At 62.1% G+C, this 112,587-nt stretch carries 100 protein-coding genes, 3 tRNA genes and 1 riboswitch (1 of these 104 running past the window's edge); of the genes, 58 read left to right on the forward strand and 45 right to left on the reverse strand.

Going from position 1 to position 112,587, the window contains the following annotated elements; genetic code table 11:
• A protein-coding gene (glmM, locus tag QPW08_RS14195) for a phosphoglucosamine mutase (RefSeq protein WP_284126568.1) crosses the window boundary here: on the reverse strand, positions 1 to 1,015 show its 5' portion. 323 nt of this gene lie to the left of the window's left edge; the window shows 1,015 of its 1,338 coding nt (coding positions 1-1,015); it begins with the start codon at positions 1,013 to 1,015; the stop codon falls past the left edge of the window.
• A gap of 123 nt (positions 1,016 to 1,138) precedes the next feature.
• Between glmM and QPW08_RS14200 the strand changes: the two genes are divergently transcribed.
• Both QPW08_RS14200 and QPW08_RS14205 read left to right on the forward strand, forming a co-directional pair.
• Positions 1,139 to 2,440 carry a dicarboxylate/amino acid:cation symporter gene (locus QPW08_RS14200; RefSeq protein WP_284126569.1) on the forward strand — a complete coding sequence of 434 codons (1,302 nt, stop codon included), beginning with the start codon at positions 1,139 to 1,141 and terminating at the stop codon, positions 2,438 to 2,440.
• 52 nt (positions 2,441 to 2,492) lie between these two features.
• Positions 2,493 to 3,107, forward strand: a complete 615-nt coding sequence (locus tag QPW08_RS14205; RefSeq protein WP_284126570.1) for a superoxide dismutase — start codon at positions 2,493 to 2,495, stop codon at positions 3,105 to 3,107.
• 84 nt (positions 3,108 to 3,191) lie between these two features.
• Here QPW08_RS14205 and QPW08_RS14210 read toward each other — a convergent pair whose 3' ends face one another.
• A complete protein-coding gene (locus QPW08_RS14210) occupies positions 3,192 to 3,803 on the reverse strand; it encodes a sigma-70 family RNA polymerase sigma factor (RefSeq protein WP_284126571.1) in 612 nt (203 codons plus the stop codon).
• On the reverse strand, positions 3,800 to 4,018 hold the full coding sequence (locus QPW08_RS14215) for a NepR family anti-sigma factor (protein WP_284126572.1): 219 nt from the start codon (positions 4,016 to 4,018) through the stop codon (positions 3,800 to 3,802). Before QPW08_RS14215 ends, QPW08_RS14210 begins: the two co-directional genes overlap by 4 nt.
• Before the next feature lie 195 nt (positions 4,019 to 4,213).
• Between QPW08_RS14215 and QPW08_RS14220 the strand changes: the two genes are divergently transcribed.
• Positions 4,214 to 5,824, forward strand: a complete 1,611-nt coding sequence (locus QPW08_RS14220; protein WP_284126573.1) for a CHASE domain-containing protein — start codon at positions 4,214 to 4,216, stop codon at positions 5,822 to 5,824.
• Between the two features lie 16 nt (positions 5,825 to 5,840).
• Here the strand turns inward: QPW08_RS14220 and QPW08_RS14225 are convergent, their stop codons facing one another.
• Positions 5,841 to 6,635, reverse strand: a complete 795-nt coding sequence (locus QPW08_RS14225) for a response regulator (RefSeq protein WP_284126574.1) — start codon at positions 6,633 to 6,635, stop codon at positions 5,841 to 5,843.
• A gap of 255 nt (positions 6,636 to 6,890) precedes the next feature.
• Positions 6,891 to 8,048, reverse strand: a complete 1,158-nt coding sequence (locus tag QPW08_RS14230) for an N-acetyltransferase (protein WP_284126575.1) — start codon at positions 8,046 to 8,048, stop codon at positions 6,891 to 6,893.
• Positions 8,049 to 8,206: 158 nt separating this feature from the next.
• Between QPW08_RS14230 and QPW08_RS14235 the strand changes: the two genes are divergently transcribed.
• A complete protein-coding gene (locus tag QPW08_RS14235) occupies positions 8,207 to 9,307 on the forward strand; it encodes a fatty acid desaturase family protein (protein WP_284126576.1) in 1,101 nt (366 codons plus the stop codon).
• On the opposite strand, the gene QPW08_RS14240 is transcribed toward QPW08_RS14235, so the two are convergent.
• The 6 genes from QPW08_RS14240 to QPW08_RS14265 form a co-directional block, all read right to left on the reverse strand.
• Positions 9,304 to 9,822, reverse strand: coding sequence for a GNAT family N-acetyltransferase (locus QPW08_RS14240; protein ID WP_284126577.1), 519 nt, complete (start codon positions 9,820 to 9,822; stop codon positions 9,304 to 9,306). The two genes, QPW08_RS14235 and QPW08_RS14240, sit on opposite strands and share 4 nt — an antisense overlap.
• A complete protein-coding gene (lptG, locus tag QPW08_RS14245; RefSeq protein ID WP_284126578.1) occupies positions 9,819 to 10,916 on the reverse strand; it encodes an LPS export ABC transporter permease LptG in 1,098 nt (365 codons plus the stop codon). The genes QPW08_RS14240 and lptG overlap by 4 nt, the downstream gene beginning before the upstream one ends.
• A 6-nt stretch (positions 10,917 to 10,922) precedes the next feature.
• On the reverse strand, positions 10,923 to 12,170 hold the full coding sequence (locus tag QPW08_RS14250) for an LptF/LptG family permease (protein WP_284126579.1): 1,248 nt from the start codon (positions 12,168 to 12,170) through the stop codon (positions 10,923 to 10,925).
• Positions 12,171 to 12,264: 94 nt separating this feature from the next.
• A complete protein-coding gene (clpS, locus tag QPW08_RS14255; protein WP_407674573.1) occupies positions 12,265 to 12,654 on the reverse strand; it encodes an ATP-dependent Clp protease adapter ClpS in 390 nt (129 codons plus the stop codon).
• Between the two features lie 198 nt (positions 12,655 to 12,852).
• Positions 12,853 to 13,614, reverse strand: coding sequence for a phasin family protein (locus QPW08_RS14260; RefSeq protein ID WP_284126580.1), 762 nt, complete (start codon positions 13,612 to 13,614; stop codon positions 12,853 to 12,855).
• Positions 13,615 to 13,747: 133 nt separating this feature from the next.
• Entirely contained in the window at positions 13,748 to 15,613 is a 1,866-nt protein-coding gene (locus QPW08_RS14265) for a PHA/PHB synthase family protein (RefSeq protein ID WP_284126581.1), read from the reverse strand.
• A gap of 160 nt (positions 15,614 to 15,773) precedes the next feature.
• Here QPW08_RS14265 and QPW08_RS14270 point away from each other — a divergent pair, with 160 nt between their 5' ends.
• The 6 genes from QPW08_RS14270 (at position 15,774) to QPW08_RS14295 (ending at position 19,894) form a co-directional block, all read left to right on the forward strand.
• Positions 15,774 to 16,964 (forward strand): LL-diaminopimelate aminotransferase, encoded by a 1,191-nt coding sequence (locus tag QPW08_RS14270; RefSeq protein WP_284126582.1) that lies wholly within the window; start codon positions 15,774 to 15,776, stop codon positions 16,962 to 16,964.
• A 112-nt stretch (positions 16,965 to 17,076) separates the two neighbouring features.
• A complete protein-coding gene (locus QPW08_RS14275; protein ID WP_284126669.1) occupies positions 17,077 to 17,649 on the forward strand; it encodes a helix-turn-helix transcriptional regulator in 573 nt (190 codons plus the stop codon).
• Between the two features lie 16 nt (positions 17,650 to 17,665).
• On the forward strand, positions 17,666 to 18,016 hold the full coding sequence (locus tag QPW08_RS14280; protein ID WP_284126583.1) for a hypothetical protein: 351 nt from the start codon (positions 17,666 to 17,668) through the stop codon (positions 18,014 to 18,016).
• 22 nt (positions 18,017 to 18,038) lie between these two features.
• Positions 18,039 to 18,536: a hypothetical protein gene (locus tag QPW08_RS14285; protein ID WP_284126584.1), complete on the forward strand. Its 498-nt coding sequence runs from the start codon at positions 18,039 to 18,041 to the stop codon at positions 18,534 to 18,536.
• Positions 18,536 to 18,991 (forward strand): JAB domain-containing protein, encoded by a 456-nt coding sequence (locus QPW08_RS14290; RefSeq protein ID WP_284126585.1) that lies wholly within the window; start codon positions 18,536 to 18,538, stop codon positions 18,989 to 18,991. The genes QPW08_RS14285 and QPW08_RS14290 overlap by 1 nt, the downstream gene beginning before the upstream one ends.
• A gap of 93 nt (positions 18,992 to 19,084) precedes the next feature.
• Positions 19,085 to 19,894 (forward strand): crotonase/enoyl-CoA hydratase family protein, encoded by an 810-nt coding sequence (locus QPW08_RS14295; protein ID WP_284126586.1) that lies wholly within the window; start codon positions 19,085 to 19,087, stop codon positions 19,892 to 19,894.
• A 10-nt stretch (positions 19,895 to 19,904) separates the two neighbouring features.
• Here QPW08_RS14295 and QPW08_RS14300 read toward each other — a convergent pair whose 3' ends face one another.
• Positions 19,905 to 20,678, reverse strand: coding sequence for an acyl-CoA thioesterase (locus tag QPW08_RS14300; RefSeq protein WP_284126587.1), 774 nt, complete (start codon positions 20,676 to 20,678; stop codon positions 19,905 to 19,907).
• 123 nt (positions 20,679 to 20,801) lie between these two features.
• On the opposite strand from QPW08_RS14300, the gene QPW08_RS14305 reads away from it, so the two are divergent.
• The 17 genes from QPW08_RS14305 to pobA all read left to right on the forward strand — a co-directional run bounded on the left by QPW08_RS14305 (position 20,802) and on the right by pobA (position 39,614).
• Positions 20,802 to 20,875: transfer RNA gene (locus QPW08_RS14305), tRNA-Cys, on the forward strand.
• A gap of 22 nt (positions 20,876 to 20,897) precedes the next feature.
• Positions 20,898 to 20,973: transfer RNA gene (locus QPW08_RS14310), tRNA-Thr, on the forward strand.
• Between the two features lie 164 nt (positions 20,974 to 21,137).
• Complete coding sequence (locus QPW08_RS14315; RefSeq protein WP_284126588.1) at positions 21,138 to 22,376, forward strand: tyrosine-type recombinase/integrase; 1,239 nt, start codon at positions 21,138 to 21,140, stop codon at positions 22,374 to 22,376.
• Between the two features lie 94 nt (positions 22,377 to 22,470).
• The gene (locus QPW08_RS14320) at positions 22,471 to 23,094 is read left to right on the forward strand and encodes a restriction endonuclease subunit S (protein ID WP_284126589.1); all 624 of its coding nucleotides are present in this window, start codon (positions 22,471 to 22,473) and stop codon (positions 23,092 to 23,094) included.
• Positions 23,091 to 24,599 carry a type I restriction-modification system subunit M gene (locus QPW08_RS14325; protein WP_284126590.1) on the forward strand — a complete coding sequence of 503 codons (1,509 nt, stop codon included), beginning with the start codon at positions 23,091 to 23,093 and terminating at the stop codon, positions 24,597 to 24,599. The genes QPW08_RS14320 and QPW08_RS14325 overlap by 4 nt, the downstream gene beginning before the upstream one ends.
• Positions 24,599 to 25,630, forward strand: a complete 1,032-nt coding sequence (locus QPW08_RS14330; RefSeq protein ID WP_284126591.1) for a virulence RhuM family protein — start codon at positions 24,599 to 24,601, stop codon at positions 25,628 to 25,630. The genes QPW08_RS14325 and QPW08_RS14330 overlap by 1 nt, the downstream gene beginning before the upstream one ends.
• Complete coding sequence (locus QPW08_RS14335) at positions 25,627 to 26,841, forward strand: restriction endonuclease subunit S (protein ID WP_284126592.1); 1,215 nt, start codon at positions 25,627 to 25,629, stop codon at positions 26,839 to 26,841. The genes QPW08_RS14330 and QPW08_RS14335 overlap by 4 nt, the downstream gene beginning before the upstream one ends.
• On the forward strand, positions 26,841 to 27,908 hold the full coding sequence (locus QPW08_RS14340) for a DUF4917 family protein (RefSeq protein WP_284126593.1): 1,068 nt from the start codon (positions 26,841 to 26,843) through the stop codon (positions 27,906 to 27,908). The genes QPW08_RS14335 and QPW08_RS14340 overlap by 1 nt, the downstream gene beginning before the upstream one ends.
• Before the next feature lie 2 nt (positions 27,909 to 27,910).
• Entirely contained in the window at positions 27,911 to 29,248 is a 1,338-nt protein-coding gene (locus QPW08_RS14345) for an anti-phage deoxyguanosine triphosphatase (protein ID WP_284126594.1), read from the forward strand.
• A 2-nt stretch (positions 29,249 to 29,250) separates the two neighbouring features.
• Positions 29,251 to 32,535: a type I restriction endonuclease subunit R gene (locus QPW08_RS14350; protein ID WP_284126595.1), complete on the forward strand. Its 3,285-nt coding sequence runs from the start codon at positions 29,251 to 29,253 to the stop codon at positions 32,533 to 32,535.
• Positions 32,532 to 33,257 (forward strand): M48 family metallopeptidase, encoded by a 726-nt coding sequence (locus tag QPW08_RS14355; protein ID WP_284126596.1) that lies wholly within the window; start codon positions 32,532 to 32,534, stop codon positions 33,255 to 33,257. Before QPW08_RS14350 ends, QPW08_RS14355 begins: the two co-directional genes overlap by 4 nt.
• Positions 33,258 to 33,382: 125 nt before the next feature.
• On the forward strand, positions 33,383 to 34,636 hold the full coding sequence (locus QPW08_RS14360) for a phosphoribosyltransferase-like protein (protein ID WP_284126597.1): 1,254 nt from the start codon (positions 33,383 to 33,385) through the stop codon (positions 34,634 to 34,636).
• A gap of 440 nt (positions 34,637 to 35,076) precedes the next feature.
• Positions 35,077 to 35,970 carry a reverse transcriptase family protein gene (locus tag QPW08_RS14365; protein WP_284126598.1) on the forward strand — a complete coding sequence of 298 codons (894 nt, stop codon included), beginning with the start codon at positions 35,077 to 35,079 and terminating at the stop codon, positions 35,968 to 35,970.
• A 285-nt stretch (positions 35,971 to 36,255) separates the two neighbouring features.
• Positions 36,256 to 36,654 (forward strand): single-stranded DNA-binding protein, encoded by a 399-nt coding sequence (locus QPW08_RS14370; protein WP_284126599.1) that lies wholly within the window; start codon positions 36,256 to 36,258, stop codon positions 36,652 to 36,654.
• A 684-nt stretch (positions 36,655 to 37,338) separates the two neighbouring features.
• Entirely contained in the window at positions 37,339 to 37,668 is a 330-nt protein-coding gene (locus tag QPW08_RS14375) for a hypothetical protein (RefSeq protein ID WP_284126600.1), read from the forward strand.
• A gap of 16 nt (positions 37,669 to 37,684) precedes the next feature.
• The gene (locus tag QPW08_RS14380; protein WP_284126670.1) at positions 37,685 to 37,906 is read left to right on the forward strand and encodes a helix-turn-helix transcriptional regulator; all 222 of its coding nucleotides are present in this window, start codon (positions 37,685 to 37,687) and stop codon (positions 37,904 to 37,906) included.
• A 538-nt stretch (positions 37,907 to 38,444) separates the two neighbouring features.
• Complete coding sequence (gene pobA / locus QPW08_RS14385; protein WP_284126601.1) at positions 38,445 to 39,614, forward strand: 4-hydroxybenzoate 3-monooxygenase; 1,170 nt, start codon at positions 38,445 to 38,447, stop codon at positions 39,612 to 39,614.
• Here pobA and QPW08_RS14390 read toward each other — a convergent pair.
• Positions 39,611 to 40,633, reverse strand: a complete 1,023-nt coding sequence (locus QPW08_RS14390) for an aldo/keto reductase (RefSeq protein ID WP_284126602.1) — start codon at positions 40,631 to 40,633, stop codon at positions 39,611 to 39,613. The genes pobA and QPW08_RS14390 overlap by 4 nt on opposite strands.
• Positions 40,634 to 40,738: 105 nt before the next feature.
• On the opposite strand from QPW08_RS14390, the gene QPW08_RS14395 reads away from it, so the two are divergent.
• The 10 genes from QPW08_RS14395 to gcvPB all read left to right on the forward strand — a co-directional run bounded on the left by QPW08_RS14395 (position 40,739) and on the right by gcvPB (position 53,190).
• On the forward strand, positions 40,739 to 41,713 hold the full coding sequence (locus QPW08_RS14395) for an ArsR/SmtB family transcription factor (RefSeq protein WP_284126603.1): 975 nt from the start codon (positions 40,739 to 40,741) through the stop codon (positions 41,711 to 41,713).
• 7 nt (positions 41,714 to 41,720) lie between these two features.
• Positions 41,721 to 42,647 (forward strand): methylenetetrahydrofolate reductase [NAD(P)H], encoded by a 927-nt coding sequence (gene metF, locus QPW08_RS14400; protein WP_284126604.1) that lies wholly within the window; start codon positions 41,721 to 41,723, stop codon positions 42,645 to 42,647.
• Positions 42,644 to 43,690, forward strand: a complete 1,047-nt coding sequence (locus QPW08_RS14405; RefSeq protein ID WP_284126605.1) for a homocysteine S-methyltransferase family protein — start codon at positions 42,644 to 42,646, stop codon at positions 43,688 to 43,690. The genes metF and QPW08_RS14405 overlap by 4 nt, the downstream gene beginning before the upstream one ends.
• Position 43,691: 1 nt before the next feature.
• Positions 43,692 to 46,319 (forward strand): methionine synthase, encoded by a 2,628-nt coding sequence (gene metH / locus QPW08_RS14410; protein ID WP_284126606.1) that lies wholly within the window; start codon positions 43,692 to 43,694, stop codon positions 46,317 to 46,319.
• A complete protein-coding gene (locus tag QPW08_RS14415; protein ID WP_284126607.1) occupies positions 46,316 to 47,287 on the forward strand; it encodes a phytanoyl-CoA dioxygenase family protein in 972 nt (323 codons plus the stop codon). The genes metH and QPW08_RS14415 overlap by 4 nt, the downstream gene beginning before the upstream one ends.
• Positions 47,278 to 48,210, forward strand: coding sequence for a sulfite exporter TauE/SafE family protein (locus QPW08_RS14420; RefSeq protein ID WP_284126608.1), 933 nt, complete (start codon positions 47,278 to 47,280; stop codon positions 48,208 to 48,210). Before QPW08_RS14415 ends, QPW08_RS14420 begins: the two co-directional genes overlap by 10 nt.
• A gap of 136 nt (positions 48,211 to 48,346) precedes the next feature.
• Positions 48,347 to 48,446, forward strand: a riboswitch (glycine riboswitch).
• Between the two features lie 147 nt (positions 48,447 to 48,593).
• Positions 48,594 to 49,727, forward strand: coding sequence for a glycine cleavage system aminomethyltransferase GcvT (gene gcvT / locus QPW08_RS14425; RefSeq protein ID WP_284126609.1), 1,134 nt, complete (start codon positions 48,594 to 48,596; stop codon positions 49,725 to 49,727).
• A 2-nt stretch (positions 49,728 to 49,729) separates the two neighbouring features.
• Complete coding sequence (gcvH, locus tag QPW08_RS14430) at positions 49,730 to 50,101, forward strand: glycine cleavage system protein GcvH (RefSeq protein ID WP_284126610.1); 372 nt, start codon at positions 49,730 to 49,732, stop codon at positions 50,099 to 50,101.
• A 135-nt stretch (positions 50,102 to 50,236) separates the two neighbouring features.
• Complete coding sequence (gcvPA, locus tag QPW08_RS14435) at positions 50,237 to 51,598, forward strand: aminomethyl-transferring glycine dehydrogenase subunit GcvPA (RefSeq protein WP_284126611.1); 1,362 nt, start codon at positions 50,237 to 50,239, stop codon at positions 51,596 to 51,598.
• On the forward strand, positions 51,595 to 53,190 hold the full coding sequence (gene gcvPB, locus QPW08_RS14440; protein ID WP_284126612.1) for an aminomethyl-transferring glycine dehydrogenase subunit GcvPB: 1,596 nt from the start codon (positions 51,595 to 51,597) through the stop codon (positions 53,188 to 53,190). Before gcvPA ends, gcvPB begins: the two co-directional genes overlap by 4 nt.
• Before the next feature lie 10 nt (positions 53,191 to 53,200).
• Here the strand turns inward: gcvPB and QPW08_RS14445 are convergent, their stop codons facing one another.
• Positions 53,201 to 54,484, reverse strand: coding sequence for a lipopolysaccharide biosynthesis protein (locus QPW08_RS14445; protein WP_284126613.1), 1,284 nt, complete (start codon positions 54,482 to 54,484; stop codon positions 53,201 to 53,203).
• A 119-nt stretch (positions 54,485 to 54,603) separates the two neighbouring features.
• Between QPW08_RS14445 and QPW08_RS14450 the strand changes: the two genes are divergently transcribed.
• Positions 54,604 to 55,353, forward strand: coding sequence for an Nmad3 family putative nucleotide modification protein (locus QPW08_RS14450; protein WP_284126614.1), 750 nt, complete (start codon positions 54,604 to 54,606; stop codon positions 55,351 to 55,353).
• 266 nt (positions 55,354 to 55,619) lie between these two features.
• Here QPW08_RS14450 and mmsB read toward each other — a convergent pair whose 3' ends face one another.
• The 13 genes from mmsB to QPW08_RS14515 form a co-directional block, all read right to left on the reverse strand.
• The gene (gene mmsB / locus QPW08_RS14455) at positions 55,620 to 56,489 is read right to left on the reverse strand and encodes a 3-hydroxyisobutyrate dehydrogenase (protein WP_284126615.1); all 870 of its coding nucleotides are present in this window, start codon (positions 56,487 to 56,489) and stop codon (positions 55,620 to 55,622) included.
• Positions 56,490 to 56,621: 132 nt separating this feature from the next.
• Entirely contained in the window at positions 56,622 to 57,404 is a 783-nt protein-coding gene (locus QPW08_RS14460) for an enoyl-CoA hydratase-related protein (RefSeq protein WP_284126616.1), read from the reverse strand.
• Positions 57,405 to 57,528: 124 nt separating this feature from the next.
• Complete coding sequence (locus QPW08_RS14465; RefSeq protein WP_284126617.1) at positions 57,529 to 58,584, reverse strand: enoyl-CoA hydratase/isomerase family protein; 1,056 nt, start codon at positions 58,582 to 58,584, stop codon at positions 57,529 to 57,531.
• Complete coding sequence (locus tag QPW08_RS14470; protein ID WP_284126618.1) at positions 58,581 to 58,955, reverse strand: VOC family protein; 375 nt, start codon at positions 58,953 to 58,955, stop codon at positions 58,581 to 58,583. The genes QPW08_RS14465 and QPW08_RS14470 overlap by 4 nt, the downstream gene beginning before the upstream one ends.
• An 11-nt stretch (positions 58,956 to 58,966) precedes the next feature.
• Positions 58,967 to 60,112 carry an acyl-CoA dehydrogenase family protein gene (locus QPW08_RS14475; RefSeq protein WP_284126619.1) on the reverse strand — a complete coding sequence of 382 codons (1,146 nt, stop codon included), beginning with the start codon at positions 60,110 to 60,112 and terminating at the stop codon, positions 58,967 to 58,969.
• A 50-nt stretch (positions 60,113 to 60,162) separates the two neighbouring features.
• A complete protein-coding gene (locus tag QPW08_RS14480) occupies positions 60,163 to 60,549 on the reverse strand; it encodes a RidA family protein (RefSeq protein ID WP_284126620.1) in 387 nt (128 codons plus the stop codon).
• A gap of 16 nt (positions 60,550 to 60,565) precedes the next feature.
• Positions 60,566 to 60,916 carry a hypothetical protein gene (locus QPW08_RS14485; RefSeq protein WP_284126621.1) on the reverse strand — a complete coding sequence of 117 codons (351 nt, stop codon included), beginning with the start codon at positions 60,914 to 60,916 and terminating at the stop codon, positions 60,566 to 60,568.
• A gap of 61 nt (positions 60,917 to 60,977) precedes the next feature.
• A complete protein-coding gene (locus tag QPW08_RS14490; protein WP_284126622.1) occupies positions 60,978 to 61,286 on the reverse strand; it encodes an I78 family peptidase inhibitor in 309 nt (102 codons plus the stop codon).
• A 106-nt stretch (positions 61,287 to 61,392) separates the two neighbouring features.
• Positions 61,393 to 61,767 carry a hypothetical protein gene (locus tag QPW08_RS14495; protein WP_284126623.1) on the reverse strand — a complete coding sequence of 125 codons (375 nt, stop codon included), beginning with the start codon at positions 61,765 to 61,767 and terminating at the stop codon, positions 61,393 to 61,395.
• 127 nt (positions 61,768 to 61,894) lie between these two features.
• Positions 61,895 to 63,391 (reverse strand): CoA-acylating methylmalonate-semialdehyde dehydrogenase, encoded by a 1,497-nt coding sequence (locus QPW08_RS14500; protein ID WP_284126624.1) that lies wholly within the window; start codon positions 63,389 to 63,391, stop codon positions 61,895 to 61,897.
• Between the two features lie 110 nt (positions 63,392 to 63,501).
• Positions 63,502 to 63,684, reverse strand: a complete 183-nt coding sequence (locus QPW08_RS14505; protein WP_284126625.1) for a hypothetical protein — start codon at positions 63,682 to 63,684, stop codon at positions 63,502 to 63,504.
• A complete protein-coding gene (locus QPW08_RS14510) occupies positions 63,684 to 67,883 on the reverse strand; it encodes a translocation/assembly module TamB domain-containing protein (protein ID WP_284126626.1) in 4,200 nt (1,399 codons plus the stop codon). Before QPW08_RS14510 ends, QPW08_RS14505 begins: the two co-directional genes overlap by 1 nt.
• Complete coding sequence (locus tag QPW08_RS14515; RefSeq protein WP_284126627.1) at positions 67,883 to 70,150, reverse strand: autotransporter assembly complex protein TamA; 2,268 nt, start codon at positions 70,148 to 70,150, stop codon at positions 67,883 to 67,885. The genes QPW08_RS14510 and QPW08_RS14515 overlap by 1 nt, the downstream gene beginning before the upstream one ends.
• A 178-nt stretch (positions 70,151 to 70,328) precedes the next feature.
• On the opposite strand from QPW08_RS14515, the gene QPW08_RS14520 reads away from it, so the two are divergent.
• The 5 genes from QPW08_RS14520 (at position 70,329) to QPW08_RS14540 (ending at position 73,831) form a co-directional block, all read left to right on the forward strand.
• A tRNA-Gly gene (locus QPW08_RS14520) sits at positions 70,329 to 70,402 on the forward strand.
• Positions 70,403 to 70,511: 109 nt separating this feature from the next.
• On the forward strand, positions 70,512 to 71,315 hold the full coding sequence (locus tag QPW08_RS14525) for an aldo/keto reductase family protein (protein WP_284126628.1): 804 nt from the start codon (positions 70,512 to 70,514) through the stop codon (positions 71,313 to 71,315).
• Entirely contained in the window at positions 71,312 to 72,811 is a 1,500-nt protein-coding gene (locus QPW08_RS14530; protein WP_284126629.1) for a GMC oxidoreductase, read from the forward strand. The genes QPW08_RS14525 and QPW08_RS14530 overlap by 4 nt, the downstream gene beginning before the upstream one ends.
• A gap of 20 nt (positions 72,812 to 72,831) precedes the next feature.
• Entirely contained in the window at positions 72,832 to 73,530 is a 699-nt protein-coding gene (locus QPW08_RS14535) for an FkbM family methyltransferase (protein ID WP_284126630.1), read from the forward strand.
• A gap of 64 nt (positions 73,531 to 73,594) precedes the next feature.
• A complete protein-coding gene (locus QPW08_RS14540) occupies positions 73,595 to 73,831 on the forward strand; it encodes a DUF6356 family protein (RefSeq protein WP_284126631.1) in 237 nt (78 codons plus the stop codon).
• Positions 73,832 to 73,837: 6 nt separating this feature from the next.
• Here the strand turns inward: QPW08_RS14540 and QPW08_RS14545 are convergent, their stop codons facing one another.
• Positions 73,838 to 74,905 (reverse strand): NAD(P)-dependent alcohol dehydrogenase, encoded by a 1,068-nt coding sequence (locus QPW08_RS14545; RefSeq protein ID WP_284126632.1) that lies wholly within the window; start codon positions 74,903 to 74,905, stop codon positions 73,838 to 73,840.
• A gap of 117 nt (positions 74,906 to 75,022) precedes the next feature.
• On the reverse strand, positions 75,023 to 75,817 hold the full coding sequence (locus QPW08_RS14550) for an SDR family oxidoreductase (protein WP_284126633.1): 795 nt from the start codon (positions 75,815 to 75,817) through the stop codon (positions 75,023 to 75,025).
• A 77-nt stretch (positions 75,818 to 75,894) separates the two neighbouring features.
• Between QPW08_RS14550 and QPW08_RS14555 the strand changes: the two genes are divergently transcribed.
• The 5 genes from QPW08_RS14555 (at position 75,895) to QPW08_RS14575 (ending at position 79,514) form a co-directional block, all read left to right on the forward strand.
• Entirely contained in the window at positions 75,895 to 77,217 is a 1,323-nt protein-coding gene (locus QPW08_RS14555) for an alkaline phosphatase PhoX (RefSeq protein WP_284126634.1), read from the forward strand.
• Between the two features lie 12 nt (positions 77,218 to 77,229).
• Positions 77,230 to 77,784, forward strand: coding sequence for a TMEM165/GDT1 family protein (locus QPW08_RS14560; protein WP_284126635.1), 555 nt, complete (start codon positions 77,230 to 77,232; stop codon positions 77,782 to 77,784).
• 104 nt (positions 77,785 to 77,888) lie between these two features.
• Positions 77,889 to 78,350, forward strand: coding sequence for a Dps family protein (locus QPW08_RS14565; RefSeq protein WP_284126636.1), 462 nt, complete (start codon positions 77,889 to 77,891; stop codon positions 78,348 to 78,350).
• A 79-nt stretch (positions 78,351 to 78,429) separates the two neighbouring features.
• A complete protein-coding gene (locus QPW08_RS14570; RefSeq protein WP_284126637.1) occupies positions 78,430 to 79,053 on the forward strand; it encodes a 6-phosphogluconolactonase in 624 nt (207 codons plus the stop codon).
• Entirely contained in the window at positions 79,041 to 79,514 is a 474-nt protein-coding gene (locus QPW08_RS14575; RefSeq protein ID WP_284126638.1) for an NUDIX hydrolase, read from the forward strand. The genes QPW08_RS14570 and QPW08_RS14575 overlap by 13 nt, the downstream gene beginning before the upstream one ends.
• A gap of 2 nt (positions 79,515 to 79,516) precedes the next feature.
• On the opposite strand, the gene dinB is transcribed toward QPW08_RS14575, so the two are convergent.
• The gene (gene dinB / locus QPW08_RS14580) at positions 79,517 to 80,650 is read right to left on the reverse strand and encodes a DNA polymerase IV (RefSeq protein ID WP_284126639.1); all 1,134 of its coding nucleotides are present in this window, start codon (positions 80,648 to 80,650) and stop codon (positions 79,517 to 79,519) included.
• A 107-nt stretch (positions 80,651 to 80,757) separates the two neighbouring features.
• Here dinB and QPW08_RS14585 point away from each other — a divergent pair, with 107 nt between their 5' ends.
• Positions 80,758 to 82,032 carry a multidrug effflux MFS transporter gene (locus QPW08_RS14585; protein WP_284126640.1) on the forward strand — a complete coding sequence of 425 codons (1,275 nt, stop codon included), beginning with the start codon at positions 80,758 to 80,760 and terminating at the stop codon, positions 82,030 to 82,032.
• A 5-nt stretch (positions 82,033 to 82,037) separates the two neighbouring features.
• On the opposite strand, the gene QPW08_RS14590 is transcribed toward QPW08_RS14585, so the two are convergent.
• The 8 genes from QPW08_RS14590 to QPW08_RS14625 form a co-directional block, all read right to left on the reverse strand.
• A complete protein-coding gene (locus QPW08_RS14590) occupies positions 82,038 to 83,588 on the reverse strand; it encodes an acyl-CoA carboxylase subunit beta (RefSeq protein WP_284126641.1) in 1,551 nt (516 codons plus the stop codon).
• A gap of 112 nt (positions 83,589 to 83,700) precedes the next feature.
• Positions 83,701 to 85,593, reverse strand: coding sequence for an acetyl/propionyl/methylcrotonyl-CoA carboxylase subunit alpha (locus QPW08_RS14595; protein WP_284126642.1), 1,893 nt, complete (start codon positions 85,591 to 85,593; stop codon positions 83,701 to 83,703).
• On the reverse strand, positions 85,583 to 86,089 hold the full coding sequence (locus tag QPW08_RS14600; RefSeq protein ID WP_284126643.1) for a nuclear transport factor 2 family protein: 507 nt from the start codon (positions 86,087 to 86,089) through the stop codon (positions 85,583 to 85,585). The genes QPW08_RS14595 and QPW08_RS14600 overlap by 11 nt, the downstream gene beginning before the upstream one ends.
• Positions 86,090 to 86,099: 10 nt before the next feature.
• On the reverse strand, positions 86,100 to 87,113 hold the full coding sequence (locus tag QPW08_RS14605; protein ID WP_284126644.1) for a phytoene/squalene synthase family protein: 1,014 nt from the start codon (positions 87,111 to 87,113) through the stop codon (positions 86,100 to 86,102).
• Between the two features lie 139 nt (positions 87,114 to 87,252).
• Positions 87,253 to 87,834: an LOG family protein gene (locus QPW08_RS14610; protein WP_284126645.1), complete on the reverse strand. Its 582-nt coding sequence runs from the start codon at positions 87,832 to 87,834 to the stop codon at positions 87,253 to 87,255.
• Complete coding sequence (locus tag QPW08_RS14615) at positions 87,831 to 89,324, reverse strand: phytoene desaturase (RefSeq protein ID WP_284126646.1); 1,494 nt, start codon at positions 89,322 to 89,324, stop codon at positions 87,831 to 87,833. Before QPW08_RS14615 ends, QPW08_RS14610 begins: the two co-directional genes overlap by 4 nt.
• On the reverse strand, positions 89,321 to 90,520 hold the full coding sequence (gene crtY / locus QPW08_RS14620) for a lycopene beta-cyclase CrtY (RefSeq protein WP_284126647.1): 1,200 nt from the start codon (positions 90,518 to 90,520) through the stop codon (positions 89,321 to 89,323). Before crtY ends, QPW08_RS14615 begins: the two co-directional genes overlap by 4 nt.
• Positions 90,521 to 90,594: 74 nt before the next feature.
• Entirely contained in the window at positions 90,595 to 91,326 is a 732-nt protein-coding gene (locus QPW08_RS14625) for a DUF2059 domain-containing protein (RefSeq protein ID WP_284126648.1), read from the reverse strand.
• Positions 91,327 to 91,446: 120 nt separating this feature from the next.
• Here QPW08_RS14625 and QPW08_RS14630 point away from each other — a divergent pair, with 120 nt between their 5' ends.
• A complete protein-coding gene (locus QPW08_RS14630; RefSeq protein ID WP_284126649.1) occupies positions 91,447 to 92,316 on the forward strand; it encodes a MipA/OmpV family protein in 870 nt (289 codons plus the stop codon).
• 45 nt (positions 92,317 to 92,361) lie between these two features.
• Here QPW08_RS14630 and QPW08_RS14635 read toward each other — a convergent pair whose 3' ends face one another.
• The gene (locus tag QPW08_RS14635) at positions 92,362 to 94,398 is read right to left on the reverse strand and encodes a S9 family peptidase (protein ID WP_284126650.1); all 2,037 of its coding nucleotides are present in this window, start codon (positions 94,396 to 94,398) and stop codon (positions 92,362 to 92,364) included.
• A gap of 94 nt (positions 94,399 to 94,492) precedes the next feature.
• Between QPW08_RS14635 and QPW08_RS14640 the strand changes: the two genes are divergently transcribed.
• From QPW08_RS14640 to QPW08_RS14655, 4 genes are all read left to right on the forward strand, one after another.
• Positions 94,493 to 95,776: a metal-dependent hydrolase family protein gene (locus QPW08_RS14640; protein ID WP_284126651.1), complete on the forward strand. Its 1,284-nt coding sequence runs from the start codon at positions 94,493 to 94,495 to the stop codon at positions 95,774 to 95,776.
• Complete coding sequence (locus QPW08_RS14645) at positions 95,776 to 96,732, forward strand: MBL fold metallo-hydrolase (protein ID WP_284126652.1); 957 nt, start codon at positions 95,776 to 95,778, stop codon at positions 96,730 to 96,732. The genes QPW08_RS14640 and QPW08_RS14645 overlap by 1 nt, the downstream gene beginning before the upstream one ends.
• A 139-nt stretch (positions 96,733 to 96,871) precedes the next feature.
• On the forward strand, positions 96,872 to 98,698 hold the full coding sequence (locus tag QPW08_RS14650; protein WP_284126653.1) for a DUF885 domain-containing protein: 1,827 nt from the start codon (positions 96,872 to 96,874) through the stop codon (positions 98,696 to 98,698).
• 180 nt (positions 98,699 to 98,878) lie between these two features.
• Positions 98,879 to 100,393, forward strand: coding sequence for a flavin-containing monooxygenase (locus QPW08_RS14655; RefSeq protein WP_284126654.1), 1,515 nt, complete (start codon positions 98,879 to 98,881; stop codon positions 100,391 to 100,393).
• Between the two features lie 27 nt (positions 100,394 to 100,420).
• On the opposite strand, the gene QPW08_RS14660 is transcribed toward QPW08_RS14655, so the two are convergent.
• Positions 100,421 to 102,988 (reverse strand): hypothetical protein, encoded by a 2,568-nt coding sequence (locus QPW08_RS14660; RefSeq protein ID WP_284126655.1) that lies wholly within the window; start codon positions 102,986 to 102,988, stop codon positions 100,421 to 100,423.
• Between the two features lie 151 nt (positions 102,989 to 103,139).
• Between QPW08_RS14660 and QPW08_RS14665 the strand changes: the two genes are divergently transcribed.
• A complete protein-coding gene (locus tag QPW08_RS14665; RefSeq protein ID WP_284126656.1) occupies positions 103,140 to 103,586 on the forward strand; it encodes a hotdog fold thioesterase in 447 nt (148 codons plus the stop codon).
• Between the two features lie 59 nt (positions 103,587 to 103,645).
• Positions 103,646 to 105,043, forward strand: a complete 1,398-nt coding sequence (locus QPW08_RS14670) for a phospholipase effector Tle1 domain-containing protein (protein WP_284126657.1) — start codon at positions 103,646 to 103,648, stop codon at positions 105,041 to 105,043.
• A gap of 9 nt (positions 105,044 to 105,052) precedes the next feature.
• On the opposite strand, the gene QPW08_RS14675 is transcribed toward QPW08_RS14670, so the two are convergent.
• The 4 genes from QPW08_RS14675 to QPW08_RS14690 are packed head-to-tail and all read right to left on the reverse strand — an operon-like array spanning position 105,053 to position 109,779.
• Positions 105,053 to 106,423 carry a flavin-containing monooxygenase gene (locus QPW08_RS14675; RefSeq protein ID WP_284126658.1) on the reverse strand — a complete coding sequence of 457 codons (1,371 nt, stop codon included), beginning with the start codon at positions 106,421 to 106,423 and terminating at the stop codon, positions 105,053 to 105,055.
• The gene (locus tag QPW08_RS14680; protein ID WP_284126659.1) at positions 106,420 to 107,538 is read right to left on the reverse strand and encodes a nitronate monooxygenase; all 1,119 of its coding nucleotides are present in this window, start codon (positions 107,536 to 107,538) and stop codon (positions 106,420 to 106,422) included. Before QPW08_RS14680 ends, QPW08_RS14675 begins: the two co-directional genes overlap by 4 nt.
• 18 nt (positions 107,539 to 107,556) lie before the next feature.
• The gene (locus QPW08_RS14685; RefSeq protein WP_284126660.1) at positions 107,557 to 108,534 is read right to left on the reverse strand and encodes a glutathione S-transferase; all 978 of its coding nucleotides are present in this window, start codon (positions 108,532 to 108,534) and stop codon (positions 107,557 to 107,559) included.
• 6 nt (positions 108,535 to 108,540) lie between these two features.
• Positions 108,541 to 109,779: a cytochrome P450 gene (locus QPW08_RS14690; RefSeq protein WP_284126661.1), complete on the reverse strand. Its 1,239-nt coding sequence runs from the start codon at positions 109,777 to 109,779 to the stop codon at positions 108,541 to 108,543.
• Positions 109,780 to 109,856: 77 nt separating this feature from the next.
• Here QPW08_RS14690 and QPW08_RS14695 point away from each other — a divergent pair, with 77 nt between their 5' ends.
• A complete protein-coding gene (locus tag QPW08_RS14695) occupies positions 109,857 to 111,656 on the forward strand; it encodes a flavin-containing monooxygenase (RefSeq protein WP_284126662.1) in 1,800 nt (599 codons plus the stop codon).
• A 94-nt stretch (positions 111,657 to 111,750) separates the two neighbouring features.
• Complete coding sequence (locus QPW08_RS14700) at positions 111,751 to 112,227, forward strand: EF-hand domain-containing protein (RefSeq protein WP_284126663.1); 477 nt, start codon at positions 111,751 to 111,753, stop codon at positions 112,225 to 112,227.
• A 45-nt stretch (positions 112,228 to 112,272) separates the two neighbouring features.
• Here the strand turns inward: QPW08_RS14700 and QPW08_RS14705 are convergent.
• The coding region (locus tag QPW08_RS14705; protein WP_284126664.1) for a hypothetical protein at positions 112,273 to 112,587 on the reverse strand (315 nt) is incomplete at its 5' end.

Raw genomic sequence — 112,587 nt, forward strand, 5'->3', positions numbered from 1 at the left:
TGGTGGCATGGTCGAGCAGGATCATGTGCCCCGATTGTTCGCCGCCGATGTTGAAGCCGCCTGCCTTCATTCGCTCGAGCACATAGCGGTCGCCGACCTTGGTTCGCTCAAGCGTCAGGCCCTTGTCCGCAAGATAGCGCTCGAGACCCAGGTTGCTCATGACCGTGGCAACCACGCCGCCACCGCGCAGCACGCCTTTTTCTGCCATCCGGATGGCGATCAGGCCCATGATCTGATCGCCGTCGACCGCATTGCCTTTCTCGTCGATCACTATCAACCGGTCGGCATCGCCATCGAGCGCGATGCCGACATCGGCGCCTTCCTCGACCACCTTGGCCTTGATCGCATCGAGCGAGGTCGAGCCGACCCCGTCGTTGATGTTGGTCCCATTGGGGGTGACGCCCAGAGTGATGACTTCGGCTCCCAGCTCCCAGATGGCCGATGGAGCGACCTGGTAGGCGGCACCGTTGGCGCAATCGACCACGACCTTGAGCCCATCAAAGCGCGTTTCCGTGCTGATCGACTGCTTGAGCGCATGGATGTAGCGACCGCGCGCATCTTCGATCCGCCGGGCGCGGCCGATCTCGGAAGCCGCAGCCAGTTGCGGTTCGCTTTCGATGCCCCGCTCGATCTCCAGCTCGACCTCGTCCGACAGCTTGAACCCGTCCGGCCCGAACAGCTTGATGCCATTATCGCGATAGGGGTTGTGGCTGGCGGATATCATCACGCCCAGGTCAGCGCGCATTTCGCGGGTCAGCATGGCGATGGCGGGTGTCGGCAGCGGCCCGGTCTGGATCACGTCCATTCCCACGCTGGTAAACCCGGCCACCAGGGCCGATTCCATCATGTAGCCCGACAGACGCGTGTCCTTGCCGATCACCACCCGGTGACGATGGTCCCCGCGGCGAAAATGCGCGCCTGCCGCCTGCGCGACCCGCATGGCAGTGGCAGCTGTCATGTTTCCGGAATTGGTCTCGCCCCGGATCCCGTCAGTTCCGAAGAATTTGCGCGCCATTCCTGTCCCCTGGGCTACGGTTAGACGTTGCGGATTACTGTTGCGGCTGGCACCGCGATTTGCCACGCGCTTTAGAGCTAATGCGCCCCGATTGGGAAGGGCGAAGTGGAGAGGGGGCCCGGCTTGGCTGAGAACGAGACACGTCCGGAGAGGCACGCTGCGCCTGGCGAAAGCGGCGGGCTGGTGACTATTCGCCTGCCGGTGTGGTGGACCTTCGGCGGGCTGGTGGCCGGCTTGCTCGTCGGCTGGATGCTGGCGGGGACACCCGGTGATCATGTAATCATGAAGAGCGCGTCGGTTATCGGCACGCTGTGGCTCCGTGCCCTGCAAATGACCATTATTCCGCTAGTCGCGTCGCTGCTGGTGCTGGGCATTGCCAAGATGATCAGTGCGGCGAGTGCCGGGCGTACGGCGATGGCGACAATCCTCTCGATTGCCGGCCTGCTGGTGTTCAGCGGCGTCGCTTCAGTGATTGCCATGCCGCTTTTGCTGGAGGCCTTCCCGCCACCGGCCGGCGCAGCCAATATCCTCGATGCACCTGGTGCCGAAGCGCAGGCGGTGCCCACCATCGCCGACTTCATCGCATCGCTGGTCGCGCCCAACATCATCCAGGCTGCGGCGGAGACCTCTACCCTGCCGCTGACAATCTTCTTTGCCCTGTTCGCGGTGGCGGTCGCACGGCTGCCCGACGTCCAGAAAGCAACCTTGCTGGCCTTCTTCGAAGCACTCGCCAACACGATGTTGACGATCATCGGCTGGGTGCTGTGGATCGCGCCTGCGGGCGTGTTTGCATTGGCAGTCGGCGTCGCGGCGCGGGCCGGGGGTGGAGCCTTTGCCACGCTGGCGCACTATATCGTGACAGTCTCGGCAATGGGTGCGATCGTATTGCTGGCCGCCTATCTCGTGGGCATCTTCGGTGGCCGGATTGCGCCGCTGCGCTTTGCCAAGGCGGTGTTGCCGGCGCAGGCAGTAGCAGTTTCGACGCAAAGCTCCCTTGCCAGCCTGCCGGCGATGCTGGCGAGCGCGAGGCGGCTCGGCATTCGCGAGGAAGTGGCCGATTTCGTCCTGCCGCTGGCAGTGGCCATCTTCCGCGCTACCAGCCCGGCGATGAACCTGGCGGTGGCGATCTATGTCGCGCACTTGGCCGGGGTCGAACTCACCCTGCCATTGCTGCTCGCCGGCATCGCTGTCGCTTTTGTCATCAGCGTTGGCTCGGTCAGCCTGCCTGGCTCGATCAGCTTCGTCATTTCCATTGGCCCTATCGCGTTGGCGATGGGTGCCCCGATCGAACCGCTGGCGCTGCTGGTGGCTGTCGAGATGCTGCCCGACATCATGCGCACATTGGCCAATGTGACCATGAATGTCGGCCTCACTACGGCTGTGAACCGGCAAAATTCCGGCGATATGCAACTTCAGGCCGACTGATGCGTTACCCTACCAACCACCCAATCGCTTTTGATCAAACGGGAGATCACCCATGGCTTACGACGTAACTCCGCTGCCCTATGCCGACACCGCGCTGGAACCGGCCGTGTCCGCCAACACGTTGTCGTTTCACCACGGCAAGCATCACAAGGCCTATATCGACAAGATGAATGCTGCCATCGACGGCACCGAGCATGCCGATGCTTCGATGGAAGCGATCATCGCGGCTGCCCGTGGCACCAACCAGGGCCTGTTCAACAACGCTGCGCAAAGCTGGAACCACGGCTTCTACTGGCATTCAATGGCTGAAGACGGCGGTACCCCGACCGACGAGCTCAAGGCCATGATCGAGGACGCCTTTGGTTCGACCGAAGAACTCGTCAAGCAGTTGCAGGATCGTGGCGCCGGTCACTTCGCTAGCGGTTGGGTATGGCTCGCCGAGAAGGGCGGCAAGCTGACCATTGAGGAAACCCATGATGGCGACACGCTGGCTGACCAGGAAGGCGTCAACCCGCTGCTGGTCATCGACCTGTGGGAGCACGCCTATTACCTCGACCACCAGAACGCACGCCCGGCCTATCTCAAGGCGGTGACCGAAGGGAAGCTCAACTGGAGCTTTGCCAGCGATAACCTGACGCGTGGCACGACCTGGACCTATCCGGCCTGATCGCCTGTTGTACCAATCAAAGGGCCCGCCACGCCGAAAAGCGTAGCGGGCCCTTCTATTTGTGCATGGTCAGGCTGCCGATGGTCAGCGAGTGGGTTCGGAAACCCCGTCTCCAGCAGCAACAACGTCGAGTTCTTCCAGGATGGCGCGGTGCGCCGTCGCGTCGTCCAGCGAGCGCTGCGGGATCGTACCTTCGTTGAGCATGTCGTTCAGCGCCGAGCGGGCCCGGCCTACACGGCTCTTGATCGTGCCAATGGCGCAGCCGCAGATTTCGGCCGCTTCCTCGTAGGAAAAGCCACCGGCACCGACCAGGAGCAACGCTTCACGTCGCTCGGGTGGCAGTGTCAGCAGCGCGCGATGCATATCGCTAAGGTGGATCGGTTCTTCCTGCCCGGCCGGTTGAGTGAGGATACGCTCGGCAACGCCTTCGTCATATTCTCCGCGAAAGCGGTTGCGCCGCATGTCGGTGAGATAGGCGTTGCGCAGGATCACGAAGGTCCAGGCCCGCATCGAAGTGCCGGGCTGGAAGCGCTCCTGCGCGGCCCAGGCTTTCATCAGAGCTTCCTGCACCAGGTCGTCCGCCATGTCCGGGCGACCGCACAGGCCACGGGCAAAAGCACGCAGGTGCGGGATGACCGCTTCCAGTTCTCGCTTGAATTCCGCTCGCTCTTCGGCGGTTCGCTCGGACTTGCTCATTCCGGCTCGCTCCCGCCCATCGGCTTTCCACCTTGGGCGGGCTTGTCCAGCTTGGCAAGCAGCTCCTTGAAACTGTCGGGAAGAGGTTCATCGACCACCGAATCGTACAGCTGGCGCAAACCATCGGCCCATTCGGGCCGGGTGGCTTTCCCTTGGGGCACCGAACCCGGAACCCCCTTGGGGGTGTTGTCATCGGTGGGGGGGCGTGCGGTCATGGTTGGCTGGTTTGTCCCTTGCCCCCGCTGCATCTATGTGCAGGGGAGTCGTGTGCTTCCTATCCGGTCATGGAACGGAAGCCACCGAATTTGGTTCCCCCGGGTGCGTATGAGCGCAATGGAGGGGCAGGAATGAAGGGACAGGGCTTGGCTTCAGCGCCATCACCAGGAGTGGGTCGGTCAGGGCGCTGGCTGGTGAAATATCCGCGCGCCGTACCGTTGGCGATCTTCCTGCTGATTGCCGGGGTCACCGCGTTGAGTGTGTTCGCGATCGAACGCGGTGACAATCGGCGCGAACTGGCCCAGATCGACCAGACCGCCCGCACCATCGGCTCGACCCTCGAGCGCAGGGCCAATAATTCAACTGCCTACCTGCGCGCCGGTGCCGCCCTGTTCTCGACCGTCGACACGGTGCAGATCGACCTGTTCCAGCGCTTCGCCCGCGAGCTCAAGCTGGACGACCAGTATCGCGTTTCCGGCGGGATCGGCTGGGCCGAAGTGCTGGAGCCCAACGAGGTCGGGCAATTCGAAAGTCGTATCGGAAGTCAGCTCGGCCGACCGATAAGCGTCTATCGCCTGCCGGGAACGGAAGCGGCGGAAAAAGTTGTTCCCGTAACGTTTAGCTTGCCGGATTCCGTCCGGACGCAGCGCGCCCTGGGTCTCGACATGTATGCGGAACCGGTGCGCCGGACTGCAATGAACAAGGCCGTGACGTCGCTTGAGCCGACCGCGACGCAAAAAATCACTCTGGTCAGCGGCAGGAGCGGCCCCAGGCCAGGGCTGCTGGTCTACATGCCGGTATTCAGCGCAGAACAGGACGGGCGGCAGTTGAAGGGATTCCTGTACAGCCCGTTCGACGGACAGAACTTCCTCGATGGTGCGATCTACGACGGGTTGGTCGGTGATCGCAGCGTGCGTCTTTACGATGGTGCAATCGACCAAAGCAACTTGCTGGCGACCCACCAGGACTCCAACGGCATCGGCCAGTCCAGCGCAATCGAGATCCTGATCGGCAATCGGGCAATGATGCTGGAAGTGCAGTCGGCCAAGGGCAGCACCCTGACACCGCTCAGCATGATCACCTTGCTGTTCGGGCTGGCGGTGGCGAGCCTTTCCATGCTGATCGCGCGGCTGCTGACGCAACAGGCGCTGGAGGATCTCTCGGCGCTGGAATACTACACCGAGCAGAATTCGATCCGCAATTCGCTGACGCGCGAGCTCAATCACCGGGTCAAGAACACGCTTGCCAATGTCCTCTCGATCATCGCTCTCACCCGGCGACGGACCGACAATCTCGACGATTTTGCCACCGCGCTCGACGGGCGCATCCGAGCATTGTCGGCAACACATGACTTGCTGACGCAATCGGAATGGGGCTCGACACCCTTGCGCTCGGTGATCGAAGCGGAACTGGCGCCCTATGCCAACCCGGAAGACCGGGCGCTCGACCTTGAGGGCCCCGATCTGGCGTTAGCCCCCAACGATGCTCTCTCGTTCGGCCTTGCCATCCATGAACTGGCGACCAATGCTGCCAAATATGGCGCCCTCAGCGCTGAGGGCGGGCGCGTCATCGTCAGTTGGGAGCGCCAGGAAGGCGGTATTGCCGAAGTCCGCTGGCGAGAAGAAGGTGGACCACCGGTCCCGCAGGAGCGAAGCCGAGGCTTCGGCACAGACCTGATCGAGAAGATCGTGGCCCACGAGCTGCGCCACCCGGTCGAGCTGGAGTTTCCCGAGGACGGGGTGCGCTGCACGCTGCGCGTACCAATCCGCAAACCCAGCGAATTCGCCATTCGGGCCCAGCGCTAGGGGGCGTCAAACCTCTTCAGTCGATTGGCTTGGAGGAATTGAAAAACAATGCCTGGCTGATTGCTGTGCGTACACTCGCTTCCTGGAACGGCTTGGTGACGAGATAAGTGGGCTCCGGCCGGTCGCCAGTGAGTAACCGTTCTGGATAGGCGGTGATGAAGATCACCGGCACTTCGCCCAGGGCCAGGATATCGTCGACGGCGTCGAGCCCCGAAGAGCCATCGGCCAGCTGGATGTCGGCCAGCACCAGCCCCGGCTTGGAAGATGCCACGGCTTCCTGCGCTTGCGTGCGGGTAGCTGCGGTTCCGGCGATGTCATGACCAAGGGAGCGGACAAGATCTTCCAGCTGCATGGAGATCAGCGGCTCGTCTTCGATGATGAGAACGCTGGTAGTGGACTCGCGGTCGATCTCTTCGATGGCTTCGCGTACCAGGCTCTCGACGTCATGCGGCGCGATTTCCATGATCTCGGCAGCTTCGCCAACCGTGAAGTCTTCAAGCGTAGTCAGCAACAGGGCCTGGCGATTGAGCGGGGTAACTGTGCGCAAGCGTTGGGTCGCGGCTTGCTCATGTCCGTTGCCTGTGCCGCCCGGCTGATCGACTTCCAGGTAACCGCTCGACCACAAGGCGTTGAAGGCCTTGTACAGCGTGACACGGCCCTTGCCGAGATCCTGTCGCAGGGCATCGTCGGCCACTGCGGCTTCTAGAGTGGCGCGGACGAAGAGGTCCCCCGTGTGCTGCGACCCGGTAAGGGCCCGGGCATAGCGACGCAGGAATGGCAGCTGCGCGGCAACCTGTTGCGAAACTGACATGAAATCCCTCTCGTATTGTCTGAGCAGCCAACGCCCGGTTCGCCGGTATGTTCCTCTACAGGTTTTGCCGCTGGAATAGGGAGCTTTCCGAAGCGGACTGAAAAATTTTCGAAAAAATCTCTCGGGGCAGGGAACCGTTCCCAAACCAGCGCATTCTGGCACTATCACCACCGAGACCCCCCTCCCGTCCAAACGGTGGTGATACGATCCCGAAAGGCCCTCGCTTCTTCCCGGAAGCGGGGGCCTTCTTCTTTGCTACAACGTCTTCTCGAAGATCCAGTACTCGCGATTGACCTTGCTCTGGATGGCATCGGCGATGGCGACCATGCCCTGGTTGTCATCGAGGATCCAGCCGATCTCGGCCCGTTCGGACTGGAATTCGCGCACCGCCGTCTCGCGAATGTCGCTGATCATCATGAAGGCAAGCTGGCTCGCCATGCGCGAGTTCTGCAACTCTTTCACTACGCCCATCAGCGGAACCCGCATGCCGGATTTCACAGGCTTGCGGAGCCAGCGCAACAAGTGGAACCAGCCGAACGGGAGCAGTTTGCCCCCGGTCTTTTTCAGCACCCCGTTCACATCGGGGAAGGTCAGCATGAAAGCGACGGGTTCGCCGTCGAGCTCGGCAATGCGGTTTACCTCCGGATGGATGATCTGCTTCAGCTTTTTGGCGGCGTAGTCGACTTCCTCCTGTGTGAACGGGATGAACCCCCAATTCTTCGACCACGCATCGTTGAGGATACGCAGGATTATGTCGATCTCGCGCTCGACATGCTTGCGGTCGACCGAACGCATGGTGATCCGCCCGTTGCGTTCCCCGGACTTCACGATCCGCTGGATCAGCGGCGGGAAATCATGCGTCACATCGAGGTCATATGTCAGCAGCGCCTTGGCCTTGGTGTAGCCAAGGGCTTCGATCCAGCCTTTGTAGTGCGCCGGATGGTGGCCCATCATGATCATGGGGGAATGATCGTGCCCTTTGACAAGCAGACCAGGTTCTTCCCAGATCGACATCGAGATCGGGCCGAGCATCCGCGTCATGCCCTGTTCCCGGTTCCATTGCTCCGCGCGCGCCAGCAGCGCTTCTGCCACCGCTTCGTCTTCCGCATCGAAATAGCCGAACATGCCGGTACCGGGCCCCATTCCCTGTTCGGCGGGTATTTCCAGCGCAAGATGGTCGATATGGGCTGAAATCCGCCCGACCGGCTTGCCGCCGCGCCAGGCCATGAACAGTTGCACCGTCGCATGGCCGAAGAACGGGTTCTTCTCCGGGTCGATCAGCTCCATCATTTCCGAGGTGAGCTGCGGAACAGAATGCGGTACGCGGGCGGCGAATTGCTGGCCCAGCCTGACGAAGGCCTTGCGCCCGGCCTTGTCGGTGACGGGGCGAATATCTATCTGAGTGTCGGACACGAAAGGGATCCCCTGAACAGGCTCATTGTTCATCGTGGCGTATCCCTGTGTGCGGTAATTGCCCCAAGTCAAGTTACGCGATCGATTACTCTGGTAGAGACACCGCGTTTGTCGTTTGCCTGCGAGTTGGGCTAAAGGCGCTTCACGAGACCAAATCCATGAATATCGAACAGACCCTCGACCCAGCGCAGCCTGCGCGACCGCAAGCGAAAGGTGGCTGGCATGCGCAGCTGCCCGACGACAAGGATATGCTCCGCGCCGCTCGCGACCTGACCAAGGACCTCGCCGAAGCAAAAGGCGCGATCTACTGGCCCGACATGCTGCTGTCGGCCGGGCTCGGTTATGCCTGCATCGCCGGTGCGATTGTGGTGGACAGCATCTGGGCCAAGTTCGCTGTCGGGCTGGTCGGAGCGCTCGCATTCTATCGCGCGCTGATGTTCATCCACGAACTGACCCATATCCACAAGAAAGCGCTGCCGGGCTTCCGCCTGGGCTGGAACCTGTTGGTAGGCATTCCGCTGCTGGTGCCGTCGTTCATGTATGAAGGCGTCCACACGCTGCACCACAAGCGCACGCAATATGGCACCATCGAGGACCCGGAGTATTTACCGCTGGCGCTGATGAAGCCGTGGAGCCTGCCGGTGTTCGTGCTGGTGGCGCTCTTGGCCCCCATCGGGCTCGTCATCCGCTTCGGCCTGTTAGTTCCACTCGGTGCAATGATCCCACCGATCCGCACGCTGGTGTGGGAACGCGCGTCATCGCTTTCCATCAACCCCGATTTCCGCCGTCGCCCGCCTGAAGGCGAGATAAGGCCGCGCGTGTTCTGGCAGGAGCTGGGCGGCATGCTGTGGGCCTGGACGCTGATCGCGAGCGTGTTCTGGCTCGGCTGGGCTCCGGTGCTGACAGCGGGCGCGATCCTGTCGCTCACCGCGCTGCTCAACCAGCTGCGCACGCTGGTGGCGCATCTGTGGGAGAACGAAGGCGAGGCCATGACCGTGACCGCGCAGTTTCTCGACAGCGTCAATGTCCCCCCGCCGGGCTTTGCGGCAGAGATCTGGGCGCCCGTCGGCCTGCGCTACCATGCGCTGCATCACCTGATGCCGTCGATGCCCTATCACTCGCTGCCCGAGGCGCACCGCCGCCTGAACCGCGAGTTGGGCGATGGCTCGACTTACCAGAGTGCCAACCATCCCGGCATGTTCACTTTGGTCGGGCGGATCGCCCGGAGCACGATGACGCGCGGCGCCAGCCGCAGCTAGTCGAGAAACTTGATCATCGCGCAGCGGCGCTCCGCCGGCAGGCCGTTGTCCGCTTCCAGGGCCAGTTCGCTGGCCAAGCGGGCATGGGCGTCCAGCGCGGTGACTTCCTCGAACCCCAGCCTGGCGTAGAACGGTCCGTTCCACGGCACATCCCGGAATGTCGTCAGCGTCACCGCCTTGAAGCCCGAGTTGGCAGCATCGATCAGGCAAGCACGCACCAGCCCGGCGCCGATACCCTTGCGTTGCCCGTCCGGATGGACCGACATCTCCCACACATGCAATTCACGGCTGAAAGGCTGGCTGGCTAGGAAGCCGATCGGCCGCTCCCCAAGCTGGGCTGCGAGACAGTGCCCCTTGCGGATCAGGCCGCGCAGCTCATCCGTTTCCCACGTCTCGTCGAAATCCATGCCAACGAGATCGGGATCGCTGCGGAACATCTCTGCTGCTGCGCGTTCGATGGCCGGCCAGTGATCTGCATCCTCGGGCCTTGCGAGGCGGAGCGTCCAGTCGCTCACTCTTCGGTCCGGATCAGGACTGTCTCGCCCACCAGCAGGAACAGGAAGAACGGCGCCCAGGCGGCCAGGAAGGGCGGGTATCCGCCGAAGCTGCCCATGGCGAGCGCCGCATTGTCGACCACGAAATAGGCAAAGCCCAGCGCCATGCCGATCACTGCGCGCACGAACAGCTGGCCCGAACGGGCGAGGCCGAAGGCGGCGACCGCGCCCAGCAGCGGCATCAGGAAGGCGCTGAGCGGCCCGGCGAGCTTGTGCCACCACTTGGCGCGCAGCTCGTCGGTGCGGCGACCGACCGCCTCATAGGCTTCGATGGCGGAGGAGAGTTCCCAAAACGGCTCGGTATCGGGATCGATCGATTCCAGTTCGATCTGGGCCGGGGACAGGCCTTCGCCTACGACCACGGTCGCCAGTTCGCTTGTGCTGGCCGTCCCGACTTCGAACTTCTGGGCATCCTGCAGCTCCCAGCCGGGGCCGAGATAACGGGCGCTCGGTGCCCTGATCTGTTCCGAGATCGTCCCGCCCGGTGCGCGGGCATACCATGTCACCTGGCCCAGCTGCATCGCATCGCCGCTACCGCTGACGGTGCGGGCGGTGAGAATGTTGGTGCCGTCGGTGATATAGACATTGGCCCTGGTATCGGCGTCGGGTGGCACAGCGCCGTATTCGGTCGCTTCCCATGCCTTGAGCGTCGCGGTGGCGCGGGTCACGACGCGTTCATTGAAGACGAAGGTGACCGCCGAGACTACCAGTGCTGTCAGCAGCAGCGGTGCCAGCACCTGGTGCGCCGAGAGACCCGCTGCCTTCATGGCAATGACTTCGCTGTTCTGGTTCAGGGTGACGAGCGAGATAATCGTCGCCAGCAGCACCGAGTAGGGCAGGAAGCGCATGACCAGCTGCGGCACCCGCAGGCTGACATAGGTCCACAGTTCGCCCTGGCCATTGCCTTCGACGCTGAGGATCTCGCCGCTGGTGGAGAGCAGGTCGAGCATCATCAGCACCAGCACCAGCATCACCAGCACAGCGAAGATGCGGACCACGAACAGCTTGGCGAGGTAAAGCGTCAGCGTGCGCGAAGGGAAGAAGTCGAGATGCATGTGGCGTTACTCGGCCGCCTCGGCAGCGACGGGTGAAGCAAAGTCGTCGGCCCGGTGGCGCTTGCGCTTGAACAGCTTGGCGATGCGCTTGCTGAGCTTGGCAAAGGCATTTTCCAGCGCGCCGATCGGCTGGCCGCCGGGCTTGAAGGCGATGGTGCGGTACATCCACAGGATCAGCGCGGCGAACAGGACGAAGGGCCCCCATAGCCCCAGGATCGGGTCGACCAGCCCCAGCGCGGCGACATCTTCAGCGTACTGGTTCACCTTGTGGTAGCTCACCACCATCACGATGGAGACGAACACGCCCAAGGCACTGCTCGATCGCTTGGGCGGCACTGCCAGCGCCACCGCCAGCAGCGGCATCAGCCACATCATCACGACCTCTACCAATCGGAAGTTGAAACTCGCCTGGCTGGCGTCGCGCTTCTCCTCCGTCGTGTTGTCGCTCCAGCCGATACTGAGCAATTCGGGCAGGATATACTCGCGTTCGGCATCGCCGCGGGCGCGGAATTCCTCGATCCGCGGCAAGTCGATCGGCAGGTCGTGGCGCGTAAAGCTGAGCACGCGCGGGGTCTGCTTGTCGCCCCCGGTGTCCTGCACGATCGTGCCGTCGGTCAGGCGCAGGATGATGGTGTCGGGGCTGTCGGTCGTCGCGAGGAAAGCCCCCTCGCGCGCGCTGATGGAGAGGACCTGGCCCTTGTCGTTGGAGACCCGGGCAAAAATTCCCTTGAGCTGGCGCCCGTTGTCTTCGCTTTCCTCGATCCGCAACGCCATGCGATCGGCCAGCGTGGTAAATTCGCCAACCTTGATCGAGGCCCCCAGCGCGCCTGACCGCAGCTCGTACTCGAGCTGCTCGTAATAATAGCGGCTGACCGGCTGGACATAGAACACCAGCGCTACGTTGACCGCCACCAGCACTGCAGTGATGGCGTAGGGTACGCGCAGCAGGCGGCCATAGCCCATGCCCACAGCATGCAACACGTCGAGTTCGCTGGTGGTCGCCAGCTTGCGGAAGGCAAACAGGATTCCCAGCAGCAGCCCGAGCGGGATGGCGAGGCTGGCATACTCCGGGATCAGCGCGCCCAGCATCTTGAACACGACCGCCACCGGCCCGCCTTCAACAGCAACGAAATCGAACAACCGCAGCATCTTGTCGAGCAGCAGCAGTGAAGCGGCCAGCACGAACACCGCCATCATCGGCACTACGGTAAGCCGAAGGATGTAGCGGTCGATCGAAGGAAGGAATTTGAACACGTGTGCGGTTCTGCTCGCGGATCAGGTGGCTGCCCTAGCAGCCTCTAGCGACAAAAACCGCCGAGGTCATGCCCCCACGTGGGACTTGTGGAGCTTATGCCTTCTCCAGAGTGCATTGCAGCGGGTGCTGGTTCTGGCGAGCGAAGTCCATCACCTGGTTCACCTTGGTCTCGGCCACCTCGTAAGGGAAGATGCCGCACACGCCGACGCCCTTCTGGTGGACATGCAGCATTACCTGCGTGGCCTGGTCGAGGTCCATCTTGAAGAAACGCTTGAGCACCATCACCACGAATTCCATCGGGGTGTAGTCGTCATTGAGCATCAGCACCTTGTACTGGCTCGGCTTCTTGGGCTTGGCCCTGGTCTTGGTGGCGATACCGACTTCCGCGTCGCCGTCGCTGTCACCGCCTTGTGCGTCATCGTCCCCGGCCATCCGAAGGACGAGGGGAAACGGTATGGAATGAAGGTCGGTGCTATCAATCATCGGGTCTGCAATATCGTATCGCTTGGCTGGCATGCAAGATGGACATTTCGCCTTACCGAAAACTGATGGTTACCGGCGAGGCAAGTTGACCGGAGGAAAAGCAAAAGGGCTGGACAGCGCGAAGCTATCCAGCCCTTCCAGTATCCAGCCGGGTGGGAGAGGAGAGGTTACCCGGCCTTCAAGCTGTTTCGTCAGCGCTTAGGCAGCCTTCGAGAACTTCTCGGCAGCTTCGCTGTAACGGCTCGAAATCGGAGCGAACGCTTCGTTGGCGAGCTTCAGCCATGCTTCGGTGCTCTTCGAGCTGTAAGCGACGGCAGCGTCGAAGTTGCGGCGAGCGAAGTCGCCCTGCAGCTTCACGAACTCGGTCGGCGACTTGACGGCAGCAACTGCCTTCATGTCTTCGCGAGCCTGCTCGGCAGCCTTCTTGGTGTCTTCGAAACCTTCGCGAGCCATGCTCTGCATGCCCGAAGCGAGAACCTTGCCCGAAGCGACGACGGCTTCGAGGTTGGCCTTGTTGAACTCGACATAGTCACCAGCCAGTTCGGTGCCCTTGGTGTAGGCGCCCTTGAGGCGGGTCTGCGCGTCGGCAGCGAAAGTCTTGGCGGCTTCGGTGATCTTGGTGGTGTCGGTAGCCATGATGGTGTCCTTCAGCTTGGAAACGGTGGTCATCGGCGCAGCCTTCTTGGCAGCGACAGTCTTTTTGGGTGCGGCCGCCTTCTTGGCGGGGACCTTCTTGGCCACCGGCTTGCGGGTCGCGGTCTTCTTGGCTGCCGGCTTCCTGGCAGCAACCTTCTTGGCCGGAGCCTTCTTCGCCGGGGCCTTCTTGGCAGGCTTGGCGGCAGGCTTCGGTGCAGCCTCGACAGCCTTCTCGGCGTTCGGGGCGTCTACTTTCTTGGCAGCTGCTTCGGCATAGGCCTTCTCGGCAGCGGCATCGATCTTGCTCGTGGCGTTGTCGGCCATGGGAGTATCCTTACTTCATTTGCAGCTTCATGTTGCACTGCACAAAATAGGCATTGCAGCTGCGAAGTCAAGGATTTTTTGTGCAGTGCACAATAAACTGGGAAAATCAATAAATCCAGATGATTATGTGCCTCTAGCGGCTCATGACATAGCGGCCGGGTGCATCTTCGATGACGTTATCGGACTTGCTCGCGCCGGGTTTGCGCTTGCCTGCGGCCTTCACCGTGGCGCTATCCTGTTGACGAATCCATTCGATCCAGTCCGGCCACCAGCTGCCCGGGTGTTCGACGGCATCCTCGCGGAACTGCTCAAGGCTGTCGAGCTCCGGATCCTCGTTGATCCAGTACTGGTACTTCCCGCTGCCCGGTGGGTTCACCACCCCGGCGATATGCCCACTGCCTGCCAGCACAAAGCGGATCGGTCCGGTGAAATGATCGCGAATCTTCCACACGCTCTCGGCCGGGGCAATATGGTCTTCCTTGCCGGCCTGGACATAGGTCGGGACGGAAACCTGCCTCAGGTCGATCGGCGTGCCATCGGCGCTCAGCGAATCCGGCTCGACCAGCCGGTTGTCGCGATAAAGCTGCTCCAGGTAATCCTTGTGCCATTTGGCGGGTAGGTTGGTGACGTCACCGTTCCAGTGCAGCAGGTCGAAGGCGGGATAGTCTTCGCCCAGCAAGTAGTTGTTGACGACATAGTTCCAGATCAGGTCGGTGCCGCGCAGCAGGTTGAAGGTTGCCGCCATGTAGCGCCCGTCGAGGTAGCCTTCGCCCGACAGCGCTTCGATCGCCATCATCTGGTTGTCGTCGATGAAATGCAGCAGCTCGCCGGCCTTGGTGAAATCGACCTGCGCGGTGAAGAAAGTGGTGCTCGCCACTTTGTCTTGCTCCCCGCGCCGGGCGAGGATCGCCAGGGTCGCGGCGAGGGTCGTGCCGGCGACGCAATAGCCGATAGTGTGGACACTCGGCACGTCCAACCGCGCGCGGATCGTATCGATCGCATCCATCTGCGCGCGGATGTAATCGTCCCACACCACGTCCTTCATCGAAGCGTCGGCCGATTTCCAGCTGACGACGAAAACCGTCAGCCCCTGTTCCACCGCCCAGCGGATGAAGCTCTTCTTGGGATTGAGGTCGAGGATATAGAAGCGATTGATCCACGGCGGGAAGATGACCAGCGGCGTTTGCAGCACCTCATCGGTCGAGGGCGAGTACTGGATCAGCTGGTAGAGCGGGGTCTCGTGCACCACCTTGCCCGGGGTCACAGCTATGTTTTCGCCAAGCTTGAAAGCATCGGGATCGGTGTGGGTCAGCTGCCCGCGCCGCATGTCGTCCAGCATGTGTTGCATGCCGCGAACGAGGTTTTCGCCCTTGGTCTCCAGGGTCCGTTCCAGCACCACCGGGTTGGTTGCGGCGAAGTTCGACGGGCTGAGCGCGTCGATCACGGCTTTCACGGCAAAGCGCAGCTGCTCTTTCTTTTCCTTGTCGACGCCATCGACCTTGTCGACCATGCCTTCGAGCTGTTCCGCCATAAGCAAGTAGGTCTGATGGATCAGTGCGAAGACGGGGTTGTTGCTCCAGCGCTCGTCGCGGAAGCGCTTGTCCTTGCGCGGCAGCTCGGGCGCGCTTTCGGAGTTGTCGCCGAACTGGCCCCCGAACTGGCCGAGCACGCCCTTCCACATCTGCATGGTGTCGCCCCAGAATGCCTTCTGTGCCTCCATGTCGACCAGCGGCATGCGTTTGTGAAAGCTGTCGAGATAGGCCATCCAGCGCGTCGGGTCGGGCATTTCCTTGGAGAGCTTGGCCGCCTGCTCGGCCTGGAATGACAACCACATCGTCTGCAGCTTGCCGGCGTTCTTGGCCCATTGTCCGGCTTCGCCAAGATCCGGCAACTTGGGGACCGCACCGGGCATCATCTGCCCGAAAATCGAGCGGGCGGCTTCATCCTGCAGGTCGAACAGCCTCGAAAAGGCAGCTTGGGGGTCGGTCTTGTCGCTCATGCGGGTCTCCTGAAGCATAAAGTTTGCGCGCTTGCGACAGCCTCTGCAAGCCTGTCTTTGGTCGGCCCTCGAATGCATTCGATTGCACCGCCTGCAGCTTTGCTTCACTAGGGCAGGGGTGCAGGATAGGCCTGCAGGAACACTATAGACCGAAGGCGATATGGATACCGATTTCTACCGCATGAAGCGCTTGCCACCCTATGTCATTGCTGAAGTCAATGCGATGCGGCACGCGGCACGTTCGGCGGGCGAAGATATTATCGACCTTGGCATGGGCAACCCTGATCGCCCTCCGCCGCAGCATGTCATCGACAAGCTGTGCGAAGTGGCGATGAAGCCCGATGCGCATGGCTATTCGCAATCCAAGGGCATTCCGGGCCTGCGCAAGGCTCAGGCGAACTACTATGCTCGCCGTTTCGGGGTCGAATTGGACCCGGAGCGAGAAGTGGTCGTGACCATGGGCTCCAAGGAAGGTCTGGCCAGCCTTGCCACTGCGATCACTGCGCCGGGCGACGTGGTGCTGGCGCCGAACCCCAGCTACCCGATCCACACTTTCGGCTTCATTATCGCCGGGGCGACGATCCGCAGCGTACCCACGACGCCAGACGAGAACTATTTCCGCAGCCTGGAAAAGGCGATGGCTTTCACCGTGCCGCGCCCCAGCGTGCTGGTGGTCAACTATCCTTCCAACCCCACCGCCGAAGTGGTCGATCTCGCCTTCTACGAACGGCTGGTGGCGTGGGCGAAGGAGAACAGCGTCTGGCTGCTGTCGGACCTCGCCTATTCGGAGCTATGGTACGACGGCAAGCCGACGCCGTCGATCATGCAGGTCAAAGGGGCCAAGGATGTCGCAGTGGAGTTTACCTCCATGTCGAAGACCTACAGCATGGCCGGCTGGCGGATGGGTTTTGCGGTTGGCAACCAGCAGCTGATTGCGGCGATGACCCGGGTGAAGAGCTATCTCGACTACGGTGCCTTTACGCCGATCCAGGCCGCGGCCTGTGCTGCGCTCAACGGGCCGCAGGACGTGGTGGAGGAGAACCGGCTGATCTATCACAAGCGACGCGACGTGATGGTGGAAGCCTTCGGTCGGGCGGGCTGGGACATCCCGCCGCCGCCGGCCAGCATGTTCGCCTGGGCGCCCTTGCCGCCAGCGCTGATGGCGATGGGTAGCCTCGAGTTCTCCAAAGAACTGCTCACCGAAGCCAAAGTCGCTGTCGCGCCGGGTGTGGGCTACGGCGAAGAAGGTGAAGGTTTCGTGCGAATTGCGATGGTAGAGAACGAGCAACGACTGCGGCAGGCCGCGCGCAACATCAAACGTTATCTCGCCAGCAAGGGTGTAAACACCTGAGACTGCGAGCGGAGCGGATTGTTCGCATCCGGATCGGCCCCAATTGCGGCCGATTCGTTTGCTGATTCGATTCATTTCGCCTAACATTTGCGCAGAGCTAGGAGTGTAAGTGATGGGGGCGCCCCAGTTCGGTACCCTGACGGACCGACAAAAAGATGTTCTTGTGCGAATTGATCGGCGCATGCCGATCAAGCAGATCGCTGGCGAGCTGGATGTATCGGAAAGCCGGATAAACCAGCATATCCGGGCACTTAAAGATGCCTACAGTGTCGAGAACCTGAAGGATCTGGTCGATTCCTACAGGGCTGAAGTGTCGGATTCAGGCGAATCTGCACCCTACAGGAAACCTGCATCGACAAAATCTGAAGTCCCGCCCCGACCGGAAATGAACGAACCAGAAGACCGGGTCGCACCCGGGGAATTCGTTCTTTCTGATGTGGCGCCACTTGCGATCGAGGCGCCATGGACAGTCAGACACGAACCCCGGGTCGTCCCCGGGGTGCTCGACGGCGATCATGCTGTCCTCTATCGCCTTGCCGTCATCATCGGGCTGGCTCTTGCGTTTATCGTCTTGGTCATACTGGTGGTGACGGCGGCACTCTCCGTGAGTGAGGCGTCAGGCGGCAAACAGTACGGACCCCGTGACCAGACTGTGCAGACGGAGACGAGCGAACCGACTGCCTGATCGGAGTTCTACCATCATGACGGCACGTATTGTCGAAGACGCTCGGCTTATCCGCAAGCACATCCGCGAAGCCGAAGCTGTGACCGATGAAGCAATGATTGCGTGTTCGAAGCTCAAGCAGGTCATCCTTACGGCACGCCAGAATCCCGACGTCGGCGTCGATGCCTGTCAGAAAGCAATGCTGCGCCTGATGCAGGCCGAACAGCAGGCCCTGGCAATGTCGACCAACCTCCTGCGCGTGCACGAAGAGCTGAGCAAGGCCGGCCGTGTCTACATGGCACCGGAAGGCGATGACGAGATCACTTACATCTCGCCGAGCGCAATCGAACCTTCTGCGGCTATCGACGCTGACAAGGCTATCGCCTGATAGGCTATGAGTTGACCTCGCCATGATGCAACTCCTCCTCGAAAACCGGGCAGGCATGCAGAAGATCTGCGTGCTGCTGGTTTTCCTATGGGCGATGTGGCGAGGGGGCGGGCCCGAGCGTGCCTCGGGCGCAGTCCTGTTGGGCATGGTTGCCGTTCACATGGCGTTTCGCGACGTGTTCGGCTTCGAATCGGTCTATCTGACGCTGGATCCGGTCAATTTTCTCATCGACACGCTTGGCTTGGTGGCATTCGTCTTGATTGCCCTCAAGGCGAACCGCTTTTATCCCATGGTTCTCGCCGCCGCCCAGCTGGTCTCGTTCATGGGCCATTTCGTGCGTATCATGGTGGAGCCGGTATCCAGCCTTGCGTATTACCTGCTGACCGCGATGCCATTCTGGTTCCAGATCTTCATCCTCGCTGGCGGCATGGCCCGGCATGTCTACCGCAATGCATCCATGGGCAGTTACCGCGACTGGCGCTTGATCGCTCCGCAGCTGCCGCGTTCGAGCTTTGGCTGATGGGTGTGCACGCTGAAATCGCGGCGGCGCAAGACGGCGGTGCAGCCTGCAGGGCCCTTGCCGGCGGGATGCCGGAAGCGGTCGCAGATCCGCACTTCCTCGCCTATTTGCATAGCCGCTTTGCCTTGGCGGCTGAGGAGCGCCTGCATGTCGTCTATTGTGACGGGCAGCAGCGATACCTGCATGACGAAACGCTCACCATCGGCGGGGAAAATTCGCTGGTCCTGCGGGCTCGCCCGTTGGTCCATCGCGCGCTGATGATAGGGGCCGAGACCCTGATCCTCGCGCACAATCACTTGTCCGGGCAATGCCAGCCGAGCGTGCAAGACATTCGTGCCACCCATCGTCTGCAGAAACTGGGGGCGGCGCTGGAGCTGCGACTGATCGATCACATGATCTTCACCCGCGATCGCTTCTTCAGCATGGCTGCTGCGGGCATGCTTTCGGAACATTGATCCGCAGGGGCCTTCCCGGTCTTCGGTCCGGGCTGGACACGGCACGGTTCATCGGCAACTCTCCTGCGCAAACGGAATCAGGAGACAGCCGCAATGGAATTCCAGACCAACGATCGCGTGGCGATCACGCTTGAAGACGATGGCGTGGCGCAGGTCCGCTTCATCCGTGCCGACAAGATGAATGCGCTCGACCAGACCATGTTCGAAACGATGATTGCTGCCGGCGAAGCGCTGCAGGCCGAGAAGGGCGTGCGCGCCGTGGTCCTCTCGGGCGAGGGTCGGGCATTCTGTGCCGGGCTCGATCTTTCCAATTTCGGCAATCCTGACGGCTCCGGCAATCACCCTCTTGCCACTCGCACGCATGGCGATTCCAATCGTGCGCAGCAGGTCGCGACGCAATGGCGCAAGCTCAAGGTCCCGGTCATCGCCGCAGTCCATGGCGTGTGCTTTGGCGGCGGACTGCAGATCGCCAGCGGGGCCGACATCCGCATCGTCCACCCGGAAACCCGGATGGCGATCATGGAGATGAAATGGGGCCTGGTGCCGGACATGGGCGGCTATCCGCTGTGGCGCGGGCTGGTGCGCGACGACTTGCTGCGCGAGCTGATCTATACCAACCGCGAGTTCACCGGGGCCGAAGCGCAGGCGCTGGGCCTTGCCACCCATGTCGACGAAGATCCGCACGCCAGGGCCACTGATCTTGCCCGGGTGATGGCCGATCGTAACCCGCACGCGATGCAGGCCGCGAAGCGCATTGCCAACAAGATGTACGATGCGACCGCCGCTGACCTCCTGATCGAAGAAAGCGTCGAACAGGATGCGATCATCCGCTCGCCGAACCAGGTCGAAGCCGTCATGGCAGGCATGGCGAAGCGCAAGGCGGCTTACGCTGAAGTCGAATAGCGGGAGGGCACTAGCCGAAGATCGCTCCGGCTTGCTGGCCGGCCATCACTTGCGTGCCCTCGGCATCCCATAGCCTCAGTCGCTCGCTCGAATAGCCTTGGTCGGCATGGTCGCTCGCGGTTTCGCCCAGCCACCATCCATCACGCGTCGACGCCTCTGGATCGAGGATGTTGAACGACCAGTTGATCGAGCTGAATGGTCCTTGGCGTTGCATCGCTCGCATCGAACCCGGAGGCAGCGTGTCGCCGACCAGCACCAATTCCGAGACCGGGTCGAGCCCGCTCGGCTCGCGCAGCCGGAACCAGCGCCGTACCACCGGCTCGCCCGGGCCGCTGGTATCCTGCGCCCGGCGAATCTCGTAGCGGTTGATGAAGTGCCCCGGAGGCGGATTGCCCACCGCTTCGCTCTCTTCGGGCGGGCCGGGCCATGGTTCGACCTTCGGGGCCGGGTGGAGCGCATTGGGCTCGCGGCTGGTGCCGAACACCCATAGCGCAGTCAGCCCAACCGTGCCTTCGACCAGCAACTCGCTGCGCAATTGCACGACATTGCGCCCCTGACGAACCATTTCAACCCGTGTCTCGATCTCCGGGCCGACCGGTCCGACAAAGCCGATCTGCGCCGAACGCAGCGGCGGCAGCCCGGGACAGGCGCGTACGGCGGCGGTATAGGCTACCAGCGCGCCTGCTCCTCCATACAGCGTGCGACCCTGCATCCAGCCTTCTGCAGGCAGGGTGACCGGGCCGGGTGTGGCCGTAATTGGGGCGACAAGATCTTTAGCACTCATTGCGGCCTTGTTGCCGCTCGCGGAGCTGGCGTCCAGACTGACGTAACGGAAGGTGCGAGACGGTGATTGCCTTTGCCACACAGAATCGCTAGTGCGCCGCTTCCCGTCCGAGAGGCCGGGCGAGGCCCGATGGCGGAGTGGTTACGCAGAGGACTGCAAATCCTTGCACGCCGGTTCGATTCCGGCTCGGGCCTCCACTTCTCTTGAGCAAGAGAATGTGCCGCTTTAGCTCAGTTGGTAGAGCACATCATTCGTAATGATGGGGTCACGTGTTCGAGTCACGTAAGCGGCACCAGAGCCTCCTCCCAAATCGTCCCGAAACCGTTGATTTTCAGCGGTTTTTGGGGTATTTGTAACTTTCTGATGTTCCCGCTTTGTCCCGCGTCATGCCCCCACGTCTATCACCATTTGGGGGCATGAAAGGGGGCATAACGCCAGCCAGAAAGGTCATGCCCCCAAATGCCGATTTTAGCGCAAGAAATCCGTAGGTTACGCCCGAAAAGCGTGTCATTTCGGAAAACCGACTCAAAAGGCCTCTATCTGGAGGTGTTTCCGAACGGTTCGAAGCTCTGGCGATACAAGTTTCGCATAGCCGGAAGGGAAAAGCGGATGGCCTTGGGCGCATGGCCGGACATCTCCCTGGCCGATGCGCGCAAGCGGAGGGACGTGGCGCGGCTCAAGGTTCTCGACGGAATCGACCCCACGCTTGAGCGCAAACGGAAGAAGCGTCTCGCGCGAATGAATGCCGGGAATAGCTTCAAGAGCGTCGCCGAAGACTTCATCAAGGTGCGCATGGAAGACAGCGGGAAGGCGGAATCAACCATCCGCAAAGCGCGCTGGTATGTCTCGCTACTTGAACCCGACATCGGGCGGCGCCCGATCAATGACATCGAGCCGGTCGAGCTGCTCGAGGCCCTCAAGAAGATCGAGCGCAGGGGACACCGGGAATCGGCCAACCGGACACGCGCATTGGCCAGCAGGGTGTTCCGACACGGGATCGCCTGTTCGCTCTGCAAGAACGATCCTGCGGCCCACCTGGGAGATGCCTTAGCTACGCCAATCGTGACCCATCGCGCGGCCATTCTGGAACCCGACAAGTTCGGCCAGTTGCTACGCGATATCGACGAATTCACGGGTACGCCTTTGGTGCGGATCGCTATGCAGATATTGCCTCACATCATGACCCGTCCGGGCGAGATGCGAATGGGGCAATGGTCCGAGATCGACTGGGGTCAGCGGATCTGGAACATTCCCGCCGAGCGGACCAAGTTACGACGGCTTCACGCGGTGCCGTTGTCCGACCAGGTGATGCTCCTTCTACGCGAACTGCATTGCCACACGGGCGGGTTCGAGAAGATGTTTCCCGCTCAGCAATCGCACCTGAAATACATGTCGGATAACTCGATCAACCAGGCAATGCGGCGGATGGGCTATGGCCCCGATGTGGTGACCGCACACGGCTTCCGCTCTACAGCCTCAACGTTCTTGAACGAGAGCGGCAAGTGGCATCCCGACTCGATCGAGCGCTCGCTTGCGCACGGCGATAGCAGCGCGATCAGAGGCATCTACAATCGCGGCAACTACTGGGATGAGCGCGTTCAGATGGCGCAGTGGTGGAGCGACTATATCGATGAGCTGAAGGCGGGTGCGAAGGTGCTTCACTTCAACCGAGGGGGAGCAACTAGGTTTGTGCGCTGACGGCAGCTGAGACAGGAAGGCAACTTTCACCGCATCAAATAGCTTGATGCACTAATTTGTTGACACGCACGACGCAATCTATCAATTGAGGTGCATGAAACGCGTTGATGCATCTGATTCGACTCAGCTAGTTGAGGTGGCCTCCATCTCGGCTGGATACCCGTTCCGGGGGAAGATCGACGAGCTACCATCCGGTGATGTTGCTGTCGTACAGATGAGAAACGCCAGCCCAGAAGCAGGGATCGATTGGGAAGACTTAGTGCATGTCGAGCTACCCCGCTCGAAAGATAAAGCGCTACTGCATCCCGGTGACATCATCCTGTCTACAAGAGGCGGGCGAAATTTCGCGTACTGCATCGATGGCGGGCGTGGGGCGGTGGTCTGCTCAACGCACTTTTTCGTAATTCGCTTAATGCGCGACCACATCATCCCTGAGTTCTTGGCGTGGCAGATCAATCAGACTCCCGCTCAGCAGTATCTTGCTGCCGGAGCGACAGGATCGCACATTCTGAATTTGAAGCGCTCCGTAGTTGAGCAATTGCCGATCCTCGTCCCGAGGTTCGATAGGCAAAGCTGCGTTGTCGAAATCGACAAAGCCTTTCAGGCAGAGCGCCGGGTTCTCAATCAACTCATCCGAAATAGAACAAACGAGATGAATGCCGTAGCCAAGGAACTTTTGCGGGCCGTCTCAACGCATCCGGGAAAGAGAGCATTATGATCGACCAGATCAAACAGGACGAAGTGAACAAGGCCGTCTGGGCCGCCTGTGACACTTTTCGCGGGACGGTCTCTGCCGACATCTACAAGGACTACGTCCTCACCATGCTGTTCCTGAAGTACCTTTCGGACGTGTGGCAGGACCACTACGACGAGTACAAGAAGCAGTATGGCGATACACCCGAGCTTATCGCCGAGTTGATGACCAACGAGCGCTTCGTCCTGCCGGAATCCGCCAACTTCGCCACGCTATACAAAGCGCGGCACGAACCCGGGAACGGTGAGCGGATCGATAAGGCGCTGCACGCCATCGAAGAGGCGAATGTCGGCAAGCTGCGCGATGTGTTCCAAGACATCAGCTTCAACTCCAACAGGCTGGGGGAGGAAAAGCAGAAGAACGACATCCTGCGGCACCTTTTAGAGGATTTCGCGCGGCCAGAGCTGAATATGCGCCCGTCGCGCATCGGCAATCTGGACGTCATCGGCAACGCCTACGAATTCCTGATCAAGAACTTCGCTGCGGACGCGGGCCGCAAGGCAGGCGAATTCTACACCCCGCCCGAAGTGTCCGAGCTGATGGCCGAGATCATGGACATGGCCGAGGGCGAGGAAGCTTGCGATCCTACCTGCGGTTCCGGTTCGCTGCTGATGAAGTGCGGGCGCCGCGTACAGGCCAAGTTCGGTGGGTCGAAGAAATATGCGCTTTTCGGCCAGGAATCGATCGGCAGCACGTGGGCGCTCGCCAAGATGAACATGTTCCTCCACGGCGAGGACAATCACCGAATTGAATGGGGCGACACCATCCGCAACCCCAAGCTGCTCGATGCCGAGGACCGCCTGAAGCACTTCGATGTGGTCGTCGCCAACCCGCCGTTCAGCCTCGACAAGTGGGGCGTCGATACGGCGGAGAATGATCGGTTCGGACGCTTCCGGCGCGGCGTGCCGCCCAAGACCAAGGGTGACTTTGCCTTTATCCTCCACATGATTGAGACGATGAAGCCGAAGACCGGGCGCATGGCAGTGGTCGCGCCGCATGGTGTGCTGTTCCGGGGATCGAGCGAGGGCAAAATCAGGCAAAAACTGATCGAGGAAAACCTGCTCGAAGCGGTGATCGGCCTGCCCGAGAAGCTGTTCTACGGTACCGGCATTCCCGCCTGTATCCTGATCTTCCGCAAGACCAAGTCTGACGACAAGGTGCTGTTCATCGATGCGAGCCGTGAGTTCAAATCAGGCAAGAACCAGAACCAGATCGAAGAAGAGCACATCGCGAAGATCGTCGAAACCTATCGCAAGCGTGAGACCGTCGACAAATACTCTTACCTCGCCACGCCCGAGGAGATCGCCGAGAACGACTACAACCTCAACATCCCGCGCTACGTCGACACCTTCGAAGAGGAGGAAGAGATCGACTTGGTTGCTGTCCGCGCCGAACGGCTGAAGCTGAAGGCCGAGCTCGCCAAGCTGGAAGACAAGATGGACGTCTACCTCAAGGAGCTTGGCTACTGATGGCGGGCGAGTTGATCCTCTACACCACCGAAGACGGTGATCTTATCGTTCGCTTGCAGGAGCGCGACGGCAGTGTCTGGCTCACACAGGCGCAAATGTCCGAACTGTTTCAGACCACCGTTTCCAACATCAACAAACATATCAAAGCGATATTGGACGATGACGAGCAGGATGAGGCAACTATTGAGGATTACTCAATAGTTCAAACCGAGGGCAACCGCAGCGTCGAGCGGCAGGTTGCTCACTATAGCCTACCCATGATCCTCTCGGTTGGCTTCCGCGTTCGTTCCCCGCGTGGTGCGCAATTCCGCCGCTGGGCATCGGAGACCTTGTCCGAATACATGGTCAAGGGCTTCGTCATGGATGACGAGCGCCTGAAGGAACCGGACAACGACTACTTCGAAGATTTGCTCGCCCGTATCCGCGACATTCGCGCGTCGGAAAAACTGTTCTACAAGAAGGTGCTCGATATCTACGCCACCGCCGTGGACTATGACCCAAAGGCAGAGGCGAGCCAGCAATTCTTTCAGACGGTGCAAAACAAGATGCACCACGCGGCCCATGGCCAGACGGCGGCGGAAACCAAACTGGCGCGCGCCGACAGCGCCAAGCCGATGATGGGGCTGACCAGTTGGAACGGCGAGAAGAAGGGGCGCTTGCCAACCAAGCAGGATGCACAGGTGGCGAAGAATTATCTTGAAGCGGACGAGATGGACACGCTCAACCGCATCACCGTTGCCTTCCTGGAATTTGCCGAGGCCATGGCGAAGAACCGCAAGCCGATGCACATGGCCGACTGGATTGCGAAGCTGGATGATTTTCTGAAGCTGGGTGATCATGAGCTCTTGAGCGGTGCGGGTAAAGTGTCCGCAAAACGCGCAAGCAAGCATGTCGATGCCGAATATGACCGCTGGCACACCCGCGCGATCAACGCGCCAAGCGCGGTCGAGCAGCATTTCATCGAAGCAACCGCCAAGGTGAAGAAGCTCGCCGCTGACAAGTCCGCCAAGGGCAAGGGGGGTGCGAAATGATTCCGGAGGGGTGGGAGCGCTCGACCGTGGCCGAAATATCTGCAGTCCCGGTTTCTTATGGTGTTGTGCAGACAGGCGATCCTGTTGAGAAAGGCGTCCCCTGCGTGCGCGTTGTCGATATCGCCAACGGCGATCTCAATCCCGCTTCGATGATCACAACAAGCCAGGAAATTAGCGCTGCATACAGCCGAACTGTATTGAAGGAAGGCGACCTGATGATCGCACTACGCGGCATCATCGGCCAGACGGCGCAGGTCACATCGGAGCTCGAAGGATGCAACCTAACGAGGGGTATTGCCAGGATCTCTCCGAAGAAAGGCGCAGCCACATCAGACTTTCTGCTCCAATCGCTAAACGGCCCTGAGTTCAAGAACCTGATCAACCGGCGGGCCAACGGCTCGGCACTTCAAGAGATCTCGATCGCGACGTTGCGAAAAGCACCTGTCTTGCTTCCACCCATTTCGGAACAGCGGCGCATCGCCGAAACGCTAAAAACTTGGGATCGCGCCATCGAGACGGTCGAGGCACTGATCGCCAACGCCCGCGCTCAGAAGCAGGCGCTGAAGCAGCAGCTGCTCCCGCAAGGCACCACCCCACCCAAGAAACGCCTCCCCGGCTTTTCCGGTGATTGGCGGGAAATCCGCTTAGGAACCGCGTTCACAGAACGGGTTGAACGTGGCGAAGATGGGTTGGCGCTTCTGTCGGTCACGCAGGCCAGTGGCGTAATCCCGCAAGAAGATGCTGGGCGGCGAAACATATCCAGCGTTGACCAATCGAAGTACAAGACAGTCTGCGCGGGCGATATTGCCTACAACACCATGCGCATGTGGCAGGGTGCCTCTGCGCTCAGCGGCCTGACTGGTAAGGTCAGTCCAGCCTACACCGTTGTCACACCTCGAAATGGACACGACGCGCTGTTCTATTCCTACTTGTTTAAGCAGCCGAAAATGATCCACGTGTTCGAGCGCCATTCGCAGGGTCTCGTGTCCGATACGTGGAACCTCAAGTTTCCGCACTTCGCGAAGATTCGCATCCGGGTTCCCGGCATCGAGGAACAGGTCGCCATTGCCGCAGCAATCAAGAGCGTGGACGATCTTACCGTTGCCTACGAAGGCCAACTCACCGCCCTCCGCCAGGAAAAGGCCGCGCTGATGCAGCAACTGCTGACCGGCAAACGCCGGGTCAAAATCCCGGAAGGCGAGGTGGCGTGATGCCGTTGATGACGTTTGCAGAAGCAATCGAGGATTCCGAAAAGTACTCCAAGCGCCACCTGTTGCTCGGCAACGGCTTCAGCATCGCCTGTCGTGCTGACATCTTTCATTATGGTTCGCTCTTTGAACAGGCTGATTTCACCCAAGTTCCTGAAGTCGAAGCCGTCTTCGCCGCACTCGGCACCCAAGATTTTGAGCAAGCAATCCGCTCACTGGAAAATGCGGCCAGAATTTTGCCGCCCTATGTTGCACATGGTGATGAAGCCATCGCCAAGATGCTCGAGCACGCCAATGCGCTGAAAGAGATTTTGGTCCAGACGATTGCCAGCAATCATCCCAACGTTCCGCCGGACATCCCTGATGCCAAGTTTTGGGCTTGTCGTCGCTTCCTCTCGCATTTCCTCGCAGGGCCAAAAGCAGGGCAGGTCTTCACGCTCAACTATGATCTGCTGCTTTACTGGACGCTGATGCATGATGACATGCCGTTCGGCGATCCGATCAACCTGGCCAAGAACGACGGCTTCGGCAATGATGAGGACGATCCCGATGCGGACTACGTCGTCTGGCAGGGCGAAACCGGCGCCCATGATGCGCGTGTGCATTTCCTTCACGGTGCACTGCACCTCTTCGATTCAGGGGCAGAGTTGAAGAAATACACTTGGGTTCGAACAAACGTCCCGCTTGTCGATCAGGCCCGTGCAGCCATTGCGGTGGTTGCGTACCCGCTCTTCGTCGCCGAGGGCACCAGCGCGAAGAAGAAAGCGAAAATCCGTCACAACGCCTACCTTTACCAAGGCTTCAAGCAGTTCACCGCCAATGTGAAGCAGGGCCAACATTGCATGTTCGTATTCGGCCATTCGCTTGCGGCGAATGATGATCACATCCTTGTCAGGATTGGCCGGGGAAGATTCAAAAAGCTTTACGTGGGCATCTTTGGCGATCCGCTTACCGATGACAATCAACGCATCATGGCGCGAGCCCAGGAATTGGCCGCTATGCGACCTGCGAACTGGCAGCTTGGTGTTGAATTTTACGATGCCGCTTCCGCCAGCGTCTGGGGAGATTGAGCATGAGCTGGAATGCACGACGTGAGGGCTGGACACCCCAAGCCGAGGACGCTCGCGAGGATGGGGACATCGATTATGCGCGGGTTATCCATTCAGCCTCATTCCGTCGCTTGCAGGGCAAGACCCAAATCCTCAATCTTGGCGATAGCGATTTCTATCGCACTCGCCTGACGCACTCATTGGAGGTGGCGCAGATCGCTGGCGGGCTTGCCAAACAACTGGCAAAGAGCTTGCCCGAACACCCGGCGACGGCGCACCTGCCCGACCGAAGCATGATCCAGGCGATCGGCTGCACCCATGATTTGGGCCATCCGCCCTTCGGTCATGGCGGCGAAGTGGCGCTCAACTACTGCATGCGCTCGCATGGTGGCTTTGAAGGTAACGGCCAGACACTGCGCATCCTAACGCGGCTTGAGAGCTTTTCCGCCAATGCCGGAGCAAACCTTTGTCGCCGCACGCTGCTTGGCGTTCTGAAATACCCGGTTGCCTTCTCGCAGGCGCGCAATCCTGCCATTGCTCCCAAACTATTCAGCGGTCCGACAACGCTGGACATTATAGACGATCAGGTCAGCAAGCCGCCAAAGTGCTACCTCGATTGCGAACGCGATGTGGTGGATTGGATTATCAACCCGCTGTCCGAAGCCGAACGTGAGGAATTTCAGGCCTGCGATCCGAAGAACGGCAAGCACCACGTTCCGCGCCACAAATCCCTCGATTGCAGCATCATGGATGCTGCTGATGACATCGCCTACGGCGTACATGATCTTGAGGACGCAATCGCGTTGGGCTTGATCGACAAGGAAACGCTGGCAGCAGCATTGCAAGATAAGTGCCCCTCGTTTCTTGATGCCCTCAAAGAGAAGTATCCTGATGAAAGCGCGAACGACGTTTTCACGCACATGGTCGAAGGCTTGTTCGCCAACAGCGGTACACGCAAACGCTTCATCAGCAGGCTGGTTCACCACTTCATCACCGCTGCCGAATACGAAGAGAAGGAAGTCTTTTCCGAACCCCTTATTCGATACCGGGTGGTTTTGCAGCCGCCCCAACGCGATTTCCTCGAAGCGCTCAAAGACCTAGTCGCAGGCGAAGTCATCCTCAGTCCCAGCGTCCAGCATCTGGAATTCAAGGGGCAGACAATGGTGGTTTCAGTGTTTGAAGCCTTACAGGCGGACCCGAGGCGCCTGCTGCCGCGCGACGCCTACGTCAAGTTCACGGCTGCCAACGACGATCCGCGCATCATCTGCGATCATGTCGCTGGCATGACGGATACCTATCTCCTGCGTACCTATGAGCGGCTCTTCAGCCCCCGCATGGGTTCGGTGTTCGACAAGCTGTGAGCATGACGATCACACCCAACACCGCTGAGCTTTACAGCTCCCATATTCCGGCCCTCGCCACGCTGGTTTCGCTGGGCTGGGACTATCTGTCACCAGAGGACTGCCTAGCCGCGCGTGGCGGCAATCAGGGAGTGGTGCTGCGCGATGTGCTGGTCGAGCAGCTGCGGCGGCGGACGTTCGACTACAAGGGGCGGACCTATCCGCTTTCAACCAATGCGATCGACCAGATCGTCCGCGAGCTGACCTCACCTGCCCTGAACGAAGGGCTGATCACCGCCAACGAGAAACTCTACAACGCCATCACGCTGGGCATCACCGTCACCGAATTCGTCGAAGGCAAGAAGCATAGCGTAACCGTTCCGATCATCGATTGGGCACACCCATTGGCGAATAGCTTTGTCGCCAGCGAAGAAATGGAAGTGCTTGCCGTGCCGGGCACGCACACACGACGGCCGGATATCGTCGGCTTCGTCAACGGCATCCCTCTGCTGGTGATCGAGGCCAAACGGCCCGACAGTGGCAATCCCAACAAGTCAATGGTGGACGAAGGCATCAGCCAAACGATCCGCAACCAGGGGCAGGAGGAAATCCCGCACCTGTTCGCCTATGCCCATCTGCTGCTGTCTATCGGCATGACAGATGGCCGCTATGGCACCACCAAGACCCCGCGCAAATTCTGGGCGCAATGGCGCGAGGAGGAGTTTTCCGAGGATCACTTCCGCCAGATCAAAAATGCCGCAAAGGCGACCGATCCGCGCGCGGCGATCTTGAAGAACCATGTGCGCGAAGTGCGCGATCACTTCCAGCATCTATGGAGCGATGAGCAGGCCGTGACCGCGCAGGACCGTCTGCTGATAGGCCTCTGCACGCCCGAGCGCTTGCTGGAATTCGTGCGTTCCTACGTTCTGTTCGACCGCAAGGTGGACAAAATCGTTGCTCGCCATCAGCAATTCTTCGGCATCCGCGCACTGCTTAACCAGATCAGTGGGATAAGGCCCGACGGTGCGCGCGAGGGCGGGGTGATCTGGCACACCACCGGCTCGGGTAAGAGCTTCACGATGGTGATGCTGTGCAAGGCCCTACTGCTGCACGAGCAGCTGAAGGCCTGCCGTCTGGTCGTGGTCACTGACCGGCGCGATCTGGAAAAGCAATTGGCGGGCAACTTCCTGACCGGGGGAGCCTTCGGTTCGGACATTGGCTCCAAGGTTGCGGGCAAGGCCAAGGCGCAATCGGGGCGCGATCTCGCCAAGCGCATCGGCAAGGGCACCGAGCGGATCATCTTCACAATTATCAACAAGTTCGGCAGCGCAGCGCGCCACGCCGAATGCCGCAACGACAGCGCAGACATGATCGTGCTGGTCGATGAAGGGCACCGCAGCCAGGGCGGCGAGAACCACGAGCGGATGCGCAAGGCGCTGCCAAACGCCGCCTATGTCGCATTTACCGGCACTCCGCTGCTGAAGGACGACAAGACAGCCAACAAGTTCGGGCGCATCGTCCACGCCTACACGATGAAGGACGCCGTTTCGGATGGAACGGTGACGCCGCTGCTCTACGAGGAACGCGAGCCGATCCTCGACGTGAACGAACGGGCAATCGACAACTGGTTCGACAAGGTTACCGCTGGGCTTTCCGATGAGCAAAGAGGCGATCTCAAAAAGAAGTTCGGGACCAAGGGCGCGGTCTATGGCTCTGGCGACCGGATCAATCTGATCGCACTCGACATAGCGACCCATTTCAGTGAGAACTTCAAGGATCTTGATCTCGGCCTAAAGGGTCAGCTCGCGACCGATTCTAAGCGCTCTGCCATCCGCTACAAGAAAGCACTGGATGCAACCGGTCTGGTGAGCAGCGCTATCGTCATCTCACCCCCCGACACGCGGGAAGGTCATTCGGAAGTGGATGAGGCAGAACTGCCCGAGGTGCTGCAATGGTGGAAGGAAAACGTCAAAGGCGACCCCGACGATTACGAACGCCAGGTGATCGAGGATTTCTCAACCGATGGGCGACCTGACATTCTGATCGTGGTCGACAAGTTGCTGACTGGATTTGATGAGCCGCGCAACGCCGTCCTCTACATCGACAAAAAGCTCGAACAGCACAATCTGATCCAGGCTATTGCTCGCGTGAACCGGCTGCATGAGCACAAGAAGTATGGTTTGCTTATCGATTATCGGGGTATTCTGAAGGCGTTGGATACCGCGCTTACCGAATATCAAGACCTCGCGGAACGCACGCAAGGCGGCTTCGATCTCGACGATATCGACGAACTCTATGCCGATGTCAGCACCGAGTATAAGCGATTGCCCAGCCTCCACGCCGACCTCTGGTCAATCTTCAAGCCGGTCAAGAATAGGGCTGATATCGAGCAGTACCGGCAGCTGCTGGTACCGCAGACTCGCGAGGGCGAGGATGGCGCACCTGTCGACATGAACCAGAAGATTAGGGAGGATTTCTACGAGGCTCTGACAGCCTACGGCATGTGCCTAAAGATTGCACTGGGATCGCGCTCGTTCTTCGAAGACACGTCGATCACCGAGGGGCAGATTGCTGAATACAAACGGGACCTCAAGTTCTTTTCCAACCTGCGCAAGATCGTGAAGCAGGACGCACAGGAAACCATCGACTACAGCGCGTACGAGGACCAGATCAGGAGACTGGTCGATCGCTATGTTGTGGGCGAGGACGTTGAAAATGTGGACGGCGTCCTGATCGTCAATGAGCTTGGAAATCAGCAGGCCGCCGAAACCTGGTCACCTGAGAAAACACGCAACGAAACTGACATTATCCGATCCAGAGTCCGCAAGACGATCGAGCAGGAATTGGCCGACGATCCCTATGCGCAGCTGTTCTTTTCGGACCTGCTCAAGCGGGCCATTGCGGAAGCATCCGCACTTTTCGACCACCCTTACAAGCAATACATCATGTTTAAGGATTTGGAAGAAAAGCTCGCCGCCAAGAAGATCGATGACCTGCCCAAACGCCTCGAAGGTCACCGCCATGCGAGCGCGTATTTCGGGATTATCCGGTTGGAGATTGGCGACGCGGTCGCAAACGGGGATGAACAGCAAGACTTCATCCGGGCAGCGCTGGATATGGAAAAGTCCGTCGAGAGTGCAATTGCGGAAAATTCGCTGAACCCCGCAAACATTGAAGCAGCTATCCGAAAAGCCTTGTTGCCTCGCCTGTTCGGCTTGACCGGCTTGGACAAGGCAAAGGTTATTACCGAGAAGGTTGTCGAGGTAACCCGCATTGGCCTTGCTCGGGGAAGTGGCGCAAAGGCATGATTGTCCGATACGGCGATCAAGAGGTTTTGTGCCTCGTTCGACAAACCGCAGCTGTGACGGGCCGTATTCGCATCCACGTTTACCCCAACGGTGATGTCGAAATTGAAGCTCCCTGCGATAAAGAAACAGGTCAGATCAGGGCGGCGGCTCAGCGACGCGCAAGGTGGATATTTCAGCACCGGAACGCGGCAATCGCCGCGCGGCGAATGGTACTACCGCGCGAGTACGTGAGCGGCGAGACGCACTTCTATCTAGGGCGGCGGCATAAGCTTATCGTCAACCAGAGCAACGCGCATCCTTCTGAAGTCAAACTCTTGCGAGGCAAGCTCGTTGTAACCTTGCCAGTGGCTGATCGAGCCGCCGTCAAACGCAGATTGAATGCATGGTATGATGTGCGTGCAGTCGATTATCTGAGCGATAAATTTTCGGAAATCTCGGGTCGGTTGAATTGGGTCGAAGTATGCCCACCCCTGAAACTTATGCGCATGAGAACGCAATGGGGCAGCTGTTCCCCGGATGGTATTATCTACCTCAATCCCGCGCTTATTCGGGCCCCACGCCACTGCATCGAATACGTCATTCTTCACGAGCTTTGCCACCTAAAAGAGCATAACCACAGCAAGCGTTTCTTCGACCTGCTCAATAAGCAAATGCCCAATTGGCAGCGTGCAAAAGCGGAACTGGACTCGATTGCAGATCTCATTCTAGCTGAGCCTATGTAGCCTGTCTTTTCACCTAAATTGATTTGATGTTTAGATCTCTGCTAGTCCAGCATCTCATAAGAAATTGTTCGGACCCGATATAGAAAAGTCCTTCTTCGCATTTTAGGCCGAGTCAATCCTTACTAATGAGCAATCAGCCCGAAGCCTTGTCCGAAAGCAAAACCGCGCAACGGTGGATTGCTCAATTCGACGATGGGGACCGCGAAGATGCAGCCTCTCTTGTCGACCGTCTCGAGTTATTCAACGAGGGTCAGGTCACCGATGCGATCACACGTCAGCTTGAGGAAATCGATACGGCGCAGGGCAGGGTCGCTCTATATGCCGAACGGGAGATCTCACAAGCGACGGCTTTTCCGATCGAGACCTATTCAAACCCACACGGCAATCTTAGCGAACGCGCAGTCGCGCATGCGAAGTTCAAGCCGGTCTCACCACGCCGCGGAGCGACGCGCGTTGGAAGCGAAGGATGGATGGCATTCTTGATTTCGCAGGCGATTAAAGCAAATCCAAGGTTCGTCAATCATCCTGCGCCACGACAATACAACAGTGCCAAAAGGACGAATCGAATTCGCCAGATTGTAATTGTCACCGATTTCATCGGTTCCGGTGACAGAATCTGGACGATGCTTCACAAATTCTGGCGCGTTCCGACATTCGCAGCCTGGTGGTCACGAGGCTATATTCGGTTTCATGTCGTGGCCGCTGTCGGCACAAGCGGCGGCGTTGCCCGTATAAAATCTCACCCATGCAGGCCGACCGTTTGCGTCGCGAATGTGGTTTCAACCCTCACCGGTCCTCAACCTAAACCGTGGGCAGAGAAGTGGCTCCGTTTGGCGAAACGATATGGAAAAGATCACGATCAGCCGCTGGGACACAAAGAGACAGCGGCGCTCGTGGCATTCGACTACGGCATGCCGAACAATGTGCCCGCAGTGTTGGGGCAGCAGTTCAAACGCTGGAAACCTCTTTTCAGCGGTCGCGCACCAAGTGATCTACGATCTTTCTTCGGCCTACCGCAAACGACCGCTGATCTGCTGCGTAGCTCCATCGAAAATCAATGGGCAAAGCTTAAGCGTGTGCTGGATTTCCGATCGCGGCGCCGTGACCGGGCTGAAATGCTTGCATTCTTGCTCGCCCTACGAGGACGCTGGCACGCTGATGCCGAGGTTGAGGTTGCTGAGCGATCTGGACTCCCGACCCAGGATGTTCTCCGTCTGCGAGGTGTTGCAATGTCGGCAGGATGGATCAGCGAAAGCAGTCGCTTGACCGATAGCGGGCGCAAGTTGTTGAAAGCCGGGCTGGCCAGGCGCAGAAGAGAGGTGAACAAGGTTGCCGGATCAAATGCTCCATATTATCCAACATCCCTGAGAGTCTCATGAAGGCGTTTAGTTCCTGCACAAGCAGGCGTAATGCCGGGCACCCCTGTCTGGCGTTACCGGCGATCGTATTTCGGTCGCTGACGACTGAGCCTCCGCATAGGCCTTATCGGTCACGCTCCGCCCGGGGCGGCGATGGGCTTGCCGCGGAGCGCGACCGACCAGGCCGTGATCCTAGAGGGTAAATGACCTTGTGGGACTCTCAAACCTACGTCGCTGGTGCGCGCGCCGCTAATGTCGATCCTGCAATTATAAGCGCAGCGCTTAAACATGCTGCCGCGATCCAAAGCGTCTCGCATGAGCTTCCCGTAATCTTCACTCTAGCGCATCTCGCACAAGTTTGCGGTGTGTCCCATCGGTATCTCACTGACGTAGCTGGCCGCGGTAGTGATCCATATCGTGACTACATCGCTAAGAAACGCCAACATCCCCCAGGGACAGCTGTGTCGCGGCGCTATCGGACAATCTGTATCCCCGATCCTGAACTCAAGAAGGTACAGCGCTGGCTCCAACAGCATGTGCTTTCTAAGATCGCACCTCATCGAGCGAGCACCGCCTATTTCAAAAGGGATACAATCTTTGAAGCGGCAGCTCGTCACGCAGGCGCACGATGGCTAGTCAAAGTCGACATCGAACGGTTTTTCGAATCCATCAAGGAGCCGTATGTCGCGAGTGTTTTCGAGCGCCTTGGCTATCCGGATCTACTCTCGTTCCAACTAGCCCGACTTTGCACTCGCCTCCCATCTCTCAAGAGCCGGAAAGATGTGTTCCGCAGGCGCTCCAATCCGATTGGAGGCGTCATGCAGAACGATTGGATAGGATTTCTCCCTCAAGGCGCGCCGACCAGTCCGCATCTGGCAAACTTGGTCATGCGACGTTTTGATCGGCGCATGACTTCCCTGTCGCGGGAATCCGGCTTGCGTTATAGCCGTTACTCGGACGACATGATTTTCTCGACTTCCGGCGCATTTACGAGAGAGGGGGCCGAGGACTTCATTCATCAAGTCTATGATGTACTTGGCGCTCATGGCTTCGAGGCCAATAGAACCAAGACCAGCATTGCCGCGCCTGGCGCGCGCAAAGTTGTGCTGGGACTCCTAGTCGATCGCGATAGGCCACGCCTCACGCGTAACTTCAGAGCAAACATTGAGACCCATTTGCATTTCCTCGAGCGTGAAGACGTCGGGCCAGTCCGTCACGCGACGGCGCGGGGTTTTGATTCTGTAATCGGCTTGCGCAATCACCTAATGGGGCAAATCGCATTCGCGCGACAAATTGACAGATGCTACGGCGACCGGCTTCGGTCCCGAGTTTTAGCGGTCGACTGGCCCGCTTAAGTCCCGGAACGACGACTTCGACACAAAGTCAGGCCTCCTTTCTAGCTTCCCCATACCCATCCGGCTTTCTTCGCGAACAGTCCTGAACCAGGTCAGCTGAGGAGCCGCAACCCGTTCCTTTGACGGCCGTGTTGTCGCGCTTCGCGCGCCTGCCCGCACCACCCGTCACGAACAGGTTTCCCTTGGAGCTTCGCTCCTGCGGTGCAGTCCTCCCATGCCCTGCTTCTTTCAGATGTTCGCAAGCCGGAGATGGTCTCCGGTTTGAGGAACTGAAGGACTTACATCATGACCAATATCGCAATCCTCACCGGCCGCATCGCCCGCGAACCGGACACCCGCGAGACCAAGGGCGGCACCAATGTCACCGGGATCACCGTCGTCACCGATCGCCCAGCGCGGGACAAGGACGGCAAGACCAAAAGGCAAGAGAATGGCTACACCGCCAAGGAAAGCGAGTTCCACCGGGTGACCTGCTTCTCGCGTCTAGCCAAGACCGTCGGTCAGTACTGCTCCAAGGGCCAGCTGGTAAGCGTCCAGGGCCGCATCCACTACACCCAGTGGGAGGACAAGGACGGGGTCACGCGCTACGGCACCGAGATCCTCGCCGACAAGGTCGACTTCCTCTCCCGCGGCAACGGCTCCGGCGAGAACGACGACAACAAGGATGCTCCCGAGATCGACTAACATCCAGCATCATCGATCCCACGTGAGGGGCGCTGTCCAGACCGGACAGCGCCCCTTCTCGCTCTCAAGCGAGGGGATAGAATGGAGCGGGGCTGGGGACGCACTCTGTCCCGCGCAGCCGCTGGCTGCGCTCCTGAGGAAGCGGTGCTTTTGTCCCGGGCCCCGCATGCACTCCCGACCGGCAGCGGGTCGGTGCGGCGCGAAGCTGCGGAACCGACAGGTCCCGGTTCCTGGCTTCGCACGCGCTTCTTAGCCGCCGCCTCTTCGGGGGTGCGGTTCTTGTCTGGTCGAACGATCTTCAACTGCTCGGCGGGTAAGCCTGCGCAGCAGGACTGGTTGCTCACGCTCCGAAAATGGACACGGCAAATGCTTCCCTAGATCAGTCAGCCCATGAGACTGGCACCGCCCTCGCACATTGGAACTTGACAGGCACACCGTACGCAGCGGTGCCGCAGAAGTTTCCTGTTAGTTATCATGGCTTTGGGCGTCATTTTCGGGGTGTGCCTTTTCTAATTTGAACGTGATTTACGAACTGGATTCGCAAGTCACTTGCAAGTCAGAGACTTCCAGGCTGCTGAAATCACTGCCGAACTTTTCATTTTCCTACAGGCAGGCCGTGACTTAGATTGGTCGTCGCCTTCCGAAGGGTGAGCCAGGTTCTTTGAACACAAGGAGCTTGGATAAATGAAAAGGAATTATTGCTTACAAACTTACGTTACCGCTCAAGTTGACGACTGGATAAAGGCCAAAGCGCGCGAGCGCGGGGTCAGCAGCAGCATCGTGGTTGGCGACTGCATTCACGATGCATGGATGCGCGATATGGAGGCAGACTTACGCACGCCTGCCACCGATCCGGTGCGTCAGAACATCTTCATCACGGTCGCGCTGGATGCGTTGCTCACGTACCATCCGGAAACCGATCTGCGCGATCTAGTGGTCGATGCCTATCACCGCAGGCTCGTTCGTCTCGGCCTTGTCGCACCCAGTCCAGAGGGAGGCGACCATGCCGAATGAGATCGAGCAGTTGTCGATGCCGTTTCTCGCGGACTCTGATCATGGGTGCTCCCGAAGGCCCAAGATCAATCGGTTCCTGAGGCTTCGAGAGGTCCTGCATCGGACAGGCCTGGGCAGGTCCACGGTCTACCGCTGGATGGATGAAGGCCGGTTTCCAAAGTCGGTTCGCCTGGGCGGTCGCTCGATCGCCTGGATTGAGCATGAAATCGACGATTGGCTTCAGGATCGATGCAAATAAGGGCGGACTAGGGGGCATTTGAAACGGATCGAAATCTCTTGCTCTCGGTCACCGAATCTGCTGCCTGTTTGACGTCGAAAGTTCCCTGTTCGAGTCACAATCACGGACTCACATTTCCACAAATTTTGGTGGGGGCATGGCGGGGGGCATGAACAAATGAAAGTCGCTGAACCCATTGATTTATCAGTATTTTAGACGAGAAATTCGGTTCCCGTAAGCGCACCAGCGCTTCATTCCTTCCATTGGTGGCAATTCGATCGGTGTCGTTGCTTGCACGAGCGTGCGGTTGGACGGACTGCGTTCGTCCCTCTCGCGTCCCACGTGTCGGGACTCGCTTTGGTGGGGCCAGGTGAGCAATCGGGTCGTGCTCTTGGCTCTGCCTTCAGTGGCTCGCCTTGCAACAAGAAGGTCGACATTGCGTACCAAATCATGCTTCGGGGCAGCCGACGGCAATTAAGAATTAGGGTATGGGGCCGAGAAGGGCATTCTGTGCGGGGTCGCAAGCGATTTCCAGATGCTCGGAATGGGGGTTTCACTGATGAAGACAAAGGTCGCAATCGTTGGGGCTGGGCCGGCAGGGCTGTTGCTGGGGCACCGCTTGCGTGCCGAAGGGATCGATGTGGTTGTCGTCGAGCGGGCCAGCGCTGATTACGTCCTTGGCCGGATTCGCGCTGGCGTGCTGGAGAAAACCACAGTCGACCTGGTCGAGCAGGTCGGCCTTGACGCGCGGCTGAAGTCTGAAGGGCTCTTGCATGCGGGCTTCAACCTTTCCGACGGCGACCGGCTGATCCGGATCGATTTGCAGGATCTCGTCGGACAACAGGTAACGGTCTATGGCCAGACCGAGCTTACGCGTGACCTGATGGATGCTGCGCCGGAGCGCGGGCTGGAGATTCACTACGAGGCCAGCGACGTCGCGATCCATGATCACCATACAGACCGACCCTATGTCACTTTCGTCTCGGCAGAGGGACGGGAGGAAAGGATCGATGCCGAATTCGTGTGCGGATGTGACGGGTTTCATGGAGTATCGCGAAAAGCGATGGCAGCCGCAGGCAGGAGCTATGAAAGGGTCTATCCGTTCGGGTGGCTGGGAATCCTGTCCGACGTGCCTCCCTGCAACGAGGAATTGATCTACTCCAACCACGCCAACGGTTTCGCGCTGGCCTCGATGCGATCAACCACCCGCAGCCGCTATTACATCCAGGTTCCAGTAACGGAGGACATCAACGACTGGCCCGACGAGCGGCTTTGGGACGAATTGGCGCTGCGTCTGGGGCCGGGTGCTGCTGCCAATATGCAGAGAGGCCCTGCTATCGAGAAATCGATCGCACCGCTGCGGTCGTTCGTTTTCGAACCGATGCGGGAGGGGCGGCTGCTGCTGGTCGGGGACAGCGCCCACATCGTGCCGCCAACAGGGGCCAAGGGCCTGAACCTTGCCGCCAGCGATGTCCATTATGCCTCCACTGCACTGATCGCCTACTTCAGGAAGGGTGACAGCGATGCGGTCGATGAGTACTCGCGAAAGGCCTTGGCACGGGTGTGGAAATCGGAACGGTTCAGCTGGTCACTGACCAACCTCATGCATCGTTTCCCCGAAGACAGTGCGTTCGAACGCGAAATGCAGCGGGCGGAACTCGACTACATCGCTTCCAGCCGCGCTGCGCAGACAACGATCGCCGAGAATTATGTCGGGCTGCCGCTTTAACCCCTTACCGTGACTGACAATTGCGGCACCGGCATATCGAACATGCCGGTCACTTCGTGTGGCACATAGTTGGCTTCCAATGCGTCAACTTCGTCGATCGTCAAATCCAGGTCGAGCGCGGCAACTGCGTCTTCGATATGCTTCTGCTTGGTCGCGCCGACGATCGGGCTGGTCACGCCTTCCTTCTGCAAGACCCAGGCCAGCGCCACCTGCGCCATCGGCACGCCGCGCGCCCCGGCAATCTGTTCGACCGCATTAATCACCGCGCGGTCGGCTTCTTCGGTGCGTTTGTAGAGCGCAGGGATCAGGCGGTCGGTGTCCGCCCGTTTCGTGCCGCCGGCCTGCGCCGGACGGGCCAGAACGCCGCGCGCCAACGGGCTCCACGGCATGACGGCGATGCCCTGGTCGCGGCATAGCGGCAGCATCTCGCGCTCTTCCTCGCGATAGAGCAGGTTGACGTAGTTCTGCATGGAAATGAATCTCTTGAAACCGCCGCGCTCGGCGATGTGGAGCATTTTCTGGAACTGCCACGCATACATGCTGGAGGCGCCGACATAACGGACCTTACCGCTGCGCACGATCGCATCAAGAGTTTCGACGATCTCTTCCATTGGCGTGCGCGGGTCGAGCCGATGGATCTGGTAGAGGTCAATGTAGTCGGTGCCGAGCCTGCGCAGGCTGTCATCGACTGCATGGATCAGCGCCTTGGCCGACAGCCCTCCCGTGTTGGGCGCCTGCCGCCAGCGGAAGAAGCCCTTGGTGGCGATCACGATCTCGTCGCGGTTGGCCATTTCCTTCAACAGCTTGCCGGTAATCTCCTCACTGGTACCGCCGGAATAGGCATTGGCGGTGTCGAAGAAGTTGATCCCGGCCTCGAGTGCCTGGCGGAAGAACGGGCGCGATTCGTCCTCGCTCAGTGTCCAGTCATGGCCTTCGGCGGCAGCATCGCCAAAGCTCATGCAGCCAAGGCACAGGCGCGAAACGGCAAGGCCGGAATTGCCGAACTGTACATAATCCATGGGTTTGCTTCCTCTCTAGACTCCTGCGCCTACCACTGCTGCGCCGCGGGAGACAGTGCCGAAGCGGACTTGCACATATAACAATATCTTTATATGAAATTGGAAATGAACATGGAGGCAACCACTCGCGCCTTGGCGGACCAGACCCGGCTGCGCATCATGCAGCTGCTGGGCACCATGGAACTGGCCGTGGGCGAACTCGCTCAGGTGCTGGGGCAAAGTCAGCCGCGGGTTTCGCGCCACGTGGCGATCCTTTGCGATGCGGGCTTGGCCGAACGTCGGCGTGAAGGCAGCTGGGTATTCCTGCGGGCGAGGCTTGCCGATGCAGAGGCCGGCGCGCTGGGAGAAGCGGTTGCCCGCCTGCTGTCGGCTGGCGAAGCCGATGACGAAGAATTCCGCCAGCAATGCGAAGAGGATCGCCGCCATCTGACTGCGATCCGTCGCCTTCGCGAGGCCGGAGCGGCTGACTGGTTCGCGACCCACGCCGACAAGTGGGATGAACTCCGGCGCATGCATACGCCCGACGAAGCGGTCGAAGCTGCCATGCTTGCGGCATTGCGTGGAAAGCCACCTGGCACTTTGCTCGATATCGGCACTGGAACGGGGCGCATGGCCGAACTGTTCGCGGACAGCGCCGACCACATTGTTGCGCTCGACAAGAGCCTGGAGATGCTCCGCGTGGCGCGGGCGAAGCTGCAGCACCTGCCGGCTGAACGGGTGGAACTGGTTCAGGGGGATTTCCATGCCTTGCCCTTTGCCGATGAGCGGTTTGAAACAGTCGTGTTGCACCAGGTCCTGCATTTCGCGCAGGAACCGGAACGCGCGCTGGCCGAAGCGGCACGGGTGCTCAAGCCTGGTGGCCGCATCGTCATCGTCGATTTCGCTGCCCATTCCCGCGAGGAACTGCGTGAACGGTTCCAGCATGCGCGGCTCGGATTCAGTGACCGCCAGATGCAGTCGCTCCTGCGCGACGCAGCGTTCACCCCAGCTAGGCCCGTGGCGCTTGAAGGTGATGCGCTAGTGACCAAGGTCTGGCTCGGTGAACGTCGCAAATCCCGCTGTCTCGAAGCGCAGGACTGAGGCTCCAATGGCCCCCCACCAATATCCGCATCAGTCGCTCCGGTTCGCCGAGACCCCGTTGTTTGCCGGGCTGCCGGGCGATGTGCGCGTGTCGTTCGAATTCTTCCCGCCCAAGACCCCCAAGGGCGAGGAAAACCTGATGGCGTGCCTGCACAGCCTTGCCACGCTCGATCCCGACTTCGTCTCGCTGACCTATGGTGCGGGCGGATCGACCCGCGCACGAAGCCGTGAAGTGGCCGCACGCATGAACCGCGAGGTAAAGGCCCCGGTCGCGGCGCACCTGACTTGCGTGGGTGCCTCCAAGGCCGAGACCGACCGGATCGCCGACGAGTTCTGGGAAGCGGGCATCCGCCACATCGTCGCGCTGCGCGGCGACGGTGGTCCCCCGGGCACGAAATTCGAACCGCACCCCGATGGCTATGCCAATGCGGCGGAATTGGTAGCCGGCCTCAAGAGGCTGCATCCGTTCGAGATTTCAGTCGCCGCCTATCCTGAAACGCACCCGGACTCGCCCGACGAAGTGGCGGACCTCGACAATCTCAAGCGGAAGTTCGACGCTGGTGCCGACCGGGCGATCACGCAGTTCTTCTTCCAATCGCAGAGCTTCTTCCGGTTTCGCGATCGTGCTGCGGCGGCGGGACTCGACAAGCAGGTCATCCCCGGAATCCTGCCCGTCACCAATTTCGAACGGACGCAGAGCTTCGCCAACGCGTGCGGAGCGGAGCTACCCGAATGGTTTGCCGACCTGTTCGCCGGGCTCGATGCCATGCCGCATGCCCGCGAGCTGGTGGCAGCGACTGTCACAGCCGAGTTCTGCCGTCGCCTCTATGCCGAACAAGTGCGGGACTTCCACTTCTACACGCTCAACCGCTCCGAACTGTCCTACGCCACCTGTCACATGCTGGGCCTGCGCCCCAAGGAGACCGCTGCATGACTCCGCGTGAACGGTTGCAGGCGGCAGCTTCCCGGCAGCTGCTGGTCAAGGATGGACCCTATGGCACGGAAATCCAGCGAGCAGGGTTGGCACCGGAAGACTATGCCGGCGACACCGGGCTGGCGCAGGACCAAAAGGGCAACAACGACCTGGTCAACCTGACCCAGCCGCAGGTCATTCGCGCGATCTGCGACAGCTATATCGCCGCCGGGGCAACGGTGCTGGCGACCAATACCTTCAATGCCAACCGGATCAGCCAGGCCGACTATGGTGCCGAGGCTCTGGTACATGAGATCAATGTCGCCGCCGCACGCATCATCCGCGCTGCCTGTGATGAGGCCAGCGCGAAGGACGGCATCGAACGCTTCGTGTGCGGAGCGATGGGGCCGACCAACAAGACCCTCTCGCTCAGCCCCGATGTGGAGGATCCCGGCTTTCGCGAAGTCAGCTTCGACGAGATCGTCGAAGTCTATCGCGAACAGGCTGTCGCACTGCTTGAAGGCGGAGCGGACTTCATCCTCATTGAGACAGTGTTCGACACGCTCAATTGCAAGGCAGCGATCATGGCGGTGAAGCAGCTTGAGCGCGAGCGCGGCGAGGATATCCCGCTGATGATCTCGCTAACGCTGACCGACCTGTCGGGTCGCAACCTCTCGGGCCATACGGTCGAGGCCTTCTGGTACACGGTCCGCCATGCGAAGCCGGTCACCATCGGGCTCAATTGCAGCTTCGGAGCCGAGCAATTGCGGCCACATGTCCAGCTGCTCTCGCGCATCGCCGATGCTTTGCTGATGGCCTATCCCAACGCCGGACTGCCCAATGATCTGGGGCAATATGACGAGCTGCCGGAGACCACCGCCAGCTTCCTGCGGGACTGGGCCGAAAACGGTCGCGCCAATATCCTCGGCGGCTGCTGCGGCTCGACGCCTGAACATATCGCGGCGATTGCCAGGGCAATCGGCGGAATGCCCGTGCGCGCGATCCCGGCTGCGGAGCCGGAAATGCGGCTAGCCGGTCTCGAACCCTTTACGATTGCTGCCTGACATGACCGCACAAACACCAAAGGAAACGGGTGCCCGTTTCGTCAATGTCGGCGAGCGCACCAATGTCACCGGTTCGGCCGCGTTCAAGAAGCTGATCATGGCGGACGACTATGCCAAGGCCGTCGAAGTCGCCCGCCAGCAGGTCGAGAACGGCGCGCAGGTGATCGACGTCAACATGGACGAGGGCCTGCTCGACGCCGAGAAGGCGATGACGACCTTCCTCAAGCTGATCGCTGCAGAGCCCGATATCGCCCGCGTGCCGGTTATGATCGACAGCTCGAAGTTCGATGTGATCGAAGCGGGCCTCAAGTGCGTCAGCGGCAAGCCGATCGTCAATTCGATCAGCATGAAGGAAGGCGAGGAGCCGTTCCTGGAACATGCCCGCAAGTGCATGGATTATGGCGCAGCGGTGGTCGTCATGGCCTTCGACGAAACGGGCCAGGCCGACACGAAGGCGCGCAAGGTGGAGATCTGCCAGCGTGCTTACGCGCTGCTGACCGGCATCGGCTTTCCGCCGGAAGACATCATCTTCGATCCCAATATCTTTGCCGTGGCGACGGGGATCGAGGAGCATGATCGCTACGGTCTCGACTTCATCGAAGCTGTGCAGGAGATCAAGGCGCTGTGCCCGCATGCCAAGACTTCGGGCGGGCTCTCCAATCTTTCCTTCAGCTTCCGCGGCAACGAAACCGTGCGTCGGGCGATGCACTCTGTGTTCCTTTATCACGCCATCCCCGCCGGGCTCGACATGGCGATCGTCAATGCCGGGCAGCTCGACATCTATGACGATATCGACGCCACCCTGCGCGACGCGTGCGAGGACGTGATCCTGTGCCGCCGTTCGGATGCGACCGAGCGGCTGATCGAACTCGCCGAAAGCTACAAGGGCAGGGACGCCAAGGCCGAGAAGGAAGCCGAGGAATGGCGCGGCTGGCCGGTCGAGCGGCGGCTCGAACATGCGCTGGTCAAGGGCATCGACGCGCATGTGGTCGACGATACCGAGGAAGCCCGCGCGGCGCTGGAAGCCGGCGGCGGCCGGCCCATCGAAGTCATCGAAGGTCCGCTGATGGACGGGATGAACGTCGTCGGCGACCTGTTCGGCAGCGGCAAGATGTTCCTGCCGCAGGTGGTGAAATCGGCCCGTGTGATGAAGAAGGCCGTGGCGCACCTGATCCCCTTCATCGAAGCGGAGAAGGAAGAGGGGGCCAAGGCCAAGGGCACCATCATCATGGCCACAGTGAAAGGCGACGTCCACGATATCGGGAAGAACATCGTCGGCGTGGTGCTGCAGTGCAACGGCTATGAAGTGATCGACCTCGGCGTGATGGTGCCGTGGCAGGATATCCTCAAGGCCGCGGTCGAAAACGATGCCGACATGATCGGGCTATCGGGCCTCATTACCCCGTCGCTCGACGAGATGGTGACCGTGGCCGAGGAAATGCAGCGCGCGGGCATGACCATGCCGTTGCTGATCGGCGGCGCGACCACCAGCAAAGTCCACACTGCGCTGCGCATCGATCCCGCCTATGATGGCCCTGTGATCCATGTCCTCGATGCCAGCCGCGCGGTCGGGGTGGCTAGCCGGTTGCTGTCCGACACCCAGCGCGATGAGTTCGTCGAGAGCACTGCCAGCGATTACCAGCACGTGCGCGATGTCCGCGAAGGCAAGGGGCAGAGCGAGCTCTTCACGCTCGAGGAGGCTCGCGCCAATTATTACGACGCCTATCTCAGCGACAAGGCCGCCCCGCCGGACAAACCGGGCATTCACGTGTTCGACGACTGGTCGCTGGCGGACCTGCGCGAATGCATTGACTGGACCCCGTTCTTCCGCGCCTGGGAGCTGCACGGCACTTACCCGCGCATCCTGGATGACGAGGTCGTGGGCGAAGCAGCCCGCAGTCTCTACGCCGATGCGCAGGCGATGCTGGACCGGGTCGTCGAGGAGAAATGGCTGACCGCCAGGGGTGTGTGTGGCTTCTGGCCCTGTGCGCGGGACGGCGACGATGTGACGATCCACCTGGCCGAGCAGGAAGAGCATGTCGTGCTCCCGTTCTTGCGCCAGCAGGTCAAGAAAAGCCGTGACCGGGCCAATTTCTGCTTGGCCGATTTCATTGACCCGGCGGGCGACTGGATCGGCGGCTTCGCGGTCGGCATCCACGGGATCGAGCCGCACTCTGCGCGGTTCCAGGCCGAGAAGGACGACTATTCGGACATCTTGCTCAAGGCTCTGGCGGATCGCTTTGCCGAAGCCTTTGCCGAGCGGCTGCACCAGCATGTCCGCACCGACCTGTGGGGCTATGCCCCGGGCGAGCAGCTGACCAACGAGGCCCTGATCAAGGAGCAATATCGCGGCATCCGCCCGGCACCGGGCTATCCGGCCTGCCCGGATCATTCGCTCAAGCCGATCCTGTTCGACCTGCTCGATGCGCCCGCCAATGCCGGGCTGACCCTGACTGAGAGCTTCGCGATGTTTCCCACGGCGGCGGTCAGCGGGTTTTACTTCGGCCATCCTGAAAGCCAGTATTTCGGGGTGGCCCGGATCGGGCGTGACCAGCTCGAAGATTATGCTCGCCGTCGCGGGGTCGATCTGGCAACCGCTGAGCGATGGCTACGTCCCAATCTCGATTGAGCGTCACGGCGGCCTTGCCGCGGATCGCGCATCTGGATGACCTGCGACGCGCCTTCGTCGCCGGGGGTGAGCCGCTGCCGGAAATTACCACACGCCTGCTGCTCGATACGCTGGGGCTGGGCAACCGGCAGGCGTTCGACTTCCTCGCCCGGGCGCGCCCGACGCAGGAAGAGTTCGAACAGTGGGTGATCGAAACCGCCGGCATGCCGGACCCGGATCTGGTCGTTCGTTACAATGCGGCGGTGGAAGCGCATGCAGCTGCACGGTCAACCGAACCGGATATCGACCGCTTGCCGAATGTCCTGAGCGAAGCGGATCTCACGCAATGGGAGCGCGACGGCTATGTCATCTTGCATGACGCAATTTCGCGCGAGGCCTGCGCAGAAGTCGCGCGGCTGGTCTGGGACTTTCTCGACGCCTGCGCCGACGAACCCGTCAGCTGGTACGGTAAGGGTGCGGAGGGCATCATGGTGCCGGTTTACCAGCACCCGGCGCTGGAAGTCGGGCGGCGCTCGCCCCGTGTGCGGAAAGCCTTCGCGCAGCTGTGGGGGCGGAGCGACCTGTGGGTAACGATCGACCAGTTGGGCTTCAACCCGCCCGTGACTGAGCACAGCGCGTTCAAGGGCAGCGACTTGCACTGGGACGTCAGCCTGGCGCGTCCCATCCCTTTCGCAACGCAGGCGCTGCTCTACCTCACCGACACGAGCACCGACCACGGGGCCTTTCGTTGCGTGCCGGGCTTTCACCACCGGCTGGACGCGTGGCTCGACAATCTGGATGGACAGTTGCCGCGTGAGGTCGATCTTTCGGACGAGGCCGTCTGCGTTCCGGGTAGGGTCGGGGACCTCGTGATCTGGCGGCAGGACTTGCCGCATGGGGCCAGCCCCAACCGGGCGGATCGACCGCGGCTGGTGCAATATCTCAACTTCTATCCGCCGGATCTGGAAATGGCGGACCAATGGCTCTGACCATGCCGCATCCCTCCCGGCTCCTCTGGCTCGGTATCGCCGGGCTGCTGGCAGCCTATGCGCTGACCTTTGCCGTGGTGGCGAAGGATTCGTCGACATGGACTGACCTGTGGTTCGTGCCCGGGGTGGGGGTGATCGGGGCGATAATCGCCAATGCCAGCGGAACCGGTGGCGGGGTGGTCTTTATCCCGGTGTTCAACGCCTTGCGTGAGCTGGGCGGATGGAGCCTCGATCCGCTGCGCGTGACGGCGATTTCCATGGGTATCCAGGCCTTCGGCATGAGCATGGGCGCGCTGCGCTGGACCGACCGGCTGTTGCACCAGCCAATCATGCCCGAAGGCGGGCACGATGCTCCGGTTCGCATCTGCGATTATGGCGCGGTGTGCCTGCTGGTGCTGGCGATCTCGCTGCCGCTGCAACTGGGCACACAATTGCTGGTGCAGGTCGACGGTCGCACGGTGCTGCTGGCTTACAAGGCGTTCTCGGTGGTGTTGGGGCTCGCGCTGATCATCGCCACGTGGACTGTCAACCGCGACCTGCCCGAACGTCGCGCACTGACCGCGGTCGATTTTCTGGTGCTGGCGGGCCTCGCCATTCCCGGCGGCTTCATCACCGCGCTGTTCTCGGTCGGGATCGGCGAGCTCGTCGCCTTCTACCTGTTCCTGCGCCATTTCCCGATGGTGCTGGCGGTCGGGACCGCCTGCGTGATCTCCTCCATCAGCATGATTGCCGGGACGCTGGTTAACCAGCAAGCCGGGATCATTGCCTGGGATATCGTGCTGCTCGCAGCACCCGGAGCCATGCTGGGGGCCATACTGGCCCGTCCGATTGCGCTATGGCTGGGGCCGCGCAAGCTCAAGACCGCAGGCGGGGTGTGGATCGTGCTGTCTGCGCTCTACCTGATCTGGCTCAATACAGCCTGATTTCGTATGTCTTGCTTACAAAACCGCAGAATTCTGCGGGTTTGCGGGTGAAAAATCATGCTGCAATGCATCATCGGCGATTGACCGGCGGGCGCTTTTGAGCGACGGGGAAGGGGTCGCCCGGATGCGAATCCGGGACGCATTTGCGGGAGAGGTCGCGCGGCTGGAAGCAGCCAAGCGGCGCCGAAGGAGCAACCGCCCCGGAATCTCTCAGGCAAAAGGACCGCGATGCGTTGAGACACTCTGGAAAGCGCCCGCGCCGCATGGCGTGAGCCACCGAAGGAGGAAGCGCGCTGCACAAGGCGCGTGATGCTCTCAGGTTTCCCGACAGAGGGGGCGGTGCGGCGATCCATCCCGGAGCGCGGCTGAGTCGGGGACTGATTTTGAGCGATAGTGAAACCGAAGACGAAGTGATTGAGCTAGGCACGCTGCCGCTCGACGCCTGGCACCGGGCGCAAGGTGCGCGGATGGTGCCCTTCGCCGGCTACGAGATGCCGATCCAGTATGAAGGTATCGTCGCCGAGCACGATTGGACCCGCACCAGCGCCGGCCTGTTCGATGTGTCGCATATGGGGCAGCTACTGTTGTCCGGTCCCGATCTGGACGCGGCGGTCGAAGCGGTGCTGCCGATCGACCTCTCGACGCTGAAGCTCGGCCAGCAGCGCTATTCGCTGCTGCTCGACGAAGAGGGCGGGGTGCTCGACGACCTGATGGTCTCGCGCTGGCCCGAAGCGCTCTATCTTGTCGTCAATGGCGCGACCAAGTGGGACGATATCGGCCATTTGCGCGAACATTTGCCGGACGAGATCACGCTCCACCACATGGACGAACACGCGTTGCTCGCGCTGCAGGGGCCCAAGGCGTTCGCCGCGCTGGAGCGCCATGCGCAGGGCGAATACCCGCTCTCCGCGCTGACCTTCATGAAGTTCGGTCGATTCACGCTCGCCGGGCACGATGTCACCATCGCCCGCGCCGGCTACACAGGCGAGGACGGGTTCGAGATCTCGCTGCCCGCCGCCGCTGCGGAGGAGATCGCCACGCTGCTGTGCGGCGAGCCCGAAGTGAAGCCAATTGGTCTCGGTGCGCGCGACAGCCTGCGCCTCGAGGCCGGGTTGCCACTCTACGGCCATGACCTCTCGCCCGAGACTTCGCCGATCGAGGCGGGGCTCATTTTCGGCATCAACAAGCGCCGCCGCACGGAAGGCGGCTATCCCGGTGCCGACCGCATCAACCGCGAGATCGCGCAAGGCACCGCGCGCAAGTGGGTCGGCCTGAAACTCGAAGGTCGCATGCCTGCACGTGAGGGAGCCGAGGTGTTCGTAGGGGATACCAGGGTAGGAACCGTCACCAGCGGCGGCCATTCGCCAACGCTCGGCTATCCGATCGCGATGGCCTATGTCGATGTGGCCTACGCCGCCGAGGGCACCCAGCTCGAAATCGAAGTCCGTTCCAAGCGTCTGCCGGCCACGGTCGTGCCGATGCCATTCGTACCGCACCGCTACTACCGGGGGAAATAAGCATGGCTCGTTATTTTACCGATGAACACGAATGGATCGATCTCGAGGGCGACCTCGCGACGGTCGGCATCACCGATTACGCGCAGGAACAGTTGGGCGATATCGTCTTCGTCGAATTGCCCGAGGTCGGCCGAATGGTCGAAAAGGGCGGCGAGGCTGCAGTGGTCGAAAGCGTCAAGGCCGCCAGCGACGTCTACGCCCCGCTCAGCGGCGAAGTGATGGAAGCCAACGCCGCGCTGGAAGAGGACCCCGCGCTGGTCAACACTTCGCCCGAAGAAGAAGGCTGGTTCTTCCGCCTGACCGTCTCCGACACGTCCGAGCTCGAAGGGCTGATGGACGCCAAGGCCTACAAGGCATTCTGCGACGAGTTGTGATTTTTCCCCTCCCGCTCGCGGGAGGGGTCAGGGGTGGGCATGGGCCGATAGGCCCACCCCGCTGCGACTAAGACCGCTTCGCGGCCCAAATCTCGCTCCCCTCCCGCAAGCGGTAGGGGATAAGGAATTGAAATCATGCGTTACCTGCCCCTGACCGATACCGACCGCAGCGACATGCTCGCCACCATCGGCGCGTCCTCGATCGACGACCTGTTCGTCGATGTGCCCGAGGAAGCGCGGCTCTCCGGCCCCATCGCCGGCCTGCCGCTGCACGCCAGCGAGATGGCGGTCGAGAAGCATATGCGGAGGCTATCCAAGAAGAACCTGGCGGCGGCGGATGCGGCGTTTTTCCTGGGGGCAGGGGCCTATCGCCACCATGTCCCGGCCAGCGTCGATCACATCATCCAGCGCGGCGAGTTCCTCACCGCTTACACGCCTTACCAGCCCGAAATCGCGCAGGGCACGCTGCAGATGCTGTTCGAGTTCCAGACCCAGGTGGCCAAGCTCTATGGCTGCGAAGTCGCCAATGCCTCGATGTACGATGGCTCGACCGCGTGCTGGGAAGCGGTGGCGATGGCCGGGCGCGTCACGCGGCGCAAGCGCGTCGTGCTCTCGGGCGTGCTGCACCCGCATTATGCCGAGGTAGTGCGGACCATGGCGAAATTCACCGAGGACGAGATCGCCGATGCGCCGCTGGTGCTGCGCCCCGCGCCGGACAATTCCAAGCTGATCGAGCGGATCGACGAGAACACCAGCTGCGTCGTCGTGCAGTATCCCGATATCCTCGGTCGCATTCCCGACCTGGAAGAGATCGCCAAGGCCGCGCATGCCAAGGGCGCGCTGCTGATCGCGGTCAACACCGAGCCGGTGGCGCTGGGCATGATCAAGTCGCCGGGTGAGCTGGGTGCCGATATCGTCGTCGGCGAAGGCCAGGCGCTGGGCGTCGGGCTGCAATTCGGCGGGCCCTACCTCGGCCTGTTCGCAGTGCGCGACAAGAAGCATGTCCGCCAGATGCCGGGGCGGCTGTGCGGCGAGACCGTCGATGCCGAGGGCAAGCGCGGCTTCGTGCTGACGCTCTCGACCCGCGAGCAGCACATCCGCCGCGAGAAGGCGACTTCCAATATCTGCACCAATTCCGGCCTGTGCGCGCTGGCCTTCAGCGTCCACATGACACTGCTGGGCGAGAAGGGCCTCAGGCGACTGGCGGCGGAGAACCACCGGCTCGCATGCCTTGCCGCTGACCGGCTGGCAAAGGTGCCGGGCGTGACTGTGCTCAACGACACCTTCTTCAACGAATTCGCCATCACTGTCGGCCGCGATGCGCGCCAGCTGGTGCGCGAGCTGGCGGAAAAGGGCGTGCTCGCAGGTGTCTCACTCGGCCGGCTGTTCCCGCAGTCGGGCGGGCTCGATGAAGCGCTGCTGGTCGCTGTGACGGAGACCACGACCGAGGAAGACATCGAAACGCTGGCCGCAGCGCTCGAGGGAGAACTGGCATGAACGCCCCGAACGCCTCCGGCTGGAAGCCCGAAATGACGCCCGCGAGCGAAGACGGGATGCATCACGGGCCCGCCACCACCACCGGCAACCGCGCGCTGATGCTGGAAGAACCGCTGCTGTTCGAGATCGGCCGGGCCGACAACACCGGGGTCGACCTGCCCGAGCCGTCGGGCGAGACCTCGGCCCGTCTTGGCGGCTTCGAGCGGACCGATCCGATCGGCCTCGTCGGCCTGACCGAGCCGGAGACCGTTCGTCACTATACCCGTCTCAGCCGTCAGAACTATGCCATCGACCTCGGCCTGTTCCCGCTCGGCAGCTGCACGATGAAGCACAATCCGCGCCTCAACGAGAAGGTCGCGCGGATGCCCGGCTTTGCCGATGTCCACCCGCTGCAGCCGGTCGATACCGTGCGCGGCGCGCTGGAAGTGATCAACGAGCTGGCGTTCTGGCTGATCGACCTTACCGGCATGCACGGCGTGGCGATGAGCCCCAAGGCCGGCGCGCACGGCGAGCTGTGCGGGATCCTCTGCATCCGTGCCGCATTGGAAGCGCGCGGCGATGCGCGCGAAGTCGTCCTCGTGCCGGAAAGCGCGCATGGCACCAATCCCGCCACCGCCGCTTTCGCCGGCTACCGGATCGAGAACATCCCCGCCAATGCCGATGGCCGCGTTGATCTCGATGCGCTCAAGGCCCGTCTCGGTCCTGATGTGGCCGCGGTGATGATCACCAATCCATCGACGCTCGGCCTGTTCGAACGCGACCTGAAGGCGATCTCCGACGCGGTCCATGAGGCCGGCGGCTTCGTCTATTGCGACGGCGCCAACTTCAACGCCATCGTCGGCAAGGTGCGCCCGGGCGACCTGGGCGTCGATGCCATGCATATCAATCTGCACAAGACCTTTTCCACCCCGCACGGCGGCGGTGGCCCCGGCTCGGGACCGGTGGTGCTGAGCGAAGCGCTCAGCCCGTTCGGCCCGCTGCCCTATACCGCCCGCACGGCGGACGGCGTGGTGCATTTGGTCGAGGAAGAAGGCGCTGAGGCTTTCTCGCAGGAGCACTTCGGCGGGAGGATGCAGAGCTTTGGCCGCATGACTGCTTTCCATGGCCAGATGGGCATGTTCACCCGCGCGCTGACCTATATCCTCAGCCATGGTGCCGATGGTCTGCGCCAGGTGGCCGAGGACGCGGTCCTCAACGCCAATTACATCCTGCGCAGCCTCGAGGACGTGCTCGACGCCCCCTTCGCGCACAGTGGCCCGTGCATGCACGAAGCGCTGTTCAGCGACAAAGGCTTTGCCGAGGGGCTTTCGACGCTGGACCTCGCCAAGGGGCTGATCGACGAAGGCTACCACCCGATGACGGTCTATTTCCCGCTGGTGGTGCATGGCGCGATGCTGGTCGAACCCACCGAGACCGAGAGCAAGGCCGCGCTCGACCAGTTCATCGCCGCCTTCCGCAGCGTGGCCGAACGGGCCAAGGCCGGGGACGAAAGCCTCAAGCAGGCGCCGTATTACTCGCCCCGCCGCCGGCTCGACGAAACGACCGCCGCGCGCAAGCCGGTGCTGGCATGGGAACCGGGCGAAGAAGGGTAAGGGTGGGCGGCTATTCCGCCGCCTGCTTCTCGCCGGTAGCACCCTCGTCGCTGTCCAGTTCGATTCGAATGCTGGCCTGGCTGAGGATCGCGACCCAGAAGCCGATCACGGCCAGCGCGCTGGCGCCGAGCATGCAGAGCGCCGCGCCTTTGAGGCCCTGCCAGCCCATCGCCACGTCGAGCAGGGCAAAGGCAATCGCCATCGGCACCGCGCGGACGATGAAGGCAGTCCCCGCGCGCCCGGCGCTGACCAGCAGTGATTCGAGGCTCGCTCCGACCAGTTCCACCGCGCCGCCGATGGCTAGGATGACCATTGCCCAGTAGACCACCCCAAATTCTTCGCCGGCGATCAGCGCCAGCGCCTCTCGACCCGCAAGGATTGCAACGGCCACGGCGATGACTCCACCGATCAGGGCCACGTTGGCCATGCGCCGGGCAATCTCCGCTGCGCGTTCCTGCGCGTGGACGAGCTCTGGGTAGATCGCCTTGGAGACAGTCTGCGCCAGCTGCACCAGCGCTTGCCCCAGCTGGCTGGCAACCCTGAAACCACCGGCAAAGGCCTCGCCTCCAATCGCACCGACGAGCAGGATCATCACCTGCTTGCCAGCCACCTGCAGGCTGCCAAGGGCATTGGTGGAAAGGACAAAGCGCCATGTCCCGGGGTGTTCGCGCGGGATGGTCGTGAGGCTGACTTCGCTGAGGTCCAATCGCTCTTGCTTGAGCGCGGCGATCCACAACGCGGCGGCCACTGCGACTTCGGAGGCTGCCCATGCGAGGATGAAGCCGGTCACCGTCGGCATGAACAGCACAGCCAGCCCCGCACCCACGGCGCGGATCAGCGGCTGCACCGCTTCGGCGGCAGTGGCGCGGGCATACTGGAAACGGAGTCGCAAGAGGCCGGTGGGGGTCGAGCGGATCGACAGCAGCGAGACCACACAATAGCCGAACGCCACCCACAGCAATTCGTCGGGCAAGGGCAGCCACAGCTGCGCGGTCAGGACCAATAACGCCGATGCGACGATTCCGACGAATGCAGACAGCAGATCCAGCCCCACGGCAAAACCTGCCGCGCGCGCCGGTCCGTCCGGCCCCGCTCCCCAACGGACCACAAACTGCCAGGTCTGGAAATTGACCAACCCCGTCACGGTCTGGCCCAGCGCGACGATGATCGCGAAATAGCCGAATCCGTCGAGACCCAGCGTGCGGGTGGCAAGCGCGAGGTAAACGAGGCTCAGCACCGCGTTGAAGCCGCGCCCTCCCAGGAGCCAGCCCATGTTCTTGAAGATGCGCCGCATGCGTGCTTACAGCCCGATCAGGTGATATGCGGCGAAGATGGTCATGGCGCGGCTTCCTAGCCTATGCGTGGCGTTAGGCAAACGCGGTAATCTCCAGGGGCGGTAACAAAGTTTCTCGTATGCGTATCATCTTTAGCCGCAAGGGTTTCGACAGCGCCGCCGGTGGCGGGGCTTCCCCGATTATCGATGGGTGCCCGGTTTCTTTGCCCATACCCAGCGCCGGCTGGTCGCAGACGACCTATGCCGATCTTGGCCTGGGGGGAGCCGTGCACCGCGCCAGCCGGGGCAAGCTCGGCACTGACGACCATTGCCACCACGATCCCATGTTCCTCGACGATGACACATGCCTGTTCGGCCAATGTAGCGCGGCGCAGACGCACCTTGCCAACCGCGGCGTAGGCGAGGGCGATGTGTTCCTGTTCTTCGGCCTCTTTCGCGAAGAAGACAGCGGTGAACCGCATCACCGCATCTTCGGCTATTTGCGGATCGAAGAGATCGTCGACCTGTCGCACTGCAGCGATCACCGCAGGCAAGAGCTGGCGATGCTGGGACATCCGCACGCACTGGGGATGCACGCGAAGAACGATGTCATCTATTGCGGGAAGGGAGCGACCGCAGGGCAGGCCTGCGATGTCCTGCGCCTGACTGTGCCCGGTGGGCCGCCCAGCCTGTGGCGGCGACCGGCGTGGCTGAAGCCCGGCGGTCTCAGCTATCACGACCGGGCCGACCGCTGGCTTTCCGGCAAGCGGATCAGGAGCGTGGCGCGCGGGCAGGAATTTGTCGCCGATATCGGTCGCAGGCAGGCACCGAGGACGTGGCTCGACACCATCCTTTCCGAGATCCGATCCGATACAGTAAAAAGTAGGTAATACCTACAAAGATAACTGGCAGGCAGCGGCGTTAATGGTTACAGCTGTAGCCGCATCGTGGCTGCCTCGCGTCCTTTGGGTCGCCCAAAACCAAAGCCGTTGCGGTCACGGTGCACCCGTTTTTTGCGGTTTGCCGGATGCAAACCTTGCCCTTACGACCCCGCCTCCCCACCCGGCCACCATAGCCTGATGGTATCATTGGTGGCCGGGTGGGGAGGCGGGTTGGCCAAAGTGGCTTCGGGTGCCCTGCGCGTAAGCGCAGCGAGTTAAAGCATCTTGATAATGGCGCTGAAATCGAGCCCGCCATTGCCTGCGCCAGCGAAGTCTTCGTACAGCGAAGCCGCCCGCGCACCCATCGGAGTCGCCGCATCGGCGCTCTCCGCCGCTTCCATTGCCAACCGCAGGTCCTTCAGCATCAGCGCGGTGGCGAAACCGCCCTGGTAGTCATTGTCGGACGGCGACTGCGGGCCGACGCCGGGCACCGGGCAATAGCTCGTCATCGACCAGCACTGGCCCGAGCTGACCGAGGAAATGTCGTAGAAGGTCTGCGGGTCGAGCCCCAGCTTCTCGGCCATCTTGAAGGCCTCGCAGGTTCCGATCATGTGGATGCCCAGCAGCATGTTGTTGCAGATCTTGGCAGCCTGGCCGTTGCCGGCGTCTCCGGCGTGGATCACGGCCTTGCCCATGGCTTCGAGGATCGGTTTGGCGCGGGCGAAGGCGCTGTCGGTACCGCCGACCATGAAGGTCAGCGTGCCGCCATTGGCCGCCGCGATCCCGCCGCTGACGGGGGCATCGACCATCTCATATCCGCCGGCGTCCGCCGCAGCGATCACTTCGCGCGCGGTGGCGACATCGATGGTGGAGCAATCGAGCAGCACCGCACCGGCCGGGGCATGGCCGATCACTTCATTGGTGTAGACACCCTTCACGATTGCGCCATTGGGCAGCATCGAGACCACGGCATCGACGCCCTCGACGGCCTCCTTCGCGCTGCCGAAGGTGGTGCAACCCGCCTCGCACGCATGGGCGATGGCCGTTTCGCTCAAGTCAAAGGCCTGCACCGCATGTCCCGCCTTGACGAGGTTCGCGGCCATCCCGCCGCCCATGTTGCCGAGGCCGATAAAGCCGATCTTCATGTCAGTCTCCAATCCGTCATTGCGAGCGGCGAAGCCGCGCGGCAATCCAGTGACCTTTGCTATTGGCACGGTCTGAAGCTGGATTGCTTCGTCGCTACGCTCCTCGCAATGACGAGGTGCGCAGAAATACTCTCACCGCCCCTTCCAGTTGCCTTCGCGCTTCTCGATGAAGGCGGCCATGCCTTCGGCCTTGTCTTCGCTGGCCGTAAGGATCTGGAACAGGCGGCGTTCCTGGGTCAGGCCCTGGTCAAGCGTCATCTCGAAAGCGCTGTTGACCATCTCCTTGTTGGCGATCGCGGCCATCGGCGGCATCGAGGCGATCAGCGTTGCGGTTTTCTTCGCTTCGGTCATCAGCTCGTCATGCGGTACGACCTTTGCAACAAGGTTGCTGCGTTCGGCTTCTTCGGCGCCCATCATCCGGCCGGTGAGGCACATTTCCATTGCCTTGGACTTGCCGATGGCGCGGGTCAGCCGCTGGCTGCCGCCCATGCCGGGCGCGACGCCGAGCTTGATTTCCGGCTGGCCGAACCTGGCATTCTCCGAAGCAATGATGAAGTCGGCCATCATGGCGAGTTCGCACCCGCCGCCCAGCGCGAAGCCGTTGACCGCGGCGATCCACGGCTTGCGCGTCGTCTTGACGATGTGGCTGGTCCACTTGCCGAAAAAGTCCTCGAGGTAGAAGTCAGCGGCGGCCTTGTCGGACATTTCCTTGATGTCGGCCCCGGCGGCAAAGGCCTTGTCGCCGCTCCCGGTCAGGATTGCACACAGCTGGCTGTCATCGGCCTGGTAAGCGGCGAAGGCGTCGATCAGTTCGTCCAGTACTACGCTCGACAGTGCGTTCAAGGCCTGCGGGCGGTTGAGCGTGATGATCGTCACCGCGCTATCGGTTTCGGTCAGGATGGTTTCGTAGCTCATTTCAACTCCATATCCGTCATTGCGAGGAGCGAAGCGACGCGGCAATCCAGAGTTGCGCGCGATCCGCTCTGGATTGCTTCGCTTCGCTCGCAATGACGAGGAAGGGGAGCAATCCGGCTAGTATCTACTTCAGCGGCACCCACTCCTCGCCTTCGGGCAGGGGTGCGAATATCTCGTCCAGCAGCGCGTCGGTCACGCCTTCGGGGGTCGCCGGGTCCCACTTCGGATCATTGCTCTTGTCGACGATCACCGCGCGCACGCCCTCGGCGAAATCGGGACGGGTCAGCACGCGGCTGGCGATGCGGTATTCCATCCGCATATTGTCGGCGAAATCGGTCAGCTGCGCGCTCTCGGCCAGCTGCCGCAACGCCACCTTGCAGGTCTGCGGGCTCTTGGTACCAAGCGTATCGCGTTCCTTCATCGCCCAGTCGTCTTCGCCCATTGCTGCCTCAAGCGAAGCAAGAATGTCCTCATAGCGATCGGAAGCAAAGTGCTTGATGATCTTGTCGGCATTGCCTTCGATCCGGGCCTTGGGCGGGGTTCCGACCGGTTCAGAGAGGATACCCGCGATGCGATCGGGGTGTTCTATGATCCGGGCCTTGATCTCGCCCAGCATCTCGCTCGGCACGTAATGCGTCGCAAGGCCGGTCCACAGGCATTCGGAGCCATCGAGCCGCGCACCGGTCAGCGCGAGAAATTGCCCCATCCGTCCGCCGAGCCGTGAAAGGTACCAACCGCCACCGACATCGGGGAACAGGCCGATGCCCGTCTCCGGCATGGCAAAGCGGGTGTTCTCGGTCGCGACGCGGAACTTGCACGGCTGCGAAATGCCTACGCCGCCGCCCATTGTGATGCCGTCCATGAAAGCCACGATCGGCTTGCCATAGGTGAACATCTGGTGGTTGAGCTGGTATTCGTCGTGGAAGAACTTGCGTCCCGATACGCCGCCATCGTTGAGCGCAGAATTGCGCAGGAACGCAATATCGCCTCCGGCACAGAACCCTCGCCCGTCATGGTGGTCGAGGATAACGGCTTCGAGGCTGTCATCATCGGCCCATTCGCTCAAAGCCGCGCTCATCGCGTGGCACATTTCCAGCGTCAGCGCATGAAGCGCTTTGGGCCGGTTGAGCGAGATATGCCCGACCCGCTCGTGCTTCTCTATAATTACTTCGTCAGTCATGCTGCCATTCTCGGTTCGATCAGGTCCCAGCGGTTGCCCCAGGGATCGCTAAAGACTGCGACCTTGCCGTAGGTTTCATCGCGCGGACCATCGGTAAACTCGATACCCCATGCACGCATGCGGTCGTGCGCAGTAGCGAAATTGTCAGTGTGGAGAAACCAGCCTACCCGGCCTCCGGTTTGGTTGCCAATGACACTGCGCTGCTCGTCACTTGCGGCTTTCGCAAGGAGCAGCTTGGCGCCATTCTCTCCGCCGACAACCACCCAGCGCTTGCCTCCACCGAGATCGGTATCTTCCGCAACTACGAATCCGAGCGCGTCCGTGAAGAACGCAATAGCTTCATCGTAGTCGGGCACGACCAAGGCTGTCATGGCTAGACCGCTCACTGGCGCAGCAGGTCCCGGCCGACAATCATCCGCATCACCTGGTTGGTGCCTTCGAGGATCGAATGCACACGCAGGTCGCGCCAAAAGCGTTCGATGGGATATTCGCGCAAATAGCCATAGCCGCCGAACAGCTGCAGTGCGTTGTTGACGACATTGCTGCCGCTGTCGGTCGCCAGTCGCTTGGCCATGGCGGAGAAACGGCTCTTGTCGGGCGCATTGTCGGTCACCTTGGCAGCGGCGAGATAGAGCAACGCGCGCGCCGCCTCCAGCTCGGTCGCCATATCGGCGAGCATGAACTGGGTGTTCTGGAAGTCCGCTACTGGCTGGTCGAATTGCTTGCGTTCCTTGGTGTATTTGATCGCTTCATCGAGGCACCGCTGCGCCCCGCCGAGCGAACAGGCACCGATATTGAGCCGCCCGCCGTCGAGCCCCATCATAGCAAAGCGGAAGCCTTCGCCTTCATCGCCGACGCGATTGGCGACGGGCACGCGGCAATCCTCGAAGATCAGCTGCGCGGTCGGGCTGGCGTTCCAGCCGAGCTTCTTTTCCGGCTTGCCGAAGCTGAGGCCCGGCGTGTCTTTTTCGACCACGAGGCAGGTGATGCCTTTGGTCTTGTGCTCGCCGGTGCGGACCATGACGACATAGACATCGTTGAAGCCGCTGCCGGAGATGAACTGCTTGGTGCCGTTGAGGACGTAGTGATCGCCGTCCAGCACGGCCTGCGTCTTGAGGCCCGCCGCATCCGAACCACTGCCGGGCTCGGTCAGGGCGTAGCTGGCGATCTTCTCCATCGTCACAAGGTCAGGCAGGAAGCGTTCTTTCAGCGCAGCGCTGCCAAACTGGTCGATCATCCAGCTCGCCATATTGTGGATCGAAATATAGGCGCTGGTGGCGGGGCAGCCATAGGCCATCGCCTCCATGATCAGCGCTGCTTCCAAGCGCCCGAGCGCGATTCCGCCCGATTCCTCGGAGACATAGATGGCGCCGAAGCCGAGCTCGCCCGTGCTCTGGATCACATCGCGCGGGAAGTGGCTTTTTTCGTCCCACTCGGCGGCGAAGGGGGTGATGTTGTCGGCGGTGAAACGCTGCGCCATCTCCTGGATGGCGAGCTGGTCGTCAGTCAGTTGAAATTGTCCAGTCATGCCCGCGCTCCTAGCGCCGCGAGCGGTGCAGGGGAAGGGCTAGCGGGCCTTCAGTCGAGCATTGCCTCGGCTTCGATCTCGACCAGCCATTCGGGCCGGTAGAGCTCCTTGACCGCGACCAGCGTGGCGGTGGGCCGCGCCGGCTTCATATGGCGCGCATGGCTGGCGCTGACAGCATCGGCGACTGCGATGTCGGTCACGAACATGCGCACGCGCACCACGTCTTCGACACTTCCGCCCAACTCTTCGATCGAGCGCAGGATCAGAGTGAAGCAACGGTCCGCTTGCGCGCCCGCATCACCAGGCGTCGAGCTGCCGTCATCCTCAATGGGGGCCGTGCCTGAGACGAGGATGCGGTTGCCAACCCGCATGGCGCGGCAGAAGCCGATTTGTTCCTCGAATGGCGAAGCGGAGGCGAGGCGGCGGCGTTCGGTCATCGGTTGGTGGCTCCAGTCAGCGGCAACGGTAATAGCCGATCTTGGGGGCCGGCTTGCCCTCGTATGTGGAGTGCCACAGCTTGTTGTCGCGCAGCAGCATAAAGCTCATTCGCACACCATTGGTGCTCCAGCCGCCGGGCGCGACGAACTCTCCGACCAGCGATCGATCCGATTGCGAAAGCACTGCGCCGATCTCGAACGGTTCGCCTTCAATAATGACCTTGTTGCTACGAATGCCGAGCTTGCCCGGGACCGCCATACCCCGCGCCCGGCACGCATATTTGTTGCGGCCATAGACGCCCCAGAGATCGTCAGGGAATTCCTCGACCTGCGCATCATCGGCATCCTGGGCGGCGGACAGTGGCAAGCCAAGGCACAATGCGAGAGGGAGGGTGTAGGTGAGTTTCAATTTGCTGGAACCTTTCGTCCTATCCGCAGCGGATCGAAGTGATTGTCATCGCGCGGTCGTAGCTGATGCGAACCCGTTCAGGCCGATAGTCCATGGTGACCGCAGTATCCGGCGGCACCCATTGGAAGATGCTAGCACCGGTAGCCGCAATGATGGCATCGCCGATGGCCTTGGTTGCCCTCTTCCCGACATAGCGCTGCGCCGCTTCAGCCACGCAGGAAGCCTCTGCCTCCGGGGCCGGTTCGACTGTCTGGGGTGGTGGCGCTGAAGCTGCGCAGGCCATGAGGCTCGGAAGCATTCCGGCCATCAGAACGAAGCGGGGGCGCATTGTCGTCTCCTCCTGACAGGGGGCAATGCTACCCTAAATGACTGAAAAGGAAAGGGCCGGAGCAGCAAATCCGCTCCGGCCCAGTGTTCATGGCCGTGACGAAGTATCAGTCCCCCAGCCGGCAGTGGCGATAGGAGCTGTATTGCCCGCTCGGCGTGGCGGTCTCCACAATCGTGCATTCATAGGGGCCGATCATGACGTCCTCGCGATAGTTGAACGCAGTGTCGATTTCCTGGCCCGGTTGCAGGGTGCCCTTGTCACGGTAGATCTGGAACTGCAGCACGCCGTCCTTGTCGCGCTTGTTGGTGATCTTGGCATCACATTCGTTATCGAACTGGTACGGCTGGTCCTCTGCCCCGCGCACCACGCAAACATCCCGGCGGATTTGCTCGGCAGCGTTGACCGGCTTGTTTTCCGGCAAGGCGTGAGCCGGGATGGCAAGCATGGCCATCACCGGAGCGGCGATCATCAGTTTTTTCATGGTTTTTCCCCATCGGTTCCGTTGTCCGGCGTGGCTATTGCCCTCTGCTGGAGTGACCGACCCCGCAGGCATATGACTCCGATTTTACAAAGGAGTCAAACGCTGCGGTCGCGGGAAACATACTGCGCTATCCCATTGTGGGAATGACAAAGGCGTTGGAGCCATCCCCGCCGCCGTCGGGCCAGCGTTGGGTGACTTTCTTGGACTTGGTCCAGAACCGAAGGCCTTCCATGCCGTATTGGTCGATGTCGCCGAAGCCCGAACGCTTCCAGCCACCGAAGCTGTGGTAGCTGACGGGCACAGGGATCGGGACATTGATGCCGACCATGCCGACATTGACCCGATTGGCGAACTCGCGCGCGGCGTGGCCGTTGCGGGTGAAGATCGCGACGCCATTGCCGTACTGGTGCTCGCTCGGCAGTCGCACGGCATCCTCGAAATCCCTTGCGCGTACGATCTGGAGGACCGGGCCGAAGATCTCTTCCTGGTAGCTCTTCATGGTCGGGGTGACATGATCGATCAGCGTCGGGCCGACGAAGAAGCCGTTCTCATGCCCCTGCAGGCTGAAGCCACGGCCGTCGATCACGATCTCGCCACCTTCTTCCTCGGCGGTGGTGATCCACTGCTCGACCCGCGCCTTGTGTTCGGGCGTGACGACCGGGCCATAATGCGCATCGGGATCGGTCGAGACCCCCACCCGCAGCGCGTTGATTGCCGGGATGAGCTTTTCTCGCAGCGCATTGGCGGTATCCTCGCCCACCGGGACCACGACAGGCAACGCCATGCAGCGCTCGCCGGCCGAGCCGAAGGCCGCGCCAGCGAGGTCGTTCACCACCTGGTCGAGATCGGCGTCGGGCATGACGATGCCATGGTTCTTGGCTCCGCCGAACGCCTGCACCCGCTTCGCATTGGCGGTACCGCGCGAGTAAATATACTGCGCGATGTCGGAGCTGCCGACAAAGCTGATCGCGGCGATATCGGGGTGGTCGAGGATGGCATCGACCATTTCCTTGTCGCCATGGACCACCTGTAGCAGCCCTTCTGGCGCGCCGGCTTCGACGAACAGTTCTGCGAGGCGCACCGGTACGCTGGGGTCGCGCTCGGACGGCTTTAGGATGAAGGCGTTGCCCGCCGCGATCGCCATGCCGAACATCCACATCGGGATCATCGCCGGGAAGTTGAACGGAGCGATTCCCGCGCCGATGCCCAGCGGCTGACGCATCGAATAAACATCGATACCGGGGCCCGCGCCCTGGGTGTATTCGCCTTTGAGCGCCTGCGGGATGCCGCAGGCGAACTCGATCACTTCGAGCCCGCGCTGGACATCGCCATGCGCGTCGTCGACGACCTTGCCGTGCTCGCTCGAGAGCAGCTCGGCGAGGGCTTGCTTGTTGGCTTCGACCAGCCGCTTGAACTCGAACATCACCCGGGCGCGCTTCTGCGGGTTGGTGGCGGCCCATTCAGGCTGCACCTGCTTGGCAGTTTCGACCGCGCGGGCCAGCAGCGCGGCATCGCCCAGCGCGACTTCGGCCTGCACTTCGCCGGTCGAGGGGTTCCAGATCTGGTGCTTGCGGCCTGACCCGCCGCCGGTGCCCCCCACAATGAAATGATCGACCTGGCGCATGATTATTCCTCTCAAGTGTTCAATTGTGTCGCGCGCTCTAGCGAACCCGCCGCGCGAATCCAACTTCCAACAGCTGTAGCCCCCTGCGTGCCTGTGCCCAACTGATCAATTTACCGGGGCTCGGCATCTTCTTCGGCTTCGGTCTTTGCCATGGATGGCTCTTGCAGGGCCTTGTCCAGCTCTTCAGCCTTGGCGTTGACCTCTTGTTCTGCGTCGGCATAGCGCTCGTCGAAGTCCGGCTCCGCCTCACATCCGGCGGCGAGCAGCAGGAGGCAGGGGGCAAGCGCGCGCATCAGTAGTTCTTCCGGTAGCGGATGTTGACATTGGTCTGGCCCGATCCGCCGGCCTGGCTGAGGATCGAAAGGGCGGGAGTCAGGCTGATTTCCAGTTGGGTGGCGGTGAAGCCGCGGGCATCGGTGATGAATTCGACATAGATGTCGTCGGTCAGGTACTTGCCCGCCGCCAGCGCGGTGCCGCGCCCGGTGGCATCGTCGGACCCCAGCACGCGCAGCCGGTCGACCCCGGTGGCGGAGCGCAGCTTGCCCAGCGGGTTGAGCCCGCCGCCGCTGCCGCGCAGCGAATTGAGCGAAGCGGCGAGCTGCACCGCCTGCACCGGCGAGAGACTGGCGATCGAACTACCGAACAGGATGCGGGCGAGGATCTCGTCCTGCGGCAGCCCCGGAACGCTGGAAAACGCCACCTGCGGATCGTAGGCGCGCCCGGTGACATTCACATTGACGGTGATGTCCTCGACATCCTCGGTCGCCACCAATTGCAGGGTCGGGTTGATTTCGGCCCCGCCGGTGAAGCCGACTTCGCCCCGGGTCAGCTCGAAAGAGCGCCCGGCAAAGCCCAGCGTGCCGCGCACCAGCGCCACTTGCCCGGTCAGGCGCGGGTCGGCGCTGGTGCCGGACAGGGTGAGGTTGGCGTTCCATTCAGATTCCAGCCCCATGCCGGAGACATAGAGCCGCTCGGGCGCGGCGAGTTTTACGTCCAGCCGCAGCTGTTCGAACAGGCCGGGTGTGGACGGGGCAGGCTCACTACCCGTGATGCGCTGGCGGCCCCGGCGCGGCTTGAAGCGTACGCCGGTGAGTTCGGGCACCTGCGCCGCCCCTTCGCGGACCAACTGGTAGCGGGTTTCGGGCAGGACGATCGAGCCCGACAGCAGCGCGGTTTGCCCTGCCAGCTTGGTCAGCCGCAATTCGCCGGTGGCGCTGGTCGAAAGAAACTCGCTGCGCGCCAGCCGTGCCTTGTCCATCTTCACCCGCAAGTCCATCGGATAGCCCGCTGCTTCGGCAAGGCTGATCGTGCCGCTGGCACTGACAGTCCCATTGCCCGCCACTGCCTGCAGCCGCTCGACTTCGACCCGGTCGCCTGCGAAGCGCCCGATCAAGGACAGGTTGGACAGCCGTGTGCCATAGAGATCGTTTTCATAGGTCAGCTTGTTGCCACGAATGATGCCGGCGAGGCGCGGCTGCTCGACCCGGCCCGAGAAATCGGCCGCCACAGCGATCGGGCCGGTCAAGTGTTGGTCAGCGTCCCCGACAAGGGAAAACAGCGTTGCCGCCGGGCCATTGTAGCGAACCCCACCCGAAAGTGGCGCAGCCAACAGTCGCTCTGTCCAGTCGCCGGCCCCGGGCCCGAGTGGGCGGAGCGAGGTGTTGAGCCGCCCGATCACTGTGCCGCGCTGGCGCATCACCGCGCGGGCCTCGCCGCCATCGGCCAGCAGATTGCCGACGAAATTGATATCGACAGGCTCGCTCACGGCGCGCGAAGTCGTGCGGGTGAAGCGGCTGACAGTCAGCCGGGCATCGGCGCGCGGGAAGGCGTCGGCACTGGCTTGCGCAAAGTCGAGGCTGCCGCTGGCACGGCCATTGATGCCGAGCCCGGGGCTGAAGGCTTCGACGACAGAGAGATCGACACCGTCAAGGCGGCTCTGCAGCTTGATCCCTTGGCCGTAGGTCCCGGCAAGGCGGACATTGCCCTTGTCGAAATCGATCCGGGTCTGGAGCAGCTCGTAAGCATCGCCGCGCGGGACGATGCGAGCCGGACTGGCAGTGCGGAAGTTAACGCCGCGAGCGCGGCCGGTGATCGCGGCGCGCCACAGCTCAGGCTCCATCTCGGCATTGGCAGCGACACGGAACGGGATGCCGTTGTCGCCTTCGAGCAGCACCTTGGCGGTACCGCTACCGTTGCGATAATCGACCTTGGCTCGGGCCGCGTTGATGAGGAAGCCGTCGAGCCGCGTGCCGCCCAATTGTACGTCTGCCACCACATGTGGCTGGTCATAGAGCACGATGTTGGCGTCGATGATGGCCGAGCCGATGCGCAAGCGGCGCGTGCCGCGCAGCAAGGTGTTGGTGGCCCGGGCGTTGACCAGCAATTGCTGGTAATCGCCCTTGGCAGCAAGGCGCGCGATTCCGCGCAATCCCTTGCCATCAGCGACCAGTTCCCCTGCGAAGGGCCCGGCGATGGTCTGTCGCAGTGACCCGGTGAAACCGATGCCGGACAGGTCCGCGCGGGCGATATCGAGCGTCACCACCTCGCCCATGCCCAGCGTCACCGCAGCGGTGAGCGGGCCGTAGTCGGTCTCGGCCGTGCCATCGAGCAGGTAGCCCTCGCCTGCGCGAGTGATGTCGGCGCGCAGACTGGCGAGGCCGATGCCGAGGCCGGGCCGCTCGGCCGTCACCATCGCGCGCGGATCGTCGAAGGTGCCGGCGACTTCCAGCCCGAGCGGGCCATAGCTGTCGCTGACGCCGTTGGCGGTAAGCGCCAGCTTGCCGTCGAGCCCGTAATAGCCGCTGCCGCCGGTGACCCGCAGGTCGGGCGAAGCGAGCCGCAGGTTGGAGAAGCGGAACAGGCCGTCGGGGCCGTAGCTGATATCGCCTGCCGCGACCGCTTGTCCGCCAAGGAAGCTGCGCACGCCCTCGCTGAACAGGCTGGTCGAACGCGCCCGGACCTTGCCCGCGAGAGTGAAACCGCGCTGCCCGGTTTCCAGGTCTAGATCGCTCTCGACCTGGAAGATGCCGACTGTCTCGACCCGGTAATTGTCGATCTTCCCATCGAGTGCGCCGGAATAGAACCCTTCCGACATGTCCGCCACAAGCACCAGCCCGGCATCGACCCGGTCGGAGGTCAGCCGCATGCTATCGGACAGGATGCGCGGGCCATCGACCGCCAGCTCGCCTGCCAGCGCAACGTTCGCCAGCGTTCCGCCGGCCACGGTATCGAGCCCCGTGATGCGGCTCGCACGCGCCTCGACCGGGATGAGAATCCCATCGGTATCGACCCGCGCCGCGCCGCTGGCGGTCAGGTTGTCAAGGCCAAGGCCGTCCATCACCAGCCGGTCGGCATTGAGAGAATAGGCCACTTGCGGCGTGGCAAATTCCCCGTCGAGCGTTAGCAGGCCGCGCAAGCCTCGCCCGCTGAGGTTCTCCGCCAGCGCTGCAGGGCGGAGCACGGTGAAGGCGAGCTTGAAGTCCTCGAATGTGTTCTCGCCAAGGTCGATGAGCCCGTCGGCATTGAGTCGCAACCCGCCCGAGACGATGTTGCCTTGCACATCGGCGCGGCGCTGGTCGAAGGCGGCAGTCAGGTCGAGCTGCATCTCGGGGCCGAGCAATGTAGCGGTTGCCCCCTTGAACAGCCGCGCCGCCCGGGTCGGACCATGCAAAGTGAAAGTGCCGTCCCGCGCCAGCAGTGTCAGCCGCGCCAGCTCGCTGTCGCCCAGCTCGGCATCCACCGTGCCGTCCCAGCTGGCCCAATCGCCCTTGCCCATTACTTTCAGGTCGAGCGGTTCGCGCAGTCCGGCCAAAGCTGCAATCACGCCATCGGCAGGGGCGGCGATAACCAGGTCGAGGTCGAGTTGGCGGTCTTCCGGCACCGCATCGAGCGCCAGCGCGATCCGGTCGCCCCCGGCCTTCTCGCCCACCGCCAGCAATTGACCATTGAGCCGCGTCTCGGCCCTGCCATCGGCAATATGCGCCATGCCCGCGATGCTTCCCGCACGTTCCTCACCGGTGACCGCAGGAGCGGCGACGAAACGGTCGATCCGAAATTCGCCAATGTCGATATCGAGATCCGGCAGCAGCGGTGCATCGGGATCGGTTTCATTGAACTCGGGAACCCGCTCCAAGGTCACCAATGGTGAGGTCAGCGACCGGATATCGACGTGGTTGTCGAGATAGGCAAAGGGCCGCCAGTCGAGTTGAACCTTTTGTGCGACGAGGAAATGCCCTTTCGGGTCGCTCACGGCGACGTCGCGCAGAGTCATGTCGCCATAGATAGAGCCGTCGATCTGGCCGACGCTGAGCTGCATCCCGCTCTCGAATTCCAGCCCGGCGATCTGGCGCGCGATGAAGCGGTGCCCGGAATTGCTGTCGAGCCAGAGCAGCGCTGCCCCCAGCAGCACCGCCAGTCCGCCCAGCGCCAGCGCGGCGTATGTGCCGATCCTGCGCCAGCGGCGCGGGGGCAGGGGGGCGGCTTCGTCCACCATCAGAACGCCTGTCCGATGCCGATGTAGAGTGCGAAGCTGTTCTCCCCCTCGCGCTTGTCGAGCGGGATGGCGAAATCGACCCTGAGCGGCCCGAAATTGGTGTAATATCGGGCACCTACGCCGACCCCGAAGCGGATGTCGGAGAAGTCTGGCGTGCTCGCTTCATAGACCTGCCCGGCATCGACAAAGCCGACCACGCCATAGTCGCCGAAACGATAGCGGACCTCGGCTGCAGCCTCGACCAGGCTGCGCCCGCCTATGGGACGATAGAGGAACGGGCTGGCGGTTTCCTCCGGATCTGTCGGGTCGAACCTCGGATTGTCGAGCACCGCGCGGGGCCCAAGCTCCTGGTAGCCGAACCCGCGCACCGACCCGCCACCGCCGCCATAGAAACGCCGCGACGGAGCCAGCTCGAACCGCTCGATCCCCTGGATCGTCCCGATCCTCACACGCCCTGCCAGTACGAGATTTTCGCTCGCCGGAAGGTAAGCCGAAGCGTCGAGCTGGGCGCGAGTGTAGAATGTGAAGCCCCCGTCGAGCGACCCTTCGGGCTCGACCAGCATCGTCGCCTTGAAGCCGCGGGTCGGATCGAGCAGGCTGTCGGTGCGGTCGATCCCGACTTGTCCGGTCAGCCCGCCGATGAAGAAGGTTTGGCGGACAAGGCCGCCGGTTGCGGGATCGAAATCCTGCTCGTTGGTCCCGATCAGCTGCACGCCGAAAGCATAAGTGAAGGGCTTCTGCCAGATCGGGGTGGAATCGTAGCTGATGAGCGCAGCGAGCCGTCCGGTGTAGGCCTCGTAAGCGTCGAGATTGGAATGCAGCGCTTCGGCGGTCAGCTGGAAGGTGCGGTCGCGCTTGCCGGCATTGGAGCGGCGGAAGGTGACGCTCGCGCCTTGTTCCTCGGTCCCCAGCACGGCGCTGGCGATCAGCGCGCCTTCGGGCGGGAACAGATTGCGGTGGCTCCAGCTGCCTTCGACCCGGAACCCCTCGCCGGTGCCATAGCCGGCGCTGGCTGTGATCGAGCGCGGCGGACCGGCGGTCTGTTCGACAAGGATGGTGGCGTATTCGGTGCCGTCCTCTGCCTGCTCGCCGCTGCGCTCGGGCCTGACGCTGACGGCGCTGAGGAGGCCTGTGGCGACCAGCGCCTGGCGCAAGTCATCGATATCGCGGCTGTCATAGAGATCGCCGCGTTCAAACCGCTTGAGCACTTCGATATGTGCGGCATCGAAGGCGAGCTTGCCTGTGGTGCGGATAGCTCCGAACCGGGCGCGCGGCCCGGTTTCGACTGGCAATGAGTATTCGCCTTCGCCGGTTTCCCGGTCGAGCAGGATGTCGCGCTGGCCCAGCTCGGCGAACGGGTAGCCGTTTTGTGGCAGCGCAAACGCCAGCAGCGCTTCGGCAGCTTGTACCCGCGTCGCAACAATCGGTTCGCCGATCACCAGCGGGAAGTTGTCGCGCAGCAGATCTGTAGGCTCGACCGGCCCGGCGTCGAGCGTGATGCTGCCAAGCGAAAAGCGTTGCCCCGGCGCAACTTCGATGACGGCCGTCACCTCACGGGTGTCGCTCCGGTCGATGCGGGTTTCGACTGAACCGGCAAACCAGCCTTCGGACGCGAGAATGCGCTCCACGAGGGTTGTATCCTCGCGCAATCGCGCGGCGACCTGGGCGATATTGGCGGCATTGCCATCGCCCCGGCGGAGCGCCGAGAAATCCTTGAACATGTCACGCAGGTTGGCGTCGGTCTCGCGGTCGGCCTCATCCAGCCCCGTCAGGCTGACGGAATAGGCGACTTCGACCGTCTCCTCGTCATTGGCCGCTTCGGCAAACTCCACGGGGGCAACGTCGAAACTTTCCAGCGGTGGCAGCGGGGCAACGAGTTCAGCATCGCGGATCGGGGCATCGGCGATGGCTTCGACCGCATCTCCGTCTGCGAGTGTCGGATCGCCGAGCGGGAGCATGTCTTCGATTTCGCCCTGTTCGGCGGCAATGCGGCGTTCGAATTCGGCGATGGACTCCATCGGCCGATCCAGCTCCGGATCGTCCTCTGCAACCAGGTCCGGGATACTGCTGTCGAACTCCTCGTCATCGATGACGGGCTCGGTCGCGGGCAAGTCGGCATCGGCGGGCGGCGACGGGATATCAAGCGCGGGCTGATCCTGCGCCGCAAGACCCGGGCTCGCCCCCAGCAAGGGCAAGGCCAACCACCAGCCCGCCGGGCCTTTGCGGGTACGCCCGCCGTCGCACAATGGGGCCGCTGCCCGTCGCATCTAAAGCATTGATCCCGTTATCTGTGTGGTCCCGACAATACAGGCCGATCCATGGTGGGAAAACCACTGAAGCGGCGATGCGGTCCCATAATTCGTGCGCTCAGGCGCAATATGCCTGCACAAGGTATGTTGACCAGCGCCGTCCAACCGTGGCAAGCGCGCGCACCGCTCATCGAGCGCGGGTGTAGCTCAATGGTAGAGCAGCAGCTTCCCAAGCTGACGACGAGGGTTCGATTCCCTTCACCCGCTCCATTTTCTCGCACCACCTCTTCGCTGCTTGAGTGCAGTGTTTTTCGCACTACCGCTTGGCTGCTTGAGCGCAGGGGGTTCTCCTCTCGGCCCAAAAGGGCTTAATGGGGTAGTGCGCTCCATTACCCTCCCGCAGACCGACCTTTCAGTGTCCCGCTTCGTTTTCGGGACATCGGGCCTGTTCAACGTGCGCGGGCGCGAGAATCGCGAAGCTCTACTGGAAGAGGCGGTGGCGCAGGGTTTTTCGCATTTCGACACAGCTCCCTACTACGGTTTCGGTCATGCCGAGCGCGACCTTGCGCCGATACTGGCGCAGCACCCCGATGTAACCGTGGCGACCAAGGTCGGGCTCTATTCTCCGGGCGGTGAAGCTCAGCCTGCATGGCAGGTGTTTGCCCGCAAGGCAGTGGGGCGGGCCGCCAAGTCGATGAGCAAGCCGGAACTCGATTTTTCCCTGGATCGCGCGCAGCAATCACTTGTGGGGAGTCTTCGGAGATTGGGCCGCGAGCGGATCGATCTCTACTTGCTGCACGAACCGGAGCTGGCGTTGATCGCGACCGAGGAATGGCTGCGCTGGCTGGAGGACTGCAGGACCAGCGGCAAGGTGCGCTATTTCGGGATGGCCGGACTGCCTGAGAGCACCGTACCGATCCTCGCTGCCGAACCTGGGCTCGGGATGGTGCTGCAACTCGCCGACAGCCTCGATCGTCAAGAGGCCGACCACGCGCTGGGCGAGCGGGCGATGCAGGTTACCTATGGTTATGTCTCGGCTGCCATGCAGCGGGCCAGGGCTCTGAACGTGCCGGGTGTGCTTGCCAAGGCGCTGGAACGCAATCGCACCGGTGCCGTGATCGTCAGTACCACCCGGCGCGAGCGGTTGGCGCAATATGCCCCGATTGCCGGAGCCGCCGGGTGATCCTCGCGGCGGAAAGCGCGCTGCCTCAAGAAGCCGATTTCGTAGTGATCGGCGGCGGGACCATCGGTTTGCCGTTGGCGCGCCAGCTGGCTCTGCAAACCGGGAAGCGAGTGCTGTGCCTGGAATCGGGCGGATCGGAGCAGGAAGGCGAAACACACCCCTTCAATGCGGTGGAGCAGGCAGGTGCTCGCTACGAAGGGGCCGAGCATGGGCGGTTTCGCTGCCTGGGCGGTACCTCGACGCGATGGGGCGGTGCGCTGATCCCGTTTCAGCCCTCCAACATGGCGGGCTGGCCTGTCAGCTGGACGGACCTCGCTCCGTTCCTGCCGCAGGTCGAGGCTCTGTTCGGCCTCGAGCCCGGATCCTACGAAGCCGAAGCGATGGCGGGGCTGGTGAAGGGCCATCTGACACCCCGGTTCGCCAAATGGCCCCCTTTCGGCAAGCGCAATGTCTGGACGCTGCTCGGGAAGGAATTACGCAGCAGCACCGAGGTGCAGATCGCTACCAACAGCGTGGTCACCGATCTTGCGCCGAGTGAGAGCGGCATCAGGATCATAGTGCAGCGCGAAGCTGTGCGACATGAGATTGCAGCAAAGCGCGTGATCATTGCTGCCGGGGCGATCGAGACGACGCGGCTGGTATGGCTGCTCGACCGGGCGATGGGCGGGGCAGTGGCGCATGAATCGCCCTCGCTCGGTAGCTACTTTTCGGACCACCTGTCGGTCGAGGTCGGGCGGATCGTGCCGCGTGATCGCAGCGCGCTCAACCGCCTGTTCGGTTTCCGTTTCGCGCCCTCTGGCATGATGCGCAATTTGCGCTTCGAGCGATCAGGCGACGTGCCGGGATTTGTCCATGTGGGCTATGATACCGACGGTAGCAGCGGCTTCGACCACTTGCGCGGCGCAATGCAGCAAGTCCAGCGCCGTCGATTACCAAGACTCGCCGACATCGGCGGGTTGTCGCGCAACGCTCCCTGGCTGGCGCGGGCGGTGAAATGGCGTTTCCTCGACAAGCAGCAACTCTTCCCCGACCGAGCGGAGCTTGTGGTGCATGCCGTGATCGAACAGCTGCCCGATCCGGAAAATCGCATTACGTTGAGTGACAAACGAACCGATATGCATGGCACGCCGCTGCCGGTGATCGATTGGAAGGTAACGCCGCAGGACGCGGCCAACCTGCAGGCCCTCGCCGATATCTTCGAATCGGGCTGGCAGGGTGGCGAAGTGGCGCGAATGGGGGCATTCGAGCGCTTCTCGCAGACCGAAGTTGCCGATGCGCTGGTGCATTCGGGCGGGATCTATCATCCGACGGGCTCGACCCGGATGGGCACCACCCCGGCAGAGGGCGTCGTCGACGCAGACCTGTGCCTGTTTGCCGAACCGCGCGTGCAGCTATGCAGCACCTCGGTCCTGCCATCCGGTGGCGGGGCCAACCCGACCATGACCGCGCTGCTTCTTGCCATGCGGCTGGCAGCGCAGCATGGTCGGACGTCCTAGCAGCAGGAGCCAGAAGAAACGTGGACTATTCGAGTGACTGGATCCTGCGGCTACGCGGCCTTGGCCAGAGACTTGGAATTCTCAGGCCGATGCAACGCGCTTACAGGGCGCTGTTCCGGATCGACTACGAAGAGGCCTTCGATAGCGCGCTCAAGGCCCGCATCCGCCCGGGCGATACTGTGTGGGATGTGGGGGCCAACATAGGCCACTATGCGCCGCAGTTTGCTGCTATGGTGGGGCCGCAGGGCAAGGTCGTGGCCGTCGAACCTTCGCCATCGAGCCTTTCTGAACTGCGTCAGGCCATTGCCGCTTGCGCCAATGTTGTGGTCGAGGAAATTGCCCTCTCCAACGAGAGCGGCGAAGCCGAGTTCTACCTTTCGACCGAAGGGGCCAGTGCGAACGAAGGATTGAGCGCTGTCGGGAGCGACGGTGGCATGGTGGGTTCCCGCGTGCCGGTCCTGCGCGGGGAAGAGCTGGCGCGTCGCCATGCTCCCAATGTCATAAAGGTCGATGTCGAAGGCTTCGAGCTGGAGGTCATAGAAGGTCTGGGCGTAACGCTGCATGATGCCGGGCTACACACGGTGGCGATCGAAGTGCATTTCCAGACGCTCGCTCGCAGGGGCAGGTCCGACGCGCCCAAGCGGTTGAGCGCCTTGCTCCAGGACGCCGGTTTTGGGGTCCGCTGGACCGACCCCTCGCATCTGGTGGCAAGCCGATAGGCATGGTTCACTCCGCCCCCAAGCTGGGCTAACATGTGCCATCGATGCCAATGAGTAAGATCGCATGAGACTTTTCACCGAACATCCCAACTCGGTCGGCGAGAGCTATTTCGAGCATATGCGGGTCGCCGCCAGTTTTGGCTGGCCGATGATCGTTGCCGGGATCGGTGCTGTCCTGCACGGTATTTTCCCGTTCCTGTTCGAAAAGACCGGTAGCAAGGCGATCATGCAGCTGCACGGCCGGCTTGTCGCCGCGCGCGGGCGCAACGAGAAAGAGAACAACTTCGATCCCTGCATCTAGGCCGGATCAGGCCACCCGCAGGCTCTCCATGTCGATCACGAAGCGGTATTTGACATCGCTCGCTTCCATCCGGTCATAAGCGGTGTTGATGTCCTGCATCGGGATGACCTCGATCTCCGGCACGATGCCTTTCTCCGCACAGAGGTCGAGCATTTCCTGCGTCTCGGCAATCCCGCCAATGCCGCTGCCGGTCAGAATCTTGCGCCCCAGCAAGATGCCCGTGTGCAGTTCGGGCATCTTGTCGATCATCCCGACCAGCACTTGCGCACCGTCGATCTTGAGTAACAGCAGATACGGCGTGACATCGTGGCGCACGGGAATAGTGTTGAGCACCATGTCGAAATAGCCGCGCTTTGCCTTCATCGCCTCGCGATCGGTGGTGAGGAGGAAATCATGCGCGCCGAGGTCCAGAGCGTCCTGCCGCTTGTCTTCGGTGCGGCTGAGCACGGTCACTTCCGCCCCCATCGCCACAGCGAACTTGACGCCCATGTGGCCGAGCCCGCCGAGGCCCGCGACGGCGACCTTGCTGCCCGGGCCGACCTTCCACGTCCGCAGCGGCGAGTAGGTGGTGATGCCGGCGCAGAGCAGCGGGGCGGCGTGCTCGCTGCTGAGCGCGTCGGGCACCTTGAGCACGAACTCGTCGCGGCACACAATGCGATCGGAATAGCCGCCATAGGTGACCGAGCCATCATGCCGGTCGCGCCCGCCATAGGTTCCGACCATGCCGTTGAGGCAATATTGCTCCAGGTCCTGCTCGCAATGGGCGCAGGACTTGCAGCTGTCCACCATGCAGCCGATCGCGACCCGGTCGCCAACGGCATGGCGAGACACGCCATCGCCGACCGCCGCCACCGTACCCACAATCTCGTGCCCAGGAACGCATGGGTAGGTCGTGCGGCCCCAGTCATTGCGCGCGGTGTGCAGGTCCGAATGGCAGATCCCGCAATGACTGATGTCGATCAGCACGTCGTCATCGCGCAGGCCCCGGCGGGTGATGTCCATCGGGCCGACACCGCTCTCCGGCGAGGTCGCGCCATAGGCCTTGGTGGGGTATTCGTTGGTCGATTGCTGCATTCAGACCTCCATCGTCATTGCGAGCGAAGCGAAGCAATCCAGAGCGATATCGCGCGACGCCCTGGATTGCCACGTCGCCTGCGGCTCCTCGCAATGACGACGTGAAGTGGGAAAACTCTACTTCGGCGGCATGCGGATCGCGCCATCCAGCCGGAACTGGTGGCCGTTGATATAGCCGTTGCGGGCGATCTCCAGCACCAGCGAGGCGAACTCCTCCGGATGACCGAGCCGCTTGGGGAAGGGCACACTGGCGTTCAGTTGGTCCCACATCTGCGGATTGCGGTCCTTCATCCCCAGCATCAGCGGGGTGGCGAAAATGCCCGGCATGATTGAATTGACGCGTATGCCGATATCCATCAGGTCGCGTGCCATCGGCAGGACCAGCCCGTTCACCCCGCTTTTGCAGCTGCCATAGATGACCTGCCCGATCTGCCCGTCTTGCGCTGCGACACTGGCAGTCAGGATGATCGCGCCGCGCTCGCCATCCTCCGTGATCGGGTCGCTGTTGGCCATGCCCAGCGCCGAATGGCTGGCGATACGGAAGCTGGAGGTCAGGATGCCTTCCGCGCCAAACGCATAGTGTTCGGTCGGCAGCTTCTTGTAGCAACCGTTTTCCTTGTCCCAGCTGATGGTCTTGCCGCGCTGGCTCGCCATGGCGCAATGAACGGTCAGCCGTTCCTGCCCATGCGCGGCGCGGGCAGCCTCGAACCCGTCGACCACAGCCTGCTCGTCCATGATGTTGACGTGGTGGAACGTGCCGCCGATTTCCTCGGCCTTGGCGGGGCCTTCATCGGTGTTGATATCGAAAATGGCGACCTTGAAGCCCTGCTCGGCGAGCGCCCTGGCGCTGGCATTGCCGAGGCCGGATGCACCGCCGGTGACAATGGCGGCATGACCGTCTGCGAATTTCATTGTGCTCTCCCCAATTGTGCCCTGCCTTCATGCGGCAGCGGTGCTATGACCGCCAGCATTATCAGGAGGAAAGTCACATGTCCGCCCCGTTTCAGACCGATCGCCGCGCGTTCATGACTGCGACCAGCAGCGCCTTTGCCGCCTTGATTGCGAGCGGGTGTTCGACCGGGCCGCGGGTGGCGGCATCGGCAACGAATGGTGCAGGGTATGGCCCGCTGGTGCCGGATCCTGCCGGGCTGCTCGATCTTCCGGCAGGATTTTCCTACCGCGTGATCTCCCGACTGGGCGACGCCATGGACGACGGGCTGACCGTGCCCGACCGCGGCGACGGGATGGGGTGTTTCGATCTCGGCAATGGCGAGATTGCGCTGGTCCGCAACCACGAGCTGCATCCGGGGACCGACCCGGGCGGTGAGCTGGCCAGCGGCTATGGACGCGGCCCGGACGGCAAGGTCTTCCCCGGCGGCACAACCAATGTCGTCCTTGACGCGGAGAGCCTCGAGGTGAAGCGCCAGTTCCGCTCGCTCGCCGGGACCATGCGCAATTGTTCAGGCGGGATTACCCCGTGGAACAGCTGGATCACTTGCGAAGAACCGGGATCGCGCGCGCTCGCCCTGGCCAAGGAGCATGGCTATGCTTTCGAAGTGCCGGCCGATGCGCCCGGCATGGTCGATCCGGTGCCGCTCAAGGCCATGGGCCGCTTCAACCACGAGGCCGCCTGCGTCGATCCGGTGACGGGCATGGTATACATGACCGAAGACCAGGACGACGGTCTGGTCTATCGCTTCATCCCCAATGTGAATGGCGAGCTTGCCAAGGGCGGCAAGCTGCAGGCTTTGGCGCTGGAGAAGGGGTTTGCCGATGCCAGCAACCGTGATGGGGCGTGGAAGACCGGCGATCTCTACATGGTCCGCTGGATAGATCTCGACGATGTCGAAGCACCCGACGACGACCTGCGCAAGCGCGGTGCAGCGGCGGGCGCGACAACCTTCTCGCGCGGCGAGGGGATGCACATGGGCGAGCGCGAGCTGTTCTTCTGCTGCACCAGCGGCGGCCAGGCCGGCTATGGCCAGATCTTCCGTCTCCGCCCGGGGCGCACCCGCGTCCCCGATACGCTCGACCTCTATTTCGAATCCACCGGGCCTGAGCAGTTCAACTACGGCGATAATCTGTGCGTCGCGCCCAACAGCCACCTGGTAGTGTGCGAGGACCAGTACACCGATGTCGTCGACAACCATTTGCGCGGGATCGACCGCCAAGGGCGCCCCTATGATCTGGCCCGGCTCGACCGCCAGACGGAGCTCGCCGGTGCCTGCTTCTCGCCCGACGGCAAGACGATGTTCGTCAATGCCTATAGCCCCACCGTGACGTTGGCGATCACCGGCCCCTGGGCCAGCTGAGGCAGCTCCAGCGTGTCATCCTTCCTGTTCGGCTTTGCGCTGGTGCTGCTGGTTTCGATCGGTGCGCGCGACCAGTTGCTGGTGGCCCGAATGGACGGGCGAACCGGACCGGGTATCCTTGTCGCCGGCTGCATCGCGGCGATTGCTTCTGCTTCACTGATGGCGTGGGCAGGCGACCGGATCGCCCACATGCTGTTTCCTGCCGCGCGCGAGATGCTGGTGGCGCTGGCGCTTTTGGCCGCAGTGGTGGAACTGCTGTGGCCTAACCGTAGCAAGGCCCCGAAAGAACCGACGCACTCGATCTTTGCTGCATTCCTCGTATTGCTCGCACGCCAGATCGGCGATGCGGGTCGCTTCCTCGTATTCGCGCTGGCGGCGGTGACGGCGCTTCCTTCGCTGGTGGCAACGGGCGGCGCGCTGGGGGGGATCGCCGCGCTCACGCTAGGATGGATCATGGGAACGCAGCTGGAAGAGGCCTTGCCGCTTCGCGCTATCCGGCTCGTGTTGGCGATGGTCCTCGCTGGCGTCGCGCTGTTCTTCGGGCTTACCGCGCGAGGCATGATTTAAATCGTCAAAAACGATTATAGTTGCGATATATATTTTGGAAACCGATTACAGACCTGTGCGTTGATAGGGTGTAAGAAAAATGCATTCAATCAATGGAGGTACGCATGGCTACCGCAGGAGATAACTCGAAGACCGCGCTTGTGAACGAACTGAACGGGTTGCTGGCCGATCACTTCGCGCTGTTCGTGAAGACCAAGAACTTCCACTGGCATGTGACGGGGCCGCGTTTCCGCGACCTGCACCTGCTGTTCGACGAGCAAGCAATCGAAATTCGCGACAATATCGACATGCTGGGTGAGCGCGTCCGCAAGAACGGTGCGCCGACGCTGACGTCCGTCGGCTCGATCGCTGGTGCGACTGCGATCAAGGACCAGGACGATCCAACCCTCGCCGCCGAGGCGATGCTCAAGGAGCTGCACGACGACAATGTGCTGATGCTCGACCGCATCAAGAAGCTGAAGGAGCTCGCTGGGGAAGCTGGTGACAACGCCACCGACGGCATTCTCGACGACCTCACCGACCAGACCGAAGAGCGGATCTGGTTCCTCAGGAGCACGCTGCAGTAAAGACGCGCTTGATTGTGCGGATACGAATTCGGACCGCACGGGGGATGCCTCCGTGCGGTCCTTCGTTTATGGTCAACGAATGGCAGACGTGACGATCATTGAGAACGCCGATACCACCCGCATCGCCGACTGGCTGGAGCGGCGATTGGCTGTGGCGCTTGAGCAAGTGGGTGATCGCGTGGCCATCACCATCCCGGGCGGCTCGACCCCGTTCCCGATCCTGGCCGATCTCGTCACTCGCGACCTGGATTTCAGCCGCCTCGAGATCTGGCCCAACGATGATCGCATCGTGCCGGAAGATCATGAGGCCTCCAACACCGGCAAGATGCGCACGCTGCTGGAGCCTGTCGGTGGTCATATCGTTCCGTTGGCCGAAGATGCCAAACCGCCGCATTTCGCGCTTTGCTGGCTGGGTATGGGACCGGACGGGCACATCGCTTCGCTTTTCCCCAACACCCAGCCATCGGTCGACGACCCCCTGGCGGTGCGGCGACTGACGCCCGATCCACTTCCCCCGCATGCCCCTTTTGACCGGATCACGCTGACCATTCCCAGCCTGCTCGACAGCGATGCGATACTGTTCTCGCTTGGCGGCGCGGAGGACAAACGCGCAGTCTTCGAAACTGCGACACGTGGAGAACACGATTTGCCGGTTGCGCGTTTGCTCGGAGCGGCGCAGCAGAAGGTGACATGCTTCACCTGATTCCCGCACCCGTCCATCGTATGTTGTTGCCGATCGCCTTTCGCGTGCGGCATGTCTGGCGCAAGTTTGCCAAACCGCAATTGACGGGTTGCGCCGTCATCGTTTCCGACCACGAAGGCTCGATCCTGCTGATGCGGCACAGCTACGGCCCGCGCGTCTGGGCATTGCCTGGCGGCGGGGTCGCCAGGGGCGAAGATCCGGCTGCAGCGGCCCAGCGCGAGATTTTCGAGGAAGTAGGGATCGAGCTGAGCCGTCTGTCACTGGTTACCGTGCTGGAGGATACGATCTCAGGAGCGCCCAACACCACGCACCTGTTCGCTGCGACAACCGACCAGTATCCACGGGCCGATCGCCGCGAAGTGCTGGAAGCGAAGTTCTTCCCGCGCCATTCATTGCCAGAGCCGCAAGGAACGCAGACCCGGGTGCGGCTCGACGTGTGGCGCGAAACCTTGCAGCGCTGACCTTAGAAGAGCGGCAACTGGCCGCTCGAACGTTCGGAACGTTCGGCCTGCTTCTCCGCTTCCTGCTCGAGGTTGGAGAGCGTCAGCCCCATCAGGCGGATCGGCAAGGGAAGCGGCAATTGCGCTTCCAGCAGGTCACGCGAGATCTGCGCGAATTCTTCCCGGCCTTCGACGTAGTGCGGCACGGAATGTGCGCGGGTGACAGTGCGAAAGTCGTTGTACTTCATTTTCAGCGTGACAGTCCGCCCACGCGCTTTGGTGCGCTCGATGCTGTCCCACACGATCCCGGTGATCCGTTCCAGCGTTTCGCGCAGCTCGTCGGGTTCGTGCTGGTCTGTCGAGAAGGTACGTTCGCCACCGACCGACTTGCGGATGCGGTTGGCACGCACCGGCCTCAAGTCGATCCCGCGCGCGGCGCGATAGAGATAGTCGCCGAAGCTGCCGAAGTGCTGCCGTAGCCAGCCGAGGTCCTTCTTTGCCAGGTCGGCCCCCGTCTCGATTCCCAACTTCGCCATTTTCTCCGCTCCCTTGGGTCCGACCCCATGGAAGCGCCGGATCGGCAGTGACTGCACGAACGCCGCGCCTTCGCCAGGCTTGATAATGCATAGTCCATCGGGCTTGTTCTGGTCGCTGGCGAGCTTGGCGAGGAACTTGTTGTAGCTGACCCCGGCGCTGGCGGTGAGCCTGGTTTCCGCCTTGATGCGCTCGCGGATCAACTGCGCGGTTCGGGTGGCCGAACCCACCCCGCGCAAGTCGTCGGTCACATCGAGATAGGCTTCGTCGAGGCTCAGCGGCTCGACGTGCGGGGTGTAATGGCGAAAGATCTCGCGGATCCTGGCCGATGCCTCCTTGTACGCATCGAAGCGGTGGCGGACAAAGATCAGGTCGGGGCACAGCCGCTTGGCGGTAACCGAGGGCATCGCGCTCTTGACCCCGAATTTGCGCGCTTCGTAGCTGGCCGCCGCTACAACGCCACGTCCACCAGCCCCACCAACCGCCACCGGCTTGCCGCGCAGCTCCGGATTGTCGCGCTGCTCGACGCTGGCAAAGAAGGCATCCATGTCGACATGGATGACCTTGCGCAGGCCATCGGCCTCATCGTCGTCGCTGAAGTCATCGCCGCCATCCATGCCCATCACATAGCCCGCCCGTCATGGCAAATGAAGCACAGCCACCCGGCATTAGTATGCAACGCATACGAAAATTGCTTTGCATCCTCCGGCAGGCTGGGCATGGAAAGAGGATGATCCATACGATCACTTCCAGTGAAGGCCCGCCGCGGACCATAAGGAGGCTCGAATTCGTTGCCCTGATGGCGGCGGTCATGAGCCTTGGCGCGCTGGCCATCGACGCCATGTTGCCCGCGCTCGACGAGATCGCGGCGACATTCGGCGTGGACGATCCCAACCGTCGCCAGCTGGTGGTAGGTGTCTATCTTCTGGCCGGTGGTGTCGGATGCCTGGTGCCAGGCTCATTCGCCGACCACTTCGGGCGCACCCGTGTTCTGATGGTGGTGCTCTGCTGCTACATCGTCACTTCGCTGCTGTGTGCGGTCGCCCCAACCTATGAAGCGCTGTTGGGTATCCGCATTGCGCAAGGGTTCCTCGTTGCGGGTCTGGGCGTGTTGCCTGCGGCGATCATCCGGGACCGCTTCGAAGGCGATGCCATGGCGCGCCTGATGTCGACCATCTTCATCGTCTTCATGGTGGTGCCGGTGTTGGCACCCAGCATGGGGCAGTGGGTCCTCAATGTTGCGCAATGGCCTTGGGTCTTCGTGGCGATGGCGATCGCAGCGGCTTTGGTGATGTTATGGGCATGGCTCCGCTTGCCGGAAACACTGGCGATCGAGGATCGCGATCCGCTCGATTTCAGGAGCGTGTTTCATAACCTGCCGCTCACTTTCCGCACGCGCGAGGCAGTCGGCTACGTCTTTGGTAGTGGCCTCACCTTCGGGGCCATGTTCGGCTATATCAATTCGGCCCAGCAGCTGATCGGCGAACACTTTGGGGCGGGTGACGATTTCCCGATCATCTTCGGTGCGACAGCCTCTACGCTGGCAGTCTCCAGCTTCGCCAATTCGCGCATTGTCGAGAACTTCGGTGCCCGGCGTGTGTCGCATACCGCGCTCTGCGTGTTCATCGCGGTTTCGGCAGCGCAAGTGTGGGCAGCGTTCTACCATGGCGGCTCGCTGGAGCTGTTCATCCCTTTGATGTCGGCAAACCTGTGCCTGCTCGGCTTCATGGGGGCCAATTTCGGCTCAATCGCCATGCAGCCGTTCCAGCATGCGGCTGGAGCAGCAAGCTCGGCACAGGGCTTCGTGCGAATGTCGTTGGGAGCCGGGGTCGGGATCCTGATCGGCCAGGCTTATGATGGTACGGCGCGGACGCTGGCGGTCGCGCTGCTGAGCTGCAGCATCGCTTCACTGTGCCTGATCCTGTTCAGCGAACGCGGCGTGCTGTTCCGAAGGCCCCGCGATGCAAGGCGCTATCTCGCCTTGCATGACGTGTTGCACGATTGAGGCACCTAGGCTTCGCTCTCCAGCCTCCGCCAGGCCAGCTCGGCGAATTCGCACAGCAGGGGCCGCGTATCGCGCGGGTCGATAATGTCCTCGACATTGAAGCGCTCGGCGCTGCGGAAGGGCGAGGTGACCTTGTCCAGCCGCTCGCGGATCGCGGCCAGCTCTGCCGCCGGGTCTTCGCTGGCTTCCAGCTCGGACTTGTAGGCGACCTCCAGCCCGCCCGCGATCGGCAGGCTGCCCCAGTCGCCCGAGGGCCAGCAATAGCGGTACTGGAACCGGTCTGCGTTCGACATCGCGCTCCCCGCAATGCCATAGGCGCGGCGCATGACGATCGAGGCGAGCGGGACAGTGGCCTTGTAGATAGCATTCATCGCCTGCACCCCGTAACGGATCGTGCCCGCGACCTCCGCCTCGCGCCCGATCATGAAACCGGGGTTGTCGACCAGGTGGACGATCGGCAGGCGGAACTGGTCGGCCAGCTTGACGAAGCGCTCGACCTTTTCGCTGGTCTTGGCGTCCCAGCTGCCTCCGAGATAGCTCGGATCGCTGGCGAGCACGAATACAGGCCAGCCATCGAGGCGGGCCAGTGCAGTGATGGCGGTGCGGCCCCACATGCGGCCGATTTCGAACACTGTGCCCTGGTCGAACACCATGTCGAGGCAGCGGCGCATTGAATAGACTTGTTTCTCCTCACGCGGGACGAGGCTGAGCAGCGCTTCCTCGCGGCGATGGACCGGGTCGGTGCAGAGCGAACGCCGCGCCAGCTGGCCGACATGCTCGGGCATGAAGCTGAGGAAATGCCGCGCGCGGGCGAAGGCTTCGGCTTCGCTGGAGACCTCGTCATCGACCACGCCGTTGCGGGTGTGGATGTCGCTGCCGCCGAGTTCCTCCTTGGCTTGTTGATGGTCTGCGGCGCTTTTGTATTGCTCGCCCAAGCCGTCGACCACGGCAGGACCGGCGGCGAATATCTGCGACAAGCCCTTGACCATAATCGAATAGTGGCTTGCAACGATGCGTGCCGCTCCGAGGCCGGCTGTGGGGCCCAGCGCCAGCGCCACGACCGGCACGGTGTCGAGGTTCTTCACGGTGTCGCCCCATCCGGGCACGGCAGGGATATAGGTCGCGCCGATCATTTCCAGTGTCTTGACCGAGCCACCGCCTCCTGTGCCGTCGATCATCTTGATGATGGGCAGCTTCAGCTCGTGCGCCATCTGTTCGGCCTGCACCATCTTGCGCTTGATGCCTGCGTCGGCCGCGCCACCGCGAATGGTGAAATCGTCTGCCGTGGCGACCACCGGACGGCCATTGATAGTGGCCTTGCCGAACAGGAACGGAGCGGGGAGGACACTGATGAGGTCGCCGTTCTCGTCATAGGTCGCATTGCCGGCGATCTTGCCGATCTCGCGGAAGGAGCCGTCATCGACCAGCGCCGCGAGCCGGGCGCGGGCATCCATTTTGCCGCGTGAGTGTTGGCGACCGACCTTCTCTGGTCCGCCCATCTGCTCGGCGAGTTCTTCGCGCTTGCGGAGTTCCTCGAGTTCCTTGGCCCAGCTCAACACCCACTCCCGTCATGCTGAACTTGTTTCAGCATCCATCTCTCCATTTCGAGTTGCAGTGCATGCGGCGAAATGGACCCTGAAACAAGTTCAGGGTGACGAGAAGGGAAAGTCAGTCCTCCTCCGCAGGCTCCACCACGCACAGCACCGCCTCGACCTGCACCTGCCCGCCTTCGCTGGCGGTAAGCCCGGTCACGGTCCCGTCGAACGGCGCGGTGAGGGAGTGTTCCATCTTCATCGCCTCGAGCACCATCAGCCGCTGGCCTGCGGTGACGCTGTCGCCCTCGGCCACATCGACCGCAATGACCTTGCCCGGCATCGGAGCGAGGATCGCGCCGTCGGCGGCGGAGGCGTGGGCGCCTTCGAAACTTGGGAGCCTAACTTCGAAGCTTTGCCCATTCTTGGTGACCATTGCGGCATCTGGCGTCGATGTAGATGTGTACGTGTCGCCACCCAAAAACGGCACCTTCGCGACTTCGAAGTTCTTCCCGTCGACTTGAACGAGCAGACTACGTTTCGGACTTGCGTTGAGGCGGAAACCCTCAAGGAGTTCATTGTCGCGACTGTGATACCAGTCGTCACCGTAGTCTTCGATCAGGCGACGGGCACCTTGGCCCAAGACTTCCTCATCAGGTTCAGTCGACGGAATGAGGCTTTCCCCCTCTTTCTCAATGAAGCCCGTTGTGAACTCTCCTGATTTGAAGGTGGGGGAGTTAGCTGCGCGGTAGAGGAAGCCCGCGTTCGATTTGACGGGCCAGACCATCGTTCCTTCGAGTGCGGCGAGCATTGAGTTAATCGCTTCGTCGCGATCATGCTCATGAACGATAACTTTTGCGATCATTGGGTCGTAAAACGGTGAGATCGTCGAGTGTTGTTCGACACCGGAGTCGACGCGGTAATCTGTGTCAGGCAGGTTGTAGCGATCCAACCGTCCTGTGCTTGGCAGGAACCCCTTCGCCGGGTCTTCCGCATAGAGGCGCGCTTCCATCGCCCAGCCGTTGATCGATAGCTCCTCCTGCTTCAGCGGAATCGGTTCGCCGCTCGCCACCCGCAGCTGCCACTCCACGAGATCCACCCCGGTGATCTCTTCGGTCACCGGGTGTTCCACCTGCAGCCGCGTGTTCATCTCCATGAAGAAGATGCGGTCGGCGCGCAGGCCTTCGCTCGCGTCGGCGATGAATTCGATCGTGCCTGCGCCATCATAATCGACCGCCTTGGCGGCGCGCACGGCGGCGGCGCAGATTTCCTCGCGGGTCGCCTCGTCCATGCCGGGGGCGGGGGCTTCCTCGATCACCTTCTGGTGGCGGCGCTGGAGCGAGCAGTCGCGTTCGAACAGGTGGACGACATTGCCGTGGCTGTCGCCGAACACCTGCACCTCGATATGGCGGGGCGAGGTGATCCACTTTTCGAGCAGCACTTCGTCATTCGTGAAGCTGGCCTTGGCCTCGCGCTTGCAGCTTTCGAGGGCGGCTTCAAAGTCCGCTGCCGCGTCGACCTTGCGCATCCCCTTGCCGCCGCCGCCCGCGACCGCCTTGATCAGCACGGGATAGCCGATCGCGTCGGCCTCTGACTTGAGACGCTCTACCGACTGGTCCTCGCCTTCATAGCCGGGCGTCACCGGCACACCCGCTTCGCGCATCAGCTTCTTGGCGGCGTCCTTGAGGCCCATGGCTTCGATGCTCGATGGCTTGGGGCCGACCCAGATCAGCCCGGCATCGATCACCGCCTGCGCGAACCCGGAATTCTCCGACAGGAAGCCATAGCCCGGATGGATCGCATCCGCCCCGGTCTGCTTCGCCGCCGCGATGATCTTTTCGCCAACAAGGTAGCTCTCGGACGCAGGCGACGGCCCGATATGCACCGCTTCATCGGCTGAACGCACATGCAGCGCCTTGGCATCGGCATCCGAATAGACCGCCACCGTCGCAATCCCCATGGCGCGCGCGGTGCGGATGATGCGGCAGGCGATCTCGCCGCGATTGGCGATCAGGAGCTTAGCTATCATCGCCGTCGATCCAGCCGGCACCCACTTCGCCACAGCGCTCAGGCGCGACCATGGTGAAGCTGACATTGCCGACCTTCCAGCTGCCGTCGTCCATCCGCACCATGCTCATCGAATTGATCCCGCAATGGGTCAGCGTGCCATTTGCAGTGAAGCTGTAGGGACCCCACACCTGCGCCATGTCCCCGCTAATGAGGATGTCGGAGTATTTCATGGACTCGACGTAGTCCGCAGTGCGCTTGGCCCAGTTTTCCAGGTGCTTGGCCGCCGGGACAATATCAATGCGCGGGTTGGCCGGGTCCATCTGGTTGTGCACGAAGATAACTGCCTCCGGCAGCATGTGTTCGGCCAGCACGGTACGGTCGGAATTGGCGATCGCGTCCATGAAGCCATTGGCTCCGGCGATGACCGCCATTTCCTCGGTGACATAGACATCGGCCGATACGGGCGACGCAGCGACAGCAAGCGCAAGGCCTGCGATAAAGGGGTTTCCTCTCATGTGCTGCTGGCTAGTCGCTGGCAGCACGCTCCGCAAGTTGCGAGCGCGTCCAGCGCGGCATTTCCGAGGGCTTGGGTGGACGGTTGACCAGCGCTTCGAAGAAGGCGGCGGCAGCGTGGCGGATCTTGTCGAGCTTGCTAGTGTGGACGCGGTGGTCCCACGCCTCGGTCCCGCGGCGGCGGACTTCACGGCCGATTTCGCCATAGATACGGGCGGCGGAAAGCACCGCCCAGCGGCTGCGGAAAGGCAGGCGGGCCGCGCCAATGCGGGCGGCGGCTTCATGCGCTTCCATCAGCGTGACCATATGTGCGGCCATGTCGGCCAGTTCCTGCCGGTGGTGCGGCTTGGTGTGCTGGCCTGGCTCGATGTCTTCCTCGACCAGCCATTCGATTGGCAGGTAGCAGCGCCCGGCGGCGTCATCCTCCAGCAGATCGCGGGCGATATTGGCGAGCTGGAAGGCGAGACCGAGGTCGCAGGCGCGATCGAGCGTGTCTTCGTCGTCGGGCGAGACGCCCATAACCACCGCCATCATCACGCCGACGGCGCCGGCGACATGGAAGCAGTAGCGCAGAAGGTCGCCCTCATTGCGCGGGCGCCAGTCCGCTGCATCGAGCTCGAACCCGGCGATAACATCATCGGCCATGGCCTGAGTGATGCCGCATTCCTTGGCGACGAGGCCGAAAGCGTCGAAGGCGACATCGGCGGTCGGCTGGCCCGCCAGCGCGCGGCGGGTGAGGACGCGGATCGCTTCGATGCGGTCTTCGGCATTGGACTGGTCGCCCAGTTCACCACCATGATCCTGCGCATCGGCGATATCGTCGCAGCGGCGGCACCAGGCATAAAGCAGCCACACCCGCTCGCGCGTGGTGCGATCGAACAGGCGGCTGGCGGCGGAAAAGCTCTTGGAGCCCCTCTTGATAGAGAGCCTCGCCTTTTCGACCAGCGCTGCCCGGTTGCGTCCGCCGCCCGGCGTGGACGGGGTAGGGCGGACGTAATTCGGGGCGAGTGGGCGTTCGGTAGGCATACTTAGCGCGTCACCCCTGCGAAGGCAGGGGCCCAGATGAGGGTTCGATAACTTGCGACGGTGAAGCGGTGGGATAGGTTATCTGGACCGCGGCCTGCGCCGGGGTGACGGGTGCTTTTGATTTTGGGTTTGCGAACCGTCACAAATCGTCGGCCTTCATGCGGAAGATCGGGGTGTGCGGCTTGTAGTTGATCATCTTCGCCAGCAGGTCCGGCAAGGTTTCAGCATGGATCAGGATGTTCTGGTGCGCCTCCCGCACGAAACCGACCTCCGCCATCTTGCGATTGAAGGCGATCAGGTCGTCATAGAAGCCGAATGCGTTAAGCAGTCCGACCGGATCGGAGTGATAGCCCAGCTGCGCCCAGCTCATCGCTTCCCACAGCTCGTCCATCGTGCCGACCCCCCCGGGGATGGTGACGAAGCCATCGGACAGGTCGGTGAACTTCTGCTTGCGCTCGTGCATCCCGCTGACGGTGATCAGTTCGGTGCAATTGTGGTTGGCGACCTCCGAATTGACCAGCGCTTCGGGAATTACCCCGATGACCTCTCCGCCCGCTTCCAGCGCACCGGTCGCGACCGCGCCCATCAGCCCTAGCCGCCCGCCACCATAGACGACGCCGATGTCACGCTCTGCCAGCCCTTGGCCGACTTCGCGCGCAAGCTCGATATAGCGACTATCCTCCGGTGTGGCGGAGCCGCAATAGACAGCGAGGCGTTTCATCCCAGCAAATCCCCGATCATCAATCCAGCGGTCGCCTTAGCACTACCGACGACGCCGGGAATACCCGCACCGGGGTGTGTCCCCGCCCCGACAAGGTAGAAATTGTCGATCACGTCATCGCGGTTGTGGCCACGGAACCAGGCACTCTGTGTGAGCACCGGCTCGAGGCTGAAGGCGCTGCCCAAGTGCGCGTTGAGATCATGTGCAAAATCGGTCGGCGCGTAGTGGAACTTGGTCACGATCCGGTCGTGGATGTCGGGGATCAGGCGGCGGCCGACTTCGTCGAGGATGCGCTTCTCAAGGATCGGTCCGATTTCCTCCCAGTCGATCTTGAGCTTGCCCATGTGGGCGACGGGCACCAGCGCATAGAACGTGCTCTTGCCCGGCGGGGCCATGCTCGGGTCGGTCACGGTCGGGTGGTGCAGGTAGATACTGAAATCCTGCGGTAGCACGCCATTGTCGTAAATGTCTTCGAGCAGCCCTTTGTAGCGCGGACCGAACAGGATCATGTGGTGCGGAATACCCGGCCACGTGCCCTCCAGCCCGAAATGCACCACGAACAGCGAGGGGCTGTAGCTCTTCTTCTTGAGCTTCCTGCCCATCGACCAGCCGCGCTGGCTGCGGCCGAGCAGGTCCTTGTAGCTGTGCACGATATCGGCATTGCTGGCGACGGCATCGAATGCCATTTTGAGCCCGTGCAGCGTCTCGACCTCGGTCGCGCGTTTCTCCGCCGTGTGCACCTGCACCACCGGGTCGCCGATGATCATTGTTCCGCCGAGCCGTTCGAAATGGCGGATCATCCCGGCGATCAGGCGGTTGGTGCCGCCGCGGGTCCACCACACGCCGCCGTCCATCTCCAGCTTGTGGATCAGCGCATAGATCGCGCTGGTCTTCATCGGGTTGCCGCCGACGAGCAGGGTGTGGAAGCTCAGCGCCTCGCGCAGCTTCTCGCTTTCGACGAAGCTGGAAACCATCGAATAGACACTGCGCCAGGCCTGTTTCTGGGCGAGCGCCGGCGCTGCTTTGAGCATCGACTTGAAATCGAGGAAGGGCACAGTGCCGAGCTTGAGATAGCCTTCCTCATAAACCCCAGCGCTGTATTCGAGGAAGCGCTGGTAGCCATCGACATCGGCCGGGTTGAGCTTCTCGATCTCCTTGAACAGCTTGGCCTTGTCGTTGGAGTAATCGAAATTGTGCCCGTCGGGCCAATTGAGCCGGTAGAACGGGCGCACCGGCATCAGCTCGACGTCCTTCGCCATGTCGCTGCCGGAAATCTCCCACAGTTCCTTGAGGCAATCGGGATCGGTGACCACGGTCGGCCCGCCGTCGAAAGTGAAGCCCTCGCGCTCCCAGTAGTAGGCCCGCCCACCGGGCTTGTCGCGCGCTTCGATCACCGTGGTGGCGATGCCGGCGCTCTGCAGCCGGATCGCAAGCGCCATCCCGCCGAAGCCGGAGCCGATCACGCATGCTGTCTTGCCGTCAGTGCTCATGCGCCATGCGCCTTTCTGTCATTGCTCATCACCAGCGGCTGGCTCTTGCCGAAGATCGCCCCGATTGCGCGCAGGATCGAAACCGGCGGCTTGCCCGCCAGCACGCGGAACTTTTCGAACGGGGCCGACTGTGCCGCATAGAACCGTTCGATCAGCCGTTCGTCCAACCGATAGAACCGCTGGAAGATCCGGTAGCGCTTATTGGGCGCGGCGGCGTCGAAAAGTAACCTGCCCAGAAGGCGGTAATAGCTGGTCCTGTTCCAATGCCGCTGGGCATGACTGGCAAGCAGCGCGGCGAGCTGGTCGCCCGGCAAATCTGCATTAGCCGCAACCAGTTGCGCAGTCTCGACCGCCTGCGGCACGGTATAGCTGGTCAGCGGATGCGCCAGCAGCGCCGCAGTGCCGGCCTGCGGCATGCGGTCCAGCTGTTGCTCGCGGCGGAAAGCGCGGAAATCGCCGCCGCTGATGACCGGCAGGACGCCGGTCTCGCTGCCGATGATTTCGCCGTCCCAGCCCTGTTCGCGGGCATATTGATCAAGCCTGCTCGACAGCGCGGAACGGTCGAGCACGGGATCGTCCTTGTAATAGGTATCTTCGAAGAAGATATCGCGCGCGCCCAATGGCAGGACATAGACGAAGCGATAGCCGCCCAGCTGCTCGACGCAGGCGTCCATGATCACCGGGCGCGAGATGCCGTGCGGTTTGCTGGTCCGCATGTGGCGTCCCATGAATACCTGCCATCCTCCACGCAGATGGTGTGCCGGGCCGAACCCCCGGCAATCGATCACGGCACGGGCGGGGATCACTTCGCCATCGGCGAGCGTCACGGAATCTGGCGTACAATGAACGACTTCGCGATTGGTGCGGATGGTGTCCTGCGCCAGCTCGCGCCGCAATCCGGGATCGAAATCGGACGAGGCGAGCGAGAAATAGCTGGCGTCGAGCGAGCGCGAATGGTCCGGGAAGAACACATCGTAACCGCGCCACTCGGCCTTGCGGAACGGCGCCATGAGCGCATGACCGGCCTCGTCGAGATCGGTGTCGAACCAGCTCCAGCGGTGGTTGCCGCCCAGCATCTCGCCGCTTTCCAGCAGCACGACGTCGAGCTCGGGGCGGGCTTGCCTGAGCGCCAAGGCGATAAGGCCGCCGGAAAGCCCGCCGCCCACGATTGCCAGATCTGCCCTGCGCCCGCTCATTGCGGCAAAGCCCTACTCAGGCGAGGCCATCGGCACAATCACCTTGGCCGCGCGACCCCGGATTTCGGCAACGCTCACTCGCCGCTCAAGGCCGGGCAATCACCAAGATGCGCCATCAGCGCATCTTCCATCGCTTTCTCCAGCTCGGGGTCGTCTTCGTTAGCCGATTCCAGCTCGACCCGGGCGCGCAAGGCATTGAGTTCTTCCCCGATGACCATGAACGCGAGAAAGCCCTTAGATGAACTGAACATCTCGCCAAGCTCTGCTTCTTCCTCGGGGCTCAGGTCCCGCAGGGTGTTCCGCAATGTCCGATCGCGATCCTTCTGCAATGTCTCGGCGGTCAGATCGCCTTCCGGATCCTGCAGGCTTTGCTGCATGGCGAAGTCGATCGAGCTGTTGTTGGTGATCTTCTGGACCAGGCGTTGCCCCATCGGGGATTCGTAGATGCTGGCAACCTCAGCGGCATCCTCTGCCGAAAGTCGGGCCTCGAACAGGGCTGCGGCTTCGGCACGGAAGCGATCCTGGTCAGCGAGGAATCCTTCGCGCAGGCGAGGATACCCGCCGTCAATAAGGGCATCGAGAGAACCGGGACACATCTGCTCCAGGTCCGCGATGTTGGGATCCATTTTCAGCGTCGAGCGAAAACTAGTACTCATCAGCGTGTCGAAAGCCTGCAGGTCCATAGCTGGTGGATTGAGCGCGGCGGCGAGACGTTCGAACGGTGATAGGCTTTCCTGCGCAACGGCACCAACGGCCAGTGTACAGCCTACGATGGCTGCAATGAGTTTTTTCGGGATTGCTTTCATTCACTTGAGCTAGAGCCAATAGGCTCTCCTGCCAAGCACAATACAGCGACATTGCCCCGCCGCAGGAACTGCCAAAGTCACGGCCCGTTGCTAACAGGAGCCAAAAGAAAGCAGAACGCCATGATCCGTACCCCCAATCTCGCCTCGATCCTTGCCCCTGTGCTCGCTGTCACTTCGCCCGCCAGCGGCCAGCAAGTCGACGGCGATGCCGCCGGGCCGCCTGAACGACCGGAAACGGTGTTCGACGGCGACTTCCTCTCCATCGGGGTCGGGGCTGGCTATGGTCCGAGCTATTCGGGTTCGGACGATTACGTCGTGTTCCCGCTGCCCATCGTCCAGGCCAGCGTGGCCGGGATCGACATCAACCCGCGCCCGGCCGGATTGGCGGTCGATTTCGTGCCCGATGCGGACGACGGCCCTTCGTTCGACGCCGGGATCGCCATGCGCCTGCGGAGCGACCGGGTCGACCAGATCAAGGATCCGGTGGTGAAGTCACTGGGCAAGCTCGACCGCGCCTTCGAAATCGGCCCGACCGCCGGGGTCAGCTTTCCGCAGGTGTTCAATCCCTATGACAGCGTGACGGTGAGCGTCGATGCGCTGTGGGATATCGCCGGGGCGCATGACGGGATGACTGTCTCGCCTTCAATCGCCTATTTCACGCCGCTGAACCGCGGCATTGCCGGTTCCCTCAGCCTCAGCGCCACTTTTGTCGACGATGATTTCGCCGACTACTATTACACCGTGAGCCCTGCACAGAGCGTTGCCAGCGGCTTGCCCGCCTACCAGGCAGATGGCGGGCTCAACAGCGTGGGCGCGAACCTGCTGCTGGCATTCGACCTGAATGGCGATGTCACCGATGGCGGGTTCTCCATAGTGACTATCGGTGGCTATTCGCGGCTGATGGGCGACGCCAAGCGTACCCCTTTGACCAGTATTCGCGGCAGCGGCGACCAGTGGCTGATCGGTGCCGGAATCGGCTACACTTTCTGACGCTCTTTACGAAGAAGGGCCCCGGTGTCCCGGGGCCCCATTCGTTCAGTCTTCCTCACCATCGTCGATGTTGAGATCGGGCCGTGGCCCGGGCATCGGCGCTGTGCGGTCGCCAGTCTTGAGATAGGTGTCGAACCATTCGAACATCCGCAGGCTGTAGTCATAGCGACTGGCCGCGCGACGGTTGCCATGCGGTTCGCCCGGATAGAGCACGAAGCGCACCGGGGTGTCGGGCTTGCGCACCTTGATCGAGCGATAGAGCTCGTAGCTCTGGCCCGGATCGACGCGGGTGTCCTGCTCGCCATGCAGGATCAGCAGCGGGGTCTCCGCCTTGTCGACATGGTAGACCGGCGAGACTTCCAGCAGCCCCATCCAGTCGTCCCATGGCCATTTGCCGCTGTGCACGTTGTACATCTCGTAGGGGATGTCGGTGGTGCCGAACTTGCTGACCTGGTTGGAAATGCCGACGAACATGACCGAAGCGGCGAACTCAGCCGAGAGCGCCGTTGCGCCCCAGGCACTGGCATAGCCGCCATAAGAGCCACCGGTGATGCCGGTGCGATCGGGATCGGTGATCATCTGGTCGACCAGGTAGTTCTTGGCATCGACGATATCGCGGAACTCAGGGTCGGTGTAGTTGCCGTAGTGCTGCTTGGAAAACGCTGTGCCGTAGCCGGTTGAGCCGCGATAGTTCGGGTGGAACACTGCATAGCCCTTGCCCGCACCGACCTGGCCCGGCATCGAATAGGCCGTCAGCCAGCCGTTCGAATAATGTGCTTCCGGGCCGCCATGGATCATCATTATGGTGGCGCTGCCGCTCTTCGAATCGGTCTGTAGCGGCTCGATCAGGATGCCTTCGATTTCCTGCCCGTCGCTGGCGGTGTAAGTCAGCGTGCGTTGGGCGCCAAAGTCGATGTCGGCCAGCCATGGGTTATGCGTGGTCCAGCGGGTGAAGCCGGATCCGTCGAACGCGAACAGCTCATTGGGATGGCGCGGCGAGTTGGCTTCGATAAAGATCTTGCCGCCGCCCACTTCGACATCGCTGATGATGAGCGCGCCGGGGTCGACTTCGCCCTTCACGCTGCCATCAGCGTTGTACATCCGCAGCACGGTCTGTGCGCCCTTGTGGATCACTGCGACGAGCGTGCCGTCGGCCATCCATTCGGCATCGCTGGTGGCTTCCTCGGCGCCGGCATTCAACGCGCGATAGGCACCGGTGGCAACATCGACGAGATGCAGCGTGGTGTCAGCCGGGTCGTGCATGTCGACGCCTGCGATCATCGACATCTGGCTGCCGTCAGGCGAAACCTCGACATCGCCGAGCTTGCCCGGGGTTTCGACCACGACCTTCACTTCGCCGGTGGCGAGATCGATCAGGTTGACCCGCTTCGAGGTATACTGGTCATCAATCTGCGGGCTGGGCGCTGTCTGGATGATGCCCGTGCGGCCATCAGGCGTGATGTCGAAGGCGTTGGTGTAGCCCGGGACTGGGATCTGGCGCGGGCTTTCGTCCACCACAGTTCCGACCGAGGCCGCGAAGAGGCGCGGCAATTGCGCCTCTTCCTCATAGACCTTGGCGTCGAAGCCGGCCTTCTTCTCCTTGGTGCGTTGCTTGTCCTCGGCTGCGCCGACCAGCAGGTAGAGTGTGCCGCCGTCGGGCGAGAAGGTGTAGGAGCTGACAGCGGAGTCATCGAGGCCGGCCAGCTTGCGCGGTGCGCCGCCATCGACCGGCACGCCCCAAACGCTGCGTTTCTCATCATCCGCCGACCACAGGTAGGTGACCATGCCGCCATCGGGCGAGAAGCCGACCCCGCTTGGGCTGACGTCTTCGGGCAGGTACGCGCGCCAGGCATCTGCGCCCCAGGCGACCTTCAGCTCGCTGGTGCTGGAGCCGTCTTTCTCGCCGCTGGTCACATCGGGCAAGCTGGTCGTGGTATAGGCAACCCGGCTGCCGTCGGGCGAGACGGCAATGGTGCCGACGCTTTCCAGCTTGGCTACATCTTCCGCCGTCATCGGGCGGGCGAGCGCGCTCGCCGGAAACAGCAGGGTGGCGGTGAGCAGGGCGGTCCGCAAAGTCTTCATCGGGAGACAAGTCCTCTCGTTTGTAGTTTCGTTGGCGCGCGGTATAGCGAGGCAAGCCCGATGCGCAAACCGCGGGCCAAAGGGGGTATGTGCCATGCTGAAATCGCTTGTCCGTCTGACCACAACTGTCGCGCTGGCAGTTGCTGCCGCAACACCCGCATGGGCCGATACGCTGATTATCCATGCCGGTTCGGTCATCCGTTCCGCCGATGGCGGTGCCAGTGGCCCGGCGACGATTACAGTCACCGATGGGCGGATTGTGAGCATTGAGGAAGGCTTCCGGCCGACGCCCGATGGCGCCACGATGATCCACTTGCCCGATCACACCGTGCTGCCCGGTCTTATCGATCTGCACACGCACCTCTCCGGCGATCCGAGCGGCGAATTCTGGCGCGCCGCGACGACCCCGATCGAATGGAACACGCTGGTCGCAGCCAAGAATGCGCGCCTGACCGCACTTGCCGGCTTCACCACTGTGCGCGATCTTGGCTCACGCTCCGACCAGGTCACACAGATGCTCCGCCGCGCCACAGCGGAAGGGATGATCCCGGGTCCGCGGGTCGTCACTTCGGGCCGGACCATCGCCATCGTCGGGGGCCATGGCGATACCAATGGCTTCCGCCGGGAAGTGACAGAGGCGCTGGGCACCGACTTCACCTGCACTGGCCCGGTTGAATGCGCAGAGATGGTACGTACCGCTTCCAAATACGGTGCCGACCTGATCAAGATTACCGCCACGGGTGGTGTGCTGAGCCAGCAGGGCCGGGGGCTCGAGGCGCATTTCTCGGACGAGGAAATGAAGTCCATCGTCGACACCGCCAACTCGCTCGGCCTCAAGGTCGCCGCGCATGCCCATGGTGCGCGGGGGATCGAAGCGGCGGCGCGGGCAGGCGTGCAGACCATCGAGCACGGCACCTATATCGACGAACAGGCAGCCAGGGTGATGCGCGAGAAAGGCACCATCCTCGTGCCGACGCTGATGGCGTTCCAGGGTATCAAGGAGAACCTCGGCACCGGGTTCTACACACCTGTGGTGGAAGAGAAGGTCCGCGCGGTCGGCCCCTATGCTGAAAGTATCGTCGAGCGCGCCCGCAAATGGGGTGTGAAAATGGCCTTCGGCACCGATGCCGGTGTGTTCCCGCATGGCGACAACGCCGGTGAACTCGCGCTGATGAAGAAGGGCGGGATGAGCGACCGCGAAGTGCTCGCCAGCGCCACCAGCTTTGCCGCTGAAGTGCTCGGGCTGGAAGGTGAGACGGGTAAGCTCGAGCCGGGTTTCTCGGCCGATATCATCGCTGTGCGGGGCAACCCGCTGGAAGACATCGCGGTGCTGGAAGACATCGACTGGGTGATGGTGCGCGGGAGAGTGATCGAATAATGCGCGCGCAGGTTGCGGCGGCGGTGGCGGTCGCGCTCGGGGCAGTTCCTGTTCCGGCGCAGGTGCTCGAAGAAGAGCCCGCTGCCTGCGTCCGCGAGCTTGTCGTGCTGGGTGCGGGGCAGGACGCCGGCGCGCCGCAGATAGGCAATGTTGGGGACGAGGGACCGAGGCTGTGGCCGTCCTCGCTTGCCTTTGTCGATCGGGATGCGGGCACCCGCTACCTGTTCGATGCGACGCCTTCGATTACCGGGCAGTTGGCCTTGCTCGACCTCATCGAACCGCCTGCGGAAGTCGCGAAGGCACGGCTGGGTATCGACGGTATTTTCCTGACCCACGCCCATATCGGTCATTACCTCGGCCTGGCCTGGCTGGGCCGCGAAGCGGCGGGGGCGCAGGATGTCCCGGTCTTCGCAATGCCGCGCATGAACGCATTCCTGCGCGACAATGGCCCGTGGAACCAGCTGGTCGAGCTCGGCAACATCCGGCTGAATGGCATGGCGGCGAGCGAGTTCACGGTGCTGTCAGACGAATTCGGCGTCATGCCGATACGCGTGCCGCATCGCGACGAATTTTCCGAGACGGTCGGCTTCTTCATCATGACTCCCGACAGGACCGTGCTCTACCTGCCCGATCTCGACAGTTGGGACGTGTTCGAGGATGCCAGCGGCCAGAGTCTCGAAGATCTGGTGCAAGGCTTCGACCTGCTGTTCCTCGATGCGACCTTCTGGGACGACAACGAATTGCCGGGCCGCGACATGGGCGAAATCCCGCACCCGCGTGTAGCCAAGGTGATGGAACGGCTGGCCGACCTCGACGAAGAGGAACGGGCCAAGGTGCATTTCATCCACTACAATCACACCAACCCGATCCGCGATCCCGACAGCGCGCAGTCCAAGGAAGTGCTGGCGAAGGGCTTCAATGTAGCCCGGCGCGGGATGCGTTTCTGCATGGAATAGGCGCTGGTCGAACGCAGGCGGCCCTTCGGCGAAGGACGCTCCCCTTGTCTGTGAAGCTGGTTACGCCCCACCTTGTCACAGGGTGGATAGTGTATTATCCATGTAACACAGTATCAGACGCAACAGGGACCTCTCCAACATGAAACTCATCCGTACCGCGCTGCTGGCGACCGCTGCGCTCGCTCTTCCTGCCACCCCGGCGCTGGCCGACCATCACGGTGCCAAGCCCGCCGCAGAGGCGCAGGCAGAAGCCCCCGCCTCCGAGCGTGACAAGCTGTTCGCGCTGTTTGCAGATTCCGACAAGCGCAACCTCGAGCTGAACCCGCTTAGCCGCCTGTTCCGCGGGGATGACAAGGATGCCGACCGGCTCGGCGATTTCCTGACTGACTCGTCCTATTATGCCGACCTGCGCGACACGCAGCTCAATGTCGCGCTGCTGCAGCAGATCGACCGCAGCAAGCTCGATCCGCAAGACCAGCTCGCCTACGACGTCTTCAGATACAACCAGGAACAGTCGCTCAAGGGCTCTACCCCGGAAATCCGCGCGCTCACTGAAGTACGCCCGGTCAACCATTTCTTCGGCTTCCACACATTCTATCCGAACTTTTCCAGCGGGAAGGGCGCGGCGCCATTCAAGACCATCGCGCATTATGAGGACAACCTCAGCCGCCATGACGATTATATCGCCATCACCGACCGCGCAATCGACAAGTTCCGCGAAGGGATGGCCAGCGGTGTCGTCGAGACCAAGCTGACCATCGGCATCGTCATCCAGCAGCTGACCACACTGATCGATACCCCGCTGGAAGAATCGCAGTTCATGGGACCGGTGAAGAACTTCCCGGAAGATTTTTCCGAAGAAGACAAGACGCGACTGACCGCTGCTTATGAGGCCAAGACCAAGGAAATCGACGCCGCCCACAAGCGCATGCGCGACTTCCTGCGTGACGAATATATCGACGCAGCGCGCGAGGAAGTTGGCCTGAGCCAGATGAAAGGCGGCGAGAAGCTCTATGCCCAGCTGGTCGAGCAGACCACCACGCTGCCGCTTGATCCTGACACCATCCACAATATCGGGCTGGAAGAGGTCGAGCGGATCAAGGGCGACCTTGAAGAGCTTAAGGCCGAAGTCGGCTTCGAAGGCACGCTGACTGAATTTTTCGACTTTGTCCGCACCGATGCGAAGTTCAAGCCGGAAAGCCGCGAGTGGCTGACACAGGATTATTACCGGATCGGCAAGGAAGTCGACAAAGTCATCGGCGACTACTTCTCGCTGCTGCCCAAGTCGGAGCTCAAGATCGAACCGTATGATCCGTCGATCGAGCAGTTCCAGGCCGGTGGTTCCTATCAGTCGGGTACGCCCGATGGCTCGCGTCCGGGGACATTCTATTTCAACGCCTATGACCTGCCGAGCCGCCTGACGACCGGTAATACCACGCTGTACCTGCACGAAGGCGCGCCGGGTCACCATTTCCAGATCATGCTGGCGCAGGAAAACACCGCGCTGCCCAACTTCATGCGCTTTGGCGGCACCACCGCCTTTGTCGAAGGCTGGGCGCTTTATGCCGAGACGCTGGGCTACGAGATGGGCTTCTATGAAGATCCGTGGGCACGCTACGGCACGCTGCAGGACGAGCAGCTGCGCGCCATGCGCCTGGTGGTCGATACCGGCATTCACTCGAAGGGCTGGAGCCGCGAGCAGGCGATCGATTTCATGCTCACCAACTCGGGCATGACCCGCACCGAAGTGGTGGCCGAAGTCGAACGCTACATCGCCATCCCGTCGCAGGCGCTGGCTTACAAGATGGGTGCACTCACCATCCAGCGGCTGCGCAAGAAAGCCGAAGACACGCTGGGCGATGATTTCGACATCAAGGAATTCCATGCCCAGGTGCTTGGTACCGGCGGCCTGCCGCTGGCGGTGCTGGAAGCCAAGATCGATCGCTGGATCGCCAGCCAGCAATAACCGCCGGCCAGACCCCCAAAAAAGGGCCAGCGGAAGGGCCGGTCTCCCAAGTCGGGAGGCCGGCCCGGTTCGTTTTGCGCACGTGTGACCCAAGCTGCCCGGCCAGACCTTTGATCCACATCAATGCCACATTGCTGCCGCGATAGGATGGTCTTCTCCAAGATGAGAGGAGTAGGGACCATGAACGCGATGGGAGAATTGCCCAGAAACGGCAGCGCACAGGCTGGAAACCATGTCGATGTGCTGATTGTCGGAGCCGGGATATCGGGGGTTGGCTCGGCCTGGCACGTACAGAACCAATGCCCGGGCATGAGCTATGCCATCCTTGAACGCAAGGACACCTTCGGCGGTACCTGGGATACGCACAAGTACCCCGGGATCCGCTCGGATTCAGACCTCTACACCTTTGGGTATCGCTTCAAGCCATGGGTCGGCCCGCCGATCGCCACGGCCGAGGAAATCCTCGCCTATATGGGCGAAGTGATCGAAGAGAACGGCATCGGCGAGCACATCCGCTATGGCCACAGCATTCGCAGCTGCGCCTTCTCGCGCGAGACCGGTCTGTGGACCGTCACAGCTGAGGCAGGGGGCGAAGAAGTCACCTACACCTGTCGGTTCCTGTGGATGTGTTCGGGCTATTACGACCATGAAAATCCCTACATCCCCGACTGGAAGGGGGTAGAGGATTTCCGGGGCCTGTTCGTGCATGCCCAGAAGTGGGATCCGGCGACCGACTATGCCGGCAAGCGCGTGCTGGTGATCGGGTCAGGGGCCACGGCAGCCACTGTCGTGCCCGAATTCGCCAAGAGTGCGGCGCATGTGACCATGCTGCAGCGCAGCCCGACCTATTTCTTCTGCCATCCCAACCAGAACGAACTGGCCGACCGCTTGCGCGAAGTGGGTATTGACGAAGAGACGGTGCATCGCGTCGTCCGCCAGCAAATCCTCTACGATCAGGATGTGCTGACGCAGCGTTGTATCGATGAGCCGGAAGCGGTGTTCGAGGAGCTGAAGGCCCTCATTCGCGAATATGCGGGCGAGGATTTCGAATTCGAGCCGCATTTCACCCCGCGCTATCGCGTGTGGCAGCAAAGGCTCGCTTTCTGTCCGGACGGAGACGTGTTCCAGGCAGTCGCGCAAGGCAAGGCGAGCGTCGTTACCGACACGATCGACCGCTTCACCGAGAAGGGCGTGTTGACCTCCTCGGGCGAAGAGATCGAGGCTGACATTATCGTCGCTGCAACGGGCTTCCGGCTCTCGGTCATGGGCGACATGGAAGTCAGCGTGGATGGCAAGCGGATCGACTGGAGCGACACCATTACATGGCGGGGCATGATGTTCACCGGCGTGCCCAACCTGGCCTGGGTGATGGGTTATTTCCGCGCCAGCTGGACCTTGCGGGTCGACATGATGGGCGACCTTGTGTGCCGCATGCTCAATCACATGCGCGAACGGGGGGCGACCTCGATCGAAGTCGCCCCGCCAAAGGGATTGTCACTCGGCGCGTGGATCGATGCCGACAATTTCAACCCCGGTTACCTCCAGCGGGGGATGGGCCAGTTGCCCAAGGCCGGTGAAGGGTCCGAATGGCGCCACACACAGGACTATTGGCGCGAGAAAGACGAATTCCCGGCGGTCGACCTCGACGGGCCGTCGTTCGTCTATCGCACCGCGAAGGAGCGCGAAGTCGCCTGACGGCCGTCGATGCCTTCCCCTGACTGGTTAGTCGGGGTTTTCCTCGCCGGGAGTTGAGCCGCCTGGGGTGGTGCCGGTTGTGCCGCCGCCATCGCCTGCTCCCCCCGGGTCCTGACTGCCGGTGGTGTCATCGTTGGTCTTGCCGCCTTTATCTTTGTTGTCCTTGTCCGGCTCCTTGGTCTTGTCATTGTCCTTGGGGTCGGGCGGGTCGGGTGCGGTCGGGTCTTTCTTCGCCAGCTCTTTCTCAACGGCCAGCTTCACAAGAGCTTGGAGGCTGTTGGCTTCGGCATTCTGCAGCGCAAGGAAGGTCGCCCAGGCGGTGGTGGAGGGCGTGGCGAAGGCCAGTGAGTTATCTCCGATCAGCGAGTCACTCTCCGCCTCGACCGGGCTGATGTCGGCCCCGCCGCACTTGTTCGGCTTGTCGATCACCTTCCAGAATGGATCGTCTTCACCCGGCAGGGTCTCGCACGAAGTACACTGGCCGAGCGCGATGTCGGCAAACACGCCCGAACTGGGCAGGACGACAAGCCGGTCTGCGACCAGCTGCGGTTCGTCCAGCGGCTCGAATTCACCGTCGGCCGCGCCAAATGCGACGTAGTTCCCCCACACGCCAAGCGGTGTCGGGTCGATATGGTGCGACAGCGGTACTCCGCCATTGCAAGTGTAGTTTTCATACTCCGCGACACGTTCGTTCACATCGCCCAGCATCCACAGGATCGCGTTGTAGTAATGCTTGTGGCAGTTGAGATGCGCGACATAGGCCGCGACGCAGGCCTGGTGATCCTTGGGTTCTTCGTGGTCGGCGGTGCCAGCGACCTCTGCCTGTGGGGGAATGAAGGTCGAAGGGAATTTCTTCGACATCTCTTCCCGCCGCAGCGGCCGGATCGATCCCTTGGCCAGTTCGACTTCGCCGAGCTGGGGATCGGTGGTCGACACTGCGAAGTTCATGATGTCCAAATGGCCGCCAAACATCCAGAAGGTCCTGCCGTTCTTCAGCGAAACGCCGGTTACGTCAGCCGGGTCAAAGGGGTCGACGACGCCAGTGGCAGAATAGCTTGCATTGCCGGGCCAGTGTTCGTCGTGGGTGAGCTTGACGCTCCTCATCGAACCATCGCGCAGGAAAAGGAAAACCGTTAGCGAGTTGTCCTTCATATGGGGTGTTTCGCCGAGCGAAACCGTGAGGTTGACGGTAGTTGCAAGCCTGGCAGCGTCGACACCCGCGGCAGCAGCCGGGCCGCTGCCCTTGCCTGAAAACAGCACGTGCTTGAGCGATTCGCAGCAATCATCGACGCAATCGTCGAGGATATGGTGCTTGAGTAAGCCGTGGGTGCAGAACGCCCGGTGTGCATCGAAATCCTTGACCTGGTGCGGCACCAGCAACACCTTGCGGTGGCCGGTCAGATAGGTCGATACCCGGTGGTTCTCCAGCACCTCATGGAAGAACATGTTGAGCGCGTGGCAATAGTTGCGGTTGCACACGGCGCGGTAGGATACGCTGGAGGTTTCGGTTTCCGACTGCTCGGCAACGATGGTCTGGCGATCCTGGCGCATCCGGTGCGCGTTCTGCTGGATCGTTTCATTGAACTGGCGCGAGGCGTTGGCTGCCACCTTGGTCCGGTCATAGGACACCGCAGCGGAGACATTCATGTTGATACTGGGAATGCTCAGGCCGATACCCAGGCTGGACTGGAAGTTGGAGCTCGTCATGTTCATGACTTCCACCAGCGAGTTGGCGCGGGTGTAGTCCGATGAGGCGTTCTCGGCGGAAACCGATTCCCTGCTCATCCGCGCCATTTGCCGTTGTTCCCAGCTGGAGATAGCCAGCGTGACGTGCTCGCCCGGTGCCAGCGCCAGCGAATAGATCAGCTCGCCGAAGGAATAGCCCAGCCGCTTCCATGTGACGTCGTAACTGAGCAACTCACCGACATGGATGTTCATCGCCACACCATTGGCACCATCGCATTGCAGTGCATTGCGATCGCGGACGATGATTTCCGCATGTTCGAAATGCCGCATGGTGTTGTCGTTGGGGATCATCCGTTCGCAGCGATCATCGCCGAAGTGGAGGTCTTCGAAGCCGGGGAAGATGTTGGGCGACAGGTCGAGCGCGCGGGTATCAAGCGTCCAGTTCGGCTGGTTGCGACTTGCCGGTCCGACACTTTCGATCCCGCCAAACGCGCCAAAGGAAAAATCCGAGGACGGAACGCGAACATTGATGGCCCCAACATCGAGCCATCCGGTAGCCACGGGAAGGGGAATCGAGCTGGCCCCGCCATCGAGCGATACGGCCAGCGCTGCATCCTGTTCGAATGCCTTGCTGACTCCGGCTGAGGAAAAGCGCGCCAGCCCGTCACGATCCGTCGTTGCGGCCGCGATGACAACGCCGGCAGTACTGGCAAGAGAGACGACGGGTTCAGCAGCCGCCATCGCCACGCCGCCACCATCAACCATGTCTTTCCCGGCAGAAGCGGCGGATGTAACCGGGCTTCCATCGATCACCAGGTCGGCTCGAGCGCCCGCAATCGGCTTGCCACTCGCATCATCCAGCAAGCGGACAAATACTTCACGGATAGTATTAGGTGCCTTCTTGGCCATGATCGCATTCCCCTGAATTTTTTCATTTCAATTTTTGCGATCTATGGACATCATTCAGGCAATTGTTCGGGGATAATAGGACGCAGGCGACAAAATACTTTACATGTAATCTCCGATGGACACGCGTGTCTTCCCGATGCAGGACGCAGGCATGAGCACTGACAGCATCTGGTGGGGCGGCACCTTGCCCAAGCTGGCCGACATGACGGCCCTGGGCGACAGTGGGATGCCGGGGTATATTGGTATCGAATTCGTCGAAGTAGGCGACCGGTCGATCACTGCGCGCATGCCCGTCGACGCTCGCACCCATCAGCCGTTCGGTCGGCTGCATGGTGGGGCCTCGGTGGCCTTGGCAGAAACGGTGGGCTCCGTCGCGGCTGGCCATGTGGTCGACCGCAGCCAGTTCGCTGCAGTCGGGATGGAGATCAATGCCAACCATATCCGCCCGGTTTACGACAGCTATGTCTACGCGACCGCCACGCCGGAAAACATAGGTCGCACGACGCATGTCTGGTCGATCCGGATCGTTGATGAGCAGGGGCGGCTGGTATGTATTTCCCGGCTGACGATGGCCGTCATCCCGCTCGAACGAAAGTAGCGCTTTTGTAAAAAGTCCGTAATTCGGGTAGTATTGCTCCCTTGTTGCGGGAGGAGAAATTGGCGAAACGGCTGGTATTCTGCTTCGACGGAACGTGGAACGAACTCGCTGTGGACGAGCCGACCAATGTCGCCAAGATCGCGCAGATGGTCCGCCCAACGGCGCGCGATGGCCGCGCTCAGATTGTCTATTATGACGAAGGCATCGGCACCAACACCAACTGGATCAACCGCAAGTATCAGGGTGCGACCGGTAACGGATTGATGCTCAAGCTGCGCGATGCCTATCGCTTCCTAACGTTCAACTACGAGCCCGGCGACGAAATCTACGCCTTCGGGTTTTCTCGCGGCGCATTCACCGCGCGGTCCTTTGTCGGGCTGGTGCGCCACGCCGGGATCCTCGATGTCATCAGCGCCAACCAGATTGAGCGGGCGATTGCCATTTATCGCAGCGCACCGGCGGGCCGGACGAACGAGGAATCGCCTGAAGCACTGGACTTCCGGCTCGCCAATTGCCGCAGCATGTGCGTCAGTGACAAGGATCGCCGCCTGCGGATCGAGCGTGATCCCGCCGGGGGGTATGAAAACGCAGCCATGCTCGACATCCGCTATGTCGGTGTGTGGGACACAGTCGCAGCGCTGGGGGTCCCGGCTTTCCTGCCCGGAGCAAAGGCCATCAATGACAAATACGGCTTCCACGACGCGATTCTGACCAGCAAGATCAAGTCGGCGCGGCACGCAGTGGCAATCGACGAGGAACGGCTGACCTTCCGCCCCACGCTGTTTTCCCGCGAGCGGCTCGACGAGCTCAACGCGCTGGCCCGCAAGGAACACGGTAAGGATTTCGAGGAATGGGAAGTGCCCTACCAGGAGCGCTGGTTCCCCGGCGTCCATGGGGCGGTCGGTGGCGGCGGGGCCAACCTGGGGCTGTCAGACGGAGCCCTCGAATGGGTGCTGGCAGGCGCCAAGCGTGCCGGGCTGGAAGTGCGCGATGACGAGGATTCCCAGACCTTCAGGCTCAATCCCGATCCGTTTGACTGGTTGCAGAACGATCCGGCCAAGCGCGGCAACAGCATTGTCAGACGGCTGCTCGGGCTGGTCCAGTCGCCCCGGCAAGGGCCGGAGCGGATCGACCAGGTGGCGCTGCCGACATTGCAGCGCTGGGACGCTCCGGATGAGGCCTTGCCGGAAGGCAAGCGCTACCGGCCCGAATCGCTCGCCAAGGTGGCAGAGGCGATCGACGAATGGGTTGCCAACCGCGAACTCGAATTCAAATCGGAATACGTCGTGCAGAGGGGTGATACGCTCTACAAGATCGCCCGCGAATTCCTGGGTGACGGCATGCGCTACCCGGAAATCTTTAACGCCAATCGTGACCGGATTTCCGATCCCGACCACATCCTGCCCGGCATGCGCCTGCGGGTCACACAGGCCATCACCAGCCCCGAAATCCCATAGCCAGACGCCTCAGGCCGGCTCGCTCGCTCTGGCATCGACGGGAAGGCTATTGCCCGCTGCATTGGCCCGCTTCGCGCCAGCCTTTATCTCCTTGAGCAGGTCACGCACGTAGTGATCGAAGTCGAGCTGGATCGTGTGGCGCCGGGCGTTGTAATACTGCCCGGTGTGATATTCCTCGTCGGTCGAGATGATGCGCTGCATCGCGTCGGCTGAGGGCGGGGCGTACTGCCCGGCCAGATAGGCCGCCACCAGCTTCGATTGCTGCTCGGCGAAATTGACCAGCGTCGGCAGCGGTTGGCCCAGCCCGAGGTAAAACAGGTCCGGCACATCGGGCTTCATGATCCGCTTGAATAGCGCGGGCGGGCGGTTGTCTTCGTCTGCCTTGAGCGCGGGATCGGTGAAGAAGGGGAAGCTGATGTCATAGCCGGTGGCCCAGATGATGACGTCGAGTTCCTCGCGGCTGCCGTCGGTGAACACCACGCCGTCCCCGTCGAGTTTTTCGATCCCCGGCTTCATGGTCAGGTCGCCTGATCCGGCCCGGACGAGGAATTCGCCGCTGACGGTGCCATGGCTTTCGAACGGGCCGATCTCAGGCTCGGGCAGGCCATAGTCGCTCATCCTGCCGACCAGCTTCTTGACCAGCCGGCCGCCCAGCCATTGCCTGAGGCCCTTGGGCATCCACGCCGGGGCCGGGTTCTTGTCGAGCGGCTGGCCCTGGTAATACTTCGGGAAGATCCATACCCCGTGCCGCGCAGAAACGAACAGCTTCTTGGCCACGGTCCGCTGCGACAGCTCGGAGGAGATATCCATCGAGCTGTTGCCGAGCCCGACCACCAGCACGCGCTTGCCCATGCAATCGATGGGGTCGGTGGGAGTGCAATAGGCATGGCTATGGATCTGCGGCCCGTCGAAATGGCCGGGATATTCGGGAATGCGTGCATCCCAGTGGTGCCCGTTGGCGACGACCAGCGCGTCATAGAAACGCTTTTCGCCGTCCGACAGGATGATGTCCCAGCCGCCATCGGCGCGGCGCTCGGCTTTCTCGACGCGCGTGTTGAACTGGATGTGTTTGCGCAGCCGGAAATGCGCGACGTAATCGTGGAAATACTGCAGCAATTGCTCGTGGCTGGGATAATCCGGCCACTCGTCGGGCACCGGGTAATCTTCGAACGCCAGCCGCCATTTCGACGTGTCGATATGCAGGCTCTGGTAACAGGCCGACATGCCGTTGGGGTTCTTGTAGTACCAGTTGCCGCCGATATCGTCGGAGGCTTCGATGATATCGAAGGGGATGCCGTAATCCTTCATCCGCTTGGCGGTGGTGAAGCCGCTGCACCCGGCCCCGATGATGCAGACGCGCGGTAGCGCCTGCGCGCTCATTCGAGCAGCCCCATCATCCGTTCATAGGCGGCGGCAAAGTCTTCCTTGAAATCCTGCACCACCTGGCCCGCGCCGCGCTGTTCCTTGACCATGCCGACGCCCTGCCCGACGAAATAGGTTGCCAGTTCCTGCGCCGCGCGGTTGCCGTTGACGCTGGCCTTGTCGATCGCGCGAAGGGTCGGTTCGGAAAGCAGCATCATCAACGGCATGGGCAGTGCGGGGATCTCCGCCTCTTCCCACTTGTAGTGCCACGCGCTGCGCAGCTGGCGGCTGTATTTGCCGGTCCGGTGCTTGGAGCGGATGGTGTCACGGCTGGAAGCCGCGATCATCTTCTCGCGGAAGACTTCGGTCGTCTCGGCCTCGCTGGTGGCGAGCCACACGCTGCCGCACCATGCGCCGTCGGCTCCCATCGCCATCATCCCGGCCATCTGCTTGCCGGTCATGATCCCGCCGGCGGCGAGCACGGGAATGTCGGCCCCGGCCTCGGCAATCGCGTCGAGCACTTCGGGGATCAGCACAACCGTGCTCACGTCTCCACAATGCCCGCCGCCTTCGCCGCCCTGCGCGACGATAATGTCGACCCCGGCAGCGATCTGCTTCATCGCGTGCTCCTTCGCGCCGACCAGCGCCGCGACCGGGATACCGCGCTTCTTGCCGGCCTCAATCATCTCCGGCGGAGCAGTGCCCAGCGCATTGGCGATCAGGCGCACAGGATGGTTGAACGCGACCTCCAGCAGTTCCTGCCCGAGTGACGTGTTAGGCCGCTGCGAGCCGCCCATTGGCGCAGCGTTCTCTTCGGCAATCCCCGCCTCGCGCAAGATCGCGCGGGTGAAATCGCGGTACTTGTCAGGGATCTGGGCGATGATCTGGTCGGCGGTGATGTCCATCTTCACTGCCTGCACTTCAGGGATCAGCACATCGACGCCGTAGGGCTTGCCGTCGACATGGTCGTCGATCCAGCTCAGCTCCTGTTCAAGCTGCTCGGGCGTCGAACTGACGGCGCCGACCACGCCGAAACCGCCGGCGCGGCTGACAGCGGCGACAACGTCGCGGCAATGCGAAAAGGCAAACAGCGGGAATTCGCATCCCACCATCTCTGTCATGCGGAAAGCCATGGGTCCTGTTTCTCCCCTCTAGTCCAGCAGCGCTTGCCAGGCCGGGCCGATCCACCCGGCGGCGCGTGCCCTGTCGTTGTCATCGAGCGCAGCATAGCGTGCGCGCAGGTCCAGTATGCACTTGGCCTGGTATTTGAAGGTGCCCTGCGAATAGGGTTTGCCCATCGCTTCGATGGCGAAGGTCTCTTTTCCGGCTTCCAGCGCGGCGGCGTTGGCAGCGAGGAAAGGCGCATAGACTTCGCCTGCAACCCTGGCGATTGCCAGCGCCGCTTCGGATGGTTCTTCGGCCCAATCGCCTTCGACGCCCGACAGGTCATCGAGATGGGTCAGCCAGCGATAAGTGTAGGGATAGTCGGCGCGCATCATCGCCTGCGGTGTCGGGTCGACCGCCAGTTGGGAGAGCTGGCCGAGCAAGCCGAACTCGGCGAGGCTGGGGCGACTGCCGAACAGGAAGAATCTGTCCGTCACATGGTCTTCCAGCGCCTGCAGCACTGCGCGGGTCGAGGCTTCGATCAGCGGGAAGTTCTCTGGCGTGCAGCCCACGATAGCCATCCGACCCACCTGCCGTTGACGAAAAGCTTCACCAGCCGCCTGGCTTGCTTCCAATCCGCCACCATGCATCATGTCGAAGGCCAGCCAGCGGCTCATTTGCACCTGGTCGACATCGGCCAGCCAGCGATAGCCGAACATCGCCTTGGTCAGCCATTCATCGGCGAAGTCCTCAAGCATGTGGGCCAGGAAGGACATGGCGGGATCGGTCGGGACAATACTCCGTTTCGAATGCAGGTTTTCCAGTGCGTAGATCAGCGGCGTGGAATCGTTGGCAAAGTGCCCGTCGGGAAACTCCAGCACTGGGATCACCGGTGCCCGAACTTGCTGCAGTGCTTCCTGCCGCTCTTTCCCGTCATGCCAGGTGAACGGCAGTCGCCGATAACGCAGCACGGCACGCATTTTCATTGAGTAGGGAGACGCGAGCGCACCGTAGAGTTTGTACATCGTGTGTCAGCCCCGCTGTTCGATCTTGACCGGCATGGAAGTGAACCCATGGAGGAACGGACTGGCGAGCCGGGTCGGTCGGCCCTGCGGCACGATCCGCCAGCCCCGGGCGACGATTTCCTCGATCACCGTGCCGATCTGCGCTTCTGCCAGCCGCGCGCCGACGCAGCGGTGGATCCCATGGCCGAATGCGAGATGGCGCCGGGCATTCTCGCGCGTCACGTCATATTGGTCGGGGTTGGAGAACACCGCCTCGTCGCGATTGGCCGAGATGTACCACATCACCACTTTCTCGCCCGCCGGGATATGCTGCCCGCCCAGTTCGGTATCACGCGTGGTCGTGCGGCGCATGTGCGTGACCGGCGATTGCCAGCGGATGATTTCCTGCGCAGCGTTGGGAATCAGGCTGGCATCGCCATGCAGAGCGTCCAGCTGCTCCGGCCAGCGGTCGAATACCTCGACCAGCCCGCTGATCGAATTGCGGGTCGTGTCGTTGCCGCCCACGATCAGCAGCGCGATGTTGGCCAGCCGCTCCATCGGGGTCATGTTCCCCATGGCTTCGGAATGGACCATACGGCTGAGCAGGTCGTCGGCGGGCGGGGCGCTGCGGCGCTCCTCCAGCAATTCGTCGAACCGCCCCAGCATCTGGTACATCTGCTTGAGCCATTCCTCGCGGTAGGCATCCGACTGCGCCTCTTCACCGACGCCGCTGGCGTAGTCAGACCAGCGCTTCAGGTCGTCGGTCTCGGCATCGGGATCCATGTCGAACAGGATGCACAGCATACCCATGGTTTGCGGGATCGAGACCTGGGTTACCCAGTCGAAAGTCTCGCCAATGGGCAGCTTGTCGAGCAGGTAGGCGCAGCGTTCGCGCACCTGCTGGTCACGGGTTTTCATCTGGCTCGGCGCGAAGGCCGGCTGGATGACCTTGCGCTGGGCGGTGTGGACCGGCGGGTCGGCGGCGATGAAATTGGGCAGGTTGGCTTCGGGCGGAGGCGTCGAGATGGTGATGTTGCCGTTCTCCCAGCTCGAGGAATAGGTCTCGTGATCGAGCTCGACCTTGCTCACCAGCTCGTGGGTGACGACCGACCAATAGGGGCCATAGGGGCTGTCGGGGCACCAGCTGACCGGCATCTCGCGCCGCAGCTGGGCAAAGGGCTCGTGCCAGCGGTCCTCGACATAGAGCGCTTCGCGGCTGACATCGACCGGCGCGACGGCGCGCCCTTCCTGCACGGCAGTGGCCATATTGCTCTCCTCTCTCCGCCGTGAAAGGTTGCATAGTGAGACGAATGTGTCACTCTGTATTTCGAGGGAGAGATGCGATGGCCACAACGGCACCGGCAATCGACAGGGACGCGCTGAAGGCGAAGTATGCGGAAGAGCGCGACAAGCGCCTGCGCGAGGATGCCTCGGAGCAATATATCCGGCTGGAAAGCGAATTTTCCGACCTTGCTGTCGATCCCTATATGCCGGTCAAGGAGCGTGCGCCGGTAACCGACCATGTGATGTTCGCATTCGTCGGCGGCGGTTTTTCCGGGCTGTGCGCCGGGGCGCGGCTCAAGCAGGCCGGGTTCGACAGCGTCCGCATCATCGACAAGGGCGGGGACTTCGGCGGCACCTGGTACTGGAACCGCTATCCCGGCGCGCAGTGTGATACCGCCAGCATGATCTACATGCCGCTGCTCGAGGAAACCGGGCACATGCCGAGCGAGAAATACGCCCACGCTCCGGAAATTCGCGAGCATTGTTCGCGCATCGGGCACCAGTTCGGGCTCTACGAACACGCGCTGTTCCACACCCAGGTCACGGCCATGGAATGGGATGAGGCGCGGAGCGTGTGGGTGATCGAGACCAATCGCGGCGACTGCTTCACCGCCAAATATGTCGGCATGGGGACCGGGCCGCTGCACGTCGCCAAGCTGCCCGGGCTGCCGGGGATCGAACTGTTCACTGGCAAGAGCTTCCACACCAGCCGGTGGGATTACAGCTACACCGGCGGGACGCCCGAAGGCGCGCCGATGACAGGGCTGGCCGACAAGCGGGTGGCCATCATCGGCACCGGTGCGACCGCCGTGCAATGCGTGCCGGAAACCGCCAAGACTGCCAAGGAACTGCTGGTGTTCCAGCGTACGCCGTCCTCGGTCGATGTCCGTGCCAACGAGCCGATCGACCCGGACTGGTTCGGCGCTGTCTCCAAGGCCGGGTGGCAGAAGGCATGGCAGGAAAATTTCACCGCCCATTTCGGCATGGGCATGCCGGAAAAAGACCTCGTCAACGATGGCTGGACCGACCTTGCCAAGCGCATCCGGGCCAATATGGCCAAGGTGCCGATGTCCGAATGGACCCCGGCGAAGATGATGGAGGCCTTCGAGGACGCCGACTACGAGAAGATGGAAGAAATCCGCCGCCGCGCCGAAGCGCTGGTGGAAGATCCCGACACCGCCGAAAACCTCAAGGCCTGGTATCGCCAGCTATGCAAGCGGCCATGCTTCCATGACGAGTATTTGCAGGCTTTCAACCGCCCGGGGGTGAAGCTCATCCATACCGACGGGCAGGGTGTCGAGCGGATCACCGAAAAGGGCGTGGTGGCCGGCGGCGTCGAATATGAGGTCGATTGCATCATCTATGCCTCGGGCTTCGAGGTGTGGACCGATTTCGCCGACCGGACCGGTTTCGATCCCGTAGGGCGCGGGGGCAGGAAACTGTCGGACCACTGGGCCAGCGAAATGCGTACGCTGCATGGGCTGCAGATGCATGGGTTCCCCAACGCGTTCCTGGTGCAGGCAACGCAGGGCGCGGCCTTCATCGCCAATTACCCGCACAATCTGGTCGATCATGCCGATACGATCGCGGCGCTGGTCTCCTACATGGAAGACGAAGGACTGGACGCGGCCGAGCCGACTGCGGAGGCCGAACAGAAATGGCTCGACTTCCTCCTTACCGGCAACCGCAACACGCTGGCGAACACCGAGTGCACGCCGGGCTATTACAACAATGAAGGCATGGGATTGCGCGAACGCGACAAGTACAACCTTGGCCATCCGGGAGGGGCGTTGGCGTTCTTCCGCCACATCGAACAATGGCGCAACTCGGGCGAGTTCGAGGGACTGGAGTTCAGCTGACGCCAAAGGGAAAGCGCAGAAGGGTATTCATGCTTGACCGGGGGCGCTGCATCCCGTTTGTTCGGCGTGTCAACGATGTGAGGGACTTATCGGTATGCGTTTCGCTCTTCTGACTGCTGCAGCGATTGCGGCGTTTCCGGCAGGCCTTGCGGCGCAGGACGCCACAGCGCCCGAGCCGCTTACCCGCGCCACTTTCATCGCCCAGATGGATGCGGAGTTCAAAAGGCTCGATGGCGATGGCAATGGTATGGTCGTGCCGGATGAAATCATTGCCTCGCAGCAGGCCTCGGCCCAGGCTGAAGCCTTTCGGCAAAACCAGGTCGTGTTCGCCCAGCTCGATGCCAACGCTGACGGACTGCTCAGCCCGCAGGAGTTTGCGGCGCTGGCCAATCCCTCTGCTATCCCGGTGGACGCCACGCCTCTTATGAACCAGTTCGACACCGACAAGGACGGGATTATCACCCTTGTCGAATACCGCATTGCCACGCAGGCCAACTTCGACCGCGTCGATAGCGATCGCGATGGGGTTGTTACCGACATGGAAATGCGTGCAGCCGGGATCCAGCCCTGATCCCGCGCGGGGATTGGGGGTGGCGCGTAACCACCCCGTCCCTGGTCAGAACCCGAAAGTAGCCGACACTGCTCCGCCGACACTGCTGTCGCCGGTGTTGCCGCTGATCCCGGCCGAGACATAGACTTTCTCCCCGACCTTGCCCGTGAGCGACGCGGAATAGCCCTGCTCGCCCTTGTAGGTTGCGCCGGCAACCGTGACCGACACCTTGGCATCGGGCACGATCTTGGCCTGGCCCATCGCCATAGCCGCAGCAATGCCGCCGAGCGCTGAGCCCGAGAGATCATCGAGCCGGAAGCTCAGGTCGGCAAAGCCGCTCTCCAGCCCCGATACCCTTCCGCTGAGCGCGCTGAACTGCTG

Source organism: Parerythrobacter aestuarii, from assembly GCF_030140925.1.
Classification (GTDB): domain Bacteria; phylum Pseudomonadota; class Alphaproteobacteria; order Sphingomonadales; family Sphingomonadaceae; genus Parerythrobacter; species Parerythrobacter aestuarii.

Excerpts from the sequence above, each read along its gene's own strand:
- QPW08_RS14550 (WP_284126633.1), bottom strand. The coding sequence starts at position 75,817 with ATGAAATTCGCAGACGGTCATGCCGCCATTGTCACCGGCGGTGCATCC.
- QPW08_RS14225 (WP_284126574.1), bottom strand. The coding sequence starts at position 6,635 with ATGTCAGTTTCGCAACAGGTTGCCGCGCAGCTGCCATTCCTGCGTCGC.
- QPW08_RS14215 (WP_284126572.1), bottom strand. The coding sequence starts at position 4,018 with ATGACCGCACGCCCCCCCACCGATGACAACACCCCCAAGGGGGTTCCG.
- QPW08_RS14640 (WP_284126651.1), top strand. The coding sequence starts at position 94,493 with ATGCTGAAATCGCTTGTCCGTCTGACCACAACTGTCGCGCTGGCAGTT.
- QPW08_RS14275 (WP_284126669.1), top strand. The coding sequence starts at position 17,077 with ATGGGGGCGCCCCAGTTCGGTACCCTGACGGACCGACAAAAAGATGTT.
- QPW08_RS14495 (WP_284126623.1), bottom strand. The coding sequence starts at position 61,767 with ATGAAAAAACTGATGATCGCCGCTCCGGTGATGGCCATGCTTGCCATC.
- QPW08_RS14480 (WP_284126620.1), bottom strand. The coding sequence starts at position 60,549 with ATGACCGAACGCCGCCGCCTCGCCTCCGCTTCGCCATTCGAGGAACAA.
- QPW08_RS14700 (WP_284126663.1), top strand. The coding sequence starts at position 111,751 with ATGCGTTTCGCTCTTCTGACTGCTGCAGCGATTGCGGCGTTTCCGGCA.
- QPW08_RS14465 (WP_284126617.1), bottom strand. The coding sequence starts at position 58,584 with ATGACTGACGAAGTAATTATAGAGAAGCACGAGCGGGTCGGGCATATC.
- QPW08_RS14270 (WP_284126582.1), top strand. The coding sequence starts at position 15,774 with ATGGATACCGATTTCTACCGCATGAAGCGCTTGCCACCCTATGTCATT.
- QPW08_RS14505 (WP_284126625.1), bottom strand. The coding sequence starts at position 63,684 with ATGCGCGCGCTTGCCCCCTGCCTCCTGCTGCTCGCCGCCGGATGTGAG.
- QPW08_RS14285 (WP_284126584.1), top strand. The coding sequence starts at position 18,039 with ATGATGCAACTCCTCCTCGAAAACCGGGCAGGCATGCAGAAGATCTGC.
- QPW08_RS14350 (WP_284126595.1), top strand. The coding sequence starts at position 29,251 with ATGACGATCACACCCAACACCGCTGAGCTTTACAGCTCCCATATTCCG.
- QPW08_RS14575 (WP_284126638.1), top strand. The coding sequence starts at position 79,041 with ATGCTTCACCTGATTCCCGCACCCGTCCATCGTATGTTGTTGCCGATC.
- QPW08_RS14420 (WP_284126608.1), top strand. The coding sequence starts at position 47,278 with ATGGCTCTGACCATGCCGCATCCCTCCCGGCTCCTCTGGCTCGGTATC.
- QPW08_RS14665 (WP_284126656.1), top strand. The coding sequence starts at position 103,140 with ATGAGCACTGACAGCATCTGGTGGGGCGGCACCTTGCCCAAGCTGGCC.
- QPW08_RS14395 (WP_284126603.1), top strand. The coding sequence starts at position 40,739 with ATGAACATGGAGGCAACCACTCGCGCCTTGGCGGACCAGACCCGGCTG.
- QPW08_RS14325 (WP_284126590.1), top strand. The coding sequence starts at position 23,091 with ATGATCGACCAGATCAAACAGGACGAAGTGAACAAGGCCGTCTGGGCC.
- QPW08_RS14690 (WP_284126661.1), bottom strand. The coding sequence starts at position 109,779 with ATGGCCACTGCCGTGCAGGAAGGGCGCGCCGTCGCGCCGGTCGATGTC.
- pobA (WP_284126601.1), top strand. The coding sequence starts at position 38,445 with ATGAAGACAAAGGTCGCAATCGTTGGGGCTGGGCCGGCAGGGCTGTTG.
- QPW08_RS14515 (WP_284126627.1), bottom strand. The coding sequence starts at position 70,150 with ATGCGACGGGCAGCGGCCCCATTGTGCGACGGCGGGCGTACCCGCAAA.
- QPW08_RS14545 (WP_284126632.1), bottom strand. The coding sequence starts at position 74,905 with ATGCAGCAATCGACCAACGAATACCCCACCAAGGCCTATGGCGCGACC.
- QPW08_RS14475 (WP_284126619.1), bottom strand. The coding sequence starts at position 60,112 with ATGACTGGACAATTTCAACTGACTGACGACCAGCTCGCCATCCAGGAG.
- dinB (WP_284126639.1), bottom strand. The coding sequence starts at position 80,650 with ATGGGCATGGATGGCGGCGATGACTTCAGCGACGACGATGAGGCCGAT.
- QPW08_RS14490 (WP_284126622.1), bottom strand. The coding sequence starts at position 61,286 with ATGCGCCCCCGCTTCGTTCTGATGGCCGGAATGCTTCCGAGCCTCATG.
- QPW08_RS14340 (WP_284126593.1), top strand. The coding sequence starts at position 26,841 with ATGCCGTTGATGACGTTTGCAGAAGCAATCGAGGATTCCGAAAAGTAC.
- QPW08_RS14605 (WP_284126644.1), bottom strand. The coding sequence starts at position 87,113 with ATGCCTACCGAACGCCCACTCGCCCCGAATTACGTCCGCCCTACCCCG.
- QPW08_RS14630 (WP_284126649.1), top strand. The coding sequence starts at position 91,447 with ATGATCCGTACCCCCAATCTCGCCTCGATCCTTGCCCCTGTGCTCGCT.
- QPW08_RS14570 (WP_284126637.1), top strand. The coding sequence starts at position 78,430 with ATGGCAGACGTGACGATCATTGAGAACGCCGATACCACCCGCATCGCC.
- QPW08_RS14685 (WP_284126660.1), bottom strand. The coding sequence starts at position 108,534 with ATGTACAAACTCTACGGTGCGCTCGCGTCTCCCTACTCAATGAAAATG.
- QPW08_RS14235 (WP_284126576.1), top strand. The coding sequence starts at position 8,207 with ATGAATATCGAACAGACCCTCGACCCAGCGCAGCCTGCGCGACCGCAA.
- QPW08_RS14500 (WP_284126624.1), bottom strand. The coding sequence starts at position 63,391 with ATGCGCCAGGTCGATCATTTCATTGTGGGGGGCACCGGCGGCGGGTCA.
- metF (WP_284126604.1), top strand. The coding sequence starts at position 41,721 with ATGGCCCCCCACCAATATCCGCATCAGTCGCTCCGGTTCGCCGAGACC.
- QPW08_RS14295 (WP_284126586.1), top strand. The coding sequence starts at position 19,085 with ATGGAATTCCAGACCAACGATCGCGTGGCGATCACGCTTGAAGACGAT.
- QPW08_RS14660 (WP_284126655.1), bottom strand. The coding sequence starts at position 102,988 with ATGGCCAAGAAGGCACCTAATACTATCCGTGAAGTATTTGTCCGCTTG.
- QPW08_RS14300 (WP_284126587.1), bottom strand. The coding sequence starts at position 20,678 with ATGAGTGCTAAAGATCTTGTCGCCCCAATTACGGCCACACCCGGCCCG.
- metH (WP_284126606.1), top strand. The coding sequence starts at position 43,692 with ATGACCGCACAAACACCAAAGGAAACGGGTGCCCGTTTCGTCAATGTC.
- QPW08_RS14680 (WP_284126659.1), bottom strand. The coding sequence starts at position 107,538 with ATGGCTTTCCGCATGACAGAGATGGTGGGATGCGAATTCCCGCTGTTT.
- QPW08_RS14600 (WP_284126643.1), bottom strand. The coding sequence starts at position 86,089 with ATGAGAGGAAACCCCTTTATCGCAGGCCTTGCGCTTGCTGTCGCTGCG.
- QPW08_RS14585 (WP_284126640.1), top strand. The coding sequence starts at position 80,758 with ATGATCCATACGATCACTTCCAGTGAAGGCCCGCCGCGGACCATAAGG.
- mmsB (WP_284126615.1), bottom strand. The coding sequence starts at position 56,489 with ATGAAGATCGGCTTTATCGGCCTCGGCAACATGGGCGGCGGGATGGCC.
- QPW08_RS14510 (WP_284126626.1), bottom strand. The coding sequence starts at position 67,883 with ATGGTGGACGAAGCCGCCCCCCTGCCCCCGCGCCGCTGGCGCAGGATC.
- crtY (WP_284126647.1), bottom strand. The coding sequence starts at position 90,520 with ATGAGCGGGCGCAGGGCAGATCTGGCAATCGTGGGCGGCGGGCTTTCC.
- gcvH (WP_284126610.1), top strand. The coding sequence starts at position 49,730 with ATGGCTCGTTATTTTACCGATGAACACGAATGGATCGATCTCGAGGGC.
- QPW08_RS14360 (WP_284126597.1), top strand. The coding sequence starts at position 33,383 with ATGAGCAATCAGCCCGAAGCCTTGTCCGAAAGCAAAACCGCGCAACGG.
- lptG (WP_284126578.1), bottom strand. The coding sequence starts at position 10,916 with ATGCATCTCGACTTCTTCCCTTCGCGCACGCTGACGCTTTACCTCGCC.
- QPW08_RS14675 (WP_284126658.1), bottom strand. The coding sequence starts at position 106,423 with ATGAGCGCGCAGGCGCTACCGCGCGTCTGCATCATCGGGGCCGGGTGC.
- QPW08_RS14345 (WP_284126594.1), top strand. The coding sequence starts at position 27,911 with ATGAGCTGGAATGCACGACGTGAGGGCTGGACACCCCAAGCCGAGGAC.
- gcvPA (WP_284126611.1), top strand. The coding sequence starts at position 50,237 with ATGCGTTACCTGCCCCTGACCGATACCGACCGCAGCGACATGCTCGCC.
- QPW08_RS14405 (WP_284126605.1), top strand. The coding sequence starts at position 42,644 with ATGACTCCGCGTGAACGGTTGCAGGCGGCAGCTTCCCGGCAGCTGCTG.
- QPW08_RS14625 (WP_284126648.1), bottom strand. The coding sequence starts at position 91,326 with ATGAAAGCAATCCCGAAAAAACTCATTGCAGCCATCGTAGGCTGTACA.
- QPW08_RS14565 (WP_284126636.1), top strand. The coding sequence starts at position 77,889 with ATGGCTACCGCAGGAGATAACTCGAAGACCGCGCTTGTGAACGAACTG.
- QPW08_RS14650 (WP_284126653.1), top strand. The coding sequence starts at position 96,872 with ATGAAACTCATCCGTACCGCGCTGCTGGCGACCGCTGCGCTCGCTCTT.
- QPW08_RS14280 (WP_284126583.1), top strand. The coding sequence starts at position 17,666 with ATGACGGCACGTATTGTCGAAGACGCTCGGCTTATCCGCAAGCACATC.
- QPW08_RS14470 (WP_284126618.1), bottom strand. The coding sequence starts at position 58,955 with ATGACAGCCTTGGTCGTGCCCGACTACGATGAAGCTATTGCGTTCTTC.
- QPW08_RS14370 (WP_284126599.1), top strand. The coding sequence starts at position 36,256 with ATGACCAATATCGCAATCCTCACCGGCCGCATCGCCCGCGAACCGGAC.
- QPW08_RS14335 (WP_284126592.1), top strand. The coding sequence starts at position 25,627 with ATGATTCCGGAGGGGTGGGAGCGCTCGACCGTGGCCGAAATATCTGCA.
- QPW08_RS14695 (WP_284126662.1), top strand. The coding sequence starts at position 109,857 with ATGGCCACAACGGCACCGGCAATCGACAGGGACGCGCTGAAGGCGAAG.
- QPW08_RS14355 (WP_284126596.1), top strand. The coding sequence starts at position 32,532 with ATGATTGTCCGATACGGCGATCAAGAGGTTTTGTGCCTCGTTCGACAA.
- QPW08_RS14595 (WP_284126642.1), bottom strand. The coding sequence starts at position 85,593 with ATGATAGCTAAGCTCCTGATCGCCAATCGCGGCGAGATCGCCTGCCGC.
- QPW08_RS14330 (WP_284126591.1), top strand. The coding sequence starts at position 24,599 with ATGGCGGGCGAGTTGATCCTCTACACCACCGAAGACGGTGATCTTATC.
- QPW08_RS14260 (WP_284126580.1), bottom strand. The coding sequence starts at position 13,614 with ATGGCCGACAACGCCACGAGCAAGATCGATGCCGCTGCCGAGAAGGCC.
- QPW08_RS14265 (WP_284126581.1), bottom strand. The coding sequence starts at position 15,613 with ATGAGCGACAAGACCGACCCCCAAGCTGCCTTTTCGAGGCTGTTCGAC.
- QPW08_RS14450 (WP_284126614.1), top strand. The coding sequence starts at position 54,604 with ATGCGTATCATCTTTAGCCGCAAGGGTTTCGACAGCGCCGCCGGTGGC.
- QPW08_RS14290 (WP_284126585.1), top strand. The coding sequence starts at position 18,536 with ATGGGTGTGCACGCTGAAATCGCGGCGGCGCAAGACGGCGGTGCAGCC.
- QPW08_RS14445 (WP_284126613.1), bottom strand. The coding sequence starts at position 54,484 with ATGCGGCGCATCTTCAAGAACATGGGCTGGCTCCTGGGAGGGCGCGGC.
- QPW08_RS14540 (WP_284126631.1), top strand. The coding sequence starts at position 73,595 with ATGAGACTTTTCACCGAACATCCCAACTCGGTCGGCGAGAGCTATTTC.
- QPW08_RS14375 (WP_284126600.1), top strand. The coding sequence starts at position 37,339 with ATGAAAAGGAATTATTGCTTACAAACTTACGTTACCGCTCAAGTTGAC.
- QPW08_RS14210 (WP_284126571.1), bottom strand. The coding sequence starts at position 3,803 with ATGAGCAAGTCCGAGCGAACCGCCGAAGAGCGAGCGGAATTCAAGCGA.
- QPW08_RS14390 (WP_284126602.1), bottom strand. The coding sequence starts at position 40,633 with ATGGATTATGTACAGTTCGGCAATTCCGGCCTTGCCGTTTCGCGCCTG.
- QPW08_RS14635 (WP_284126650.1), bottom strand. The coding sequence starts at position 94,398 with ATGAAGACTTTGCGGACCGCCCTGCTCACCGCCACCCTGCTGTTTCCG.
- clpS (WP_407674573.1), bottom strand. The coding sequence starts at position 12,654 with ATGATTGATAGCACCGACCTTCATTCCATACCGTTTCCCCTCGTCCTT.
- QPW08_RS14320 (WP_284126589.1), top strand. The coding sequence starts at position 22,471 with ATGAAACGCGTTGATGCATCTGATTCGACTCAGCTAGTTGAGGTGGCC.
- gcvPB (WP_284126612.1), top strand. The coding sequence starts at position 51,595 with ATGAACGCCCCGAACGCCTCCGGCTGGAAGCCCGAAATGACGCCCGCG.
- QPW08_RS14315 (WP_284126588.1), top strand. The coding sequence starts at position 21,138 with ATGCCGATTTTAGCGCAAGAAATCCGTAGGTTACGCCCGAAAAGCGTG.
- QPW08_RS14610 (WP_284126645.1), bottom strand. The coding sequence starts at position 87,834 with ATGAAACGCCTCGCTGTCTATTGCGGCTCCGCCACACCGGAGGATAGT.
- QPW08_RS14655 (WP_284126654.1), top strand. The coding sequence starts at position 98,879 with ATGAACGCGATGGGAGAATTGCCCAGAAACGGCAGCGCACAGGCTGGA.
- QPW08_RS14555 (WP_284126634.1), top strand. The coding sequence starts at position 75,895 with ATGTCCGCCCCGTTTCAGACCGATCGCCGCGCGTTCATGACTGCGACC.
- QPW08_RS14380 (WP_284126670.1), top strand. The coding sequence starts at position 37,685 with ATGCCGTTTCTCGCGGACTCTGATCATGGGTGCTCCCGAAGGCCCAAG.
- QPW08_RS14645 (WP_284126652.1), top strand. The coding sequence starts at position 95,776 with ATGCGCGCGCAGGTTGCGGCGGCGGTGGCGGTCGCGCTCGGGGCAGTT.
- QPW08_RS14205 (WP_284126570.1), top strand. The coding sequence starts at position 2,493 with ATGGCTTACGACGTAACTCCGCTGCCCTATGCCGACACCGCGCTGGAA.
- QPW08_RS14615 (WP_284126646.1), bottom strand. The coding sequence starts at position 89,324 with ATGAGCACTGACGGCAAGACAGCATGCGTGATCGGCTCCGGCTTCGGC.
- QPW08_RS14460 (WP_284126616.1), bottom strand. The coding sequence starts at position 57,404 with ATGAGCTACGAAACCATCCTGACCGAAACCGATAGCGCGGTGACGATC.